The sequence below is a fragment of the Gluconacetobacter dulcium genome (genome assembly GCF_014174165.1).
GTDB classification, from domain to species: domain Bacteria; phylum Pseudomonadota; class Alphaproteobacteria; order Acetobacterales; family Acetobacteraceae; genus Gluconacetobacter; species Gluconacetobacter dulcium.
On the sequence record NZ_JABEQN010000007.1, the window covers coordinates 56,672 to 172,014 of the forward strand.

The window sequence follows — 115,343 nt, forward strand, 5'->3', positions numbered from 1 at the left end:
GGGAGATGCAGGAGACCTTCACGCCGGAGGATATCGTGGCGGCGTTCCGCCAGGTGGGGCTGCCGCCGACGAGCGACATGACGCTGTGCGATGTCGTGCTGCCGTATCCGTCGCCGGCCGGGCCGATTCTGCTGGGCTCGACCGATGTGGGAGATGTGAGCTGGACGGTACCGACCGTCCAGGCGCTGGGGGCGACCTGCGCCATCGGCACGGCGCTGCATTCCTGGCAGATGACGGCGCAGGGCAAATCGTCGGTCGCGCACAAGGGCATGGTCCATGTCGCCAAGGTCATGGCGGCGACGGCGGTGGATGTGCTGTCGGACCCGGAGCTGCTGGCGCGTGCCCGGCGGGACCATGCCGCCCGGCTGGCCGAATGCCCCTATGTCAGTCCGATGCCGCCGGATCTTGTGCCGCCGGTTATGAGGCAGTCTTCCTGACCTTTCTGGTTTAATGGACGTGCTGTAAAGATTTTTTTGTTTCAAAGTTGCATTTAAAGCACGTTCTGCCGCAGAAATTTTTTTTGATGCCGGAAAGGTCCGGGAAACAAATGTCTTTTCGTCCCGTCGAGGGGGGCACCCTGAAAAAACCGTTACGATAAGGGGATTATGTCATTGCCCATACGGGACGGACCCCTGTAAACGGGCATGGTGTTTCCGCCTTCGGACGGTCTTGCTGCCCGGAGGGTGTCGTTAATGGTAAGGTTTTCTGTCCTGTCTGCTGGGAGAACTTGATGACAAACGCTTTTCGGCGTCCGGTGGCCACGCGCCGCCAGATGCTGACACGAATCGGTATCCTGGGGGGCAGTGCCGCCCTGTATCAGGCCATGACGAGCCTGGGCCACGCCGCGGGAACGGATTTCCAGGGGCCGCCCGCGCTGAGCGGCGGCAAGCCGGGGACGAAAGTGCTGGTACTCGGGGCCGGCCTGGCAGGCATGCTGGCGGCGTACGAACTGCGCAAGGCCGGCTATCAGGTCCAGATCCTGGAGTTCCAGGACCGTGCCGGCGGCCGCAACATCTCGTTGCGCGGCGGGGACACCCTGACCGAACTGGGCGGGGCGGTGCAGAAGGTGCAGTTCGCTCCGGGCAACTACATCAACCCCGGTCCGTGGCGGATTCCCTATCATCACCAGGGCCTGCTGCATTACTGCAAGACCTTCGGCGTCGCACTGGAGCCGTTTGTCGAGCTGAATCATAATTCCTGGCTGCATTCCAGCGACGCATTCGACGGCAAGCCCGTGCGCTACCGCGATTTCGCCGCGGATTTCACGGGCTTTACGGCGGAACTGCTGGCCAAGGCGATCAACCAGCACAAGCTGGATGACGTGGTCTCGGACGACGAGCGGGCGCATGTCGTTTCGGCGATGCGCGGCTGGGGCGGGCTGACGGCCGATGGCGCGTATCGCAAGGGGGCGATCAGCTCGCTGCGTCGTGGCTTCGCCAAGCCGCAGGGTGGCGGGATGGACGGCGCGCCCGTGCCCTCCGACCTGTTCGCGCGGGGCGATGTCATGCGGTCGGGCCTGTGGCAGTGGATCGCGTTCCACGAGCGGCTGGACATGCAGACAACGATGTTCCAGCCGGTCGGCGGCATGGACCAGATCGGCAAGGGCTTCAACCGCCAGGTGCATGACCTGATCACGCTGCACTGCAAGGTGACGGCGATCCATCAGGACGACCGTCATGTGACGGTGACCTATAACGACATGGCCCATGGCGGCGCGGTGCGGCAGGCGGAAGCGGATTATTGCGTCTGCACCATCCCGCTGACGATTCTGTCGCAGCTCGACGTGCAGGTCAGTGGCCCGATGAAGGCGGCGATCGCGGCGGTGCCCTATGCGTCGTCGGTCAAGCTCGGGCTGGAATTCAAGCGCCGGTTCTGGGAGCAGGACGACCAGATCTATGGCGGCATCAGCTTCACCAACCAGCCGATCAGCCAGATTTCCTATCCCAGCCACGGCTATTTCTCGGATGGGCCGGCGGTTCTGCTGGGTGGCTACATGTTCGGGCCGGCGGCCTATGATTTCGCGGGCATGACCCCGGCCGAGCGGATCGAGCACGGTCTGGCGCAGGGCACGGCCATTCATGCCAACTATCGCCAGGAATTCCGTACCGGCGTGTCGATGGCGTGGAGCCGTATGCCGTGGACCCTCGGCTGCTGTTCCATGTGGTCGGAACAGGCGCGCAAGACCCATTACAAGGCGCTGTGCGCGATCGACAACCGGATCGTGCTGGCCGGTGAGCATGCGTCGTATGTCGGCTGCTGGCAGGAGGGGGCCATCCTGTCGTCGCTGGATGCCATTACCCGTCTGCACAAACACGCGCAGGGAGCTGCCTGATGCGGTCCGTATTTCTACTTCTGGCCGGCCTGACGGCCGGCGCGTTCCTTGCCCCGCAGGCGCGGGCCGACAGTGCCAGTGCCGTCGTGGGCAAGATGCAGCCGTTGAAGACCGGGGCCGACGTGTACCAGCATGTCTGCCAGAGCTGCCACATGCCTGACGCCAAGGGGGCCGAGGGTGCCGGTGCCCGCTTCCCGGCACTGGCGGGAAATGCCAAGCTGGCCAGCGCGGATTACCCTGTCTATGTCGTGCTGAACGGATTTGGCGGCATGCCGTGGTTTTCCGGCATGTTGACCGACCAGCAGGTGGCGGACGTGGTGAATTATATCCGCACCCATTTCGGCAATCATTACACCGACATGGTGAAGCCGGCGGATGTTGCGGCCCAGCATCCGACCATCAGATCTGAAGAGGATTGACAGGGATATGACGATTTTCAGGACAGTCCGCATTGCCGCGCTCGCGTCGGTGCTGGCGGGCGGCGCGATTTCCGCCGCCGGAGCGGCGGATGTGGTGCGGCACAGCGAGCCGGGCAGCCATTTCCCGATTTCCACCGCGATCGAGGTGCCGCCGGGGGCCACGACCATCTATCTGAGCGGCATGGGCGCCCCGCCGGTCGACAAGACCGCCGATCCGAAGACGCTGGCGGCCTATGGCGATACGGAAACCCAGGTGCGTGGCGCGCTGACCCGTATTCAGGGCGAACTGGCCAAGCTGAAGCTGACCATGGGTGATGTCGTCAATATGCACATCTATCTGGTCGCCGATCCGAAGCTGGGCAAGATCGACTTTCCGGGGATGATGAAAGCCTACACCGAGTTCTATGGCACGCCGGCCCAGCCGAAGCTGCCGACGCGCTCGGCGTTCGAAGTCGCCCATCTGGCCAATCCCGGCTGGCTGGTCGAGATCGAAGTGGTTGCGGTGCGCACCCACTGATACCGGCTCCGGGAGGGGTTAGTCCCTCCCGGAGGAACTCCGATGATCGGTCTGCGTGGGAACCCATCGACATGTCCGGGCATTAAGCACGGAGCATATGTGGAGGGGAGGGCCGGCAGGTGACGGATCTGGTAAGGCGCGCGGCGGTCTTTGCGGCATCGATCCATGCCGCGAGCGGTCAGCGCCTCCGTTATACTGACGAGCCGTTCATCACGCATCCCATGCGGGTGGCCGAACTGGTTGCCGGAACAGGGGCGCGCCCGGAGGTGGTGGCGGCGGCATGGCTGCATGATGTTCTGGAGGGGACGCCGGTAACGCTGGCGGAACTCGTCGCGATCTTCGGGCCGGATGTGGCGTCGCTGGTGGACATGGTGACGATGTCGGCACATTGCCTGGCCGATGATCTGCCGGGTCCGGTGGACCACGAACAACTGGCCCAGGCTTCGGCCGAAGCGCAGACCATCTGCATTGCCAGCCTGATCGACAATACGGCGCAGATCATGCGCTACGAAACCCGGCGGCGCAGCTTCTTCCTGCATGAACAGCGCGAGATCCTGCGTCGTCTCGGCAAGGGGGATGCCGGATTGTACATGATGGCCGCGATGGTCGTGGATTGATGTCCGGGCACCTGTAGCCATCCGCCCCCGGATATTGGGGCGGATGGTCGTCTGGTGTGCCTATGTGAGGACGGAGAAATCGAGGTTGCGTGGACCGCCCTCGATGACACGGCGCCGGCGTCGCTGGTCCTGATAATGCTGCCGGGTGGCGGTGATGGGGTCGTCCGCTCCCGCTTCCTCAAGGCGAATATCCTGAGCCCGGAGCGTGCCCATGCCGGTCAGCAGGATGCCGTAATGAAGGCTTTCGGCATCGTCGGGGATCTGGAGGACGATGTGCCGCGTCGTCCAGTCCGATGTGCCGGTCACCGCGCCGCCGCTTTCGCGGGTTATCAGGTTGTCGAAGAGAATCGGGGTCGGTCTGTCATCGTCGACCCGCATCCAGATGGTGGCATGGCCGGTAACGTCGCGGGTTGCCAGCCGGGCGGAGAAGCGCAGGCGCCGGCCGATGAAGGGGCGGGCATCGACCGCCTGCATCAGGGTGGCAAACCCTTTTTCGATCCGGGCGGCGTCCGGGTCGTCGGTCTGGAACAGGCAGTCGATGGTGAGGATTCGCGGCGCCGTACCGCCGGGTTCCGGTTCCACGCCGATGCGGTAGTTTTCGGGGGCCGTGCCGGCGGCAAACCAGCCCTCCGGCAGGCGGGCGGGTGTGCCCTGGCGTTCGGCCGCCGCGATGCGGGCGGCCAGGGTGTTCCAGTTCCGGAAACCGAACTGTCGCGCTACGATTTCCAGGCTTTCCGATGAGGTGATCGGGGTGCCGTGTTCCGCGAGTGCCGCGCGGAGCGTCGATGCCATGAGCTTGGCGTGTCTGAAGGTACGCATACCCAACCTCGTCTGTCAGGGCGAACCATCGGGATCAGGGCCTGCGTTGCTGACGGGTTCGCCCGAACAGGAGGGGGCTGGACCGAAGACGCGTTCACCGTGGCCGGAAGGGCCGCAGGCGGCTGGTCGCGTCGAACCGGCCACGAATTTACGACGTGGCCGGCCGGCGTCAAATAAAATCGGCAGCGTGTTGCCGTGTTGCCGTGTTACGGCGTGGCAGATGCCGGGTTGGGCTGGTTGTCGGTGCGGCGGATGAAGTCGGCGATGTTGTCGTGCAACTGGGTCAGGGCCGGGATGTTGGCGTAGACCATGTGGCCTGACTGGTACTGGCGGAATTCGATATTCTTCTGCAAGGCGGCCGGGATCGGCAGGTGGCGCATTTCGTAGACCCCTTCGTAATACGGGGTTGCCAGGTCGAAATAGCCGGCATTGAGCATGATTTTCAGGGTCGGGTTGGTCTTCATCGCCTCCGCGAGGTCGGGCATCACGTTGGCCGGGCCATCGGATTCGGTGCCGCCGCCGGCTGCGTGGTGGAAGTTCCAGTGCTGGATGTCGATTTCCGGACGATAGGTCAGGCCGTCACCGTAATTCAGCGTCTTGCGCACGTAGTCGTTGAACAGGGACACGTAAGCCGAACTGATGGCGGTCGATTGCGGGTCGTATTCGGCTTCCTTGCTCATCGGGTCCAGAGCGGGGCCGGAGAAGCGGGTGTCGAGGCGGCCGGTCGTCATGCCGTCGTCCGATTGCAGGGTCTTGGAGAATTCGCCGCCGTCGATGCGCAGGTCGGCGCGGCGGATATAGTCGGCGGGTAGGCCGGTATAGGCGTGCAGCCGCTCGATGATCCGTGCCCGGTCGGCATCGGGCAGGGCCGCGCCCTGCTGGAGCGCCGCCAGATAGTCGGTGCTGGCGAAATGCTCGACCTCGGCCAGGAACGCCTTCAGGTCCGCGGGCTGCTGCGGCAGCTTGTGGTGATACCAGGCGGTGGCGGCGTAGGTGGGCAGGGCCAGCACGAATGGTTCGTCCATGCCGGGATTCAGCGCCGGTTCGTCCACGCTGTTGTCGTAGCTGAGGATCTGCGACAGCAGGATGACGCCGTTGAAGTCGATATTTTCCTGATTTTGCAGGTCATTGACCAGAACGGCCGAGCGCATGGTGCCGTAGCTTTCGCCGAACAGATATTTCGGCGAGTTGTAGCGGCCGTATTTCGCCAGGAACTGGGTAATGAAGCTGGTGAAGGCCTGGCCGTCGGCATCCACGCCCCAGAACAGCTTTTCCTTGTCCTTGCCGTTGAGGCGGCCGAAGCCGGTGCCCGGTGCGTCGATGAACACCAGATCGGTGACGTCGAGCAGGCTTTGCGGATTGTCGATCAGCCGGTAGGGGCTGGCGGGGGTGTGGGTGTCGTCGTTCGTGACCACCCGGCGCGGGCCGAAGGCGCCCATATGCAGCCAGACCGAGGATGAGCCCGGCCCGCCATTATAGACGAAGGTGATGGGGCGGGAGTCCGGGCGGCTGTCCTTGCGGAAATAGGCGACATAGAACATCGACGCCGTGGCGTCGGGGTTGCCGTCGATGGCATGGGCGTCGCTGCCCGGCGTCTGGTGCTGGACGGTCTCGTCGGAATCGTCCCAACCATGGGGGTGCACGACCAATGTGCCGGCGACGGCCTGGTAGGCGACGGGTTTGCCGTCGATCGTGATCGTGCCGCTGCTGGTCCGTTCGATGGGTTGGGCGGGGTGGGCGGCATGGGCGGGATCGGGATGGGCCGCGTCCGGGTGGTCGATGGCGGCGCGGGCCGGCGACAGGCCCAGGCAGATGAGCGAGGCGGACAGCAGCAGGGTCAGGCGTGTGGTCAACGGTTCCTCCGGTTGGTCAGGGGGCCGGGCGTGCCGGTTCCCGCGGAGGCGGGGAGTCTCCGTGTGCGGCATCGGCGCGCCAGACAGCGTGATCGTGCATGGCGCGACCGTCATCACGCAATTTTTCCAGGTGCGCCAGCAGATTCAGTTCCGCCGCCCGGTGGAGGGAGGCCGGTATGGCGCGATAGACGCGTCGCATCATGTCGTCGAGCGTTGCGGGGCCTTGCCGCAGGGCGGCCAGGATTCTGTCCTCGCGCGAGAGGCGATGCGCGATCAGGGCGGAGATGCAGGTTTCGGGTGTGGAGATCGGCGCGCCGTGGGCCGGCAGCAGCAGGGACGGGGCCAGGGCGCTGATCCGTTCCAGCCCGTCGAGAAACTGGCGCACCGAGCCATCCGGTGCCGGCGGCACCATCGTCGTCGACCAGCCCATGATGTGATCGCCGGTGAAGACGATGCCCTCCGCCGTCAGGAAGCAGAGATGGTCGGTCGCATGGCCCGGCGTGTGCAGGGCGGTCAGTCCGGCCACCACCGACCCGTCGTCGAGCGCGATGTCCGGCGTGAAGGATGCGACCGCGCTGTGGCGGAAGCCGCAGACCGGCGCGCCTGTCATGCGGCCCAGCGGGCGGGCGCCCGTCAGGTGGTCGCGGTGGGTGTGCGTCAGCAGGATGTGCGTGATCCGGCCGCCCCCGGCTGCGAGGATCGCTTCGAGATGCGCGGGATGGTCCGAGCCGGGGTCGATGACGGCCGTGCCGCCGGGATGGTCGACCAGCCAGCTATTGGTGCCGTGCCCGGTCATGGGACCGGGATTGGGGGCGACGATACGCCGCAGCCCCGGCAGGTGCGCCGCCGCCATCAGGGGACGGCCCGTGGGCGGCGGTGGTTCGCGGACCTGCCAGGCGGGGCGCGGGCGGTCTTCGAGGCGCGTGGTCAGCCGAAGGCTCCGACATGGTGCATCACCGCGACGCTGGTTTCGCGCAGCAGGTTGAACAGGCGCAGCATGGGCACGAAGATTTCGGCATGTTCGCGGACATAGGCGCCTTCGGAGCGGGGGCCGTGGGGTTCGTGGTAGTCCAGGTCCAGGCCGCTGCGCGTGACCGAGGGGAAGACATGGTCCAGCTCGCGCAGGGCGGAGGGGATTTCCAGGCACAGCACGCGCGTTGTCAGGGCGTCGCGCGAGAAGGCGTTGCGCGGCGAGAAATAGGGGATGCGCGTCGATAGCAGCCAGATCTGTTCGATCATGGCGATGCGGATCGCGTGCAGCAGCTTTTCCTCGGTGCCCATGGCGGGGGCCTGTGCCCAGGCGCGGCGCAGGGCGAGATGATCGGACTGGATGCGGCGGAACATGGCCTGCGTGCTGGCCCAGAAATTCAGCCGTTCCAGCCCCTGCATCAGGACCAGATAGGCGTCGCGCCGGGCCGGGTCGGTTTCGGCCGTTGCGCGGTTGAGCCACATATCCGGGTCGAGCATGTAGATGACGGCGCGCAGCACCATGTCATCCGAATGGGCCAGGGCGTGGGCCGCGAAATCCAGCGCCCGGCGGAAGCGCGGGCTGCGGCCGAGAAATTCCTCGAATGTTTCGGGGTGGCGGGCGGAGGCGGTGCCGAGCCCCTGGATGGTGTTGGCGCACCAGCCGAGCTGCTGGAGGATCGCGTTGTTGGGGATGGCGCGCAACTGGCTGGGATGGCTGATGCGCGTGGTGGCGGCGCCGGCATCGCTCTGCCGGGCGGAAGGGCGCGAGCCGGTCTTGTCGATCAGGGACGGACCGAAGGCGCCCAGCAGCGCGGCATAGCCCGGATCTTCGACCAGGGTGGCCATGCCGGCACCGATGGTCGAGAAGAAATCGGCGGAGAAATCGGGCTCGTCATAGACCGGGTCGCGGTCGCGGGGCGGGTGGGCGAAGGCGTGCTCGGCGATGATGCTGATGGTGGCGTCGGCCAGCGCGCCCGTGCCGAACAGCAGGTAGCCGTCACCGCCCTGGAAGGCGGTTTCCTCGCGGATATGCACGCCTGCATCGGCGAAGGTGGCCCGTGCCTGCGGTGGCGACAGGTAGTCGAGCCGGTCGGTCAGGCGGAACGGGTGGGCGCCGCGACCGATGCTCTCGCCATGGGTGTCGAACAGGATGACCTCGACCTCCGTGAGGTCCCATCGCCGGAGCAGGTCGCAGATTTTCAGCCGCAGGCGCTCGATCAGATAGGTGGCGGCGAGCTGCCCGACATAGCGGCCGGAATCCGAATAGCCGAATTGCAGGCTCATCCGGCCGGTGCGGCGCAGATAGTCGCGCCAATGGGGCGAGCGCAGGGCTTCCTCGACGATATGGGCGCCATTTTCCAGAGCTTCCTGCGTTTCGAACAGCGGCGAGATCTCGACCTTGTCGGCGATGCCGAAGGTGCGGGCCAGCCAGAGGGCGGCCAGCAGCGTGTAGCCGCTTTCGGTCTCGGCGATCAGGAAGCGGACCGGACTTTCATTGTCGATGTGGCGGATGATCTGGCGCACCGTCATCATCAGGCGGGCGGCGGTTGCCTGCTCGACCAGCAGCGAGCCGAAATCGATTTCGACCGGCTGGGCCTGTTCCAGCGCGTCGTTGATCTGCGTGAGCAGGGCGCGGCGCTGCGACGGGTTGTCCGGATTGTCCTCGATCCCCAGCCGCTGGCGGGCGACATTGTGGATCTGGGTCGAGTTCAGCCGTACATGGGTATGGGCGGCACCCATGCCGTGGGCCAGCAGCCCGGCGCGGGCGATGGAGAGGGCCATCCGGTCGTCGGGCGGGGCGGCGTCGATGGCCTCCTGGAACGGGGCGGCCAGCACGCTGGCGGCGGGGATGGCCTCGTCGCCGCGCTCGATCAGCACCGCGGCGAAGGCGGCGACGGCTTCGGGCTGCACGGAGGTGCCGACCGGGCAGGCCTCGATCTGGGCGGTGACGGCTTCCAGCGCCCCGCCGACCCGTGCATGCAGGGTTTCGGCCAGGGGCAGCAGGGGGGCGATCTGCGCCTGGAGCCGCTCCAGTTGCAGTTTCTTCATCCGCAGCCGCAGGCGGATCGTGTCCCACCAGCCGATATCGGTGCGCCCGTCGGTGTCGTAGCCGACCCAACTGGTCAGGATCACCGGACGGGGGCTGAGGACCGACCATTCATGCGGCCAGCGGGCGCGGGCTTCGGCCAGCAGGGCGCCGGTCAGCCGGTCCAGCGCGTCGCGTCCGCGCAGGATCGCGGCCGAGGCGAGGGTAAATTCCTCTTCCAGGGTCGGCGGTGCGGCGCGGCGGTGGGTTTCCAGCTCCGGCAGGGGGGGCGGAGTGGCGGGATCGGCCGATGCCATCGTCGCCAGGAGCGCGTAGACCGGATTGGCCAGGGCGAAGGTCGGGTGGGCGGTGAAGACGGCCGCGAAGCGGCAGCGTTCCACGGTCTTGCGGAAGGCGCCGAAGGTGGGTGGCGTGCCCTCCGGCCCCGGTGCGGTGGCGACCGTGCGCGCGACCTCGCGCAGGCGGGTCGCGATCTGCGAATCGTCGGTGCCGTCGACATAGCGGCCCAGCCGGGCGGCCCGGGCGCGGAAGGCGTCGTCGCGCAACTGGCGCACCACGCCGTCGAGCATGTCGGTCGTGAGGGTACCGGCCGTCAGCCGCCGGCCGATTCGGCGCGCCAGGGTGATGATGGGATTGCCCGCGGACAGGTCCTCGGCTCCCGTGACCGATTGCCGTGCGAGGTCGAGCAGCATTTCCGCCGCGTCGCTGATGGAGGTGTCGGTCATTGCTGGCCTGTCTTTTCTGTAATCATCCGTGGCGTCACGCCCCGGCAGGGTTTCATGTTCGCGTTCCCATCGCAATCTCTGGCGGTGTCGATCACGCCGAATTTCGGTCGATGTGCCGCGAGGGGGCAGCGGGTTTCGTGGGCGGCGCTTGGGTCTGTGCGTGCGGAGTGGTATCGAGCAGGGGATGAAGACGACCCCCGATGCGGAAAACGCCATGTCCGATGCGGATCGGGCCGCCTGGCGGACATTGCGCCGATATCGCCTCGCGGCGGGCGGCCTTCTGGCCGGCATGGGGGTGCTGACCGTGGCGACCTGTGCCGCGCCGGCGGTCGGCCTGGTGGCCAATGCCCTGTGGCTCGATGTGTTGCGGTCGGGCGCGAAGGCCGGCGTGGTGGGCGGTCTGGCCGACTGGTTCGCCGTGACGGCGCTGTTCCGGCGGCCCATGGGGCTGCCGATTCCCCATACCGCCATCCTGCCCGCGCAGAAGGCGCGTCTGGGCGAGGCGCTGGGCCGTTTCGTGGCGACGCACGTCTTTACCGAGGCCGATGTGGCGGCTGCGCTGGAGCGGATCGACCTGCCCGGAATCGTGGCCGGCCTGCTGGATGACCCGGCGACCGCGCAGACTGTATGCCGTACGCTGGCCGGCGCCGCGCCCGCCGTGATGGCGCGGCTGGAGGATGGGCGGGCGGGATCGGCCGTGACGCGGATGCTGCCGCTGATTCTGGGCGGCGAGGACGTGGCGCCCGTGGTGGCGCGGACCTTGCGGGCGTTGGTGGAAGGCGATCGGCATCAGGAAGTGCTGTCGTTTCTGCTGGCGCGGCTGAAGGACGGGCTGAAGGCCAAGGAAGAATCGCTGCGTGCGATGATCGAGGACCGCGTGCGCGAGCAGGGGGGGCGGATTCTGGGCTGGGCCATCGGCGGCTCGATCGCGACCAAGGTGCTGATCGCGGTCAATCAGGAACTGGATCGGGTCGATCCGCAGAATTCGGACCTGCGCGAGGGCTTCACCACCTGGGTGCGCGGGGAGATCGACCGGATCGAGACCGACCCCGAGCGGCGCCGGGAGATCACGGGCGCGATTGCCGGCGTGATGACCCATGACAGTATCCGCGACTGGGGGAGCGATGTCTGGCGCCGGATGCGGCTGATGATCGAGGCCGACATGACCCGTTCGGATGGCTGGACGGCGTCGATCGTGCGGGACACGTTGCTGCGTCTGGCCGAGCAGATGCGTACCGACCAGGCGTTGCGCGAGCGTGTGGTCGGGTGGGCGCGCCGCATGATCCTGGGCAGCCTGCCTTTCGTACGCGAGCGGCTGTCGCGCTTCATTGCCGGGGTCGTGGCGGCCTGGGATACCGACATGCTGGTTTCGCGGCTGGAATTGCGGGTGGGCCGGGATTTGCAGTTCGTGCGGCTGAACGGCACGCTGGTCGGCTTCCTTGCCGGGGCCGTGCTGTCGCTGGCGCTGCATCTGATTTTCGGGGCGCAGGCGGGATGATCGGCCGCGTCAGGCGGACATGAAGGTCCGCCGTGCGCGGTTTGCACTTGACGATGGCGCCGTTGGGTATCATCTGGATCGTAAATCAGTACTGAATTGGTCCGCTATGGGGCGGGCCGGAATCCAGGGACGAAAAGGGGGGGCGGGTGCTGAGACTCTCGAAGCTGACCGACTATGCCGTCGTGGCCCTGGTGCGCCTGGCGCAGCAGGACGAGATGATGACCTCGCCTTCGCTGTCGCATGCCACGGGGATTCCCGAACCGACGGTGGCCAAGGTGCTGAAGATTCTGGCGGCCGACGAACTGGTGATTTCCCTGCGCGGCGCGCGTGGGGGATACCGTCTCGCGCGGCCGCTGCATGAAATTTCGGTGGCGCGGGTCATCACCGCCGTGGATGGGCCGATCTCGCTGACGGCATGCGTCGATGGCGGGGAGTGCGATGCGCGCACCCTGTGCGGCCTGTGCGGGCAGTGGGATGCGGTCAATGACGCGATCCGGGGGGCGTTGTCCTCGATCACGCTGGCCGACATGCAGACCCGCGGGCAGGCCGCGCGGGGACCGGGGGCCGGTTGCGCGGCCCATGACATATCCGCTGCCGGCCCGGCCGTCGCAGTCTGAGGGAGCAGGAAGACATGCCAGCGATTGCCGAAACCCGCGATGCGGTCGAGACTCTGGGCCAGTCCACCTACAAATGGGGCTTCGAGACCGAGATCGAGATGGACATGGCCCCCAAGGGCCTGACCGAAGACACGATCCGCCTGATCTCGCAGCGCAAGCAGGAGCCGGAATGGCTGCTGGAATGGCGGTTGAAGGCCTTCCAGGCCTGGCAGGCCATGACCGAGCCGACCTGGGCCAAGGTCAGCCATCCGCCGATCGATTTCCAGGACGCGCATTATTATGCCGCGCCGAAGAAGAAGCCGGGGCCGAAATCGCTGGAAGAGGTCGATCCGGAACTGCTGCGCACCTACGAAAAGCTGGGTATCCCGCTGCATGAGCAGGCGATGCTGGCCGGGGTGGAACTGCCCGAGGGGGAGACCGCGCGGCCGCCGGTGGCGGTGGATGCGGTGTTCGATAGCGTGTCGGTGGTGACCACCTTCCGTGAAACGCTGGCGAAGGCCGGCGTGATCTTCTGCCCGATTTCCGAGGCGGTGCGCGAGCACCCCGAACTGGTGCGCCGCTATCTGGGCAGCGTGGTGCCGGTGGCGGACAATTTCTATGCGGCGCTGAATTCGGCGGTCTTTACCGACGGGTCGTTCGTGTATGTGCCCAAGGGCGTGCGTTGCCCGATGGAGCTTTCGACCTATTTCCGCATCAATGCGCGCAATACCGGGCAGTTCGAGCGGACGCTGATCGTGGTCGAGGACGGGGCGTCGGTGTCGTACCTGGAGGGCTGCACGGCGCCGATGCGCGACGAGAACCAGTTGCACGCGGCGGTGGTCGAACTGGTGGCGATGGAAGATTCGTCGATCAAATATTCGACGGTCCAGAACTGGTATCCGGGCGACGAGCAGGGGCGCGGCGGGATCTATAATTTCGTGACCAAGCGCGGCGCGTGCCGGGGCGACCGGTCCAAGATTTCGTGGACGCAGGTCGAGACCGGATCGGCCATTACCTGGAAATATCCCTCCTGCATCCTTCAGGGCGACGGTGCGGTGGGTGAGTTCTATTCGGTCGCGGTGACCAATAATCATCAGCAGGCCGATACCGGGACCAAGATGATCCATCTGGGGCGCAATACGCGCTCGACGATCATCGCCAAGACCATCAGTGCCGGGCATTCCGACAGCACCTATCGCGGGCTGGTGCGGATGATGCCCAAGGCCGCCGGGGCGCGGAACTTTACCCAGTGCGACAGCCTGCTGATCGGCGACCAGTGCGGGGCGCATACCGTGCCCTATATCGAAAGCCGCAACCTGTCGGCCAAGATCGAACATGAGGCGACGACTTCGAAGATTTCGGAAGACCAGCTGTTCTATTGCCGCCAGCGCGGCCTGTCCGAGGAAGATGCGGTGGGCCTGATCGTGAACGGCTTCTGCAAGGACGTGCTGAAGGAACTGCCGATGGAATTCGCGGTCGAGGCCCAGAAATTGCTGCAGATCAGCCTTGAAGGCAGCGTCGGCTGAACGGAGATGAGTGACGTGAGCAACGAGTTTTTGCGGATTGCCGGCCTGTGCGCCAAGATTTCGGATAACGGCGCGGACAAGGAAATCCTGCGCGGCGTCGATCTGGAGATCCCGGCCGGTGAGGTCCATGCGATCATGGGGCCGAACGGGTCGGGGAAATCCACGCTCTCCTACGTTCTGGCGGGGCGCGAGGATTATGAGGTGACGGCGGGCAGCGCGACCTTCAAGGGCCAGGACCTGCTGGCGCTGGAGCCGGAAGAGCGCGCGGCGCTGGGGCTGTTCTTGGCCTTTCAGGCACCTGTCGAACTGCCGGGCGTCAATAACGCGAACTTCCTGCGTACCGCCGTGAATGCGGTGCGCCGTGCGCGCGGGCAGGAAGAACTGGACGCGGTGGCCTTTCTGAAGGCGGTGCGGCAGGAGACGAAGCATCTGTCGATGTCCGACGACATGCTGAAGCGCAATGTGAATGTCGGCTTTTCGGGTGGCGAGAAGAAGCGCAACGAAGTGCTCCAGATGCGTATGCTGAACCCGTCCTTCGCCATTCTGGACGAGACGGACAGCGGGCTGGATATCGATGCGCTGCGGATCGTGGCCGAGGGTGTGAATTCGCTGCGGGCGCCGGATTTTTCGGCGCTGGTCATTACCCATCATCAGCGGCTGCTGGATTACATCGTGCCGGACCGCATCCATGTGATGGCGCGCGGGCGCATCATCCATAGTGGCGGGCCGGAACTGGCGAAGCAGCTTGAGGCCCAGGGCTATGCCCGTTTCCTGGCGGAGGCCGCGTGAACGCGATCGCGCCCGTCGGCGTCAGCGCCGCTGCGTTCCTGAACCGCTATGCCGGCGGGGAGGGGAATGCCACGCGCGCCCAGGCGGCCGACCTGCTGCGCAAGGCGGGCCTGCCGCGCGCGGGGGTCGAGGCGTGGAAATACACGTCGCTGCGGACGCTGGCGGATATCGCGTTTGCCGGCGCGCCGGTGCGGGCCGATGCGGCGGCGGTCGATGCCCTGCTGGCCGAGGCCGAGCGGGCTTATGCACTGGATGCCGGCCTGTCGCGCGCGGTGATGGTGAACGGGCGTTTCGCGCCCGGCCTGTCGCGCCTGCCGGACGGGGTGTCGGTGGCGCGTTTCGCGGCGGACGCGGATCTGGCGCCGCATGACGATGTGGCCAGTGCGCTGAATGCGCTGCTGGCGGAAGACGGGCTGACGCTGACGGTAGCGCCCGGTGTCGATGCCGGGCGGATGGCGCTGCTGTCGGTCGTGGTGGCGCCGGATGGTGTCGCGCTGTCGGTTCATCCCCGGCACCGGATCGTGCTGGGGGCGGGGGCGCGCCTGTCGGTGCTCGATCTGTCGGTCGGGCGTGGCGATTATCTGAACAATCCGGTGCTGGATGTCGCGGTTGCGGAAGGCGGGCATCTGATCCACGCCAAGTTGCAGACCGAGGACCCGGTTGCCCGGCATCTTGCGGTGGTTCATGCCGAGGTCGCGGGTGACGCGTCCTATGACAGTTTCACCCTGACGCTGGGGGCGGCGCTGGCGCGGCACGAAGTGCATGCCAGGCTGACGGCCGAGGGTGGCATCGTGCATGTCAATGGCGCGCAGTTGCTGGACGGACGGCAGGTGGCCGACCTGACCAGCGTGATTACCCATGCCGCGCCGGCGTGCAATTCGCGCCAGACGGTGAAGAACGTGCTGGCGGGCCATGCGCGGGGCGTCTTTCAGGGCAAGATCCTGGTCGAGCGTGTTGCGCAGAAGACCGATGGCTACCAGATGAATCAGGCCCTGCTACTGTCGGATACCGCCGAGATCGACGCCAAGCCGGAACTGGAAATCTATGCCGACGACGTGCGGTGCAGCCACGGCGCGACCGTGGGGGCGCTGGATGCGGAGCAGCTTTTCTACCTGCGCAGCCGGGGGGTGGCGGGCGATGAGGCCCGGGCGATTCTGGTCAAGGCGTTTCTGCACGACGCGGTGGAACTGATGGGCGACGAGGCCCTGCGGGCGGTGCTGGACCGCGCGGTCGAGACCTGGTGGAACCGAAAGGACGCATGATTATGGATGTCCCGCCCGTGGTGATGCTCGACCCCATCGATTCGCTGCGCGACCGGCGTGCCGATTTCCCGATCCTGGGCGAGACGGTGCATGGCCGGCCGCTGGTCTTTCTGGACAGCGCGGCCTCCGCGCAGAAGCCCGTCCAGGTGATCGATGCGATGGGCGACGCCATGCGCACGCAATACGCCAACATCCATCGCGGCCTGCACTGGATGAGCGAGCGTACCACCGACGCCTATGAGGCGGTGCGTGGCCAGGTGGCCGGGCTGATCGGGGCTCCGGCGCGGGAAGAGGTGATCTTTACCCGCAACAGCACCGAGGCGATCAATCTGGTTGCCTACTCCTTCGGCAGCCTGATGCGGCCTGGGCAGGCGGTGGTGATTTCGGAGATGGAGCACCATGCCAATCTGGTGCCGTGGCAGATGCTGCGGGACCGGACGGGCATTGAACTGCGCGTGGCGCCGATCACCGATGACGGCGACCTCGAACTGGATGCGCTGGAGCGTCTGCTGGCGGACGGCAAGGTGGCGCTGGTGGCCGTGACCCACATGTCGAACGTGCTGGGGACCGTGACGCCGGCGCGGCGGATTGCCGATATCGCCCATGCGGCGGGGGCGCGCGTGCTGTTCGACGGCAGTCAGTTCGTCGTGCATCGCCGGGTCGATGTGCAGGCGATCGATGCCGATTTCTATACTTTTACCGGCCACAAGCTGTATGGCCCGACCGGGATCGGCGTGTTGTGGGGGCGGCGGGAGTTGCTGGATGCCATGCCGCCTTTCATGGGTGGCGGGGACATGATCTCCACCGTGACCTTCGAGCACTCCACCTGGGCCGGCCTGCCGCATAAATTCGAGGCCGGTACGCCTGCGATCATCGAGACGATCGGGCTGGGGGCGGCGATCAGCTACATTGAGGCCATCGGGTATGAGGCCATCGCGGCGCATGAGGCGGCGCTGGTCGCATATGCGTTGCCGCGTCTGGCCGAGGTGCCGGGCCTGCATGTGGTGGGAGCGCCTGCCGAGCGCGGGGGTGTGATTTCGTTTACGATGGATGATGTGCATCCGCACGACATCGCCACCCTACTGGATCGCAACGGGATTGCGGTGCGGGCGGGCCATCATTGCGCCGAGCCGCTGATGCGGCGCCTGGGGCTCTCCGCCACCGCGCGCGCCAGTTTCGCACTGTACACGACGCGCGAGGAGGTGGATGCCCTGGTATCGACGCTGACGCAGATCCGCGGCTTTTTCGTCTGAGACGGGCACGATGGATCGGGACGGGCTCTACCAGCGGCAGGTGATCGAACGGGCGCGTGCGCCCGCTCATGCCGGCCCGCTGGAAGGGGCGACCGGGCGGGGCGAAGGAACGAACCCGATGTGCGGCGACCGGGTGCGCATCGGGATATGGTTTGATGGCGACGGGCGGATCGGGACCGTGCGCCATCAGGCCAGGGGATGTGCGATCTGCCTGGCTTCGGCCGACATGATGGCCGAACTGGCGGTGGGGCAGGACCAGGGCGGGGCCGTGACGATGGGACGGAGTTTCGCCGCCCTGTTGCAGACCGGGCAGGATGGCGGGGTTCGTCCGGAACTGATGGTTTTCGCGCCCTTGCGGCAGCATCGGTCGCGCATCCGCTGCGCGACGTTGGCGTGGTCGGCGCTGGAAGCTGCGTTGACCGGGACCCCGGCGGAAGACTCGAAGGACGGATGAGGCGGGAATGATGGTTGAGACCGACAGGATGGCCGCGATGGAAGAGACCGGGAACGGGGCGGCGGGGCATGGCTTCTCGTTCGATGCGCCGCCGGCCGGCGACAGCCCCTCGGTGGCAGGCTGGACGCCTGATGGCCAGCCGGCGGCGGAAGCGGCCGTTGCGGTGCCTGACGAGGAGGCGGTGATCGCGGCGATCGCCACCGTCTTCGATCCGGAAATTCCGGTGAATATCTATGAACTGGGTCTGATCTACGCCATCGACCTGCATCGTGACGGCACGGTGCGTGTTGAAATGACGCTGACGGCGCCCAATTGTCCGAGTGCGCAGGAACTGCCGGCCCAGGTGCAGGAAGCGGTTCGTACCGTCCCCGGCGTGACCGATGCGACGGTCGAGATCGTCTGGGACCCGCCGTGGGACATGTCGCGCATGAGCGACGATGCCCGCCTCAGCCTGAACATGTTCTGACACGTCGCGGCGGGGTGCCATGCCCGCCGGGATCGGGAGATTGCCAATGACTGTTTCCAGCAATGCGACGACCGCATCGCCCACCCCTTCCAGGCGGGCTCTGCCGCCCCTGATGGCGCTGTCCGACCGGGCGGCCGATCGGCTGCGGGCGTTGTACGCCACGGCCCATGCCGGGCAGTTGCTGCGGATCGCGATCTCGACCAAGGGTTGTTCGGGCCATGCCTACGACATGAGTTTCGTCGAGGCGGCCGGGCCGGGGGACGAAGTGGTGACCGACAAGGGCGTGACCGTTCTGGTCGACCGCAAGGCGACGCTGTTCCTGATCGGCACGACGATGGATTATGAGGTCAAGCAGCTCGAATCCGGCTTTACCTTCAATAATCCGAACGAGAAGGGCCGCTGCGGCTGCGGCGAAAGCTTCCACGTCTGAATGCGGCGTCTCCGGGCGATGGGCTGCCGTCATGCGGTCTGAATCCGGATTGTACAGGCCGCGAGACGTGCTCTTTCCCTGAGTGGATGGGCGAGCCGCCGATGGCGGTGGGAAGGAGCGAAAGAGCATGAAGGTTCTCATCTGTTCCGATTCCGGGCGCGTTGCCGAACTGGCGGCGCAGCTGCTGGCCGGACAGGTGCGCGGCAAGCCGGATTCCGTCCTTGGACTGGCGACGGGGCGGACGATGGAGAGCATCTACCGTCGGCTGGTCGGAATCGCCGGCGCGGATGGCATCGATTTTGGTGCGGTGACCACCTTCAATCTCGATGAATATGTCGGCCTGTCGGGTGAACAGGCGCAGTCTTACCGCCATTACATGCGCGCGCATCTGTTCGGGCACGTCAATCTCGACACTGCGCGAACCCATGTTCCCGATGGCGCGGCGCGGGATGCCGATGCGGAAGCGCGGGCCTATGAAGCGCGGATTGCCGGGGCGGGCGGGATTGATTTGCAGCTTCTCGGTCTGGGAGAGAACGGACATATCGGCTTCAACGAGCCGTTGTCCGCGCTTGCCAGTCGTACCCGCGTCGTTACCCTGGCGCGGGCGACGCTGGTGCAGAATGCGGGACTGTTCGACGGTGATCCGGCCCGCGTGCCGACGCGGGCCATCACGATGGGAACGGGTACGATCCTGGAGGCGCGCAAGGCGCTGATGGTCGTGACCGGTGCCCGGAAGGCCGGGATCGCCGCACAGGCCATCGAGGGGCCGGTCAGCGCCTCGGTGCCGGGATCTGCCCTGCAATGTCACCCCGATTGCATCGTCCTTCTCGATCCGGCGGCGGCGTCCGCGTTGAAGCTGCGCGACGCGATCGAATGGCAGATGCGTCATGATGCGGAACTGCTCGCGATTCAGGCGCTCGGCCGGTAAGACATTGATGGCGCGGGACTCTGGGCGGTGCGATATCCCTTGGGCGGGTCGCGTCGTGGCGGTATCCGCGGAGCGTTCCAGGAGAGGATGAGCATGGCGTTTTCGACCGCGCGCGCGGCCCTGGTCGGGTCTTCGCTGCTGGCTGCGATGATGGTCGTTCCGGCGTGGGCGGCGCCCTCGGGCGAACAGCCGGTGGTGGCGCAGTCCGTGGCTCCCGCGCTGATGCCGCTTCCGTCTTCGGCGACCTTCTCCAACGGTGCGCTTCCCTTGCCCGAGGGGTTTGCCGTGGTGTGGGGGCGTCCGCCTTCTGCGATGCTGCGCGCGGCGGCCGGGCGTTTTCTGCGCCGTGCCGATGCGCTCGCGGGGCGGGTGTTGCCTGTGGCGGCTCGCCCGGCCGGCCCCACGGCGGGGCCGGTTGCGCTCCGGATCGATGCCGGGCTGGATGCGGGCTGGCTGAGCACGCGGGCGAAGGAGGATTACCGGCTGGTGGTCGGCCCCGACGGCGTGACGCTGACGGCCGGTGGTCCTGATGGGGTGCTCCATGGTCTGGCGACCCTCGCGCAACTGATTGTGCGGGATGAAAACGGCCCGAAGATCGGTTTTGCGACCATTGCGGATCATCCCCGTTTCGTCTGGCGCGGGATCATGATCGATACGTCGCGCCATTTCGTGACGGTCGAGACCATCAGGCGCCAGATCGACGCGATGGAGATGCTGAAACTCAACGTTCTGCACCTGCATCTCAGCGACGGCACCGGCTTTCGGGTGGAGAGCCATGTGCTGCCGGAACTGACCGCGAAGGGATCGCACGGCCAATATTATACCCAGGCGCAGATCCGCGATCTGGTGGCTTATGCGGCGGATCGGGGTATTCGCATCGTGCCGGAATTCGATCTGCCCGGCCATGCCCTGGCCGTGCTGCTGGCCCATCCGGAACTGGCGGCCACCCATCCGGTCGATCCGGAGCCGAAGAACAAGAACACGGCCGCGCTTGATCCCACCCTGCCGGAGACGCTGCGCCTTGTGCGCCGGCTCTACGGTGAGATGGGGCGGCTGTTTCCGGATGCCTATTTTCATGCCGGTGGCGACGAGGTCGAGCCGGACGAATGGATGAAGAATCCGAAGATCGTGGCCTGGATGAAGGCGCATGGCGATACCACGCCGCAGGCCCTCCAGGCGGGGTTTACCGTCCAGGTGCAGAAGATCCTGGCCGCGCAGGGGAAGGTCATGGTCGGGTGGGATGAGGTCAGCGAGGCCGCCATTCCATCCGACGTGGTGGTCGATGTCTGGCGGAGTTCGAAATTCATCGCATCCGCGACCGCGGGCCATCATCCGGTTATCGTTTCTGCCGGATATTATCTCGATCTGCTTCAGCCGGCCGGGCAGCATTATCTGGTCGACCCGTACGATCCGGCTGCGAACGGCGTGACCCGAGAGCAGGCTGACAGATTGCTGAAGAAGGGGATGCGCCCCGATCTGGTGAATGCGTTCCTCAAGGAGCCGGCCCCCCCGCCGCTGACCGGGGAGCAGAAAGCCTTCGTCCTTGGGGGCGAAGCCCCGTTGTGGGCGGAACTCGTGACCGACGAGATGCTCGATGCGCGGATCTGGCCGCGTGCCGCCGCGATTGCCGAACGGTTCTGGTCGCCTGCCGAGGTGCGGGATGTCGATGACATGTATCGTCGCCTCGCGGTGGTGAATGCCACGCTTCAGATCACGGGATTGCAGGCGGAGGCGAACCGGTGGCGCATGGCGGCGCGGCTCTCGCCCGGCGCGGTCGATCCGGTCATGGTGCTGGCCAGTGCGACGGTGCCGCTGCGTAATTACAACATGAACCGTTATGTGGGACGCCATGGCAGGAGGCTGGATGAGATCGGGGAAGTGGCGTCGCCCGATCCGGCGCCGGCGCTGCGGTTCTCGATGCTGGTGACGCGCTATGTGTCGGGCGACCGCACGGTGGTGCCGGCACTCCGGCGGCAGCTTGTGGCGTGGCGCGACAATGATGCGGCGTTTGCTCCGGTGGCGTATGTCCGTGGTCTGTCCGAGGCGCGGGTGACCTCCCGCCATCTCGCGGTGATCGCCCAGGTTGGGTTGAGGGCGCTCGATGGCAAGCCGACGCTCTCTGCCGAGGAGAAGGAGATTTTCGACCAGGAAGATGCGGCCATCAACAGTTCCGCCGATGTCTCCGGTTCATCAGGTGGCCCCGCGAGCCTGCCGCCCGCGGGGCTGATGATCGCGGTCGAACCGGCGGTGAGGAAACTTCTCGGCCCGTCATGAGGATATGGGGGAGGGGAGCAGGATGATTCTTCCCCCGGTCACGTCAGGTCCGTCTTATGTTGCCGCGTAGGTATAAGGGCCGCCTCGTTCCAGTGCCCGCCTCCAGGCCGGCCTTGCGTGGATACGACGCAGAAACGCCCCGACATGGAGAAGATGCCGCGCTGCTCCCGTTCGGGCGGATGCGGCCTCCAGTGGAAAACTCATCTGGATATCCGCCGCGCTGAACGAATCTCCGGCAAACCAGCCGGTCGGCGTCAGCGATTCTTCCCAGAAGGCCGTGTGACGCTTGATTTCGGGGTCCAGAAGCTGGGTCTGCATCCCCTTCGCGATGAGGGAGGCGAAGGGGCGAAGCACGAATGGCACGCGGGATGGCAGCATCCCGAAGATCAGCTTCATCACCAGCGGCGGCATGGCCGATCCTTCCGCGTAATGCAGCCAATAGATGAAACTGCGATATTCCGGGGTTCCGGCAGGAGGGCGCAGGTGGCCTTTATCATGTTCATCGAGAAGATATTCGATGATGGCTCCGCTTTCCGCGAGTGTGACGTGGCCTTCCGTGATGATCGGCGACTTGCCCAGCGGGTGGATTTTCCGGAGTTCCGGCGGCGCTTGCATCGTTCGAGGATCGCGTTTGTAGAAGCGTATCTCGTATGGCACGCCGAGTTCTTCGAGCAGCCAGAGCACACGTTGCGAGCGGGAATTTTCGAGATGATGCACGATGATCATGAGAGGCCGTCCTTGTCGCGTCCTTTTTTCAGGCGCGGTCTGGAGCATCGGGACTCGTGATAACGTCGGACGGCGTGGGGGCGTTCATGTTGCTGGTGTGACCGTGACCGTGGGCGCGCCGCGTCGGAGACGCCAGGCGACGGATTCCGTTTTTCAGAGGCGGTTTTAAAAGCTCTGGTGGCAGGCGCTTAGTCTGTCCGCTTCCAGGGGGTGAACGGGACTGGAAAAATCATTGTCATAGCGGTGATCGGCTTTGTGCTGACGAACACGGCCTCGGCCGGATAAACGCGGGGCTGGAAAGAGAAATCATAGGGTTTGTCGCCATTGTTCTGCACGAGGCTGAATGTCTTGCCGGCTTCGGTCACGGACAGTTCGGATTGGGGCGGCAGGGTGATGGTGACCGTCTTCGCGTCCGGTAGAAAGGCTGACATGAGGAGGCCGGCCTTGCGGCTTATTTGGTGATCGAGCCGCGATAACCATGCTCTGGCGTCGTTGCCCGTGAAACGGGGCGCCGGTGGCGGGTCCATGCTGACCGTCGCCTGAAACCGGATCTCCTGGCCTTTGGACAGGGCCGCCACGACATTCGGGTTTTCCGCCTGCAAGGCGGGGTCGGCCGGGAGGACGATTTCATTGTCGCCTCTGGGAAACAGGGAGACATGGCCCTGTTTCGCATCGAGAAAAATATGGGCGTCTTCGGGTTGACGGTCGCCGGGCTCCAGCAGCGCCCGGACGTGCAGGTGCAGACCCGTCGGGTGGCCGTCTTTCAGGCCAATGGCGTTCATCGTATCCGTCATGCGGCCTAGATTCGACAGCACGACATGATGAAACGCACCGCGAATGGCGATATCTTCAGCCGATGCGGGTGAGGCAACGAACAGCCAGGCGGGCAGAGCGGCCAAGAACCTCAAGCGCATTCCTGTATCCTTTACCCGGCGTTGTGTGACGACGATCCTGTAACTGTCCATCGGATATCGGTCGGCATGACGATTGATATCATTACTTGCGATGGTACGTATGCTGCCGCCGGCGACTGATTCCATAGCGATGCGGCATTATGCCTGAAATGTTACCTCGAATACCTGTTGTCGTTCTGGAGATTAATAATATTTTACTTTAAACGCGATCATCGCCCCAGCATTTTTCAAGCATTATGTGGCCGATATGAAGCGGTAACATCTTGATGCGGGTTCGGCCTCATGCTCTTTCGACGGCATTGTCGACTGTCCGGGCCGGATCATGGTCCAGGCGAATTTCCGAGCGCGGACATCCATGTCATGCAGGGCCTGGACGACCACAACACGTAATCGGCGCGCGATTGCGCGCTGGGGAGAATATGATTTGATCCGGACGAAACTTCACGGTGCCGCGAAGCGCCGTGTCAGGACCATGATGCTGCTGGGCACGGCGTGCCTTGCCGGCGTGCTGGCGGGGACGCAAGCGCAGGCCGCCGCGACCATGACGGCGCCCGCGACGCCGAGCGTGCCCGCGATGGCGCAGGGGTCGTGGGGCTTCGACCTGCCCGGCCGCAATCTTTCGGTAAAGCCGGGCGATAATTTCTTCGATTATGCCAACGGCACCTATGTCGATCATCTGGTCATTCCGCCGGATCGGACAAGCTGGGGGCCGTTCAACGAACTTGCGGAACTGTCGCGCACGCGGGTGCAGGCGATCCTGAAGGACGTATCGTCCCAGCCCGAGGCGAATCCCACGACGATCGAAGGCAAGCTCGGCACGTTCTATGCCTCGTTCATGGATGAGGCAGCCGTCGAGGCGCTGGGCGCCAAGCCGCTGGCGGCCGACCTGGCGGCGATCCGCGCCGTGCATGACGCCGCATCCTTCGCCGCCCTTGCGGCGAAGGCGCAGGAGACATTCCAGTCCTCGCCGTTCTCGCTCATGATCCAGCCCGATGCCAAGGACCCGACGCGGTACGCGCTCGATCTGGACCAGGCGGGCCTGGGCATGCCGGATCGCGATTATTATTCCAAGCCGTCTTTCGCCGCGAAGAAGACCGCGTATCTGGCCTATGTCGAGCAGATGCTCGGCCTGATCGGCTGGCCCGACGCGAAGCAGGCCGCCTCCGACATCGTCGCCCTTGAGACGGCGATTGCGAAAGTGCACTGGGCGCGCGACGAGATGCGCGATCCGGAGAAAAGCTACAACCCGCGCACCGTGCAGCAGCTTCAGAAGGACGCGCCCGGCTTCGACTGGCCGACATGGCTGAAGGCGGCGGGCATCCCCGAGGCGGGCCTTGCGCAGCGCGTCCTGATCGCGGGCGAGCCGAGCGCGATCGCGGGGGAGGCGAAGATCCTCGGCGCGACGGATATCGCGACCCTGCGGGCCTGGCTTGCATTCCATCTGGCGGACAATGCGGCCCCCGACCTGTCGAAGTCGTTCGTCGATGCGTGGTTTGCCTTCAATGGCAAGACCCTGTCCGGCCAGCCGCAACTGCCGGTGCGCTGGAAGCGTGCGGTGGGGGCGACGAGTTCCGCGATGGGGTGGGCGATCGGCCGCGTCTATGTCGCGCGTTATTTCCCGCCGGAAAGCAAGGTGGAGATGGGGCATCTGACGGATGCGCTGAAGACCGCGTTCCATGTCCGTCTGGAACATAATAGCTGGATGGGGCCGGCCACCCGCGCCGCCGCGCTGCGCAAGCTGGACAATTTCACCATCCAGATCGGCTACCCCACCAAGTGGCGCGACTATGGCACGCTGGAGGTCCACAAGGGCGACGTGTATGGCAATGCCACGCGGGCGGTCGCCTTTGAATGGCAGTACTGGCTTGGCCATCTGGGCAAGCCGGTCGATCGCGATGAGTGGGACATGACGCCGCAGACGGTGAATGCCTACAATATGCCGGTCTTCGACGAGATCGTGTTCCCCGCCGCCATTCTTCAGCCGCCCTTCTTCAACCCGAAGGCGGATGCGGCGATCAATTATGGCGCGATCGGCGGTGTGATCGGGCATGAGATGACTCACTCCTTCGATGATGAAGGCCGCAAGTTCGACGAGCATGGGCGGCTGCGCGACTGGTGGACCAAGGCGGATGCCGTGCGGTTCCAGAAACTCGCGGACCGGCTGGGCGCGCAGTACGACGCCTTCGAGGTGCTGCCGGGCGTGCATGTGAACGGCAAGCTGACGATGGGCGAGAACATCGCCGATCTGGGCGGGCTGACGCTGGCGCTCGATGCCTATCATGCCTCGTTGCACGGCAAGCCGGCCCCGGTGATCGACGGGTTGACCGGCGACCAGCGGGTGTTTCTCGGCTGGGCGCAGGTCTGGCGCGAGAAGGTGCGTGACGATGCCGTTCGCCAGGAAATCGTGGTCGATCCGCATTCGCCGCCGGTCGCGCGCGTCAATATCCCGATGCACAATATCGACGCCTGGTACGCTGCATGGGCCGTCGAGGCCGGGCAGAAGCTTTATCTCAAGCCCCAGGACCGCGTGAAGATCTGGTAACGCAAGACCGGCCGGGCAGAGCCCGGCCGGTTCGCATGGGGATATTCACATCAGGTCCGGATCGCTTCAGGTTGAGGCGATCCGGGCCTGATTTTTTTTGGATGGGCGATTCGCGTTTCCGGAGCGGCCTGGAACGATCAGGCCCCGTGCGGTTTATCGCGGGCGGCGGCGTGGGGCGGGCGGGGCGCTGAAAACGCAGACGGCTTCGACTTCGGTCGACCACAGGAACTGGTCGATGACCGTTACGCCGTCCAGCCGGTATCCCGCCGCCTTCAGCCCGGCGGTGTCGCGGGTCAGGGCCTGTGGGTTGCAACTGACATAGATGATCCGGGCCGGCTTGCCGTCGATGATCTGCGCCATCTGGGCGCCCGCACCCATATAGGGGGGATCGAGGACGATGGCGCTGGCTTCGGCGATCTGGCGGGCCATGATCGGCTGGCGGTTCAGGTCGCGCTGTTCGGCGACGACGCGGGTGCCGCTGGTCGCGCGGCGCATGGCGGCGACCGCGTCGGGATGGCCTTCGAACGCCAGGACCCGGGCCTTCTCGCTGAGTGCAAAAGAGAGGGTTCCGCAGCCGGCATACAGTTCGATGATCGCGTCGCGGCGCGCCAGTTTGCGCGGCAGCGCGGCCAGGACCGCTGCAATGATCGCGGCTTCGCCCTCGCGACTGGGTTGGAGGAAGGCCCCGGAAGGGGGGGCGACGGAGATACCCGAGAACAGGTGATGCACCGGTCCGGTCTGGGCGGCGGTCTCCGGTGTGTCGGTGCTGCCAGTGCGGCGCCAGGCGATGCGGGGGATGCGCTGGCTGCGCGCGAATTCCGCCAGTTTGGCGCGATCGCTCGGCTCCAGGGGACCGTCGGTTGCCAGCAGCAGGTCCGGCCCCGAGTCGAGGAGGTTGATCAGCACGTCGCCGTTCTGCCGCAATGCGCCCAGCGAGCGGGTGACCTCGCGCAACGCGGGGAGGAGGGCGAACAGCGCGGGGGCGAGAATCGGGCAGGTCGTCAGATCGACCACGTCCCCGCGCCGTGCGTGCAGGCCGATTGCCACGCCGTCCGGCCGGCGGCGGATCGCCAGATCGACGCGCCGCCGGGATGCGGGCGGGCTCTGGAATCGCGCGGTGACGAGGGGCTCGGCAAAGCCGGCGCGCTCCAGGGCATGGACGACCGTTTCGCTCTTCCACGCCAGCGCGGCGGGGAGGAACAGATGCTGGATGGCACAGCCGCCGCATTGCCCGAACAAGGAGCAGGGCGGCTCTACCCGGTCCGGGCTGGGGCGCAGGACCGACAGCAGGTGGGCCGAACGGGCATCGAACGGTTCGACACGGACATGTTCGCCCGGCAGGGCGCCGGGAACGAACAGGGGGTCGCCGTTCGGCATGCGGGCCAGACCGTCGCCGTCCGCTCCGAGTGCGCTGATTTCGATTTCGGTGTTCATCAGGGTCTTATATCCAGATCGTCCCGGCCGGTCTGCGTCGGCCAGGACGCCCGGAACTCAGAGCCTGACTGGCATATGGGCTGGTGAGCGGGAGCGATCGTGGCCGCTCCGGCGTGGGTGTTTTACGTATCGGAGCCGCCTTGATCGGCTTGGGCGCCGATACATTGCATGTGCGCGCTGGATCGCTGCCCGCGCGCACATGCGGTCGGGCGCTCAGGCCGGTTCGTCGGCCGTATGGGTGCTCTCGTCGTCAGCCGAGGGCGTGATCGTGAACTGTCGGCGGGGCAGCAGCATGAAGGCGGGGACCTCCGTGCCGAAGCCTGTGACCGGATTGCCGTTTGCCTGCACGGTGGCGTCTTCGAGTTCGCGCTCCCGATGATGGCGTGGCGGCGCGGGCTTGCGCGCTGGCGGCGGCGCGGCGGCGGTTTCGGGTGCGGGGCTGGCCTCGGCCGGTGCGGCGGGAGCAGCGGCCGAACGGGCGGGTTTGGGGCCGCGACGGTCGTCCTTCTCCCGGCCGCGTCCGCGACCCTTGCCCCCACGGGGACGCGCTTCCTCGGACCAGTCGAGCTGGGTCACGCCTTCGACCGCCAGACGCGGAATCGGGTGGCCGATCAGCTTTTCGATCGCTTCGGCCAGGCCCCGGTCATGCGGCGAGGCCAGGCTGTAGGCGTGGCCGGTGCGGCCGGCGCGGCCGGTGCGGCCGATCCGGTGCACATAATCTTCGGCATGGAACGGCAGGTCGAAATTGAAGACGTGCGACAGGCCGCCGATATCGATGCCGCGCGCCGCGACGTCGGAGCAGACCAGGAATTTGAGGTCGCCGGCCTTGAAGCGCTCAAGCGTCGAGAACCGGACCGACTGCGGCAGGTCGCCATGCAGCGCGCCGGCCGAGAAACCGTGCTTGACCAGCGATTTGCACAGCACGTCGACATCGCGCTTGCGATTGCAGAAGATGATGGCGTTCTGCACCGCGTCGTCGCGCAGCATCTGGCGCAGCACGCGCCGCTTGTCGTCCTCGTCGACCACCACCAGTCCGGCCTCGATGGTCGTGGCGACGGAGGATGGGCGGCTGACGGTGATTTCCTTGGGGTTTTGCAGGAACATGTCCGCCAGGCGCCGGATTTCCGGCGCCATGGTGGCGGAGAAGAACAGCGTCTGCCGCAGGGGCGACAACATGCCGACGATCTTCTCGATATCGGGGATGAAGCCCATATCGAGCATGCGGTCGGCTTCGTCGATCACCAGCAGGCGGGTCTGGGTCAGCAGCAGGCCGCCGCGCTCGAACAGGTCGATCAGCCGGCCCGGAGTCGCGATCAGCACGTCGACGCCGCGATTCAGCACGTCCTTCTGCTCGGCCATGCTCTCGCCGCCGATCAGCAGCGCGTGGTTCAGCTTGAGATATTTGCCGTATTTGACGAAATTCTCGGCCACCTGGAGCGCCAGTTCGCGCGTCGGCTCCAGGATCAGCGAGCGCGGCATACGAGCCCGTGCCCGGGAGCCCGACAGGATTTCGAGCATCGGCAGGGTGAAGCCGGCGGTCTTGCCGGTGCCGGTCTGGGCCACGCCCAGCACGTCTCGGCCCATCAGCACATACGGGATGGCCTGGGCCTGAATCGGCGTGGGGTGGATGTAGCCGGCTTCGTCGATGGCACGCTGGATCGGCTCGGACAGGCCAAGATCGGAAAAGAGCGGCTGTGCGGCGGCTTCGGCCGGCTCGTCGGGAGTGTCCACGGTACCGGAAGCGGACAGCGCGCCACCGGGGGAGCCGGCGTCCGTGTCAGGTGGGACAATGGAGACGGGATGGGCTGCGGCGTCAGGTTCGGCCGAAGCGGAGGCATTCGTCTTGGCGCTCAAAATTCTCTCGAACGTGTCAGTGGTGTGGTCCCGTCCATTCCGCCACGATGTGGTCCGGCAGGCATTTCGGCCTGTTTTCCTGCGACGAAGCAGGGCCTTGCGAAAATGAAGGCGAATCCTCCGATTCCGCGTGACTGTCCGTATCGGTAAATGCGACGAAAATCAAGCACCGAGCACGGAAGCGAGCGGAGTCTGTCCGGGGTGTCGCAGGTCCTTGCGTGTCATGTCTCTGGCGTTTTGTCTCTGGAGGATTCGTGGTCACAGTCACGCCGTTGAAAATCGAGGATTATGGCCTGATCGGCGATGGACGCAGTTGCGCGCTGGTCGGGCGGAACGGGTCGATCGACTGGCTCTGCTGGCCGCGATTCGACAGTCCGGCCTGTTTCGCCGCCCTGCTGGGAGATGGGGAGAACGGGCACTGGCAACTGGCGCCGGACGAAGAGCGTGGGGGGACGCCCGTTACGGTGACGCGGTCGTACCGCAATCACGGCATGGTGCTGGAAACGGTGTTCGAGACGCATACCGGCGTGGTCGCGGTCCTGGATTTCATGGCCATCGGCGCCGCCGAACCGACCCTGATCCGGATTGTCGAAGGCCGGCGCGGGGCGGTGCCGATCCTCAACTGGCTGGTGCTGCGTTTTGACTACGGGCTGTCTGTGCCGTGGGTGACGCGCCTGCCGGACAATATGGGCATCAGTGCCATTGCCGGCCCCTCGCGTTGCGTGCTGCGCTGCCCGGTGGCCCTGCATGGCGAGGATCGTCATACCGTGTCGCGGTTTATCGTGTCGGAAGGTGATCAGGTGCCTTTCGTGCTGACCTATATGGATTCGCACGGTGCGTTGTCCCAGCCCGTCGATGCGCGGGCCGCGCTGCATCGGACGGAACAATTCTGGTCGGACTGGATCGGGCGCTGCACCTATCAGGGCGAGCATGCCTCGATCGTGCGGCGCTCGCTGCTGACGCTCAAGGCGCTGATCTACCAGCCGACGGGGGGGATCGTGGCGGCGCCGACGACCTCGCTGCCCGAGGAACTGGGGGGCGGGCGGAACTGGGATTATCGCTATTGCTGGTTGCGTGATGCCTCGCTGACGCTGATCGCGATCATGGCCGGTGGGTATTTTGAAGAGGCGATGGCGTGGCGTGACTGGTTGCAGGCGGCCGTCGCCGGCAGTCCCGACCAGGTCCAGATCATGTATGGCATCGCCGGCGAGCGGCTGCTGAACGAATGGGAGGCCGGCTGGCTGGCCGGTTACGAGGGATCGAAGCCGGTTAGGGTCGGCAATGCGGCGGCCGGTCAGTTGCAGCTCGATGTCTATGGCGAGGCGATCGCGGCCCTGCATGTCGCCCGCCAGACGCGCCTTTGCGCGATCACCGATGGCTGGCGGTTGCAGGTCGGGCTGTTGCAGCATCTGGCGACCATCTGGAAGGAACCGGACGAAGGGATGTGGGAAGTCCGCGGGGGGCGGCGCCAGTTTACCGTATCCAAGATCTCATGCTGGCTGGCGTTCGACCGGGCGATCCGGGATGTCGAGAAATATGGGCTCGAGGCGCCGCTGGAGGAGTGGAAGGCCCTGCGGCAGGATATTCACGACACGGTCTGCCGCGAGGGGTTCAATGCGGACAAGAACAGCTTTGTCCAGTATTTCGGCGGCACCGGGCTGGATGCGGGATTGCTGCTGATCCCGGTCGTCGGCTTTCTGCCTGCTGATGATCCGCGCGTCAGCGGTACCATTGCGGCGATCGAGCGCGAATTACTGGACGAGCATGGATTTGTCCGCCGCTATCTGCCCGATCATGTCATCGAAGGCGTAGCGGGGGACGAGGGGGCATTCATTGCCTGCTCGTTCTGGCTGGTGAATGCCTATGTCGCCCAGGGGCGGATGGAGGAGGCCCACGCCCTGTTCAACCGGTTGCTGGCGTTGTGCAGCGACCTTGGCCTTCTGGCTGAGGAATATGACGCGATCACCGGGCGGCAGGTGGGAAATTTCCCGCAGGCGTTCTCGCACCTGTCGCTGATCAACTCGGCGTCGATTCTCAGTGCCGGCCGCATCACCACCATGGGGGCGGCGCCGCTGCCGGTTCTGTAGTGCTGACATAGGCTGGAGCGGCTGCACCGAAGCGGAGAACATGCGCGTCGGATCGACAGGAGCGGTGCAGCCGCGCCAGCCTACAGGCCTCGGGCCATGGCGGCGGAGAGGATCGTGAGGACGCCGAGGCCGATATTGATCGTCACCAGCGAGCGGATGGAGTCGAACAGGGCGGGTTGGGGGCGGATGGCGCGGCGGGCCTTCTGGAACGGGCCGAAATAAATGCGGGCGAATAGGGCTGCCATGATCAGGCCCAGGAGCTGCATCGCGTTGACCTGCCACGGGATGGCGGCGAAACCGCCCTCGTGCAGGATCATCAGCCAGCCGGTGATCAGGACGGCGGGCATCGTGTGCCAGACGACGCGAAAGAAGCGGGTGAGCGTTTGCAGGTGGACCGACGCGCGCTGGGTGGCGTCCAGCAGCCCCAGGCTGGGACGCAGGACGAACACGGCATAGATCATGCCGCCGACCCAGGCGGTCATGCCGAGTAGATGGATCGCGAGCACGAGGCTCCAGAGGATTGAGGAGGTCATGTCAACTCCCGGGCGGGGTGAGTGGATGGCCCGCGTGACGGGGCGCGGGCGTCGATGGTATGCTTGATCGCCAATTCCGCCCCGGCGCGCAAGGCGGCGGTGCGCGGATGCCCCCGACAACCCGCCCCTGACCGGAGGACAGTGCCCGATGGGCCAGCCCCAATCCAAGAGCGAATGCCCGCCCGCGACCGCGCTGCTGTTGCCGGACCCGGCGGAGATGGCCTTGATCGACAGGGCGGGTAGTCGAACCGTGCCGGTGCGCGATCTGATGGAGCATGCGGGCCGGGCCGTGGCGCGCGCCGTGATGCGCCATGTCGCGCCGTGCCGGGTGCTGGTGCTCTGCGGTCCGGGCAATAACGGTGGGGACGGTTATGTCGCGGCGCGGCGTCTCGCGCAGGCCGGCTGGCCGGTTGCCGTGGCGGCTCTGGCGCCCCCTCGGGCAGGTGGCGACGCTGCCGCGGCGGCTGCTGAATGGCAGGGGCCGCGTGTGGCGTTTACGGCGGACGAGGTCATCCGCGCTGACCTTGTCATTGATGCGGTGTTCGGTGCGGGGCTCAGCCGCGCGATCGAACCGGACCTGGCATCCGTGCTGGCGGCCGCGCGGCGGATAGTGGCGGTGGACATGCCTAGCGGCATCGACGGGGCGACGGGGCGCGTCCTTGGTTATGCGCCGTCGGCGGAAATGACCGTGACCTTTGTGCGGGCCAAGCCGGGGCATCTGCTGTTGCCGGGGCGTGAGAGGCTGGGGCGGCTGGTGGTTGCCGATATCGGCATGCCCGACACGGTGTGGGACGCGGTGTCCGTGCGCACATGGCGCAATGCGCCGGGACTGTGGCAGGTGCCGGGCCAGACGGTGGATAGTCACAAATATGCGCGCGGTGTGGTCAGCATCTGCGGGGGCAGCACGATGCCGGGGGCGGCGCGGCTGGCGGCCGGGGCGGCGCGCATGGCGGGGGCGGGGCTGGTGCGGCTGGCGGCGGGCTCGGCGGCGGGGCTGTATAGAATGACCGAGCCGGGGTTGATCGTGGATGACGGCGATCTGTCCGGTCTGCTGGAGGATCGGCGCCGGACGGTGTGGGTCTGCGGGCCGGGCCTGACGGAGGCGGAAGTCGGCCGGGCGCTGCCGGCGCTGGTGGAGGCCGGGCGGATGGTGCTGGCCGATGCCGGAGCGTTTGCCTGGGCGGCCGGGCAGCCGGAACGGCTGGTCGGGGTTGGGGTGATCACGCCGCATGAAGGGGAATTCGCGCGGGTGTTCGGGGCGCCGGTGAATGGGCGGCTGGAGGCGGCCCGCGCGGCCGCGCGGCGGATCGGGGCCGTGGTGGTGCTGAAGGGGCCGGACACCGTGATCGCGGCGCCTGACGGCAGGGCGGCGATCAACGACCATGCCACGGCGGCGCTGGCGACGGCCGGTTCGGGCGATACGCTGACCGGCATCATTGCCGCGCTGCTGGCGGCGGGGATGGAGCCCTGGGATGCGGCCTGCGCCGGCGTGTGGATCCATGGCGAGGCCGGCATGCGTGCCGGCCCGTGGCCGGTGGCTGAGCAGTTCGACCGGCATCTGGGCGCGGCGCGGGCCCGTGCCGTCTCGCTGGGGTTGGAGGAGGCTGCGCCTCGGGGCGCGGACTCGCGCCATTGTCGGCTTGCCGGATCAGGCGGTGTGCGCTAAAGCCGCGCGCTTGGAGACCGGGCGCCGATGCGGGCGTGGTGAAATTGGTAGACACGCCAGATTTAGGTTCTGGTGGCGCAAGTCGTGGGGGTTCAAGTCCCTCCGCCCGCACCAGCCCGGCGAGAGACTGATTGAATTGGTACGGGGTGCGGGCGCGAAGGCGGCTGTGGCTCGCGCCGGTTGTTTTTGCGTGCGGATACCGCCGTCCGGGGTGGGCTCGTGCGTTCTTTGGAAGTTCTGACCGAGAGGATGGCCTCGCAGATGCAGGTTACTGAAACGCTTTCCGACGGCCTGAAGCGCGGTTACACCGTCACGGTGCCCGCCGGCGAACTGGAGAGCAAGCGGACCGCTCGCCTGAAGGAAATGGGGCAGTCCATGAACCTGCCGGGTTTCCGCCCCGGCAAGGTGCCGTTGAGCCTCGTGACGCAGCGCTACGGCGCCGCCGTGCAGGGTGAAGTGCTGGAGCAGGCCGTCAGCGACGCGACCCGTGCATTGCTGGAGGAGCGCAATCTGCGCCCCGCGATGCAGCCGCGTGTCGATCTGGTTTCGGGCGCCGAGGCGGACGGCAAGGCCGACCTGGAATTCAAGATCGAGATGGAAGTGCTGCCCGAGATCGCGCAGCCGGACCTGTCGGACCTGACGCTGACCCGCCTGAAGGCGACGGCGGATGCCGAGACGGTCGACAAGGCCCTGAAGGACATCGCGAGCCGCCAGCGCAATTTCGTGACGGTCGAAGAGATTCGTCCGGCTGCGGTGGGCGACGTCGTGGTTGTCGATTTCGTGGGTAAGCTGGACGGCGTGCCGTTCGAGGGCGGTACGGCGGACGATGTCAATGTGGAGATCGGCGGTGCCGGCTTCATCCCCGGTTTCGCCGAGCAGCTTGAAGGCCTGTCGCCGGGTGAGGAGAAGGTGATCACCGTTACGTTCCCGGCTGATTACTCGGCCGAGGCTCTGGCGGGCAAGGAAGCGACCTTCGACATCAAGGCCAAGGGGCTGAAGCGCCCGGTCGATGTCGAGATCGACGAGGATCTGGCCAAGAAGATGGGTTTCGAGGGCCTGGAGCAGGTTCGCGAGCTGATCACGAAGCAGGTCGAGCAGGAATACGAACAGCTTTCGCGCCTGCGTATCAAGCGCGAACTGCTGGATGCCCTGGCGGAAAAGACCGACTTCGAGGCTCCGCTGGGCATGGTCGAGGCCGAGTTCGCCCAGATCTGGCAGCGCGTCGAGGCCGACCGCAAGGAAGGGCAGCTTGACGAGGAAGACCAGGGCAAGGACGAAGAGACCCTGCGGGCCGATTACCGCAAGATCGCCGAGCGCCGGGTGAAGCTGGGCCTGCTGCTGGCCGAGATCGGCCGTGCCAATGCCATCACGGTTTCGCAGGACGAGATGCTTCAGGCGATTCGGGCCGAGGCCATGCGCTATCAGGGGCAGGAGCAGGCGGTGTTCGACTTCTTCCGCAAGAACCCGCAGGCAGCCGAGAGTCTGCGTGGCCCGATCTTCGAGAACAAGGTCGTCGATTATGTGATCGAGCTGGCCACCGTGACCGACAAGGACGTGACGCCCGAGGAACTGGCCGAGATCCCGCCCGCCGATCTCTGATCGGTTCGGACTTCCGCCATCGGCACCCCATCGCTTTTATCGCCGCGAAATGATGGCGGTGGGGTGGTATCTGGCCGGTTTATCTCTATCTTGTTGGAGGTAACCGGGGAATGACCCGGCCACCCTCCCCGACGGACGCCCCGGCGTTCTTCGGGGGTGGTGAGTCGGGTCTTCGCGTCTTCAGAACGGGAATGAGACTATGAGGGATCGGGATCCCGTGGAGATCTTCAGCAACGCCCTAGTGCCCATGGTGGTCGAACAGACCTCTCGCGGGGAGCGGGCTTTCGACATCTATTCCCGCCTGTTGCAGGAACGAATCATCTTCCTGACCGGGCCGGTCTATGATCAGGTGTCTGCCCTGGTGTCGGCGCAGCTTCTGTATCTGGAGAGCGTGAATCCGACCAAGGAGATCTCGTTCTATATCAACAGTCCGGGTGGCGTGGTGTCGGCTGGTCTGGCGATCTACGACACCATGCAGTACATCCGTAGCCCCGTGAGCACGGTGTGCATCGGTCAGGCGGCCTCGATGGGGTCGCTGCTGCTGGCGGGTGGCGAGAAGGGGCGGCGTTTCGCCCTGCCGAACGCGCGGGTCATGGTACATCAGCCTTCGGGCGGTGCGCAGGGGCAGGCCAGCGACATCGAAATTCAGGCGCGTGAGATCCTGACGATTCGCCAGCGCCTGAACGAGATCTATGAAACCCATACCGGCCAGTCGCTTGAGGACATTGAGCGCAAGCTGGAGCGCGACAGTTATATGTCGGCCGACGAGGCGCTGGCCTTTGGCATCGTGGATGAGGTTGTGCGCAACCATGCATCGACGGTTGCCGCCAAAAGTTGAGGCTGGGCTTTAAAATATTGATTTATTTTAATGCCCGTGACCTGAAACGCTTTGGAATCAGGTTTCGGGCATAAGGGGTGGGTGCGCTTTGTCTATCTTCGGCGCAACCCGCCGGCTTGGGTGGGCTTGATGGAAGCCCTGTCCTGAGTCAAGATTTTCGACCCCGGCTCGGGCACGACGCGGCTTGGCATTCCGGGGGGAGGAGCGGTTATGAATAACAAGTCCAGCGATTCCAAGAACACATTATATTGCTCGTTCTGCGGCAAGTCGCAGCATGAGGTCCGGAAGCTGATCGCTGGTCCGACTGTCTTCATCTGTGACGAATGCGTCGAACTCTGCATGGATATCATCCGTGAGGAGCACAAGACGCATCTGGTGAAGTCGCGCGATGGCGTGCCGACTCCCAAGGAGATCTGCAAGGTTCTGGACGATTACGTGATCGGGCAGTTCCATGCGAAGAAGGTGCTGTCGGTCGCGGTCCATAACCATTACAAGCGCCTGGCCCATAGCCAGAAGAACAACGACGTCGAGATCGCGAAGTCGAACATCCTGCTGGTCGGGCCGACCGGATCGGGCAAGACGCTGCTGGCCCAGACGCTGGCGCGGATTCTCGACGTGCCGTTCACCATGGCCGATGCGACGACGCTGACCGAAGCGGGCTATGTGGGCGAGGATGTCGAGAACATCATTCTCAAGCTGCTTCAGGCTGCCGATTATAATGTCGAGCGGGCACAGCGCGGCATTGTCTATATTGATGAGATCGACAAGATTTCGCGCAAGTCCGACAATCCGTCGATCACGCGCGATGTCAGCGGCGAGGGCGTGCAGCAGGCACTGCTGAAGATCATGGAAGGGACGGTGGCCTCGGTGCCGCCCCAGGGTGGGCGCAAGCACCCGCAGCAGGAATTCCTGCAGGTGGACACCACCAACATGCTGTTCATCTGCGGCGGGGCGTTCGCCGGGCTGGACAAGATCATCGGCGCGCGTGGCAAGGGCTCGGGGATCGGCTTCGGCGCGGATGTCCAGTCGCCCGACGAGCGGCGTACGGGGGCGATCCTGCGCGATGTCGAGCCTGAGGATCTGCTGAAATTCGGGCTGATTCCCGAATTCATCGGCCGTCTGCCGGTGGTGGCGACGCTGGAGGACCTCGACGAGGCGGCGCTGATCGAGATTCTGACCAAGCCGAAGAACGCGCTGGTGAAGCAGTACGCCCGCCTGTTCCAGATGGAAGGGGTCAAGCTGACCTTCACCGAGGATGCGCTGAAGCAGGTGGCATTGCGGGCGATCGCACGGCGCACCGGCGCGCGCGGCCTGCGTGCGATCATGGAGAGCATTCTGCTGTCCACCATGTTCGATCTGCCTGGGCTGGAGAACGTGGAAGAGGTGGTGATCAACAAGGAGGTCGCCGAGAACAAGACCAGCCCGGTCTATGTCTATGGCAAGGAAAAGCCTGCGGAGCAGTCGGCCTGATTGGTTGTTATCGCTCGCGTTTTTCTCCGGGATTTCCGCCCCGCGTCGGGGGTGAGCCCCATGCGGGCGGTCCCGGTTTCTTCCCGTCGTCCGGGGCCTTGCCGTGGCGGCCCCGAATGACGACATGATGTTATCCGTCATCGCGTCAGCGAGACACCGGGCGGTGCGTGCCGCGATTGGGCGCCCGCCCGCGATCGTCCTTCAGGAGGTCACACGATATGCCCAAACCCAACCGATCCGATTCTGATCGTCCCGAGAGCGGAGAACCCGCCCCCGTCGAGAGCCACGATCTGGCCGTGCCTGTTTCAGTCTCCGACTCCGCTGGGGATGAGGTTGGCATGTCCGATTCCGAGACGATGGCGGTGCTGCCGCTGCGCGATATCGTCGTCTTTCCGCACATGATTGTGCCGTTGTTCGTCGGACGCGAGAAATCGGTTCGGGCGCTGGAGGCGGTCACCAAGCATGACAAGCAGATCCTGCTGGTCGCGCAGAAGAACGCCTCGCAGGACGATCCGTCGGCAGACGATATCTATCGCTACGGCACGGTGTCGACGATCCTGCAACTGCTGAAGCTGCCCGACGGCACGGTGAAGGTGCTGGTCGAGGGCGTGCGTCGGGCGCGGATTACCGCGCTGCATGACATCGACGGGCATTTCGAGGCTGAGATTTCGGCCGTTGCCGAGGAGCCGGCTGCCGATAACGAGGGCGAGGCGCTGGGGCGCACCGTGGTCTCGCAGTTCGAGCAATATATCAAGCTGAACAAGAAGATCGCGCCCGAAGTGCTGGTTTCGCTGAACCAGATCGAAGACCTGTCGAAGCTGGCCGACACCATCGCCAGCCATCTGAATCTGAAGATCGCCGAGAAGCAGGAGATTCTGGAAATCCCTGGCGTCAATGCCCGGCTGGAGCGGGTGTTCGCGCATATGGAGGCCGAGATCGGCGTCCTGCAGGTGGAAAAGCGCATCCGCAACCGCGTCAAGCGGCAGATGGAGAAGACGCAGCGCGAGTACTACCTGAACGAGCAGTTGAAGGCGATCCAGAAGGAGCTGGGTGAGGGGGAGGAAGGCCGCGACGAAACGGCCGAGCTCGAGGAGAAGATCGCCAAGGCCCGCCTGCCCAAGGAGGCGCGCGACAAGGCATTGGGCGAGTTGAAGAAATTGCGGGCGATGAGCCCGATGTCGGCCGAATCGACGGTCGTCCGCAATTATCTGGATTGGATTCTGAGCCTGCCGTGGAAGAAGCGGTCGAAGGTGCGCGGTGATCTGGCCGAAGCCGAGAAGGTGCTTGATACCGATCATTATGGTCTTGAGAAGGTCAAGGAGCGGATTCTGGAATATCTGGCGGTCCAGAGCCGGTCGCAGAAGGTCAAGGGACCGATTCTCTGTCTGGTCGGGCCGCCTGGCGTGGGCAAGACGTCGCTGGCGCGGTCGATCGCCAAGGCGACGGGGCGCCATTACGTGCGCATGTCCCTGGGCGGGGTGCGCGACGAAGCTGAGATTCGTGGTCACCGGCGGACCTATATCGGTTCGATGCCTGGCAAGATCATCCAGGGGATGAAGAAGGCGAAATCTTCCAACCCCCTGTTCCTGCTGGATGAAATTGATAAGCTGGGTGCCGACTGGCGCGGCGATCCGTCTTCGGCTCTGCTGGAGGTCCTGGATCCGGAGCAGAACAGCACGTTCGCCGATCATTACCTGGAGGTCGATTACGACCTGTCGGATGTGATGTTCGTCACCACCGCGAACAGCCTGAACATGCCCCAGCCGCTGCTGGATCGCATGGAGATCATTCGCCTGTCCGGCTACACCGAGGACGAGAAGGTCGAAATCGCCAAGCGCCATCTGCTGAGCAAGCAGGGTGAGGCCCACAGCCTGAAGCCGGACGAATGGTCGGTCAGCGATGATGCGTTGCGCGAGCTGGTGCGCAGTTACACCCGTGAGGCCGGGGTGCGGAATCTGGAGCGTGAGATTGCGACGCTGGCCCGCAAGGCCGTGCGCGAAATCGTGACCGGCAAGACCAAAAAAGTGGCGATCACGCGCAAGAACCTTGAAAAATATGCCGGCGTGAAGCGGTTCCGCTATGGCGAGACCGAGGCAGAGGACATGGTTGGCGTGGTGACCGGCCTGGCCTGGACCGAGGTCGGCGGCGAGATCCTGACCATCGAGAGCGTGATGGTGCCGGGCAAGGGTGTGATCAAGCACACTGGCAAGCTGGGCGACGTGATGCAGGAAAGTGTCGCGGCGGCGCTGTCTTATGTCCGTAGTCGCGCGGTGACCTTCGGCATCAAGCCGACCCTGTTCGAGAAGCGCGACCTGCACGTTCATGTGCCCGAGGGCGCGACTCCGAAGGATGGGCCGTCGGCCGGTATTGCGATGGCGACGTCGCTGGTCAGCGTGCTGACGGGCATTCCCGTGCGGCGTGACGTGGCGATGACGGGCGAGATTACGCTACGTGGCCGCGTGCTGGCGATCGGCGGGCTGAAGGAGAAGCTGCTGGCCGCCCATCGGGCGGGAATCAAGACCGTTTTCATCCCCAAGGATAACGAAAAGGATCTGGTCGATATTCCCGAGACGGTGAAGAAGGGACTGCGCGTCATCCCTGTTTCCCATGTCGATGACGTGATCGGTCAGGCCCTGGTGCGGCGGCCCGAGCCGATCGAATGGAGCCAGGAGTCGGAAGACGCGGTTGCCAAACCGGCCCCTGCTGCGGGAATGGCTGCCGCGTCCCTGCCGCATTGAGACCCTATTGATTGTGTCAAAATGGCACCAGCCCCCCGGTTTGGCCGGATTTTCGGCTGATCCGGGCGGTGTGCTCGGTTGACGCGGCAAAAAACGGCTGCATAGTGCGGGCCAATGCGGCGTTGGCGAGAACTCGGTTCTGACGCATGCACAGAGAAAGAAAGGCGTAAAATGGAGAAGCCACTTAACAAGCAGGAACTCGTCGCCGCTGTGGCCGATGATGCGGATCTGCCGAAGGCGAAGGCCGGCGAAGTGGTCGACGCCGTGTTGAACGCGATCGAGAAAGCCCTGGCGAAGAAGCAGGAAGTCCGCCTGGTGGGCTTCGGGACCTTCGTGACGGCCACCCGCAAGGCGGCCAAGGGGCGTAATCCCCGCACGGGTATGGAAATGGACATCGCGGCTTCGACCTCGGTTCGTTTCAAGCCGGGCAAGAACCTGAAGGAAGCCGTGAACTGATCACGCGCTGATACGACCGGGCAGGTGGTTCGTCCGCCTGCCCTGGCTGTCCCTGATGGGCGGCCTTTGTCTGATGGGCGATTAGCTCAGCGGTAGAGCGTCTCGTTTACACCGAGAGGGTCGGCGGTTCGATCCCGTCATCGCCCACCATCTGCCGGCTCGGTGCCGGCTTACCTGTCCTGTCTCGTCGGGATGCCGGACAAAATGATCATCTCCGGTTGACGCTTCCCGGCGGCATGGTTAAACACCGCCTCACGCCTTCGCGGGTGTAGCTCAGTTGGTTAGAGCGCCGGCCTGTCACGCCGGAGGTCGCGGGTTCGAGCCCCGTCACTCGCGCCATAGTCGTTTCATGTTTAATAATGATCGACTGCGTTGAACCTGTTAAAGATGCATTTTTCCAATAATTGGATCTGTTCCGTTCCCCAATATTTTGGTGCGAGGACGGACAAGTTGTCCCTAACGCGCATATCCGCGTAGCGTATTCATCATCACGGGAATGTTCATCCCCTGTTGGCGGGTGGTGGTCTGGTCGCGTCCGGGCGATGGGTCTAACCTCCTGACCATGACGACGCCCTGTTCGTCATGACGCCTGCAGCAAGCGGGCCACCAGTCAGGGAGACGCGCCATGACGTCCGTTCTTGCGGATTATTTTCCAGTTCTGATTTTTGGTGTCCTGGCGGTCGTGATTGCCGGCGCGATGCTGGGAAGCTCCCTGCTCTTCGGTCATCAGAAGCCCTATGCCGAAAAGGTGTCGGCTTACGAATGCGGGTTCGAGGCATTCGACGATGCGCGGCATCGTTTCGATGTCCGGTTCTATCTGGTGGCGATCCTGTTCATCATTTTCGACCTTGAAGTCGCCTTTCTTTTCCCTTGGGCGGTCAGTCTGTCGCGGATCGGCCTGTTCGGCTTTCTGTCGATGATGGGATTCCTGGGCATTCTGACGGTGGGGTTCATCTATGAATGGTGCAAAGGTGCCCTGGACTGGGATTGACCGGCGCTAGGATCGAGCGAGGGGAGGAGACGAGGCATGAGTACCGCTGATGCGACAAGTGATGGGCAGGGCGCGATAGCCTGGAATCGGGACATGCTGCCTCCGGGGCCGGAGCAGGATGCCGTCATCAAGGGTATTACCGGCGAGATCACCGAGAAGGGGTTCGTCGTCGCCAACCTCGACAAGCTGGTCAATTGGGGCCGTACCGGTAGCCTGTGGCCGATGTCTTTCGGGCTGGCGTGCTGTGCGGTGGAAATGATCCACGCCTACATGCCGCGCTATGACCTGGACCGGATGGGCATCATTCCGCGCGGGTCGCCGCGCCAGTCCGACGTGATGATCGTGGCCGGGACCCTGACCAACAAGATGGCGCCCGCCCTGCGCCGCGTTTACGACCAGATGGCCGAGCCGCGCTGGGTGATCTCGATGGGGTCCTGCGCCAATGGCGGCGGTTATTATCACTATTCCTATTCCGTGGTGCGCGGATGCGACCGGATCGTGCCGGTGGACGTGTATGTTCCCGGTTGCCCGCCGACGGCGGAGGCGTTGATTTACGGCATCCTGCAGCTCCAGAAGAAAATCCGCAGGACAGGGACGATTCTCCGTGGCTGAACCGGGCACCGAACTGACGATGAAGGTGTCTCTGGCGCGTGGTGCGCTGGGGTCGCTGGCTTTCGCGCTGTCGACGGGCGTGCCCGGTATCCATTCGGCCGCGATTGAGGAGGGCGAACTGGTTGTGCGGACCGGCCGGGACCGCTTGCTCGCGTTGATGGGTCTCCTGCGCGATGATCCGCGCTATGCCTGCGAGCAACTGATGGATCTGTGTGGCGTCGACTATCCCGCTCGGGCGGAACGATTTGAGGTCGTCTATAATCTGTTGTCGGTGACGCATAATCACCGGATTCGTGTTATTGTGACGACGGATGAGGCCAATCCGGTGGCGTCGGTCCATCATCTGTGGCCGTGCGCTACGTGGTGGGAGCGCGAGTGCTACGACATGTATGGGGTCCTGTTTTCGGGGCAGCCGGATCTGCGGCGCATTCTGACCGATTACGGGTTCGAGGGGCATCCGCTGCGCAAGGACTTCCCGCTGACGGGCTATGTCGAGATGCGGTACGACGAGGATCGCCGTCAGGTGGTCTACGAACCGGTGAAGCTGACGCAGGATTTCCGCAATTTCGATTTTGAATCGCCGTGGGAGGGTATCCTGACCCTGCCGGGTGATGAGAAGGCCCATGAATCCCGCCAGGGACTGAAGTTGCCGCGATGACGGGACCGTTCAGGCAGATGGCGAGGGTGCGCACGGTGAGGGAGAGCGGACGATGAGCGAGATTGTCCTTCACGAGGATATCCCGGAAGAGCTGATGTCCGCGGACGCGGCCGCCGAGGCACAGATCCGGACAGTGGAGATCGATTCCCACGCCCTGAATTTCGGCCCGCAGCATCCGTCGGCCCATGGTGTGCTGCGTCTGGTGCTGGAGATGGAAGGTGAGGTCGTTGCGCGCGCCATTCCGCATATCGGATTGCTGCATCGTGGCACCGAGAAGCTGATCGAATACAAGACCTATCCCAAGGCGCTGCCGTATTTCGATCGGCTCGATTACGTTTCGCCGATGTGCGAGGAACAGGCATTCGCGCTGGCGACGGAAAAGCTGCTGGGGATCGACATTCCCGACCGCGCGAAATGGATTCGCGTGATGTTCGCGGAAATGACGCGCATCCTGAACCATATCCTGAATCTGACCTCGTTCGGGCTGGATTGCGGTGCGCTGACCCCGGCGCTGTGGGGATATGAAGAGCGCGAGAAGCTGATCGAATTCTACGAGGCCGCGTCTGGCGCGCGCTTTCATGCCAATTATTTCCGTCCGGGTGGCGTGGCACGCGACCTGCCGGCGGGCCTGGAGGAGCGGATCGCGGAATGGGCGCGGCAGTTCCCGCGCTGGATCGACGATCTGGAAACGCTGCTGACCAATAACCGGATCTGGAAGCAGCGGACGGTCGGGATCGGCGTGTTCACCACCGAGCAGGCGTTGGCCTGGGGCTTCAGTGGTCCTTGTCTGCGGGCTTCGGGCGTGCCGTGGGATCTGCGCCGCGCGCAGCCGTATGACAATTATGACAAGGTGACGTTCAATATCCCCGTCACGCGCCAGGGCGATTGCTACGATCGCTATCTGGTGCGTGTGGCGGAGATGCGCGAGAGCGTGAAGATCGTCGAGCAGTGTCTGGCGCAGATCAAGCCGGGGCCGGTCAGGATCCAGGACCACAAGATCACCCCGCCGCCGCGCCGGGAGATGAAGCGGTCGATGGAAGCCTTGATCCATCATTTCAAGCTGTTCACCGAAGGGTATCATGTGCCGCCGGGTGCGACCTATACGGCGGTCGAGAGCCCCAAGGGCGAATTCGGGGTCTATCTGGTCGCGGACGGCAGCAATCGCCCCTACCGGTGCAAGATCCGGCCCACGGGCTTTGCCCATCTCCAGGCGATCGACGAGATGTCGCGCCGCCATATGCTGGCCGACGCGGTCGCGATCATCGGGTCGCTCGATCTGGTGTTCGGCGAGATAGACAGGTGACAGAGATGTCCGCTCATTCCCCCATCGATCAGATCGAACAACCCGACAGCTTCGCCTTCGATGCTGAAAGCGAAGAGCAGATCGCGGCGATCCTGGCCAAATATCCGCCCGAGCGTAAGGCCAGCGGCACGCTCCCGCTTCTGTATGTCGTGCAGAAGCAGATGGGGCGGCAGACCGGGAGCGCCTGGGTGCCGCGCGTGGCGATGGACGAGGTTGCGCGCCGGCTGGATGTCGCGCCGATCCGTGTCTACGAAGTGGCGACCTTCTACCTGATGTTCAATACCAAGCCGATCGGGCGGTATCATCTTCAGGTCTGCACCACGACCTCCTGCTGGCTGCGTGGGTCGGACGATGTGGTCGCGGCTTGCAAGAAGGCGACCGGCATTGACGGTTTCGGCCAGTCGAGTGCCGACGGGCTGTTTACTCTGACCGAGGTGGAGTGCCTGGGGGCCTGCGCCAATGCGCCGATCCTGCAGATTGATGACGATTTCTACGAGGATATGGACGGACCGCGCACGATCGAACTGATCGAGGCGTTGCGTCGCGGCGAGCGGCCGACGCCGGGGCCGACGATCGACCGGTTGAACTCGGCGCCGGCCGGTGGACGCAAGACGCTGGCGGATAGTCCGGCGGAACAGGGCTGAGCGGGAGAGACGGCGATGCTTCAGGATAAAGACCGGATCTTCACCAACCTGTATGGTCAGAACGACTGGCGGCTGGCAGGCGCGCGCCAGCGCGGCGACTGGGACGGCACTGCTGAGATCCTGGCGCGTGGCCGGGATGCCATCATCAACGAGATGAAGGGCTCTGGCCTGCGTGGTCGCGGCGGGGCTGGGTTTCCGACCGGTGTCAAATGGTCGTTCATGCCCAAGAATTCGGACGGGCGCCCGCATTACCTGGTCATCAATGGCGACGAGTCCGAGCCGGGAACCTGCAAGGATCGCGAGATCCTGCGGCATGAGCCGCACAAGCTGATTGAAAGCGCGCTGATCGCCTCCTTCGCGATGGGTGCGCATGCCGCCTATATTTATATCCGTGGCGAGTTCTTCAATGAGGCGCGCCATCTCCAGATCGCGATCGACGAAGCCTATGCGGCCGGGTTGATCGGCAGGAATGCCGCCGGATCGGGATGGGATTTCGATTTTTACATCCATCGCGGTGCCGGCGCCTATATCTGCGGCGAGGAAACCGCGCTGCTGGAAAGCCTGGAAGGCAAGAAGGGGCAACCGCGCATGAAGCCGCCCTTTCCGGCGGCGATGGGGCTGTATGGCTGTCCGACGACGGTCAACAATGTCGAGAGCATCGCGGTGTCGTCCACCATCCTGCGGCGCGGGGGCGCGTGGTTCTCGGCGCTGGGGCGGCCGAACAATGCGGGCACCAAGCTGATGGCCATTTCGGGCCATGTGAATACGCCTTGCGTGTTCGAGGAAGAACTCGGCGTGCCGCTGAAGGAGATCATCGAGAAGCATGGCGGCGGCGTGCGCGGCGGCTGGGACAATCTGCTGGCGGTGATCCCCGGCGGATGTTCGGTGCCGCTGCTGCCGGCGTCGATCTGCGAAACGGTGCTGATGGATTATGACAGCCTGCGCGCCGAGCGTTCGGGCCTGGGCACCGCCTGCATGATCGTGATGGACAAATCGACCGACATCATCAAGGCGATCGCCCGGTTCTCGCAATTCTTCAAGCATGAGAGCTGCGGCCAGTGCACGCCGTGCCGCGAAGGCACCGGCTGGATGATGCGGGTCATGAACCGGATGGTCGAGGGACGGGCGGAAATCGAGGAAATCGACATGCTCGAACAGGTGACGCGCCAGGTCGAGGGCCACACGATCTGCGCCCTGGGCGATGCCGCAGCGTGGCCGATCCAGGGCCTGATCCGGCATTTCCGTCCGGTGATGGAAGAGCGGATTACCGCCTACAAGGCGGCTCATGGCGGTGGGCGGATCACGCAGGTGCCGCTGGGTATTCCCGTGGCGGCGGAGTAAGGGCGATGGTGAAAGTAACCGTCGACGGAATCGTCGTCGATGTTCCCAACGGGTCCAGCGCGTTGCAGGCGTGCGAGGCGGCCGGCAAGGAAATTCCGCGCTTCTGTTTCCATGAGCGTCTGTCGGTCGCGGGCAATTGCCGCATGTGCCTGGTGCAGGTGGTGCGGGCGCCCAAGCCGGTGGCGTCCTGCGGTTTTCCGGTGGCGGAGGGGATGGAAATCCTGACCGACACCGAGATCGTGCGCAAGGCGCGGCGGGCGGTGATGGAATTCCTGCTGATCAACCATCCGCTGGACTGCCCGATTTGCGACCAGGGCGGCGAATGCGACCTGCAGGACCAGGCGTTCGGCTATGGCGCCGATCACTCGCGCTATCAGGAAGCCAAGCGCGCGGTGAAGGACAAATATCTCGGTCCGCTGGTCAAGACGGTGATGACGCGCTGCATTCAGTGCACGCGCTGCATCCGGTTCGCGACAGAGATCGCGGGTGTGCCTGAATTGGGTGCGGTTTCGCGTGGCGAGACCATGGAAGTCACCAATTATGTCGAGAAGGCGCTGACTTCGGAACTGTCGGGCAATCTGATCGACATCTGCCCTGTGGGTGCCCTGACCTCGAAGCCCTATGCCTTCACCGCCCGGCCGTGGGAGTTGAAGCGGACGGACTCGATCGACGTCAGCGACGCGGTGGGCGCCAATATCAGCCTGCATGTGCGCGGCAGTGCCGTGCTGCGGGCCGTGCCGCGCGTCAATGATGCGGTGAACGAGGAATGGCTGGCTGACAAGGGGCGATTCTCGGTCGATGGGCTGAAGCATCGTCGTCTGGACCGGCCCTGGGTGCGGGTCCATGGCAAGTTGCAGGCGGTTTCGTGGCAGGATGCGTTCGTGGCCATCGGTCGCCGGCTGGACGGTGTGCCAGGGGATCGGATCGGGGCCATCGCCGGCGATCTGTGCGATGCCGAGAGCCTTCTGGCGCTGAAGGACCTGATGACGGCGCTGGGTTCGCCCAATGTCGACTGTCGTCAGGATGGTGCGGAGTATGATATGTCGCATCGGGCTTATTATACCTTCGGCACCACCATTGCCGGGATCGAGGATGCCGACGCGCTGCTGATCGTGGGCGCGATTCCGCGCCAGGAAGCGCCGGTGCTGAATGCGCGTATCCGCAAGCGTTTCCTGTCGGCGGGCCGTGGTGGGTTCCCGATCGGGTTGATCGGTGCGCCGACGGCTGACCCGACCTACAAGGCGGAGGTGCTGGGCGAGGGGCCGGACGTAATGGCCGCGCTGCGGGATGGTACGCATCCTTTCGCCGAGACGCTGAAGGCGGCGAAAAAACCGATGATCATCGTCGGGCACGGTGCGCTGACGCGGCCCGATGCGCGGGCGATCCTGGCTTCGACCTGGGCGCTGGCCGTCGAGGCCGGGGCGATCGCGGCGGGGTGGAACGGCTTCAATATCCTGCATCGCGCGGCCAGTCGGGTCGCCGGGCTGGATCTGGGGCTGGTGCCGGGAAAAGGGGGACGCAGCGCCGCCGGGATGATGAGTGGCGGTGTCGACGTCCTGTGGCTGCTGGGGGCGGACGAGTTCCATACCGCGCAGATCGGGCCGCAGACGTTCGTCATCTATCAGGGCCATCATGGCGATGCGGCGGCGGCGCGGGCGGATGTGATCCTGCCGGGCGCGACCTATGCGGAGAAATCGGGCACTTATGTGAATACCGAGGGGCGGGTCCAGCGGTCGTTTCGGGCGGTCATGCCGCCCGGCGACGCGCGCGAGGACTGGCGCATCCTGCGGGCGTTCTCCGAGGTCGTGGGCCATACGCTACCCTATGACACCGTGGAGGTGCTGCGCGAGCGGTTGGCGACGGTCAATCCGGTCTTCCGGGTGATCGGCGGTCTGGATGCGGTGGACGTGTCCGCGCTGCCGGGGCCAGCGGGAGGCGGTGCGGTGTCGCCGGCGCCGTTCCGCCCGGTCTTCGACGATTATTATCAGACGGACCCGATCTGCCGGGCGAGCCCGACGATGGGCGAATGTTCGCGGATCTATGTCCATCCCCGGACCGTGGCGGCGGAGTAAGGCGACGTGGCGCATTTCTTTCTGCACACAATGATCGGTCAGGTGATCCTGACGGTTCTCGAAGCCCTGGCCGTTCTGGTGCCGCTTCTGCTGGGCGTGGCTTATCTGACCCTGGCCGAGCGCAAGGTCATGGCGGCGATGCAGCTTCGCAAGGGGCCGAACGTCAATGGCCCCTTCGGCGTGCTTCAAGCCTTCGCCGACGCGATCAAGATGATCACCAAGGAGACCGTGATCCCGTCCGGGGCCAACCGGTTTCTGTTCCTGTTCGCGCCGTTCCTGACCTTTTCGCTGGCCATGACGGCCTGGGCGGTCATTCCCACCAATGATGGCTGGGCAATCGCCAATATCAATGTCGGGGTGTTGTATCTGCTCGCGATCTCTTCGCTGGGGGTCTATGGCGTGCTGATCGCGGGTTGGGCGTCGAACTCGAAATATGCCTTTCTCGGCGGCCTCCGTGCCGCGGCGCAGATGGTGTCGTATGAGGTGTCGATCGGCCTGGTGATCGTGTCGGTGCTGCTGGCGGTGGGTAGCCTGAACCTGAACGACATCGTGCTGGCGCAGCGCCATGTCTGGTTCTGCCTGCCGATGTTCCCGATGTTCATCATCTTCTTCATCTCGGCGCTGGCGGAAACCAATCGCGCGCCGTTCGATCTGCCCGAGGGCGAGAGTGAACTGGTGGCGGGCTTTTTCGTCGAATATTCGGCGTTGGCCTTCGGCCTCTTCTTCCTGGGCGAATATGCCAACATGTTCCTGATGTCGGGGATGGTCAGCATCCTGTTCCTCGGTGGCTGGCTGCCGCCGATCGGGATCGCGCCCTTTACCTGGATACCGGGGCCGCTGTGGCTGATCGCGAAAATCCTGTTCTGCCTGTTCGTCTTTATCTGGGTGCGCGCGACGTTTCCGCGCTACCGCTATGACCAGCTTATGCGCCTGGGCTGGAAAGTGTTCCTTCCGCTCTCGCTGGTGTGGATGGTGCTGACGGCCGGCTTCCTGCTGGCAACCGGGCTGCTGCCCCAGGGAGGAGCGAGCTGATGGGTACTCTTGATCGAACGATCCGTTCCTTTCTGCTGGCCGAACTGGTGGCCGGCTTGGGCGCGACGCTGCGGGCCTTCTTCAAGCCCAAGGTGACGATCAATTATCCCTTCGAAAAGGGGCCGCTCTCACCGCGTTTCCGTGGGGAACATGCCCTGCGTCGCTATCCGAACGGCGAGGAACGCTGCATCGCCTGCAAGCTGTGCGAGGCGACCTGCCCGGCGGAGGCGATCACGATCGAATCCGAACCGCGCGATGACGGGTCGCGGCGCACGACGCGCTACGACATCGACATGACGAAATGCATCTATTGCGGCCTCTGCGAGGAAGCCTGCCCGGTCGATGCGATCGTCGAGGGGCCGAATTACGAGTTCGCGACCGAGACGCGCGAGGAACTCATGTACAACAAGGACAAGCTGCTCGCCAACGGCGACCGCTGGGAAAGTGTCCTGGCACGGCGGCTGGAACTCGATGCGCCCTATCGTTGAGGGAGAGGCCGAGCCAGTGAGGCAGCGGGAGAAAAGAGCCATGCGGCAGGAAGGTCAGCGATGATGACCCAAATCGTCTTCTACGTGTTCGCGACGGTACTGGTCCTGTCGGCCGGCATGGTGGTCAGCGCGCGTAATCCCGTTCACTCCGTGCTGTTCCTGATCCTGGCCTTTTTCAATGCCGCGGGTCTGTTTCTGGTCGCGGGGGCCGAATTCCTCGCGATGATCCTGGTCATCGTCTATGTCGGCGCCGTTGCGGTGCTGTTCCTGTTCGTCGTGATGATGCTCGATGTCCGCTTCGCGCAGATGCGCGAGGGATTGCAGCGTTATGCACCCTTCGGGGCGGCGGTGGGGCTGGTGCTGCTGGCGGAACTGGCGCTGGCTTTCAGCCACTGGCAGGTCGCGCAGGATATCGGTTCCGTGCCGCATGTGGTGGCGGCGCCGGGACGGACCAATACCGCGGCGCTGGGTGACGTGCTGTATACGCATTACGTCTTCCTGTTCGAATCCTGCGGTCTGGTGCTGCTGGTGGCGATGATCGGCGCGATCGTGCTGACGCTGCGCGAGCGGCCGATGGGGCGTCGGCAGAACATCGATCGGCAGCACGAACGCACGGTGGCGGATACGCTTGCCATGATGACCGTGCCTCTGGGGCAGGGCGTGGCCGCCAATGGTGGTTTCCGCCGGCCGGAACAATCCTACTACATCGCGTCGGTGCCCGGATCGTACGGGGTGACGGCCGAGCCCGTGCCTCAGGGCAAGCCGGTCGATGAGGCCCCGAAGCACGGTGCCGACAACCATGGAGGGCTGGCGCAATGACCGGCGGACTGGGAAGCATCGGTATCGGGCCTTATCTGACGGTCAGTGCCATCCTGCTGGTTCTGGGTGTGTTCGGCATTTTCCTGAACCGGAAGAACGTCATCATCATCCTGATGTCGATCGAACTGATCCTGCTGTCGGCGAATTTGAATTTCGTCGCGTTTTCCTCGGCACTCGGCGACCTTTCCGGGCAGGTCTTTACCCTGTTTGTCCTGACCATCGCGGCGGCCGAATCCGCCATCGGGTTGGCGATCGTAACGGTCTATTTCCGCAATCGCGGGTCGATCGAGGTCGAAGACATCACCATGATGAAGGGCTGAGCGGGCCATGCAAACGGCATCTACCCTTTTTGAGATCGCGGTCCTTGGGCCTCTGTTTTCCTGTATTGTGGCGGGCCTGTTCGGGCGGATCATGGGCGATGGGGCAGCCAAGGCGCTGACCACGTCCGTCATGGTGATCGCGGCCCTGTGCGGCAGCGGGGCGCTGTTCACCGCGATGCATGTCGGCGGCATGCCGGTCGTGGTGCAACTGGCGGACTGGATCCGCGCCGGGAGCTTCCACGCTGCCTGGACGCTGCGGCTGGACACGCTGTCGCTGTCGATGGTCGTCATGGTCACGGCGGTTTCGGCCCTCGTACATATCTACAGCATTGGTTACATGGGGCATGAGACGACCCCGACCTATCGGTTCTTCTCGTATCTCTCGCTCTTTACCTTCGCGATGCTGATGCTGGTGACGTCGAACGACCTGATCCAGCTTTTCTTCGGCTGGGAAGGCGTTGGTTTGGCCAGCTATCTGCTGATCGGCTACTGGTATGATCGGCCCAGCGCCTGTGCCGCCGCGATCAAGGCCTTCGTGGTCAATCGCGTCGCCGACCTGTTCTTCATGGTCGGGATCGCGTTGCTGTTCGTCGAATTCGGCTCGGTGACCTACGACAATATCTTTGCGCTGGTGCCGGCGCATGGCGACGACACCTACATGCTGTTCGGCACGCATCGGATCTACGAAACGATCTGTCTGCTGCTGTTTATCGGTGCGATGGGCAAGTCGGCGCAGCTTTTCCTGCACACCTGGCTGCCGGATGCGATGGAAGGCCCGACGCCGGTCTCCGCGCTGATCCATGCCGCGACCATGGTGACCGCCGGCGTGTTCCTGATGGCGCGGATGTCGCCGTTGGTGGAATTCGCGCCTGATACCAAGGCGTTCATCCTGTTCATCGGCGCGACGACCTGTTTCTTTGCCGCCACGGTGGGGCTGGTGCAGCCGGATATCAAGCGCACCATCGCCTATTCGACCTGTTCGCAGCTTGGCTACATGTTCATGGCGGTCGGGGCCGGGGCTTACCAAGCGTCGATGTTCCATCTGACGACGCATGCGTTCTTCAAGGCGCTACTCTTCCTGGGTGCCGGCTCGGTGATCCATGCCGTTCATGACGAGCAGAACATGTTCCGCATGGGGGGGCTGTGGAAGAAGATTCCGCTGACCTATGGCGCAATGTGGCTGGGCAGCCTGGCGCTTGCCGGCATCTTTCCCTTTGCCGGATACTGGTCGAAGGACGCGATTCTGGAGGCCACATGGATGGCCCATAGCGGTCTCGGCTTCTATGGCTGGACGCTGGGCTGCGTTACGGCCTTCATTACCGCGCTCTATAGCTGGCGTCTGATCTTTCTGGTCTTTCATGGCACGCCGCGCGATGCGCACCTGCATGAGGGCGCGCATGAGAGCCCGGTCTGGATGACGCTGCCGCTGGTTCTGCTGGGCGTGGGTGCCGTGCTGGCCGGGCTGCTGCTGGCGCCGTACTATGTCGGCGAGGGACAGGCCGCGTTCTGGAGCGGGGCGATCGTGAATGCGCCGGGCAACACCGTCATCGCGACGCTGGAACAGACGCCGGAACTGATCGCGCTGGTGCCGACCTTTGCCGGTGTGCTGGGGATTCTGGTCGCTTATCTCTGCTATGTCGCCAGCCCGACCATTCCGGCGTCGTTCGCGACCAGCCTGCGGCCGATCTATCTGTTCCTGCTGAACAAATGGTATTTCGACGAACTGTATGACCATCTGTTCGTCCGGCCGTACCGTGCGCTGGCCAACCTGTTGTGGAAGGGCGCGGACGAAGGGGTGATCGAGGGGATCCCGCAGGGTCTGGCCCGGATGACGGCCGGAACCGCTGCCCAGGCGGTGCGGACCCAGACCGGTTCGATCGCGATCTATGCCTTCACGATGCTGATCGGCCTGGTGGTGCTCGTCTCCACCCTGCTGGTCTTCCATTGATCTCCGGGAACGGGTTTGAACCGATGAACTGGACACTTGCTCTGCCGGAAATCGTCCTGGCGCTGTGTGGCCTCGCGATCCTCGTCTTCGGGGTGGTGCAGAAGAAGGGGCAGCCCTTTCTTTCCTGTTCCATGCTGACGATCGGCGCCTTCGTCCTGACCGCGTTCCTGGTCGTGATGTCGCCGGACGGGGTCGGCTACAACCACATCTTCGTCAATGACAGCTTTGCCCGTTTCATGAAGATCCTCAGCCTGGCCGGCGGGGCGGCGGCCATGATGCTGACGGTCGGCTATGCGCGGGCGCTGAAGGTGGAACGATTCGAGTTCCCGGTCCTGCTGCTGTTTTCGACCCTCGGCACGATGATGATGGCGTCGTCGGGTAATCTGATGACGCTGTTCATCGGGCTGGAACTGTCGTCGCTGGCCATCTACATCCTCTGCGCTTTTGCGCGGGACGATGTGCGGGGCGCCGAGGCAGGGCTGAAATATTTCGTGCTTGGTTCGCTGGCCTCGGGGCTGCTGCTCTATGGATCGGCGCTGGTTTATGGCTTTGCCGGTACCATGGAATATGGCGCCATCCAGACCGCGCTCAGCGCGACGTCCGCCGTGCCGCTGGGGCTGATGATCGGTATCGTGTTCATGCTGGCGGGGCTGACCTTCAAGCTGTCGGCGGTGCCGTTCCATATGTGGACGCCTGATGTCTATCAGGGCGCGCCGACCCCGGTGACGGCGTTCATGGCCGGTGCGCCGAAGATCGCGGCCTTTGCGCTGCTGCTGCGGGTGATGGCCGGGCCGTTCGGTCATGTCGCGCCGCAATGGCAGATGCTGGTCGAAGCCATTGCGATCGTCTCCATGTTGTTCGGGTCGCTGGCCGCCATTCCGCAGACCGATATCAAGCGGCTGATGGCCTATTCCTCGATCGGCCATATGGGCTACGCGCTGATGGGGCTGTCGGCCGGTACCGAAGAGGGCATGCGCGGGACGCTGGTTTATCTGACGACCTATCTGCTCATGAATGTCGGTGCGTTCGCCGTGATTATCGCCATGCGTCGCAAGGGGCGGGCGGTGACGGGGATTGCCGATCTGGCCGGGCTGGGCCGCACTGATCCGGGGCTGGCCACCGCGATGGCGATCTTCATGTTCAGCATGGCGGGGGCGCCGCCGCTGGCCGGTTTCTTCGGCAAGTTGATGGTGTTTTATGCCGCGATCAATGCTCACCTGTTCGGGCTGGCGGCGGTCGGTGTCGTCAGCAGCGTGATTGGTGCCTATTATTATGTGCGTATCATCATGGTGATGTTCTTCGATGAGGCGGCGGCGCCGCTTGACCGGCGGCCCCTGTCGCTGTCCTTCGTCTCCGTCGGGATGGGGGTTGCGACCGTAGGATTCCTGGTGGTGCTGGGCCCGGTTTCGACGGCGGCCCAGGCCGCGGCTCAGGCTCTGTTCAGGTGATGGCGCGGCCGGTGCCGGGAGCGACAGCCTGGCGCCTCGAGATTCATGACGAACTGGGGTCTACGTCCGATCGCTGCGTCGAGCAGGCCAGTCTCGGGGCCGAGGCTGGGCTGGCGATCATGGCCCGACGCCAGACCAGTGGGCGGGGAAGTCGGGGCCGCGACTGGCAGGACCCAGGCGGGAATCTGGCCTTCTCGGTTCTGCTGCGCCCCGTCGAGGCTGAAGGTGCGATTGGACTCTGGCCGTTCGTGGCCGGACTGGCCTTCCATGGGGCGATCCTGCCCACGGTTCACGATCCCGCGCAGTTGCGGCTGAAATGGCCCAACGATCTGCTGCTGGGCGGATGCAAGACCGCCGGCATCCTGATCGAGAGCGGGAGCGATGCCGCGGGGCGGTGGCTGGTCATCGGGTTCGGGGCCAATCTGCGGGCCGCGCCTTCGATTGCCGGGCGGACTCTTGCCTGCGTCGCCGATTATGGAACCGTGCCGGCCCCTGAGACCGTAGCCCGCGCGATCTGTGTTGAACTGGATCGCTGGCAGGCGGTGTGGCGCTCTGACGGGTTCGGTTCGCTGCGCGCGGCATGGCTGGAGCGAGCCCACCCGATTGGCACGAGACTTGTAGTGCGCGACGAAAGCGGGCAGGTAGAAGGTTCGTTTGTGGGTCTGGACGAGCAGGGGATGCTCCTGCTGGGCTGTGCCGATGGGCTGAAACGGATTTCGACCGGCGAGATCCTGCTGTTGGACCGTGACGCTGCCGGGGTGTCCGGGCGGGCGGGAACCTGACGGCCGGTCAGGGTTTTAGGGTCGTATGGGGCCGATGATCGTCGAGCGGGAACGGGTGTTCCAGGCTCCGATCGGAAGGGCCATGCGGCCGGATACGGTGGGATTGCCCCGAAGGGGGCGTGGGAGTCTGATGGACAGAATCGCTGTCCACAAAGGGAGAGACGCCGGCAGGCCCCTCGCGGGCCGCGCGGGCCATCCCGATATGCATACTCTCATGAACGGGCTGTTTTCCCGTCATGATTCGTGTTGGTACAAAAGGATAGGTTATGAACGACACCAATGATGGTCTGGCCTTTCTGCCTCTGGGCGGAACGGGCGAGATCGGCATGAATCTGAATCTCTACCGGCTGGGGTCCACCTGGCTTGCCATCGATTGCGGCATCGGCTTTTCCGGCAACGACACGCCCGAGGCCGAGATCCTGATGCCGGACCCGGTCTTTATCGTCGATCGCAAGGCGGATCTGGCGGGTCTGGTCATTACCCACGCGCATGAAGACCATCTGGGGGCGGTTGCCCATCTGTGGCCGCGTCTGGGCTGCCCGGTCTATGCCACGCCCTTTGCCGCTTCGGTGCTGCGCCGCAAGCTGGGCGAGGCGCATCTGACCCAGCAGGTGAAGATCCACGTCATCGCTCCCGGTGGCGGGTTCAATGTCGGGCCGTTCGACCTGCGCTTTATCCCGGTGACGCATTCAGTGCCTGAGGCCCAGGCAGTGGTGCTGCGCACGCCGCATGGCATCGTGGTGCATACCGGCGACTGGAAGTTCGACCCTCAGCCGATGGTGGGGCCGCCCACCGACGTAGCGGCGTTCGAGGCTCTGGGCGACGAGGGCGTCCTGGCCATGGTCTGCGACAGCACCAATGTGATGACGCAGGGACCGTCGGCGTCGGAATCCGACGTGCGGCGGAGCATGACCGACCTGATCGCCTCGCTGAGCGGGCGCATCGCCGTGACCTGTTTCGCCAGCAACGTGGCCCGTATCGAGACCATCGCCAAGGCGGCGCAGGCGGCCGGACGGTCGGTGGTGATCGTTGGTCGTTCGCTGCGTAATCTGGACGTGTCGGCGCGGGAATGCGGCTATCTGGCCGATGTGCCGCCCTTCCTCTCCGAGCAGGAAGCCAATTCGCTGCCGGACGATGAAGTGGTGATGATCATCACCGGCAGCCAGGGCGAGCCGCGTTCGGCCCTCTCGCGCATCGCCAGCGACAGCCACCCCAACATCTCGCTGGGGCAGGGGGATACGGTCATCTACAGCAGCCGTATGATCCCCGGGAACGAGCAGGCGGTCATGCAGGTCCAGGACAATCTGACCCGTCGCGGGGTACGGGTGCTGACCGACCGCGACCATCTGGTGCATGTGTCCGGTCATGCAACGGGCGGCGATGTGCGGCGGTTGTTCGATCTGGTGCGGCCGCGCTTTGCTGTGCCGGTGCATGGCGAGTGGCGCCATCTGACGGCCAATGCCGCGATCGCGCGCGAGAAGGGGGTGCTGCCGATCCTGCTGGAGGATGGCGACATCCTGAACCTCGCGCCGGGTACGGTCGAGGTCGTGGACACCGCGCCGACCGGCCGGCTCGTGCTGGATGGCGGCCGGCTGCTGCCGATGAATGGCGGTGTGCTGGCGGCGCGTCGGCGCATGCTGTTCAACGGCATCGTGATGGGCAGCTTCGCGGTGGATGATGAAGGTTATCTGATCGGCGACCCGAAGGTGAGCGCGCCCGGACTGCTGGACCCCGAGGACTCGGAGACCGCCCGCCTGACGGAAGAGTTCGGCAACGCGCTGGACGAGATCCCCGACGAGTTGCGCCGGGACGACAATACCTTCCGCGAGGCGGCGAAGACGGCGTTGCGCCGGGCGCTCGGGCGGAAATTGCAGAAGCGGCCGCTGGTCGACGTCCATCTCCTGCGGGTCTGATACCGTGCCTCTGAAATTCGCCTGCGAATTTCAGAGATCGGACGGCCGTTGCATTGTCGGTTGATCGGTTATGGCCAGGGATCTGAACGCGCAGAGGTTTCGGATCCGGGTCATCGCGTCCTTCATGAGGGTTGCGGCAGAAAGGGGCGCGTCGCCCTTCCTGCCGGCCCTGGACGTTTTTTCCCTAAACCCGGCGCTTCCTCCGGATTGGGTGGCCGTATTTTATGTGTCCCGACCTGGCCTGTCATCAGCCTCACGCGCTTGTTGAACGGGACCGGACGGCGTTGGCCCTTCACAGTTGGGTGTTCGTGCGGGCCGCGTTAGCGGACATGGCGGCGGCGCGGATTCTGGCGTATTCCTCTTGTCCTGAATAATGATCCACCCGGCGCTCCGCCGGTTTTTCGAGGTTGATAACGGTATGCGTCTGTCGCGTGGCTTCCTGCCCACTCTCAAGGAGAATCCTGCCGAGGCGCAGGTCATTTCCCACCGGCTGATGTTGCGGGCCGGGCTGATCCGCCAGACGGCGGCGGGGATCTATGCCTGGTTGCCGGCGGGATGGCGCGTGCTGCAAAATATCGCGCGCATCGTGCGCGAGGAGCAGGATGCGATCGGGGCGCAGGAACTGCTGATGCCCACGGTCCAGTCGGCCGAGTTGTGGAAGCGGTCGGGCCGCTATGATGCCTATGGCCCGGAAATGCTGCGTATCCAGGACCGGCATGAGCGCGAATTGCTGTATGGACCGACCAACGAGGAGATGATTACCGACCTCTTCGGGCAGGTGATCAAATCCTATCGCGAATTGCCGCAGGCGCTGTACCATATCCAGTGGAAGTTCCGCGACGAAGTGCGGCCGCGCTTCGGCGTGATGCGTGGGCGCGAATTCCTGATGAAGGACGCCTATAGTTTCGACGTCGATTACGCCTCGGCAGTCGATTCCTATCGACGGATGATGCTGGCCTATCTGCGCACGTTCCAGCGGATGGGCGTGAAGGCGATTCCGATGGTGGCCGATACCGGGCCGATCGGCGGCGAACTGAGCCATGAATTCCTGATCCTGGCGCCGACGGGTGAAAGCGGCGTGTTTTTTGACAGCGCGTTCGAGGCGCAGGACTGGCTGTCGGAACCGGTGGATATCAATGATCGGGACGCGCTGGATGCCTTCTTTACCCGCATGACCTCGTTTTATGCCGCGACGGACGAGAAGCATGACGAGGCGGCCTGGGCGGACGTGCCGGTTGAGCGTCGGCGCGAGGGCAGGGGCATCGAGGTCGGCCATATCTTCCATTTCGGCCGCAAATATACCGAATCGATGGGAATCACCGTCAGCGGGCCGGATGGCGCGCCGCTCTATCCGGAAATGGGTTCGTACGGGATCGGTGTCTCGCGTCTGGTCGCCGCGATCATCGAGGCCAGCCATGACGAGAACGGCATTATCTGGCCCGACAATGTGGCCCCGTTCCGTGCCGCGATCCTGAACCTGAAATCGGGCGACCCGGCATGCGACGCCATCTGTGAGACGATCTATGCCGCCGCGCCGGGAGCATTCCTGTATGACGACCGGAGCGAGCGTGCGGGTGTGAAGTTTGCCGATGCCGATCTGATGGGGCATCCGTGGCAGATCATCGTCGGCCCGCGCGGGGCGAAGGACGGGGTGGTGGAACTGAAGCGCCGTGCGGATGGCACGCGCCTGGAACTGCCGGTGGACGAGGCTCTGGCGCGTATTCTCGGGGGCTGATCCATGTTCGGTCCGTTCGAACGGGCGGTTGCCGGCCGGTATCTGCGCGCCCGCAAGGGGGAGCGGTTCGTATCGGTCATCGCCATCTTCTCGCTGGTCGGTATCGCATTGGGCGTGGCAACGCTGATCATCGTCATGTCGGTCATGAACGGGTTCAAGGCCGACCTGATGGGGCGAATCCTGGGCCTGAATGGTGATCTGAGCCTGTTCGGCGTGGCCCGGACCATCGGGGATTATGACGATTTGGCCGCCACGGTGCGGCAAGTGCCGGGCGTGGTGACGGCGACGCCGCTGATCGAGGGGCAGGCCCTGCTCAATTCCGGCTCGTACAACGCGGGCGGGATGGTGCGGGGCATGAGCATGCAGGGGCTGCGAGACCTGCATGAGGTCAGCGATTCCCTGGTCGCCGGGTCGCTGGACAAGTTTGTCGGCAATGATGCGATCATTATCGGCGTGACGTTGGCGGAACGGGCGGGGCTCTCGGTGGGGTCGAAGATCACGCTGATCTCGCCGAACGGGGCGGCGACCCCGTTCGGCACCATGCCGCGCATTCGCGCCTATCATGTAGTTGGCATCTTTGATGCCGGCATGAACGATTATAATTTGGGTTATGTGTTTCTGCCGCTGGCGGCGGCGCAAATCTATTTCGAGATGCCGGCGCAGGTAACGCAGATCCAGGTGATGACGCGAGACCCGACGAATGTGCGCCCGGTGCGTCAGGCGATCGAGCAGGCGATCGTCGGCGATCCGAGAGTGCGGGTGCTGGACTGGACGCAGAGCAACAATGCGTTCTTCGGCGCAGTGCAGGTGGAGCAGAACGTGCTCTTCCTGATCCTGACATTGATCGTGCTGGTTGCGGCGTTTAACGTGATTTCGTCGTTGATCATGATGGTGAAGGACAAGACGGGCGATATCGCGGTGTTGCGGACCATCGGGGCCACGCGGGGTGCGATCATGCGCATCTTTCTGATGTGCGGGGCATCGGTTGGTGTGACGGGGACGGCGATCGGCACCGCGATAGGGATCGTGTTCTGCCTGAATATCGAGCGGATTCGCCGGTTCCTGCAATCGCTGACCGGTACCAATCTGTTTAATCCGGAAATCTATTATCTGGAGCGCCTGCCGGCGAAGCTGGTGTGGCCGCAGGTGTTCGAGGTGATCGGTATGGCCCTGGTGCTGTCGCTGCTCGCGACGCTTTATCCATCCTGGCGCGCGGCGCGGACGGATCCGGTGGAGGCCCTGCGCCATGAATGATGAATCCGCGACCCCGCTGGTGCTGCGCGATGTCTGCCGTACCTTTCGCAGCGGTGACGAGCGGCTGGATGTGCTGCGGGGGGTGAACCTGACCTTGCGGGCGGGTGAAATCGTGGCGCTGGTTGCCCCCTCGGGGACGGGCAAATCGACCCTGCTGCATCTGGCGGGTCTGTTGGAATCGCCGGATGCAGGGGCGGTGATTGTTGGCGGGCAGGATGCCGGACGGATGGGCGACCTGGAACGGACGGCGATTCGTCGGCGCATGATCGGCTTTGTCTATCAGGCGCATCATCTGCTGCCGGAATTTACGGCGCTTGAGAATGTGGTGCTGCCGCAATTGATCGCGGGTGTCCGCCGTGTCGATGCACGGGTGCGGGGGGAGGCGCTGCTGGGCTCGTTCGGGTTGGCGCATCGGCTGGAGCATCTGCCGGGGCGGCTGTCGGGTGGCGAGAAGCAACGTGTGGCGATCGCCCGTGCCCTGGCCAACCGGCCGGGCCTTCTGCTGGCCGACGAACCGACGGGAAATCTGGATGTGAATACGTCCGGCGCCGTGTTCGATGAATTGCTGCATATCGTGCGGGGACATGGGGTGGCGGCGCTGATTGCGACCCATAACGAGGAACTGGCGGCGCGGATGGACCGGGTGGTGACGCTGCGGGATGGGCAATTGATGGATCTGAGTTTGAGTCGGTAGAGGGCGAGGGAAGACCTTCTTTTTCTGAAGAAAAAGAAGCAAAAAGACTTTTTGCGGTTTTGGACCTTTGTAAGGTGAAAGTATAAAGCTCCTGAACGGGTCAGGCGTTTTTTGGGTCTTTTTTCAAAAAAGAACGAAGGCCATGTGATACAGTTGCGGCATGTCCTACGCCGATTTCGTCCATCTTCGTGTTCATTCCGCCTATTCGCTCAGCCAGGGGGCGATCAGGGTGGCGGATATCGCCGGGATGGCGAAGGATATGCGAATGCCGGCGGTGGCGATCACCGATACGGGCAATCTGTTCGGCGCCCTTGAATTTTCGCAATATTGCTCGGGCAAGGGCGTGCAGCCGATCATTGGCTGCCAAATTGCTCTGCCGCCGCGCGGAGACAAGCCGGGCCTGCCTGTGGAGCCTGTGGTACTGCTGGCGCAGGACGATATCGGGCTGATGAACCTGCAATATCTGTCCTCGCAGGGGTTCCTGCAGGGTGATACCGCCGAACCGACCGTGTCGCTGGAGACGCTGTGCGCACGCGCCGAAGGGCTGATCCTGCTGACCGGTGGGACGCGGGGGCCGCTGTTCCGTCTGCTGGCCGATGGGCAGCAGGACGAGGCTGCCCGGCTGCTGGAGACTTTGCACGAGGCATTTGGCGACCGGCTGGCGGTGGAACTGCACCGCCATGGGTTGCCGGTCGAACAGGCGGTGGAACCGGGCATGATCGCGCTGGCCGACCGGCTGGGGCTGCCGCTGGTGGCGACCAATGAATGTTTCTTCCCCAATCCGGGAATGTATGAGGCGCATGATGCGCTGCTGTGTATCGCGCAGGGCCGGACGATCGCCGAGCGTGACCGCTGGCGCGTGACGCCGGAGCACTGGTTCAAGCCGCCCGAGATGATGCGCGAACTGTTCGCCGACCTGCCGGAGGCCTGCGACAATACGCTGGCCATTGCCCGGCGTTGCGCGGTGCGGGTGGAGACGCGCAAGCCGCTGCTGCCGGTGTGCCCCAAGGTGCAGCCAGGGGCGACCGAGGAAGAAACGCTGCGGTCGATGGCGGCCGAGGGGCTGGAAAACCGCCTGGCGCGCATGACGATGGACGACGCGACGCGGCAGGTCTATCGCGAGCGGCTGACCTTCGAACTCGATATCATCGCGAAGATGGGGTTCCCCGGCTATTTCATGATCGTGGCGGACTTCATCCAGTGGGCGAAGGCGCATGACATTCCGGTGGGGCCGGGACGCGGATCGGGCGCGGGATCGCTGGCCGCCTGGGCGCTGACGATTACCGATATCGACCCGATTCCCTTCAATTTGCTGTTCGAGCGGTTTCTGAACCCCGAGCGCGTGTCGATGCCGGATTTCGATATCGATTTCTGTCAGGACCGGCGTGACGAGGTGATCCGTTACGTGCGGGGGGAATATGGTTCCGACCGGGTGGCGCAGATCATCACCTTCGGAAAATTGCAGGCTCGGGCGGCGGTGCGCGATGTCGGGCGCGTGCTGGGCCTGCCGTTCGGCATGGTCAACAAGGTCGCGGAACTGATTCCGAACAATCCGGCCAAGCCCGTCACCCTGAAGCAGGCGATCGAGGGCGAGCCTCGGTTGCAGGAGATGCGCGACGACGACGAGGCGATTCGCCGCCTGCTGGAGATCGGCCAGCAGCTTGAGGGCCTGTATCGTCATGCCAGCACCCATGCCGCCGGCGTGGTGATTGGCGACCGGCAGCTTGTCGAACTGGTGCCGCTCTATCGCGATCCGAAGAGCGACATGCTGGTGACGCAGTACAACATGAAGTTCGTCGAGCAGGCGGGGCTGGTGAAGTTCGACTTCCTGGGCCTGACGACGCTGACGATTCTTCAGCGCGCGGTGCAGTTTCTCAAGGGGCTGGGGGAGACGGTGGAACTGTCGGCTCTGCCGCTGGACGATGCGCTGACCTACGAGATGCTGGCGCGCGGCGATACCGGCGGCGTGTTTCAGTTCGAAGGCGCTGGCATGCGCGACGTCCTGAAGCAGATGCGGCCGACGCGGCTGGAGGATCTGATCGCGGCGGTGGCGCTGTATCGGCCGGGGCCGATGGCCAATATCCCCGATTACTGCCGGCGCAAGCATGGCGAAGCGTGGGAGCCGCCGCACGAGGAGATCCGCTCTATCCTGGAAGAGACCTACGGCATCATGGTCTACCAGGAGCAGGTGATGCAGATTGCCCAGAAAATGGCGGGCTACAGCCTGGGCGGCGCTGACCTGCTGCGTCGCGCGATGGGCAAGAAGATTCGCGCGGAAATGGACACGCAGCGCGAGATCTTCACCGAAGGCGCGGTGGGACGAGGGATCGACCGCGAGAAGGCGGTCGAGGTCTTCGATCTGATGGCCAAGTTCGCGGATTATGGGTTCAACAAATCCCATGCCGCAGCCTACGCCCTGGTGTCGTACCAGACGGCGTGGATGAAGGCGAACCATCCGGTGCCTTTTCTGGCGGCATGTATGTCGCTGGCGCGGGAAAAGACCGACAAGCTGGCGGCGCTGCGGCAGGAAGCCGAGCGGTTGGGCATCCCGGTGCTGCCGCCCGACATCAACGCTTCAGGTCCGGATTTTACCGTCGAGCGGCTGGCCGATGGGCGGCTGGGTATTCGCTATGCCCTGGCGGCGGTGAAGAAGGTCGGTTTCTCGGCGATGGAGGCACTGGTGGTGTCGCGCGGGGGGCGCCCGTTCTCCGACCTGGCTGACATGGCGGCGCGGGTCGATCCGCGACAGTTGAACAAGATGCAGATCGAGAATCTGGCTAAAGCGGGAGCTTTCGATTCCATTACGCCCAACCGCCGTCTGGTTGCAGCGGCGGCGGAAACCGTGCTGCGGCGGGCAAACGCACAGGCGGAAGAAGCGGCCAGTGGGCAGATCGGGCTATTCGGTGGCGGTGGCGCGACGGCGGAGCCCGAGCCGCTGAGGCTGCCCGACGTGGTGGACTGGCCGGAATTCGAGCGGCTGGGGATGGAGGCCGAGGCGATTGGCTTTCATCTGACCGCGCATCCGCTGGATTCCTATGGGCCGCTGCTGCGCCGACTGGGCGCGGTGCGGGCGACGGGGCTGGAGGCCGCGGCCCAGGCTGGGCTGACCCGTGTGAAGATCGCGGGATGCGTGGTCGACCGCAAGGAGCGGCCGACGCGCACCGGCAGCAAGATGGCCTGGGTTCGGCTCTCCGATTCCAGCGGGGGATGCGAGGTCACGCTGTTTTCCGAGGTGCTGTCGCGCACACGCGAGATCCTGACCGCCGGCAGCGCGATCCTGGTGACGGCGGACCTGCGGCTGGATGGGGAGGCGTTGCGCATCACCGCCAGCGAAGTGGTCTCGCTGGAGCAGGCGGCGGCCGAGGCCGCCGCCGAATTGCGCATCTGGTTCGACCGCGAGGACGCGGTGCCGCCGATCCATGACATTCTGGCCGACAGCCGGGGTGGGCGGGGCAAGGTCGTGTTGCTGCCGTCGGTGGCCGAGACGCGGGATGTCGAGGTGACGTTGCGCGGCGCCTATCGCGTGACGCCGCGCATGGCCCAGGCGATCCGGGCCGTTGCAGGTGTCGCGCGCGTGGAGCAGGGCTGAAGCTGCGGTTTTCTGCGACGCTCCGCTTGCATTGCGGGGCAAAAATGGCCATAGGACGCCCGTCGGTGGAGACACCGGCAATTCGCACGCGAGGCAATTCCTCTGGTGTCCCTGAGCGGGACGGGGGCCTCGCGGAGGACCAACCAGAAGATCAAGGATTCAGCCATCATGGCTATGCCCGATTTCACCATGCGCCAACTGCTGGAAGCCGGCGTTCATTTCGGCCATCACACCCGTCGCTGGAACCCGCGCATGGCGCCGTTCCTGTTCGGCGTGCGCAACCAGGTCCATATCATCGACCTGCAGCAGACGGTGCCGATGCTGGACCGCGCCCTCAAGGCGATCCGTGACACCGTTGCCGGTGGCGGCCGCGTCCTGTTCGTCGGCACCAAGCGGGCCGCCGCCGACCAGATCGCCGAAGCCGCGAAGCGCTCCGGCCAGTATTACGTCAACCATCGCTGGCTGGGCGGCATGCTGACGAACTGGAAGACCATCACCGGTTCGATCAAGCGCCTGCGTCAGATCGACGACATGCTGAGCGGCGACACGCACGGCCTGACGAAGAAGGAAATTCTCGACATCACCCGCAACCGCGAGAAGCTCGAGCGCTCGCTGGGTGGCATCAAGGAAATGGGCGGCCTGCCGGACATCCTGTTCGTGATCGACACGAACAAGGAGAAGCTGGCGGTCGAGGAAGCCAACAAGCTGGGCATTCCGGTCGTGGCGATCCTGGACAGCAATTCCGACCCGCGCGGCGTGACCTTCCCGATTCCGGGCAACGACGACGCCATCCGTGCCATCGCCCTGTATTGCGAGCTGGTGTCGGGCGCGGTGCTGGACGGCATTTCGGCCGAGCTGGGCGCCTCGGGCGAGGATTTCGGCGCTGCCGAGGAACTGCCGATCGACACGGCCGCCGAAGTGGCAGCAGCGGAAGCCGAGACCGCCCCGGCGGTCTGATCCCGGCGGATCGCTGAAAGGATCCCGGCTCATCCGGGACGGGGTCTTGACGATATGAAAGCGCGGGCGTGTCCGGCCGGAAGGCAGGGCGCGCCCCTGCCTTGAGGAGAGACGGATATGGCGGAGATTACCGCAGCTCTGGTGAAGGAACTTCGCGAGAAGACCGGCGCCGGCATGATGGATTGCAAGAAGGCCCTGAACGAGGCCGCTGGCGAGATCGAAGCGGCCATCGACTGGCTGCGCAAGAAGGGTCTGGCCGCCGCAGCGAAGAAGTCGGGCCGTGTCACGGCGGAAGGCCTGGTTGGCGTGGCTTCGGCCCCGAACCGTGCCGCCATCGTCGAAGTGAACGCCGAGACCGATTTCGTTGCCCGCAACGAGAGCTTCCAGAGTTTCGTCGAGGCCGTGGCCAAGGCCGCGCTGGTCGCCGGCGAGGATCTGGAGAAGATCAAGGACGTCGTGCTCGAGAGCGGCCGCACGGTTGCCGACGAACTGACGCACCTGATCGCGACCATCGGCGAGAACATGTCGATCCGTCGCGCCCGCGTGCTGAGCGTGCCGTCGGGCGTCGTGGCCAGCTACATCCATTCGGCCGTGCGTCCGGGCCTGGGCAAGATCGGCGTTCTCGCCGCCATCGAAGCGCCGTCCGAGAGCGAGGCGCTGGAGACGCTGGGCCGCCAGATCGGCATGCATGTCGCCGCGACCCGCCCGGCCGCGCTGGATATCGACAGCGTCGATCCGGCTTCGCTGGAGCGTGAGCGCGCTGTGCTGGTCGAGCAGGCGCGTGCGTCGGGCAAGCCCGAGGCGATCATCGAGAAGATGGTCGATGGCCGTATCCGCAAGTTCTACGAGGAAGTCGTTCTTCTGGAGCAGGTGTGGGTGCATGACGGCGAGAGCCGCGTGCGCGCGGTCGTCGAGAAGGCCGGTGCGAAGCTGAACGGCTTCGAGCGCTTCCAACTCGGTGAAGGCATCGAGAAGGAAGAGAACGACTTCGCGGCTGAAGTCGCGAAGGCCGCTGGCGGCTGATCGACGCCCGGTAACGGCATGAACGGGGCGGGGCCTTCCTGATGGAATGGGAGGCACCCGCCCTTGTGCTGTCTGCGGCCCCGTACGGGGAGAGCAGCGCAATCGTTCATCTGCTGACCGAGGAACATGGATTGTTCCACGGTCTGTCGCGCGGTGGGGCCGCGCGCGCCGGGCGGGCCTTGTGGCAGCCCGGTAATCTGGTCCGGGCCGTTTGGCGTGGACGTCTGCCCGAGCAATTGGGCAATCTCTCCGGCGAACTGGTGCATGGGTCGGCGGCGCGGGTGATGTCCGCCCCGCTGGCTCTGGCCATGCTGGCCTCGGTCTGTGCGGTGGCGGATGGCGGCCTGCCGGAACGGGAGCCCCATCCTCGCATCTTCCATCTTCTGACCCGTTTCTTTGCCCTGATCAGCCTCGACCCCGATATGGCGGCGTGGAACGGCATGGCGGCCCTGTTGCGGTGGGAGGCCTGTCTGCTGAGTGATCTGGGTTATGGCCTTGATCTGTCGGCCTGTGCGGTCACGGGGGCGACGGAGGGGCTGGCCTGGGTGTCGCCCCGGACTGGACGGGCGGTCAGCGACGCGGGGGCCGGGACGTGGCGACCGCGCCTGCTGCGTCTGCCGCCTCTTTTTATGGATGAGACCGACCCCGGCACCAGCATCGACTGGCAGGATGGGTTGCGGCTGACGGGGTATTTCCTGGCACGCGACGCCTTCGGCCAGCATCATCGGCCGCTGCCGGCGGCGCGTCTGCGGCTGGTGGATATGATCGGGGCGCTGGCGGCTACGGCCTGATCGTTCGTTCGCCATTCATCCGCGTGATGGACAAATCCTGTCTTTTCTCTATCTGTTCCCCCCGGACAGGAGGAGCGCGCATGTCAGTGGAAACCAGTGGCCATATCGAGGAGACCCCCCTCGCGGAGGCGTTGAGCGAGCGCTATCTGGCCTATGCGATGTCCACCATCATGTCGCGGTCGCTGCCCGACGTGCGCGACGGGCTGAAGCCGGTGCATCGGCGCATGATATACGCGATGCGGCAGTTGCGGCTGGACCCGAGTTCCGGGTTCAAGAAATGCGCCCGTGTCGTCGGCGACGTGATCGGTAAATACCATCCGCATGGCGATGCCTCGGTCTATGAGGCGCTGGTGCGGCTGGCGCAGGATTTTGCCGTGCGGTACCCGCTGGTCGAAGGGCAGGGGAATTTCGGCTCGATCGACGGCGATAACGCGGCGGCCATGCGGTACACCGAAGCCCGGATGACCGAGGTCGCGCGTGCGCTGTTGCAGGGAATCGACGAGGATTCGGTCGATTTCCGCCCGACCTACGATGGCGAGGAAGAAGAGCCCGTCGTCATGCCGGCGGCCTTTCCGAACCTGCTGGCCAATGGGGCCGCGGGAATCGCGGTGGGCATGGCCACCAATATTCCGCCCCATAATGTCGGCGAGATCTGCGACGCGGCGATGCTGCTGGTCCGCAAGCCCGATTCCAGCGTGGCGGACCTGATGGCCCTGATGCCTGGACCGGATTTTCCGACCGGCGGCGTCATTGTGGAAGATCGCGAGACGCTGTTGCAGGCCTATGAGACCGGGCGCGGCAGCATTCGCATCCGTGCCCGCTGGGCGGTGGAGCCGGGGCGCTTCGGCACCTGGCAGATCGTGGTGACGGAAATTCCGTATCAGGTGCAGAAATCGCGCCTGATCGAGTTGATCGCCGATCTGATGGAGCAGAAGAAGCTGCCGCTTCTGGGCGATATCCGCGACGAGAGCACCACCGACATTCGGCTGGTGCTGGAGCCGAAATCGCGCGGCGTCGAGCCTGAAGTGCTGATGGAGACGCTGTTCCGCGCCACGCCGCTGGAAAGCCGCTTCGGCCTGAACATGAATGTGCTGGGGGCCGACCGGGTGCCCGGCGTGCGCGATCTGCGCGCGGTGTTGCAGGCGTGGCTGGACCACCGGCATGAGGTGCTGCAACGGCGCAGTCGCCATCGGTTGCAGGCGGTGGATCGCCGGCTGGAGATTCTGGACGGTTTCCTGGCTGTCTACCTCAATCTTGACGAGGTGATTCGCATCATCCGCGAAGAGGATGATGCGAAGGCCGGGCTGATGGCCACGTTCTCGCTGACCGAGTTGCAGGCGGATTCGGTTTTGAACATGCGGCTGCGCAGCCTGCGCCGGCTGGAAGAGATCGAGATCCGCAAGGAGCATGCCGAGCTGAGTGCCGAGCGCGCGGGCCTGAATGACCTGCTGGAGAGCGAGGCCCTGCGCTGGAAGACGATCACCGGGGAAATCAAGGAGATCCGCAAGGCGTTCGGCGGTGGCAAGCTGGGTGCGCGGCGCACTGAACTGGCGGACCCGCCGCGTGCCATCGACGTGTCGGTGGTGGAGGCCGTGGAGCGCGAGCCGCTGACCCTGATCATGTCGGCGAACGGGTGGGTCAAGACCGTCAAGGGCCATGCGGTCGATCCGGCGGCCCAGAAATTCAAGGAGGGGGACAGGTTCCGCCTCGCGGTGGAATGCCAGTCCACCGATCGGCTGTGCTTCTTCGCGACCGATGGGCGGGCCTTTACGCTGCGGGCCGCCGATCTGCCGCGTGGGCGTGGCGATGGCCAGCCGATCCGCCTGCTGGCCGATCTGTCGAACGACGAGGATGTGGTGGCGGTGTTCCCTGTACGCGAGGGCGGACGACACCTTCTGGCCTCCAGTTCCGGGCGTGGCCTTGTGGTGCGCGATGAGGACATGGTGGCGGAAAAGCGCACCGGGCGGCAGGTGCTGAACCTGAAGGACGATGAGAGCGCGCGCATCTGCCTGCCGGTTGAGGGCGACCATGTGGTGGTGCTGGGCCAGAATCACCGCATGCTGGTCTTTCCGGTGGCGCAGTTGCCGGAAATGGCGCGGGGACTCGGCGTCGCCTTGCAGAAATACAAGGACGGTGGGCTACTGGATGCCTGCATCCTCTCATCGACGGCCGGCGTGGCCTGGCCCGATCCGGCGCGCGTGCGTGGCTTCGCCGATTTTCGCGATTATCTGGGCAAGCGGGCGGATGTCGGCCGCGCGGCACCTGCATGGGCGACCCGGAAGCCCAAGCCGAAGGCGTGAGGCCGGGCGGGAAGCCGGCGCGCCCCGCTATTCCGGCAGGCTGACCGGGAAGCGGGGCGCGTTGCTGCCTTGGGCCGGTAGGTTGGCGAGGTCGAGCGCCGTCCAACTGCCGTGATGGAGGATTTCCGCCGGGCGGAAGCGGGATTTATAGGCCATCTTGGCGCTGTCGCGAATCCAGTAGCCCAGATACAGGTAGGGCAGGCCGAGGCGGCCGGCATGCGCGATCAGGTGCATGATGGCGTAGGACCCCAGCGAGTGGTCTTCCATGCCGGGGTCGAAGAAGCTGTAGACCGCCGACAGCCCGTCATCCATCCGGTCGATCAGGCTGACGCAGACGAGCTGGTCTTCCTGGGTGCGGAACTCGACCATGGCCGTATCGACCGGCGTATCCTCGATCATCGCGCGGTAATCGTAGAAATTCATGCCCGCCATATCGCCTTCCGCATGGCGGGCGAACTGGTAGCGCTGGAACAGGACGAACTGTTCGGTCGTGGCGTGGGCCGGGACTTCGAACCCTTCGATCGTCGCGTTGCGGCGCAGGGTGCGGCGTTGCGTCCGGTCCGGGCTGAAGGTCGCGACCGGCACCCGGATGGGGACGCAGGCATTGCATGACGGGCACACCGGTGCATAGGCGATGGTGTGGCTGCGGCGAAAGCCGGCGCGGGACAGGCGGTTGTGCAGCCGTTCGGCGTCCGGGCCGCCGATGTCGGTCACGACCTTGCGCTCCATGCGGCCGGATACATAGGGGCATGGCATGGGGGCGGTCGTGTAGAAAAGCTGCGGACGACGCGGCGATGTATAGGTCATACGCCTCCTCGACTGGCTCCAGCGCCCCATATGGGCCGACGGTGACAGCGGCCCCGTACGTTGAACCTGCGCGTCGCGAGGCAGCGGTCAGGACCGATGGTAACGGCAAAGCCGCCGCCTTGCATCACAAACCGCCATGGGAATGACGATTTGTGACATGCGCATGACGCGGCTTAGCCGTTGCGCAGGCGGCGCGCGGCCTCGACCGCGAAATAGGTCAGCACGCCGTTGGCGCCCGCCCGGCGGAAGGCCAGCAGGCTTTCCAGCATCGTGCGCTCCGGGTCCAGCCAGCCATTTTCCATGGCGGCGGTCAGCATCGCGTATTCGCCCGACACCTGATACGCGAAAGTGGGGACGGCGAAGCGGTCGTGGACGCGGCGGATGATGTCCAGATAGGGCATGCCCGGCTTGACCATCACCATGTCCGCGCCTTCGGCCAGGTCCAGCGCGACTTCGCGCAGGGCCTCGTCGCTGTTGGCGGGGTCCATCTGATAGGTCTTCTTGTCGCCCTTCAGCAGGCCGCCCGAGCCGAGCGCATCGCGGAACGGGCCGTAGAAGGCGCTGGCATATTTGGCGGCGTAGGACATGATCCGCGTGCCGACCAGCCCCTGGGCGTCCAGGTCGCGCCGAATGGCGCCGATGCGGCCGTCCATCATGTCGGAGGGGGCGATGATGTCGATGCCCGCCGCCGCCTGGTTGACAGCCTGCCGCGACAGGATTTCGACGGATTCGTCGTTGACGACGTAGCCGTCGCGGACCAGCCCGTCATGCCCGTGGCTGGTGTAAGGGTCCAGCGCCACGTCGCCGATCAGGCCCATTTCGGGGAATTCGCGCTTCAGCAGGCGAGCGGCGCGGCACATCAGATTGTCCGGATTGAGGGCCTCGGTGCCCTTTTCGTCGCGCTGGCTGGTGGGGGTGATGGGGAACAGCGCGAGGGCCGGGATGTCCAGCCTGGCCGCCGGTTCGACATGGGCGGCCAGGCGGTCCAGCGTGACGCGGCGCACGCCGGGCATCGAGGCCACGTCGGTTTCGCTGTCCGTGCCTTCCATGACGAAGATCGGCCAGATCAGATTGTCGACCGTCAGTGTCGTCTCGGCAACCAGGCGACGGGTGAACGGGTCCTGCCGGTTGCGGCGCGGACGGGTGGTGGGATACTGGCCGAGCGTCATGATGCGGTCTCCGGAAATGACCGGCATATTATGGAACGCGTTCGCCAGCGTGGCCAGACGCGGCCACCGGGGGGCTGTGCCCCGGCGGCCGCGTGGCGGTCAGGCGTCTTTGGCCAGATGGCTGTTGCGGCGGCTGTAGGCGAAATAGATCACCATGCCGATGATCAGCCAGACGGCCAGCCGGACCCATGTGAGACCGTCCAGCGACAGCATGACCGCCGAGCAGCAGACGATGCCGAGGACGGGAATGATCGGGCCGCCGGGCACGCGGAAGCGGCGCTCCATGTCCGGGGCGCTGCGGCGCAGGAACATGACGCCGATACAGACGATGACGAAGGCCAGCAGGGTGCCGATCGAGGTCATGTGCGCGAGCTGGTCGATCGGCAGGAACGCCGCCAGCGCGCCGGTCAGGACCATGAACAGCAGGTTGGAATACCACGGCGTGCGCCAGGTGGGGTGGATGGAGGCGAACAGGCGCGGCAGCAGCCCGTCGCGCGACATGGCGTAGAAGACGCGGCTCTGGCCCAGCAGCAGCACCAGCAGCACCGAGGTGAAGCCGCAGATGATGCCGAACTTCACGGCCAGTTTCAGCCAGTTGAAGGGCGTCTGGTCGATCGCGGTGGCGACCGGGGCGGCATCGCCCAGCATGTCCTTGTAATTCACCAGACCGGTCAGCACGAGCGAGAACAGGACATAGGCGATGGTGCAGATCACCAGGCTGCCCAGGATGCCGATCGGCATGTCGCGGGCGGGATTGCGGGCTTCCTGCGCCGCCGTGGAAACGGCGTCGAAACCGACATAGGCGAAGAAGATGGTGCCGGCGGCGCGCATGATGCCGGAGAAGCCGAAATGGCCGAACGTGCCGGTGTTGTCCGGGATGAAGGGGACGTAGTTCGCCGTCTTGATATAGGGCAGGCCGAACGCGACGACGGCGATGATGATCGCCAGCTTCACCACCACGATGATGGCATTGACCCGCGCCGATTCGGACACGCCGCGGATCAGCAGCGCGGACACGACGCAGATGATGAAGGCCGCCGGCATGTTCATCAGCCCCGTGACGTGGCTGCCGTCGGGCAGCGCGACCGTCTCGAAGGGCGAGGCCAGCAACCTGGGCGGGAGCGAGATCCCCCAACTGCCGAGCAGCGACGAGACGTAGCGCGACCAACTGACCGAGACGGCGGCGGCGCCGACGGCATATTCCAGCACCAGGTCCCAGCCGATGATCCAGGCGACGACCTCGCCCAGCGCCATGTAGGCATAGCTGTAGGCGCTGCCCGCGATCGGGATCATGCTGGCCAGCTCGCTGTAGCACAGGCCGGCGAAGCCGCAGGCGATGGCGGCGATGATGTAGGACAGCACCACGGCGGGGCCGGCGTTTTCCGACGCGGCGATACCGGTCAGCGAGAACAGGCCGGCGCCGATGGTGCAGCCGACGCCCAGCGCGATCAGGCTGGCCGGGCCGAGAACCCTGCGCAGACCCTCGCTGTCGGAAGGCATTTCGATTCGTTTGCGGCGGAGCAGGCTCGAGCTGGACTGAGTAACGGGCGGCTGCGCCATGCAGGGCGTCTCCTGAGAAGGGGGTGTGAGAGGGGAATGTGCCGGGTCGCTGGGCGGTCGGCGGGAGGATATCGGTTATTCGGCGTGTGGCCTCGCCGGGGTGGAGACGCTAGAATGCGCAAAATTGCAATGACGCGCGGACGGGGGCCATGGGAACTTTTCCGGGGACCGGCTAAAGGCGTTGTACGAAAGTTTTGGAGAATATAACGATGCCGGACCAGTTGAGCCAGAGCGGGTTGCAGTCCTATTTCCGTGCCCCCCTTTCCGAGCGCGATCCGGCCGTGGCCGGGATGATCGCCGGTGAACTGGAGCGGCAGCGCGACGGGATCGAACTGATCGCCAGTGAGAACATGGTTTCGCAGGCCGTGCTGGACGCCCAGGGCAGCGTCCTGACCAACAAATATGCCGAGGGCTATCCGGGCCGGCGCTATTACGGCGGCTGCGTCGAGGTGGACAAGGTCGAGGCGCTGGCGATCGAGCGGGTGAAGACGCTGTTCGGGGCCGGGTTCGCCAATGTGCAGCCGCATTCCGGCGCCAATGCCAACCAGGCCGCCTTCATGGCGCTGGTCAGCCCCGGCGACACGATCCTGGGCATGAGCCTGGCCGCCGGCGGGCACCTGACGCACGGGGCCGCGCCGAACTATTCCGGCAAATGGTTCAATGCGGTGCAGTATGGCGTGCGCCGCGAGGATGGCCTGCTGGATTACGAGGAGATGGAGCGCCTGGCCCGCGCCGAGCGGCCGAAGCTGATCGTGGCCGGTGGCTCGGCCTATCCGCGCGTGATCGACTTCGCGCGCTTCCGCGCCATCGCCGATGAGGTCGGGGCCTATCTGATGGTCGACATGGCCCATTTCGCCGGGCTGGTGGCGGCCGGGCTGTATCCCTCGCCGGTGCCGCACGCCCATGTCGTAACCAGCACCACGCACAAGACGCTGCGCGGGCCGCGTGGCGGGCTGATCCTGACCAATGACGCCGACCTTGCGAAGAAGATCAATTCTGCGGTGTTCCCCGGCCTTCAGGGCGGCCCGCTGATGCATGTGATCGCCGGCAAGGCGGTGGCGTTCGGCGAGGCGCTTCAGCCGGAATTCCGCACCTATCAGGAAGCGGTGGCGGCCAATGCCAACGCGCTGGCCGAGACGCTGCTGGCGCGGGGCTTCGACATCGTGACCGGCGGCACCGACAGCCATCTGCTGCTGGTGGACCTGCGCCCCAAGAAGGTGACCGGCCGGGCCGCCGAGCGCGCCCTGGAGCGGGCGGGCATCACGGCGAATAAGAATGCCGTGCCGTTCGACCCGGAAAAGCCGGCGGTGACCTCGGGCATCCGTCTGGGCAGCCCGGCCGCCACGGCGCGCGGGTTCGGCGTGGCGGAGTTTCGGGCGATCGGCGAGATGATCGACGAGGTTCTGACCGCCGTGGCCGAGAAGGGCGACGAGGGATGCACCGAGACCGAGCAGGCGGTGCATGAGAAGGTGAAGGCGCTCTGCGCCCGTTTCCCGATCTATCGCTGAATTGTCCCCGGATTTTCTCCGGATTCTGAAACGGAAACGGGCGCCGGAGATGATCCGGCGCCCGTTTCTTTTTTTGGGCGTTTGCCGCCGCCTTTCGGTGCCCGGAGACCGTGCCGGGCACCTTCGGGCCTGTTTCCGCCGGTTCAGTTCAGCGGCACGGGTTTTTCGTCCAGCACCCGCGGGGGAGCGGATTTTTGCAGGCTGGCGACCGTCGCGGCATCGACGGGGGAGGCGTTGTTGCCCCAGGCGCCACGGATGAATGTCACCACGTCCGCGATCTGCTGCGCGCTGAGCATCTGGCTGTAGGACGGCATGACGAAGGCCGACGGTGCCTTGGTCATGCCCGGAAGGGCCGCGCCGCTCTGGACGACGTGGACCAGGGAATCCGGCTGCTCGCTCATGACCACCGGGTTGCCGGCGAGCGGCGGGAAGGCCGGAGCGTAGCCGTGGCCGTCCGTGCGGTGGCAGGCGGCGCAATGATCGACATACACCTTGGCCCCGCGCGCCGAGGCATCGCCGTGTTGCAGGGCGGTCGCGGCCGCCGGGTCATACCGCCATGCCGCCGCGTTCGGGCTGTTGGGCTGGAGGGAGCGGAGATACTGCGCCATGGCGCGCAAATCCTCCGGGCTGAGATGCTGCGTGCCGTGATAGACGGCGTCGGTCATGCCGCCGAACGATTCGCCTTTCAGGTTCCGCCCGGTGGACAGGAACGCGACGATGTCATCCTCGGACCAGGAAGCCAGGCCGGTGCGCTGGTCCTGGCGCAGGCTGGTCGGCACGAAACCGTCGATCGGCGCGCCGCCCGACAGGAATGCCGTGCCCGAACTGGCGGACAGGGCCTTCTCCTGCAAGGCGATGCCGCGCGGAGAATGACAGGCGCCGCAATGGCCGGGGCCTTCCACCAGATAGGCGCCGCGCGCGATGGCGGGCGTGGGGAAAGTGCGGTTGACATCTTTCTGTGCCGACGCGACGGACGGGGCGAAGACCGCGCGCCAGAAAATCATCGGCCAGCGCATCGACATGGGCCAGGGGATGCCGTTGGCGGGAGCCGCCTGGGCGACCGGCTGCACGCCTTTCATGAAATAGACGTAGAGCGCGTGGATGTCGCTGTCGCTCATGCGGGCATAGGACGGGAACGGCATGGCCGGATAGAGGCTGGCGCCGTCCTTGCGGACGCCCTCACGCACCGCGCGGGCGAACTCGGCCTCGGAATAGGTGCCGATGCCATGAGCCGGGTCGGGCGAGATGTTGGATGAGTAGATCGATCCAATAGGGAGCTTGAATTCCATGCCGCCCCCGTAGGGCTTGCCGCCCTTGATGGTGTGGCAGGCACTGCAATCCGAGGCTTCCGCGACGTAGCGCCCCTTGGCGACCAGATCCGCCGATGCGTCCGCGCGTGCCTGCGGCATGTGGCCAAGCACGAGAAGGGCGGCGGCGCCAAGCGCGGTCGTGAAGGAGAACGTGCAGTGTTTCATGCTTGCACCATGGGGCCGGGGTTTTTCAGATAGGTCGTGCGGATGTGATAGGCTGCCCAATAGGCAAGCGCGGCCACCATGCCGGTCGGGTTGTATCCCATGCCCTGCGGGAAGGCGCTGGCGCCGATGACGAAGACGTTCGAGACGTCCCAGCTTTGCAGGTAGCGGTTGACGGCGCTGGTCTTCGGGTCGGCGCCCATGACGGCGCCGCCGCCCAGATGCGTCGTCTGGTAGCGGCGGGTATCGAACAACTCGTTGGCGTGGAGATGGCCCAGCGCGTACCGCGTCGCGCCCATCTCCTTCATGATCGGCTCGATCTTGCTGACCACATACTGGTTCATCCGGATGTCGTTGTCCTTCCAGGTGAAGGTCATCCGGAGCAGCGCCTGGCCGTAAGCATCCTTGTAGGTCGGATCGAGGTCCAGATAGACATCGCGATAGGCCATGTTGCTGCCGTGGGCGTCGATCGTCAGGGAGTGGCGGTAGGTTTCGACCATCGCGTCCTTGTAGCCTTCGCCCCAGGTCGGGGCGTTGCCGGCGGGACCGCCGATGGCGGCGGCGATCGGCTTGACGCCGGCCTGGTTGACCCACACGGGCGAGCCGCCCACGAAGCCGAGCGGGCCGTGGTCGAAATTCATGCTGTTGAAATCGTCGATGGCGACACCCGCGCCGCCGGCGCCCACGAACAGGTTGGTGTACTGCTTGGAGGGCAGCCAGGCGCGGGAGGTCGTGATGGTCTGGTACACGAAGTTCCGCCCGATCGTGCCGGTGTTCTTGACCGGGTCATAGGGCTCGCCGATGCCGGAGAGCAGCATGAGATGGACGTTGTGGAACTGGAAGGCGCTGATGATGACGAGATCGGCCTTGAGCTGGACCTGCTGGTTGGTGTTCAGGTCGAGATAGGTGACGCCGGTCGCCTTCTTGCCGTCGCTGTCGAGATCGACCTTCAGGACGTGGGCCTTGGTGATCAGCGTGAATTTCGGATCCTGGCGCAGGGCGGGCAGGATGTTCACGTTGGGCGACGCCTTGGAATACATGTAGCAGTCGTACCCGCTGCAATATCCGCAGAAATTGCACGGCCCCATCTGCACGCCGTAGGGGTTGGTATATTGGGCCGAGGCGTTGGCCGCCGGCAGGGAATAGGGATGATAGCCGACATTGGCCGCCGCCTTCTTGAAAACCGTGGCGGAATAGACATCTTTCATCGCCGGCAGGGGGAAGGCGTCGGAGCGGTCGGGGGCGAAGGGGTTGCCGGTGCCGGCGACCTTGCCCTTGATGGTGTAGGGCTCGCCCGACGTGCCGAAGACTTTCTCCGCCTTGTCGAAGAAGGGCTCCAGCTCTTCATACGTCACGTCGTAATCCTGAAGGTTCATGCCTTCGGGAATGAAATTCTTGCCGTATCGGGCGATGACGTTGGTGCGCAGGGCCAGGTCGTCGGGCGCGACGCGGAAATGGACCCCCGACCAGTGCAGCCCGGCCCCGCCGACGCCTTCGCCGGGGAGGAAGGCCGCGAGCCGGCGATAGGGCACCGCGTCCTGGTCCATCGTGTTGCGGATGGTGACGGTCGATTGCGAGAGATTCTGGAACAGGCGGTGACGGATGGCGCCGCGGAGTTCGTCGATGGAGGTGGGGTAATCGCCTTCCACGGCCGTGGCGCGATCTTCCCCGCGTTCCAGGACGGTGACCGAGAGGCCGGCTTCGGTCAGTTCCTTGGCAAGAATCGATCCTGCCCAGCCTGCGCCGATCACGATGGCGTCGGTCTTCTTCGTGGTCATGATATGAAAATCCTTAGGCTGTTTCGCCGGAAATCGAGACGGGTCCAAACGGGTAGGCGGCGCCTTCCTGGTTGACCCAGTCCATGAAATCCGCGCGGGCGCCGGGGAAGCCGAGCAGCGTCCAGCCGGCGAGGCCCTTGTTGCCGCCGTAGAGAGGATCGGAAAAAACGCCTTCGAGCGTGTTCTGGCGCAACTGCTCGAAGAGGAGGTGTGCCGGAACGGCGCCCAGCGCCATCTCGCCGTGTTCGAACTCTTTCAGGACGGCCGTCTGCTCGGCGGTTTCGAGGTCGGCGAAGCTGCGGCCGTCATGGTGCGCGCGGACATAGGCGTCGGCGCCCGCGATGCCCTGGCGGTAGACTTCACGCGGGGGGAGGGAGAGCTGGTAGCCGAGATTGGCCGGCGCGCTGACGAAGGGGCCGGACATGTACCATAATTCGCCACGTCCATAGGCGGTGTCCATCTGGCGGTCGATGAACTCGGGGGCGCCGAGGCCGCGCGCGCCGGGACCGTGGGCGTCGGTCGGGTAGATCCGCTCGCACGCCGCGTTCAGGAAGCGCCATTCCTCCTTGTTGAAATAGCGCGGGGCATAGGGGCCTGCATTGCCGACGGCGAGCGCATCGGCCCAGACCTTGTGGTCGCTGTACAGCCAGAACGACGCGGACCCCAGGAGGCCGCCGATGAAGTGGCGCCGGGTCGGTGAGGGCATTTTCATTGTGGACTCCATCTCATAAAAAATACACACGGTGGGTTTTGGATGACGCTCAGCAGATGTCTCTGTGTATAGGGCGCCATGCTCGCGAAATTTTTATGCGTCTTTCGATATTGAGTTCCTTTTTTTGGGTTTGTTTTTATTTTTATCTTTCTTGGGGATCGTTCTGACCATGATCAACACTTCCGATGTCTTTGAGGGAGGGGGAATGCCCCTTTGCGGATGACCGGAGCTATGGGATGATCGCCGGACGAAGAGGTGACTGTCTGAAATGCATCGCTTGAATGCTCATGGCCCGTCGCAATCAGAGGAGAGAGGCTGGTGAGCACAGGCGGCAGTCAGAAAAGGGTGAATTTGCAGTCGGTTGCCGAAGAAGCCGGGGTTTCGCGGGCGACCGCCTCGCTGGTGTTGCGGGAAAGCCCCCTTGTTTCGGCCGAAACGCGCAAGCGCGTGATCGCGGCCATGCACAAGCTCGGCTACATCTACAACCGGGGCGCCGCCAATCTCCGGCGGCAGAGGACCGGGACGATCGGCGTGGTGCTGTGCAATATCGGCAGCCCCTTCTACAGCAAGCTGCTGATCGGCATTGATGAAGTCTTCGTCGATGCCGGCATCGTGGCGCTTCTGGTCAACAGCGCCGAGAACATCGAACGGCAGATGCGCCAGATCTGGCGCCTGCGGGAACATGGCGTGGATGGGCTGATCATCTGTCCGGCGGTGGGAAGTGATGAAACGCTCCTTTCCGAAATCGAGAAAACGGGGCTGCCTTACGTGCAGGTGCTGCGCCATGTGTCCCCGACTGCCGGCGATTACGTGGGGCCGGATTATGCCGGGGGCACCGACCTCGCGGTTTCGCATCTGGTGCGGCATGGACGCAGGAAAATCGCCTTTCTGGGCGGAAACCCCGTGCACTCGGCGGCCTGCGAGCGGCTGGAAGGCTTCCAGCGCGCGCTCAGGCGTCATTGTCTGGAAAGCGACCTGATCGTACCGACGGACCTCGACAATCTGTCCGATTTCGGTTCGCTGGAAAGCCTTATGGCGTCCGCGTCCCCGCCGGATGCCGCGATCTGCTACAACGACATGGTTGCGCTGTCGCTCATGGGGCGGCTGCTCTCCGAGGGGGAATTGCCCGGTCGCGATTTCGCCGTGATCGGGGCTGATAACCTGCCGCAGGCCGCAACGTCCTTCCCCACCCTGACGACCATCGTGACGGACCCCGTCGGGGTGGGACGCAATGCCGCGCGGTTGCTGCTGGACCGGATTACGGAACCGCGCGCATCCAGCATGCGTGTTCTCGTATCGGGCCAGTTGATGGTCAGGGAAAGCTGCGGCGGCCCTCTGCCGTAAGAGCCTGTCCGCGCAGTCGGCCAGCCGGGCGGGCGTGTCTTTTTGAGCATGGGAACGGAGCGGCTCCGATGGGCGGCCGCCGCGACGCGCAGGATGTGCGCGTTGGATCGCCGGCAGGAGGACCTTGCCGACAGTCCGCGGGGCTGCGCGCCGTGTCCTGCCCGCCTGTACAGATCCGTGCGTTACGCGATCGTTGGACACGCGGGGGGACGATGCCGCCCGGTTGGGCGGCATTGTGCCGAAACGATCAGATACGGACGGAACCGTCATGCGCAAATATCCGCTTGGACCGATCTAAAAAAAGGAGACATAGGACTTAAAGCCCAGCACCGCAGAGTTCCGCAATCCCTTTTGGCCGTTGGGGTTCATATAGTACTGAAAGTCCGGGCTGAAGGTCACGCCGCGCATAACATGTATGGAATAATCGAGTTCCAGCACCTCAGCATTCGTCTGAATACCCGTGGCATGGTTGGGCATGCCGGTAAATTTGCCGGCGTTGACCATCGCGATGGTGGTGTCTCTCGTGCCCGGTGCGATGCTGACATAGGAAAACGCGGCCCCCAGGATATCCTGGGGGCGGCCGGGGAAGAGGCCCTGGCTCATGAACGCGCCATAGACTTCGAAATCACGGACTGAGGTGTAGGGAGAGTTGTAGATATAGCCGCCCATGAAGGTCAGGCCGCTGGTCTTGGGGCGGCCGGGATAGTTCATGATCTTCTGGTCGAACATAAAATATGTCTGCCACGAGGATTTCCGCATGAGTTGCTTGCCGCCGTGGACATAATAGGACTGTCCGGCGGTGTTGTAGTAATTGTCGGCGCGTTGGACATCGTCGAAAACGAAGCCGAGTTTATAATGGCCGGGAAGGTCGTGCTCGGCGCCGAATTTCGGTTCCCATTGGGTTTCGACGGGGATTTCGTATCCGACGATGTTGGCGCCGTTCCATTTGAAGCCCGTGCGGTGCTGAAAGTTCATGTAAATGCCGTTTTCCGCGAAATAAACGGCGGTCTGGACGTAAAGATCCTTGCGGGGGCGGCCCTTGAGGCGAAACGCCCAGGTCGCGGCCGGGTAACTGCCGTAATAGGTGCTGTCCGCCGCCGCCTTGGGACGCCCGCAGAACGAATTGTTCTGGAAATTGCAGAAGAGCGGGCTGGAGGCGAAATCCGACATCTGGGACATGCGGCCGCCGGCGATCAGGAGCCTGCCCTTATAGAGACTCTCCTCTCCGTACAGGGAGACAAGATGCACGACGACGTTGCCGCCGCCGCCATAGATTTCCGAACTATGGGCGAGCCAGTCGCCGAACATACGGTTGGCGGTCGTGCCGTAGCGACCGACGGTGGTCATGTGCGTCATGAACCCCTTCATGCCGGCCAGTTGTTCCCAGTCCACGGTCAGGTTGGCCGAGTATTGGCCCGCGTTGCTCGATCCCTGCCGATAGTTGCCGTAATGGGGGCCGCGCGTGGGGGCTTGCAGCGCGCCCGCATATTCGTTGGTGTTGTCGAAATGAAAGCCGATGCCGCGCCGTTCGAGCCACGGGATGACGCCGAAAAGGGTGGGGAACAGGGAAGGCGGCCCCCTGACGATGGGGGCCGGCTGTCCGCCCCGAGCGGCAAGGGGAGGGGATGGGTACGTCGTCAGGATACCCGGCGGAATGGATGCCTGTGGAGGGGCATTCTCCCGGACCGAGTTAAGTGGTGACGACGCATTCTGCTGCGGACCGAGATTCTCGTTCTGGCTCGGGACCTGCTTCGCAGATTTGGCCACCTTGGCGGAGCTTCGGGTGTCCTGTGCGAATGACGGGACGGTGTTTCCGGACAACTGGAGTAAGGTAAGAGTAGTAAGCGCAAAACTCCTGTATTTCCTGAAATTGAAGCAGGAACACTGTGCGATTTTTTGTTTATATACAGAGCCTGTCATCTGAAATCCGGTGACCTGAAGTGTATTATATACTTCGCACCTTATCCGAATCGTGCTGGGGGCTCGGATAAAATACTCGATATCGTTAGTCGAGCGAGATGCCATACAATCGTCATGCTTCACAGATCATGCCAGATCACGAAAACCGTGATCTGGTATGTGCGGGTGGCGAATCATGAAATCCATTTTAGACCGATATAAATTCCAGGCCGGTCGGAATTATGAAAAAAAATACATATTCTCATAAGGATGGCGGATTTTCGCGGGCTTCCTCCGGTGGCGTAAGCGGGTTGGCAGCGGCGATCATGACAGAGCGTTCACAATATAGTGATTTAGACCGATCTAGTGAAACTATGCCCGTGCATGGCAAAGGGCGCTCAAGACGTTAAGCGACACGACCCGAAAGGCGAGCCGGATGCTGCGACTCAAGAGTGCATCGACAAAGACCGTTTCCCGCGTTGCGTGTCGGTTGGCGTGCGGGTTCGTCGTCGGCCTGAACCTGCTGGCGGGGGTGGCCCACGCGGAGACCCGCTCTGCCGGCGTGATCGCGCTGCCTCAGGCACGGGCGATGGCGCAGGCGGCGGAGAGCAAGGCGGTGGCGAATGGTACGGCCATTGTCGTGTATGTGGTGGATGCCGGCGGGCGGACGATCCTGACCGAACGGATGGCGGATGCGCAGATTGCGAGCCTCGATCTGGCGGAACGCAAGGCGATCAGCGCGGTCTTTTACAAGCGCCCTTCCGCCGCGTTCGAAACGGCGCTGGCCGGTGGGAAAATGGCCGTGCTGGCCCTGCCGCATGCCATGCCGGCTGCTGGTGGAATCCCGATTTTTCATGATGGCCGTCTGATCGGCGCCATTGGGGTGAGCGGAGGAAACAACGCTCAGGATGAGCAGGCGGCGCAAGCCGGCCTGGCAGCGATGAAAGAGTGAGCGGGCATTCCGGACGGTTTTTCACGGGGCAGGATTCATGGATCGGATCGCCCGCCCTTCCGTTGCGAAATCGTCTTGTCCTCGGCCATCCCGATGCGTGTTCTGGAGAAAAATGAGGCATGAACAGAAATAGTGACGTGAACGGCGACGGGTCCGCCCGGAAACCCGGAGTGAGTCGCCGCTCGCTCATGCTGGGGACGGTCGTTGCCGGCTTTTCGGCGGCTTTCGGCGAGTTCGGGTTCTCCGGCGATGTCGCCCATGCCGCGACGGTCGATGATGCGACGTTCCTGTCGGTCTCTCGTGCCATTACCGGGCATTCGGAACTGCATCCGGTCATCGCGCGCCGCCTGTTTGCGGCGATGCGGAAGACGTTTCCGGATTATGTCGCAAAAATACAGGCACTTTCCGGTCTGGTTGCCCAGGGGGGGACGCCCAGGGAGATTCTGGACCGTGCCGGCGACCTGAAGGATGACCTGCTGGCCCTGAACGCGGCCTGGTATACCGGCTCGGTGCAGGACAAGACGAATGCGCCAATGGTCGCGTACTACGATGCGCTGATGTACCAGCCGACGCGCGATGGGCTGCCGGTGCCGACCTATTGCTTCGATCGTCCGGGCTGGTGGACGGAGACGCCGCCGCCGCTGGGGATTCCCGTTCATGCGCCGCTGCCGGCCACGCCGCCGGCTCCGATGCCGCAGGGTGCGGGCGTCGAGGGCAAGGCGCCACGGCAGACGCCGCCGCTGGGGACCATTCCCCCGTCATCTCCCCCTCATTCTCCGTTGCCGCACAGGGAGCAATAAATCGTGGCCAAACCAGCATTTTCCCAGTCCGGCGACGTTTCGGCCGATGTCGTCGTCGTCGGCTCGGGGGTCGTGGGCGGCATGATCGCGAACGAGCTTGCGGCCGCGGGTCGTTCGGTCGTCATTCTCGAAGCCGGCCTGCGCCTCAAGCGGGAAGAGTATGTCGAGAACTGGCGGAACATGTCGTTCCATAACCGCCTGCATTCCGATTTCCAGGGGCTTTATCCGCAATCTCCGCTGGCCCAGGCGCCGCTATATTTTCCGCCGAACGATTATGTCGGTCTGTCCGGCCCCAATGGTTCGGCATTCAAGCAGGGGTATCTGCGGACGGTCGGTGGCACGACGTGGCATTGGGCGGCGTCCTGCTGGCGGCATCTGCCCGTCGATTTCGAGATGAAGTCGCGTTATGGCGTCGGCCGGGACTGGGCGATTTCCTATAACGAGCTTGAGCCGTACTATTGCCGGGCGGAAGAGGAGATGGGGGTTTCCGGCCCGCACGACGTTTCCCTCCAGTCGCCTCCGGAACGGAGCCGGCCTTATCCCCGCGACATGATCCCCTTCGGTTATGGCGATCGTCGGGTCGCGGAGATCGTGAATCCGCACGGTTTTCATCTGGTGCCCATTCCGCAGGGGCGCAGCATGGAGCCTTTCGGCGATCGTCCGTCGTGCTGCGGCAACAATAACTGCCAGCCGATCTGCCCGATCGGCGCCATGTATAACGGCATCCAGCATATCGACCGGGCGGAAGCCAACGGGGCGGTGACGCTCGCCGAAGCCGTCGTCTACCGGATGGATACGGACGAGAACAACCGGATCACGGCCGTCTACTGGTATGACGCCCACCGCCAGTCGCACAAGGCGACCGGCAAGACGTTCGTGCTGGCGTGCAACGGGATCGAGACGCCCCGGCTGCTGCTGCTGGCGGCCAATGCCCGCAACCCGAACGGCATTGCCAATTCGTCCGACCAGGTTGGCCGGAACATGATGGACCATTCGGGCGCTCATGCGTCGTTCCTGGCGAACGAGCCGCTGTGGTTCGGGCGCGGGCCGGCGCAGAGCAGTTGCATCGTCGGGCCGCGGGACGGTGGGTTCCGCAGCGAGTATTCCGCCAACAAGATGATCCTGAACAATATCAGCCGTGTTGCGCCGGCGACCCAGCAGGCGCTGGCGCTCGGGCTGGTGGGCCAGGAACTGGATGACGAGATCCGCCGGCGCGCGGCGTGCGGTGTCGATCTGTCGATCAGCCTGGAGCCGTTGCCTGACCCCAATAACCGCTTGACCCTGAGCAGCACGCGCAAGGACCCGCTGGGTCTGGCATGTCCGGACATTCATTATGATGTCGGCGATTATGTTCGCAAGGGACTGGAATCGGTCAACGAGCAGGTCAAGCAGATCGCGGGTCTTCTGGGCGGCACCGAGCTGCGCATCACGACCGATTACAACGCGAACAATCACATCATGGGCGGCACGATCATGGGAAAGAATCCCAAGGATTCGGTCGTCGACGGTGATTGCCGCGCCCATGACCACCCCAATCTCTGGCTGCCCGGCGGCGGGGCGATGGCTTCGGCCAGCGTGGTGAACACGACGTTGAGCATGGCGGCCCTCGGCCTGAAAGCGGCTGATTCCATCAAAGCGGATTTCGAAAAGGGACGGGCATGATGCAGAGTTCCAGGAAGGTGCGGGAACTGGCCGGTCATCTCGGACTGGCCGCCGCAGCGCTGGTATTGTCCTGCTCTGTCGTTCGGGCGCAGGTGCCGGAGCCGAATGAGGCCATTGCCCAGCGCGGGCACTATCTTGCCGTCGCGGCGGATTGCGCCGCCTGCCATACGGCGCCGGGTGGCGGAAAGCCGTTTGCCGGTGGTTATGGAATCGCATCGCCCCTGGGCGCGATCTATGCCACCAACATCACGCCTTCGAAGACGTACGGCATCGGCGCCTATACGGAGGCGCAGTTTGCCCGCGCGTTGCGCGAGGGGATTCGTGGCGATGGCGCGCATCTTTATCCCGCGATGCCATACACGTCGTACACCAAGCTGACCGACGAAGACATTCACGCGCTGTATGTCTATTTCATGACCGACGTGAAGCCGGTCGAGGCGAAGGCGCGGGAGACGGCGCTGCCGTTCCCGTACAATATTCGCGCCAGCATGGCCTTCTGGAACCTGCTCTTCCTGGACGATACGCGCTTCAGGCCGGAGCCGGGCAAGTCGGCGGAAGTCAATCGCGGGCATTACCTGGCCTACGCGCTGGCGCATTGCGATACCTGCCACACGCCGCGCAATGCGATGATGGCCGAGATCGGCAGCAAGGCCCTGGGCGGCGCGTCGCTGGGGTCGTGGTATGCGCCCAATGTCACGTCTGATCAGAAAAGCGGTGTCGGAGGCTGGAGCGATGATGAGCTCGCCCGGTATCTGAAGACCGGCGACGTGCCGGGGAAGGCCCAGGCCGGCGGCCCGATGGCGGAGGCTGTGGAGCATAGTTTCCAGTATCTGGACGACAGCGATATTCGGGCGATCGTTGCTTATATCAAGCAGGTTCCCGCGATTTCGGACAGTCGGGATACCGCGCCGCGCGATGCGTATGGCAAGGCGTCCGACCGTGAGACCGCTTATCGCGGTTTGCCGGAAAGCGGGATGAGCCGTGGGGAGCGCCTGTTTACCGGCGAATGCGCGGCCTGCCATCGTCCGACGGGCAAGGGGAGCCCCGACGGGTATTATCCGCAGCTCTTCCATAATACGGCTGTCGGCGCGCCGATCGCGGATAACCTGATTTCGACGATCCTGACGGGCGTCAGGCGCGAAGTGGGCGGCCATACGGTCTATATGCCGGGCTTTGGCGAGGGATCGTACGTGGATGCGCTCTCCGATCAGGACATTGCCGATGTCAGCAACTATGTTGAGCAGGAATTCGGCAATCCGGCCGTGAAGGTCTCGGCGGAGGACGTGAAACTGATCCGCTCGGGTGGTCCCAAGCCGCTGATCGCGAAGCTTGGAGCCTATGCCGTGCCGGGCATGATCGCCGGGGGTCTGGTCCTGGTCGGTCTTGTCGTGCTGATGATGCGTCGGGTCCGGAAGACACGTTGAAAATTGAAACATGGGCCGGTTTCAGGGACTGATGGGTGGATATCGAAGATGCGCAACACACTGACGCTTGCCTTTACGGCACTGCTTGCCATGTCCTCGCCGGTCTGCGCGCAGACGGTCGTTTCGGCCAATGACGGGCACTCCATTCTGCGCAATGGGGTGCAGGTTCTGCCGCAGCCGCTGGTTCCCGACACGCTGTCCGTTCTGGAAAGGGCCGCGAACGGCGTGTGGGGTGTGCGGGCGAGCCTTAATGTGCCCGTCAGCGTGATCGGGCCGCCGACGGCGCTTGAATTCACGCATGACGGCAAGACCGTCCTCGTGTCCTCGGCGTCGAGGCCCGACGTGAAGACGAACAAGATCGTCCCCGACGATCGTATCAGCGTCGTGGACCTGTCGGGTGCGAAGCCCCGGCTGGTCCAGCAGGTGGCCTCCGCCGCCGGGGCGACCACGATGCGCTTTACCCCGGACGGACAGCATCTGCTGGTCGCCAACGGCAGGTCGGGCGTGCTGACGTGGTTTCGCTTCGACGGGCACAGGCTGGGTGACCGCAAGGTCATCATGCTGCCGGTTTCGGGCTTTCCGGCCGGCGTTGCGATCCTGCCGGATGGCAAGCGGGCGCTTGTGAGCCTGTGGCAGGCGGATCGGGTCTATCTGCTGCATATCGACGGCGACGCGATCTCCGTCGATCCCACGCCGCTGAACATCGCGCCCGGCCCGTGGAACATCCAGATGACGAAGGATGGGCATTATGCGGTCATGGGCATGCTGGGGCATGGGGAAGGGCTGCCGGGTGCCCTGTCGGTGCTGGACCTGACGGCGTCGCCGATCCGGGAGATCCAGCGCGTGACGGTGCCCAATGCGCCCGAGGGGCTCGATATCTCCCCCGATGGGCGGTATGTCGCCGTCGTGTCGCAGAACGGTTCGGCGGTGCCGCCGACCTCGCCGCGCTATCATCCGCGTGGCGTGGTGACGGTCCTGTCCCTGAAGGACGGGCAGTTGCATACGCTCGCCCAGGCGCCGGGAACATTGTGGCCGCAGGGACTGGCCTTCTCGCCCGATGGGAAGGAAATTCTCGTTCAGGGCGTCATGGATCGCAGCCTGCTGACGCTGGGCTGGGATGGCGAGAAACTGGAGCGGGTCGGTGAAGCGCCCCTGCCGGGTGGCGGCGCGGATCTGGCGCGCTCTTCGGCAGCGGAGTGACGGACGGGCCGGCAACCTGACCGAGCGGCCCGACTCATCGGCCTGACCGATCGGCGGGGTGTCGGGCGACCGGCTACGGTGGCGTGGGCAGGGTTCGGGCCAGTCGGACGGCGGTCTGGCCCCGGCCGGGGCGCAGGTTGGGCATGACCAGCATGCAGTCTGGGTAGGGGGTCCGGATCTCGTCCGGGCCGTCCTGGGCCAGCAGGGTGCCCCGGCGGCGGATGATTTCGCCGCCCTGGAAGGGGCGGACGAAGCGGAAGCCGGGCGTTTCGGCCGTGACGATATCGGTGACCATCAACTGGCGGCTGGCGGCGACCGGTGGCGTCGGTTCGGCGGGCAGCAGGCCGCTATGCCGCAGCAGCGCGCGCACCGCGCTGTCCGTCGTCCGGACCGTGTCGGCCGCCCAGTGCGCGCCGGCTTCCAGCAGGCAGGCGGCGTAGGGGCCGGCGGGGTCGGAAAACCGTTCGTAATCGATCAGGCGCGGGCCGGCCTTGTGGCCGTGGTCGGAGACGACCAGTGGCGGGTCGCCGATCATGGTCGCCAGGCGGCGGCCGCTTTCGGTGGCGCCGGCCAGGATCAGCGGCGCGCCGGGCCAGAGCATGGAATGCAGGTCCATCAGGATGTCGGCGGTTTCGATCACCGGCAGGATCGCCCGCGCGCGGTCCAGTTCCACCGAGCGGCGCGGGCTGGACAGGACCTGCCGGCTCCAGACCCGGTTCATGTCTTCCTCGACGAAGCGCGAGGCGACCGGGTTGGCCGGGGTGAAACGGGCGAGTGCCTCCGGATTGGCGAAGATCAGCGACAGGCGGCCCCGTGTCGGGCGGATACGCTCGCGCAGCAGGCGGTCCAGCACGATGGCGCCGGCGAACTCGTTGCCATGGATCAGCGCCGTCAGCACGACATGGGGGCCGGGGCGCGGGGCCTCGTGATGCACCACGCCGGGAATGCCGCAATGGTCGGTCAGCCACGGCGAGAGGTCGGGCGGCGCGATGTCCTGGGTGAAGGCGGGCAGCGCCTGCGGCGGGGGCGGCAGGGTTTCGAGAAATTTCGGCCGGGCGCGGACGCGCGGCGACGCGCCGGGGCGGGAGCCTGTGCCGCAGCTCATCCCGTCACGCGCCGCGCGTCCGGGCGGCAGGTGCCGGACAGGCCATCGTCATGCACCACGGGAGCGGTCGGACAGGTCATGAAAACGATTTTATAGCGTCGCGCCGGACCTGCAATGCCATGGCGCGCCTGGGGCCTGTCCCGGCATCGGGACTGGGTGGCGCCGCGTGCATTCCCCGGCAGGTGGGCAGGTGGGCAGGCGGGCCGACGGGTGGTCAGGTGGGGTCGATGGCGGTGATTCGCGCGCTGGTCTGGCGTTCGATCTCGCGCAGCAACTGCCGTTCCTCGGGCGCGCACAGCGACAGCGCGGTGCCGCGCCGTCCGGCGCGGGCGGTGCGGCCGATGCGGTGGATATAGGTCTCGGGCTGTTCGGGAATGTCGTAATTCACCACCAGCGTCACATCGTCGATGTCGATGCCGCGTGCCATCACGTCGGTGGCGACCAGCACCCGCAGCGTGCCGCGTCGGAACGTGGCGAGCGTGCGGTCGCGTCTGGCCTGGCTGTGGTCGCCATGGAGGGCCGCCGCGGAGAGGCCGGCGGATTCCAGCGCGCGGGCCACGCTGTCGCTGGCCTGTTTTGTGCGGGTGAAGACCATGACCCGTTCGGGCGTGTCGCGCCTGAGCAGGGCGATCAGCGTCGCGTTCTTGCGCGCGGCGGCGACGAAGGCGACCTGCTGGCGGATACGGGGCGGGGGGGCGGTGGCCTCGGGCGGGGCGACGTGCAGCGGCCGGTGCAGCAGCCGGCGGGCCAGGGTGGCGACGGCGGGCGGCATGGTCGCGGAGAACAGCAGGGTCTGGTGCCGCGTCGGCAGGCGTTCGGCGATGGACTGGATATCTTCGATGAAGCCCAGTTCCAGCATCCTGTCCGCCTCGTCCAGCACCAGGCAGGTGGTCTGGTCCAGGCCGATCGTGCCGTCGGCCAGGTGATCGAGCAGGCGGCCGGGGGTGGCGACCAGGATGTCGGCGCCGCCGCGCAGGGCGCGGGTCTGGCGGTCCTTGGGGACGCCGCCGATGGCCAGTCCGATCATCAACTGGCAGCCATGGGCGCAGGTGCGGATGGCGGTCGCGGTCTGGCTGGCCAGTTCGCGGGTCGGCGACAGGATCAGCGTCCGCACCACGCCGGGGACGCCTTCCTGCGCCGTCGCGGCGGGGCGGGGGTCGGCGAGCAGTTTCTGGACCAGCGGCAGGGCGAAGGCGGCGGTCTTGCCGCTGCCGGTGCGCGACAGGGCTTCGACATCCTTGCCGGCCAGGATCGGCGGGATTGCCAGGGCCTGGATCGGCGAGGGCGCGGCGTAGCCGGCGCGGGCGACATTGGCCAGGATTCGCTCCTGGAGGCCAAGCTGCGCGAAGGTGGGGGTGTCGGTGCTGGCGGTGTCGGCGGGGGAGGGCGTGTCGGTCATTCCATGAGGGGATACCGTGTGTGGCGGCCCGGGGGAAGCAAAGCGAATCTCCGGGGCGGGTCGTGGCATTGACGCTCGGCCGGGATGGACGGCAGATGGGGCGATGAGCACGCATGACGCCCCTTCTGTTCTGCCCGCCGCGGATCGCGCGGTGGCGGTGGTGGCGGAAGACCTGGCCGGGATGCGGTCGCAGGCGTTCGGGCTGGCTGCGCGGGCCGGGCTGGAGCCGTTTTTCTGCCCCGTGCGGGCGCGGGGGCTGTGGGGCCGGGTGCCGGCCGCGTGGTGGCCGGCGCCGCTGCGGGCCGTCGAGCCGCTGAATGCGGGGGCGGCGGGGCTGGTCTTCAGTGTCGGTGGGACCGGGGGCGCCGTGGGGGCCGCGTTGCGGGCGCGCACGCGGCGTGTGGTGCAGATCCAGAATCCGCGCATGCGGCTTGATCGCTTCGATCTGGTCATCGCCAACCGGCACGATGAAATCAGTGGTTCCAATGTCCTGCTGTCGCGCACCGCGCTGCATGGGGTCTCGCCCGAGCGGCTGGCGGCGGCGCGGGCGGTGTGGTTGCCGCGTCTGGCCCATCTGCCGCGCCCGCTGGTGGCCGTGCTGCTGGGCGGTTCCAACGGGCGGTTCCGGCTGGATGAGGCGGTTGCGGCCCGGTTGGCGGGGCAATTGGCGGACATGATGCGCCGTGACGGAGTCGGGATGGCGGTGACGCCGTCGCGGCGGACGGGCGAAGGGGTGTGCCGGATCGTGCGCGAGGCGCTGGCCCCTCTGGGGGGCTGGGTGTGGGACATGCAGGGCGACAATCCGTATCTGGGATTGCTGGCCTGCGCCGATGCGGTGGTGGTGACGCAGGACAGTGTCTCGATGGTGTCCGAAGCCGTGGCGGGGACGGCGCCGGTGATGGTCGTCGATCTGCCGGGACGGTCGCGGCGGATCGGGCTGTTTCTGCGGGAGCTGGCGGTGGCCGGGCGCATCCGCCGCTTTTCGGGGCGGATGGAGGCGTGGCCGGTGGGGCCGCTGGACGATACGATCGAGGTGGCGGAGACGATGCGGCGGCGGTTGGGGCTGGGCTGAGGTTCCGCACGGCGGTCGGTGTCCGCAACCTGTCGAAACGGTATGATTTCTGGGGGCGGGATTATGCGGTATGGAATCCCCATGCTGGACATCCATACCTATGACGCTCAGGCGGGCGGCAATGTTCTCTACAAGGCGCTGGCGCATCCGCTGGCGGCCGAGGCGCTGGCGGGACTGGCGGCTTCGGTTCGCGCCGCCGGGCCGGTGGCGGTGTATGACCCCGAGGGCATGTTCGCCATGGTGCTGGCGCTTTGCCCCGGTGCCGCCGATGGGCTGTCCGGCCTGGGCGTGATCGAAGGCGTGTATGTCCATGATACGCAGCGCGTCGGCCGGCCCACGGCGGCCGGTCCCGCGCGGGCGCTGGTGGATCTGCCGCTTGCGGCGGTCGGGGCGGTGCTGGTCGTCAGTTTCGATGGTGCGCGGGTGCGCGATCGGATCGCGCATCTGCTGCCCGACGGGGCGCGGGTTTTCGCTCTGGACGGCGTGCGGTTGCCCGATACCCTGCTGACCGTGCCGGAGCGGTATCTCGACCGGCTGAATTTCGCGACCAATCATGCCTTTTTCCGCGATGCGGAGGGATTGTCGACCCGTCTGGTCACGGCGAATTACTGGGCGCGCTATGGGGCGACGGACGTGCGGCTGTGGCTGCGGCTGTTCGGGGCGCGGGGCGAGGTGCTGGCCAGTTGGGAAGAGGCCGTGCCCGACGGTGAAAGTGCGATCGTGATCGACAGTCGCGCGGTGCGCGCGCGGTTCGGCCTGCCGCCTTTCGTTGGGCAGTTGTTCGTGCATGCCATCGGCGTGGCGGGGCACGACGTGGTGAAATATGCGCTGGATACCTATGGCACCGGCGATAATCCGAGCCTGTCGGTGACGCATGACGCCAATGCCTGGCCATCGGACCGCTATGCCAACCTGCCGGCCCCGGATGTAGGCGAAGAGGTGGTGCTATGGGTGCAGAACAGTCACGCCGTGCCGATTCCGGCCGGTGCGATGGCGCTCAACCGCATGGGGGACGAGCGGCAGGTGCCGATCATGCGTGGAATCGGCCCCTATGAAACGGTGGCGATTCCTGTGGCCGAGTGTCTGCCCGACCTGCGCTGGCCGGCGCAGATCGAGCTTCGGTCGGGGCGGTATCTGGTGCGGCCTCGCTATGAAGTCACGCGGGCCGCGCGGACGCGCATCGCCCATCTGAACGTGGAGCGCGCGGATCTGCGGCCCGATCCGGGGATCGCGGACCTGCCGCCGAGTCTGGGGAGGGGGTATCTGCTGCCGTTCCCGATTCTGGACCCGGCGCGGTTTCGTACGGTGGTTCAGCCTTCGCCCATGGCCGAATCGCAGGGGACCCTGCCGCTGCGGCTGGATTGCTTCGATGTCGAAGGGCGGCTGACCGGCCGGAAATTTCTCGGCTGCCTGCCGCGAGACCATGACCTGGCGCAGGATGTGGCGGAGCTGGGCGTGCCCGAGGGGCATGGGGAACTGGTCTATGATTTCCGCGATGGCGGCGAGGCCGATGGCTGGCTGCATGCGCTGATCCGGTTTACCGCCCGGCAGGGTGGCCATGCGGCCGAGACCAGTTTCGGAGCCCATATCTTCAATACCGTCATGACCTATCGCGGCGAGCCGCAATCTTATTCCGGGCCGCCGCCGGGGTTGACCACGCGGCTGTTCCTGAAGGGAGGGAACGGGTTGGGCGAGGCGTTCTGCTGCCTGATCTACCCCGCTTCCGCCGCCTGGCGGCCGTGGTCGCGAACCGTGCTGAGCCTGCATGACGGGCAGGGGCAGGCGGTGGCGAAGGCGGACCTGGAGATCGCCTGTTCGGGATCGGCGATGGTCTGGCCGCATCGCCTGTTCGGCGCGGCGGCGATCGCGCGCGCGGGGATGGGGGGGTATGTCATGATCCGCGACGTGACGTGCCGGCTGTTTGGCTATCACGGTGTCATGCGGGCCGATGGCGCCTTCTCGCTGGACCACATGTTCGGGTTTTGAAGAATGTGTGACGGGGTGTCTTGCAGCCCGGTGGGAGATCCATTATGAGGTCCCCACCGGGCACGGATGGGTGCGTAGCTCAGCGGTAGAGCATCGCCTTCACACGGCGGGGGTCACAGGTTCAATCCCTGTCGCACCCACCATCCGATCCCGGATTTCTCCCGATTTCTAAATCCTCCGCGTGTCGTATCGGTCCGTATCTGGATACGCCGACTCGCATTGACGCGATTCGGCGCAACGGAATCTGTGCCAGATCCGTGCCATTTTCGATGTGCGATCATGGGGTGATTTGCCTGACGGCTCGTTTTGTGGCCGGATGCTGATGGACCCGCTCCCATAGGTCCATAGAGTATCGGACAATACGCAGGCATGCCTTCCTTGCATTATCGCGGTCCCCGTCCTGGTTGACGAAAGAAAAGGCATCACAGGCACTGTTCAGTAAAAATACATCCTGCCTATCGGTGCGGACGGCTTCCTGCCACAATGCTTCGATTTCATCGATTTCCGGCTTGTTCACATTGGCCAGAATGCTGGTTTCGACCTTCAGAGGCGATAGTTCAGCCAAGAGATCGACGCCGATGTTCTGCTTGACGACGGCGTTGGCCGCAGCGGCCGATTGCTGCCGATTCAGGCCCGCCAGGGAACTGACCTGCATCATCGACCGGAACAGCGCTACGGCCTGGCGGTGCTGGGCGACGATGTCGGCCGGTGCCGGCCCCTGCGCGGGTCGGACGCCCTGCACCATTGCATCGAACGCCCGGATCACCCGCAGGTGGAAGACCGGGCTGATCCACATGGCATAGGCGTAGACCAGTTCTTTGGCGACGTAAGTGCCGCGATGGATACCGCCATTGACGACCGCGACAGGGTCACTCCTCAGATCTGAGGAGTGACCGACTTCTGTGATCAAGTCCTTGGTCGCATCCAAGCGAAGGAAGTTTGCCGGCTGTTTTGCCTTCTCGCCACCGGACGCCTTATGGCAGTCATTCAGGCAAAAGCGTCCTTCGGTATCCCGACGGATCGTCGTGTCCAGAACGGATAGAGTCGTGGTATGGCCGCGTGTAGCCGCTGGCATGGGGTGCAGTCCCTTGCTGGAGGTTAGGGACGAAGCAAGGCTGCAACCTTGCTTCGTCCTGATTTTTGGTTTATCCAAAATATATGAATGCGTCAATAACGGATAAACCCAAAAAGAGAGGTCGACCAGCGACCGGCCGGGACCCTATGGTAGGGGCGCGAATGGGTCCTGAGTTTCTATCCCTCGTTGATGCTTGGGCAGAGCGGCATCAGGTCCCGCGCTCTGAAGCCATCCGCCGCCTAATTCAGATCGGGTTGGATCAGGCTGAGAGTTCGGACGAGAGCGACAATGTCGGTCCCTGAAGAGTTTCTCGCCGCGCTGGAGCCCTTGGGGCGAGCTTGCGCCACCTATCGTGAGATCACTGGAACCGATGCCGTTCTGGTAGGGGGTGCTGCAACGGTCATTTATACGGACGGTGCGTTCAACTCCAGCGACTTCGATCTGGTCGCCCTGGATGATCCGGCATTCAATCAGGCGATGACAGCCAATGGCTTCAAGAAAGAGGACCGTCCTGGCCATCTCCTGTTCGGTTTCTATCACCCGGAGCATCCTCTGTTCGGCTTTCAGGCAGTTTCCGGCCCACTGTTCGACGGGCGAGCCGACAGACGGCGGCTCTGTAAGATGGCGCTTCGTGACAAGAAGGCGACGATTACGCTTCCCGCGATCGAGGACATGATCGCTGATCGCCTCGCCCAGCATGCAGTCGCGAGTCCGGGAGATTCGACCCGCCTCGAACAGGCACGTGCACTCTTCGCACTGGCATTTGAGTGCGATGAGGATTATCTGAGGCAGAGAGTAAACGACGAGGGTGGCGATTTCGCCCTCCTGCGTCCTGATCCCTAACGGTGGCTGATATGCGTGATCTCGACAGCTTCCTCGCCGAAGTCCGTGCCCGCAAAGCACAGCTTGGTCTGATCGATACCCCCGAACGTACGGAAGCGATGCGCAACCGTGGGGGGAGGCGTACGCCGGAAAAACGCGCTTTGCTGCGTCGCATCGACGAGCGCGCGCGCGCGGCGGGGCTGGAGCCGATTCGGTCTTATTATTGAAGCTGGCGATCACCGACCGATAGGGAAAACGCAAAAAGAGCCCCCGGCCGAGGCCAAGGGCTCCTGAGTCGTTATCCGGCCTGCACAGCCTCATTCGCCTGGTCGGCGGCAGCCTTGGCCGCCTCCCATTCCGCCTCAGTCGGGGCGCGGCCCTCCTGGATCGGGGCCAGCAGGGATTTGATCTCGTCGGAGATCTCCGGAATGGCCTGGATCAGGCCGACAACAAGAGCAGCGTACGGCATCACTTGGTCTCCTTGGTCTGGAGCAGGGTGGTCAGGGCGGACAGGGCGTCCTGCCCGGCGGTGATGGCGGCCTGATCGAGCGGGTCGCCATGCTCGGCCGCGTCCATCAGCGGCACGATCTGATCGTGCGCCCGCTGGAACGCCGGCTTGAGGTCGGCCACGACCTTGGGGTCAGCAGCGGCGCTATGCTCATAGGTGACCGCGAGCTGACCCGCGATCACGTAAGACCGGCCGAGCGCCATGACGGCCTGTTGCCGCTCGACCAGAGCATTGCTGCCGCATGCGGACAGCACCAGGCCGGCGCCGAGCAGAAGGGCTACAGCGAAGCCGCCGACCTTCCCCCCGGCCGAGGGCGTGCTGGACGCCGGCGCGGCCGGCAGGACGATGCCGGCGGCCTCGATCGCCGCCTTGGCGGCCGGGGCATCGGTGCGGGCGACGATGACGCCGGTCAGCCCCACCTGGAGCCGATTCGTCGCCCAGCCGATATTGAGGGCGATCAGGTTGATCACCCGATAGATGCGCGCCCAGCGCGAGGTGTCGGCCGGCGGCTGGACATAGACGGTCAGCAGCTTGCAGCCGATGATCAGCGCCGCGATCAGCAGCGCATATTGCTCCGGCACGAATGCCAGCAGGGACGAGAGGTCCATGATTGATCCAATCCTTACGATACGGGGGATGGCAGGCGGCCGAGGAATGCGGCGCGTTCGATCTCACGGCGGTTGACCAGCCCCTGGGACACGACCAGGCGCCCGGTCGCCCGGTCGCGGATCTTGTTCCAAACCGGAAACTGGGCGCTGGCGCCGTCGAACCGCCCGGCGTTGAGCAGGCGCAGCAGGGTCGAGGACGCGGCGGCCGAGGTGCCGACATTGTATTGCCAGGACAGCACGGCGCCCTCCTGACAGGCCGACAGCGACACATGCACCAGGGCGCGCAGCTTGACGCGCAGGGCGGCGACCGTGCCGGTCAGCAGGGCGACGGCAGCGGCTTCCGTGACCGGCGCCGTCGCGGCGGTGACAGGCGAGCCGTCGGCCAGGCACCGATTGCCGTAGCCGATGGTCCAGAGCCCGGCCGTGTCGCGATATGGCGCCAGGCGCAGGCCCTCCAGCCGGCGCAGCAGCAGAGCCGCGACGGCAAGCGAATCCATCTCCATGATGGGCTCCATTGGCGAGCAGGAATCAAAAAGGCCGCCCCGAGGGACGGCCTTGCGAACTTGCGCATAATCGCAAGCCAGCCTGTCGGCGGCCCGCGCGCGCGGGGGAAACCCGTCTTTATGTAGATACAGAAAATCTTGACGCCCTCATTAAATGTAGCTACAAGAATGGTCATGGACATTGAGTTCGATCCGGCCAAACGGGCCATCACACTTTCCGAGCGCGGGCTTGATTTCGCCGACGCCGCGATCGTGTTTTCGGGCCTGACCGCGACGGTGCCGGATGACCGCAAGGACTACGGTGAAGAGCGGTTCATCACCGCCGGCGATCTCAATGGCCGTCTGGTTGTTCTGGTCTGGACCCCGCGCGGCGCGGCTCGCCGCATTATTTCGATGAGGCATGCACATGACCGAGAAGAAGCCCTCTGGCGCGCCCGCATGGGTTGACCCGGACGATGCGCCGGAACTGACCGAGGCGTTTTTCGATCGGGCCGAGATCCGGCAGGGCGAGAAGGTCGTCCGGAAAGGTCGGCCGCGTTCGACCAACCCGAAGAAACTGGTATCGGTGCGCCTGGACCAGGACGTGCTGGACGGGTGGCGCGATACCGGCCCTGGATGGCAGGGCCGGATTAACGATGCGCTACGCAACGCACTGAGGCGGGCTGGGTGACGCGGCCGACTTGATCTGGAGCTGCTGGGTCAGCAGCGCCACCTGCACCGTCAGGGCGGCGACCTGGTCGCGCAGGGCGACGATCGTGTCCTCCCGCTCGTCGAGATCCGACTTCAGGTCTCTGATCTGGTCCGACAGGTTTTTGATCTGGTCCTGCGCGGCCCGGCCGCCGAAACCGACGAGCCACCGGACGGTAAACAGGAAGCCGCCGAATGCCGCGGCGGCCGCAGTCCACCAGGGCTGCGGCGTGATTGCAGGATCAGACATCAGGACTCCGGACATAAAAAAACCGCCTCGGGGGCGGTGGTGCGTCACGATGCGAGGCTGGCTCGCAACGAGTGATAGATCACGTCGCGCTGGGCATCGGTGACGGCGCCGGGAATGGCGACGACACCGATAAAATCGGCCACCGTGACGGACATGAAAAACCTGTTCCAGCAGACGTTGAGAATCCCGTTATAGGGATCGACCAGAAAGCCGGCCGCCGGCAGCGAGACCGTCTGCACGCCGTTGAGCCGGCATTTGAGCGTCCCCTGTCCGTCCGTCACCGACCAGACACCGGGGCCGCCCCAGCCGGACAGCAGGCGGTTGTAATGCCCGGCGCCGTCCGTCCAGCGGACATCGTATTGATCGCCCGGATAGGTGACGGTGGCAGAGTAGACGGTTGCGGTGCCGCCCTGCGGCTTGACGCTGATCGTCTGCTTGTCGAGGTCCGCGACGATCACTGTGCCGTCCGGCATCGTGATCGTCGTATTGGATGCCGACCCCGTGTCCTGCCGGAGCAACGCGCCGCCGCTGTAATAGACCTCGACCAGATTGAGGTTATTGAGGCGCAGGCCGATATCACCGCGCGCGGTGGTCGCGCCGGCGGCCTGGACGACACCGTTTGGCCCGACGATAAAATTGGTCCCCGAGTAGCTGAGGCAGGCGACGTAGTCGTCCTGCCCGATCGCAACCGTGGCGCCAAACGCCACGATCCACGAATAGTCCAGCGCCCCGTCGATCGGCAGCGCGGCATCCATCCGGTTGGCCCGCTGGCTGCCGCGATCGTAAACGCCAAAATCCGCCCCAAAATGCGGCACCCGATAGGGCACGTCCCGCGCCAGCATATAGCGGGGATAGTCGGCAGGGGTTGAGGCCGGACCCTTTGATCCGTTCTCACTCCACTGGCAGTCCTCGCCCTGATACGGACCCAGATCCCGCCCGTTACCGCTCTGGTCGTGATACCGCACCACCAGCGGCGTGCCCGCATCCCATGCATCGACCGCCGAGACATCGACGGCCGCTCCGATGCCCTGGACCGGGGATCCGCCGCCGAATCCGAACGCCCGAGTCGCCCCCTGATCCGACCGCAGCAGCGTGACGCACGGCCCGGCATAGCCTGGCACCAGACGCACCGGCCAGATCACCAGCGCGGGCGCCAGGCCGAGCACCCCGAACATGTCCACGTCAAAAAATACCTTCTGGGTCGCCGGCTTGACCTGGGCATAGATCGTGGCCGTCAGGCCGAGCGTGGCCACGCAGGTCCCGGCCGGCCCGGTATAGGTCGCCACCCGCGTCTGGGCCGCGCCGGCATCGAACGCGATTGCATTGCCGCCCGCCACCGATCCGCCGGCGCCGGCATCGTCGATCGCCGCGGTAAACGCCGTTGGCGGATCGAAATTGGTCGCGACCTGGACGGCGCAGGATGCGCCGTTGACCGAGATGCTGGTCTGGAGCGCGTAATAGACCTCGGGCGCCGGAGCGAACCACCTTTTATAGGCGGTAAAGGGCGGCGCCTCCGGACCCTCCATATAGGGGCCGTAGCGGTTGGATGAGCCCACAGGATCGGTCGTGTAGGGATACCGGTTGAGGATCAGGTTATTGCCGACATTGTAGACGTAGTCAAAATCGTTTCCGGCCGTCCACACCCCGAGGACGTATTTGTTGTCCAGGCAGGCGCGTGCATAGGCGTCGCACGCCGCGATCCATTTTTCGGCGCCCGGCTGGTTATAGGCATCGTACCAGCCGGAGGCGGTCTCGCCGACCATCAGGCGCCAGCCATATTCGGCGAGCCACGGTTTGATCAGGTCGAGCCGGCGCGGGCCGAGCGTCGCATCGACTGGCCGGCCATAGTAAAACGCATCGCCCTGCACCACGATCTCGTCCCAAAACGAGGCCATACTCCCCGTGCCGGAATCCAGATAAATATCGCTGACAAACAGCGACCGGGCGGCAGGGTCGCGCAGCGTGGCCAGGCCCGAATTGTGATCGGGCCAGTTCCAGAGCGTACCAGTGCTGCCCGAATCAATCGCGACCATCATCTGTCGGTTGACCTGCCGCACGGCGGAGAGACCGACCGCCGCATAGCGCCACCAGACCGCGTCGCTCTGGCCGGGCACATTGGACCCCAGCGGCTCAGAGTTGAGCGCCATGCACACGACATCCGGCAGATCCTGCACCAGGCGCATGATTTTCTGCATCGTGTCCGCGTAAGCGCGCTCGGTAAAAACACCATCGCCAAACGATGCCACGCATCCCTCGATCGAAAACATCGAGTTGCTGTGCTGAGAGATAAAGGATTTTATCCCATATTTGCCGAACAGAGCGACCGATTTCCGCAGCATCCGCTGTGCGACCGGATCCGGGTCGCCCCACAGGCATTGCTGGGTCAGGTCATAGGCACTGCACAGGCGCATATATCGCAGGCCCGCCTGTCCATAATACCGGGCGTAATTTTCGGTCGGCCAGCTCGCAAAACGGTTCAGCACGTTTTGCTGGTCGCCCCAGCGGGCATTTTCCGGCCCCGAAAACGAGAGATAGAGCGCATAATCGTTGATCGGATCGACCGGGGCGATCGTATCGGCCGGCGCGTATGCGGCGATATCGTCAGGGGCCTGCTCGGTGCTGCCGTTATAGGAGATCACGCACGGCACCGGAGCGGTATCGGGCACACAGCCATAGGCGTCAAACAGGACCAGATGGAAGGTCAGGCTCTGCGGGCTGGACACGTTGTCGCTGACCTCGATCTCGACCGTCGCCTGACTCTGGCCCACCTCGAAAACCGCATAGCCGCGCGCGGCCGTGTATTCGGCATACGCCACGTCCGGCCGGCCGGTGAGCTGCGCCGACGCGGAGCCATCGACGGTTGCCCATTTGACAAACGCCCGCTCGGCAGCAGGTTGGTCGAGGGAAACAGTGAATTTTGCGGTGGCCATCAGCACCCTCAGAGCGTGACGTTGTAGGGATAGGCGGCGGTAATCGTCGTGGTGCCGTCCGTCGCCGTCAGGGTCAGCGTGTGCCGCCCGGCCGTCGGTGGCGGCGTGAGCCCGTCGCCGACATAGATGGTCAGCGGGATCATGACGGCGGCCAGCACCGAGGCGTTGCCGGTAACGATCAGGCCGCGCCCGGTGTCCGTCGCGGCGACGGCCGCGCCATCTGGCCCCATCACCTGCCCGCCGGTCTCGTCCGGCTCGATCGTGACCGTCATCTCGACAAACGGGTCGGTGTTGGCGACCGTCAGGATCCCCGAAAACGGGGTGATCCCGGCCGATGGCCTGGACACCGGCAGGACCTGTCCGTCCGCCGGCAGATGCACCCAGGTCATGGCGCTGCCCACCCCCTGGACGGCGTAGGTCGCATTGACCGTCGTGCCGTCCGGCGCGGCAAGCGCCATGGCGATCGTGGCGGGGCCGGCGGCGAGCGGTCGGGCCTGAAACATGGTCTTGACGGCCGTGATCCGCTCGGCGGTGCCGGTGATCTGGAGCGTGCCGCTATCGGGCTGGGTATAGCCCCCGGCGAAATGATCGTCGAAAATCTGCAATGCGCAGCCCGATGATGTGACGGTCAGGGTCATGACCGCATTGCGGTCGCTCCCGAGATTTTCCACATGCCAGTCGGAGGCGAGCGCCCGCATGGTCGAGAGCGGGAGCTGATCCGGCGCATCCGTCGTGGCCGGCACGTCAATGGCGATTTTCGGCACGCAGGCAGGCAGCACCGCAGAGGTCACGGCGACCGTCGTTGGCGCGGCCGAGACGGCGGGCAGGGCAGGCGGCACGATCTCCAGCACGCGCGAGGCGAGCAGGCCGGTATCGTCCGTGACGTCGATATACAGATAGCGACGCGGCTGGCCCCGGCTGTATGGCGCGGCCGGGACGGTGACGGTGCCCGTGCTGTTGGTCCCGCTCGATGCCAGATAATGCCGGCCGGCGAGCGCGGTGCCGTCGCGCGTGGTCCAGCGCGCCGTGGCGGGCAGGTCGCTGATGTCCAGCGTCACGGGGATATCGGCAATCGTCACCTGCACCGTCTGGCGGCGTACCGGGTAGAGCGGCCAGCCGGACATCTGGCCGATGCCGTATCCCAAAGGTTCCGCCGTTTTGTCATACCATTTAAAGATGACATCAAAGGTTTTCGGCGGCAGGCCGGGGAGGCGCGGCGTGATCGGGATATAGGCCGCCACCTCCTGCCAGCCCGGCGGGATCATCAGGCCGCCCTCGGTGTCCTCGTAATCGGTGCCGGCATGGCCCGAGCCGTCGGCGGTCTCCCAGGTGATCGTCCGGGGGATCGTGTCGGTAAACGGCACCGTCAGCACCGCTTTGGCGGTGAGCGGCTGCACCGTGCTTGCCGTATGGGGCTTGATACCGGTGTAGATCATCCGATTGAGCACGATGGCGGGCGGCATGTTCTGGCTGTCGCCATCCCCGGCCGCCGCGATCGTCACGCCGGTTTTGGCGCGATCCATCGTCAGGGCGGTGGACGCCTTGCCCGTCCGCGTCGCAGCTTTTTCTTCGACACGGCCGCCCCCCGCGAAGGCGGCCCCCATCTCGCCGCCGGACTTTTGTGGCACCACGAAGCCGGTCCCGTTGCTGGGCCGGTGATCGTGTCCCTGATCGTTTACCGGGTGATCATGCCCGTCATCGGTGAGCGGATGCGCGTGGGCCTGCGCGGCCTGGTTGCCGCCGCGTGCCCCGAGCTGGGTGCCGTCGAGGCCCGCGCCGGCTCGCGTGACCCGACCGGCGGCCGTGCCGCCCATCGTGTCGAGGCCAAATACGGCACGCCCGCGCAGATCGGGCAGGGCAAACGTCGTGCTGCCGTCGCCGCCCCCGAAACGGGTGCCGACCACGGCAAACAGCGCGGCGTAGGTGGTGCGGCTGACCAGCCGGCCGTCGCACAGCAGCCAGCCGGGCGGGGCAGTCGGGCCGGCCATCTTGACGATGGCGCCGGCCGGAAACCAGCTTACGGGCGTATAATGGGCACTCAGCCACGCGCGATCGGCGTAGTTGGCGGCGAGCCAACCGCGATCGGCCAGGATCTGGTCGCCCGCGCGCGCCAGGCCGTCGCCATCGAGCAGCGGCAGATATTCCGCCGGCACCTCGTTGTAGACATCGACGCCGCCGGCGAAATTGAGCGGCGCGGTGCCGCCGGCCGTGGTGCCCCTGATGAGCGTGCGCGCCAGCGTGACCGGCCCGGTGACGTCCAGTGTGCCGATGCCCCATTCGGCCTGAGCACCGTCGTTCGCGAAATAATAGACCGATCCCCCGGCCGGGAATGCCGCCGCGAACAGCCGCCGGTCCTGCGGCGCGCCGTCGAGCGTAAACGGCCCCGTGCCCGGCGTCGTGGCCACCTCATGCACGAAATCTGCCAGCATGGCCGGTCTCCGTTACGCCGGCGCGCCGGCATAGATGATAAAATTGAGCATGATGGCGGGCGGCATGTTCTGGCTGTCGCCATCCCCGGCCGAGCCGATCGTGATGCCGGTCGCCGCCTTGCCGATGGTGACGCCCGTGGTCGCCGAGGCGGTGCGCGCCGTGGCCCGCTCGTCGTCGTCGCCGCCGCCGGCGAACCCGGCATCGATCTCGCCGCCGGATTTTTGCGGCACGACGAAGCCGGTGCCGCTGCTGGGCGGGTGGTCATGGCCAGGATCGTCCAGCGGGTGGACGTGGCCGCCGTCGGTCAGCTCGTGCGTATGAGACTGTGCGAGCTGACTGCCGCCGACCGCTCCGAGCTGGCCGCCGTCGATCCCCGAGCCGTCCGAGGTGACCAGGCCGGCGGCCATGCCGCCCATATTATCGACGCCAAACGCCGCCCGGCCGCGCATATCGGGCACCGCAAAGGTGGTGCTGCCGTCACCCGCGCCGTATGTGGTGCCGATCGCGGCAAACAGCGCCGCATAGGTGGCGCGGCTGATGAGCTGCCCGTAGCAGAGCAGCCAGCCGGGGGGCGCCGTGGCGCCGGGATATTCGACCGTCACCCCGGCCGGAAACCAGCCGGCGGCGGCGTAATTGTCGTCCACCCACTGGCGGTTGGGATAGTTGGCGTCCACCCATGCGCGATCGGCAAGGACCGCATCGCCGGCCCGCGCCAGGCCGTCGTCACCGATAAGCGGCAGGCACTCGGCCGGCACCTGGTTGTAGACATCGACGCCGCCGGCGAAATTGAGCGGCGCGGTGCCGCCGGCCGTGGTGCCTCGGATCGTCGCGCGGGTCAGCGTGACGGGGCCGGACACGTCCAGCGTGCCGACGCCCCATTCCGCCTGGGTGCCGTCGTCGGCAAAATAATAGACCGACCCGCCCGACGGAAACGCTGCCGCGAACGATCGCCGGTCGGGGGCGGCGCCATTGAGCGTGATGACGCCTGTGCCGGGATTGGTTGCCGTCTCCAGCACAAAATTTGCGAGAAATGATGCGGCCATCAGAGACGTTCCGTCATGGTCAGTGTGATCGAATGCCGGTCCGCCGCGCCGAACGGATTGGACAGGTCGCCGCCCGAGAGGCGCCCGAACAGCGCCTGCTCCGCCAGCGTGGTGGCGTCGGCGCCGGGGTCGGGAAGGAACAGGATATTTTGTCCGGTCGCGGCGGCACGCAGGATCTGGTCGAGCACGGCCGCGTCGGCATCGCCAAGCGACTGGTGCGCGATCGAGGCGGTGCGCTGATACCAGCGGGCCTCGACAAACTCGGTCCCGGCCAGGGAGGTCAGGCTGTCCTGCCCCAAGGCCCGGCCGACCGTGCTGTCGGTCGAGAAATTCCGCGCGGGCTGCCAGAGCGGGCCGACATAGGCCAGCGGCAGGTCCAGCCAGCCGTCAGGGTTGGTCGGATCGTTGACGGTGATCCGCACGCTGTCGCCCGTCACCGTGGCCGGCGCGACGGCAAGTGTCTGCCCGCCGACCACCGGGCCGCCCGAGGCCGACCAGACGCCCGTGGCGCCGTTATAGACCGTCACCGACCAGGTCGCGCCCGCCGTCAGGTTGGTGCGGTGGAAACTGACCACCCGGATCGGCGAGGCTCCGGACCAGGCCACGGTCAGGCCGGCCGTGGTGCGGGGCACGCGCCAGCCCAGGCTGGCCGCCCCCTGCTGGTTGCGCAGGTTGGACACCGGCAGGCGCGCGACCTGCGCATCGGCCGTCAGCGTCGCGTCGAGGACGCGATTCTGCCAGCCGAAACCACAAATTTGCATGGATCACACCACTATCTGGATCGTCACGTAGCCGTCGGTGGACTGGATCTGCTCACTGACCACGATGCCCGGCGCGCCGCCGGTCAGCCCCACGGCCGGAGCCTGGAGCCAGACTGGATCGCCCAGGTCGAGCGACCAGGCGTAATCCTGCGGCACATTGACGGCCCACAGCCGCCTCTGGATGCCCCACAGCGCCCCGTGGCGGTCTGCAATCGTCTGGGCGTCGGCCTGGCTGGCCAGCGCCGTCGTGACCAGGGCCGGATCGTTGGGCACCCGCCAGCGGGATTTGATGTCGGTCGACCACCACACCGCTGTCCGGTCGGCCAGCGCCACCAGAGACTGGCGGTCGGGCGATATCTGCGGATGCAGCGTCGAGCCGGCGGCCTGCGGGGTAAAATTGTGCTGCCAGCCGATCCGCCAGCGCCAGGTCGGCGGGCTGAGGGTATCGTCCAGGGAGACCGCCGTGATCTCGGTGATCACGTCCGCCGTCAGCGACGCCACGGGCTGGGTGGCACGGGTCGGCGCGGTCAGCAGGATCGGCCGCAGCGTGCCCGTCCGGGTCGGCACCAGCGAGAGCCCCAGCCCGGACAGCAGCGTGGTGACGGCCTGGGCGCCCGTGACGGCATCCGAGCCATCCCAATACCAGCCCCCCGGCCACGGCGTGTCATGCGACACCGCAGGCCACGCCGGGTCGATGCAGGCCGCCGGCATCGCCACATCCTCCAGGATGAGCTGGCGCAGGATATCGACCACGGCCGTCGGCGCCGCCCCGGACCGAAACTGACCGGTCGCGTCGACGGTGATTGCGTAGACCGGCTTTGTCCCGAGACGAATCCAGGTGCCGTTGCTGCCCGTCTGCACCGTATAGGTGCCGGGGGCGGGGCTGGCGGCGTAGAGATCGTCCACGGTGCCGCCGGCCGCGATCCCGCCGGCATAGCCGCCCTCATACAGGGCCGTGATCGTCGCCGGGCCGTCCGACACCTGATAGACGTAATTGACGGCGTCGATCAGGGTTGGCGTCAGGTTGCAGGCCGTGCCGCGCAGGCGGGGCATTGCCCGGCCGGACACGTTGCTGTCGCCGTCCAGTTTGCCGGTGCCGCCATAGAGGGTCACCGGCATCGTGTTGTCGAGCCAATAGGTGGCGTCCAGCAGATCGACCGCGACCGTGGTCCGATCCGGCCGCCAGCCCCGACCCAGACCAGCGAACACCGGCACCAGGTCCGCAGCCGACGGATCGACCCAGAGCCCGCGCGTGCCATCCCAATGTTTCCGGCCGGCGCGGATCCGCACCGGCAGGTGATCGTTGATCCGGGTCAGGATCGTGCTGTCCAGCGCCCCGCCGGGGTTGGACAGGGTGATCGAGCCAAACGACCGCGCCCCGCCCAGCGCATCGGCCGAGAGCGTCAGCGACCGGTCGATCGTAAACGCCTCGGAGACGTAAGGCGGATAGACATCCTCACCATCGACCAGCCCCGCGTCCGAAAAACGCAGGGTCTCGACATCCTCCAGAGCGGCTGATGGACTGACGACCACGCCGTGGGGCCGCGTGCCATAGCCCGGCGCCGATGCGGCCGACGCGCTGGTCGCCGGCCGCACGATATCCAGTTCAACAGTACGGACCTGCATCAGCGCATCGCCAGGCCACGGGTGTTCTGTTGGTAAGCGGCTTTCATGGCATCCACCGATTTTTGGAGAGTGGCGATCGCCGTCGTGACCGCCGTTGTCTGGTTGTTGGTGGCATCGACGGCCTGCTGCGCCAGTTTCGACGCCAGATTAGCCGTCAACGCCCCGGTGTCGGCGCCGGTGAGCGACTGGAGCAGTTGCGTGTTCTGCTGGAAGAGCTGGGCATAATCGGTGCCAGAGCCGTAGAGCGTTTTGCCCAGCCCAAGCTCGGTCTGCATCTCCGACTGGATCCGCGACAGGGCCTCGTAATCACCGCCCTGCGCCGCCTGGTAATCCGACATCAGCGTGGATTTCGCCGCGTCGAACTGGTCCTGCACCGACAGGGGCGATGCGTCGGACGTCAGCAGGCCCTGGGCGTAGGATGACAGGCTGGTATAGACCGACGCGACCGACTGCTGCGCCTGCGACAGATACTCTTTCTGCTGGGCGATGCTGGTGCCGTTATACTGTGCCTGGATCTGCAACCGCTCGGCCGCCAGCGTCTTTTCCAGGTCCGTCATCTGATGCTGGTAGGTGACGTTGCTGGCGTAGCTGTCGCCCAGATAGGATTCCCAGCTATCCTTGAGCTGCTGGATCTCCTGATCGCCCGAGACCTTCTGATTCAGGAGGTCGGCGCCCTTCTGGTCGCCGTTGGCAGACAAAAGCCGGGCCTGCACCGACAAGTCGGACTGGTCGAGCTGCCGGGTCTCCGACGCGATCATCTGCGCGGCGATGGCAGCGCCCTTGTCCAGCAGGACCTGGGCATCCATTCCGTACTGTTCGGCCTGCCGCGCGGCGTTCTGGTAACTGCGCGTCAGGTCATCGACCTGCGAGGACAGGCTTTCCGAACCGCTGTCCGTGATATCCAGCAGGCCCTTCAGGGTGCTGATCTCGCTGGTCAGCGCATCGGTCGAGATGCTTTTGCCATCGAGCTGCGCCAGCATCGTGCCTAGATCGCCGGTATAGCCGTCGATATGGTCGACCGTGACCTTGGTTGCGCTGTCGAATTTGGTGACATGCACGCCGAGATTGTCCAGCGCGTCGGCCGTCTGCTTGAGCGCCGTGAGCGTGCTGCCATAGGTCCCGACGGAATCAAACGAGGACGGCATGCCGCCCGCAAGGGCCTTGTTGAACGTGTCATCGCTGCTGGTCAGGCCAATACCGCCCAGCAGGGATGCAAGATCGGTCGAGCGGGTCTTGCTGCCCTTTTTGTAATGCCCGACGCTGCCATAACTGCCGTCGTCAACGGAGGCACCGACGCTGTCCAGCAGGTCGTTGATGCTGTCGAGCTGGGTCTGTAATCCAGCCGTCACGTCATCGGATGTATGCTTGGTCCGCGAGCCGCTGATCGAAAGCTGGCCGTTGGATCCGGCCACATCGTCATAGGCCCAATGCGAGGTCGAAAACAGACCGCCGATCAGGCCGCCGAGGCCGCCGAGGACAGTCCCGCCGATTGCCGCGCCCAGCGGGCCGAAAAGCGCCGCGCCGGCGCCAGTGCCAATCGCAGTCCCGGCGAGAGACCCGATTGTGCCGCCGGAGCCGCCCCCGATGCCGCCGAGCATCGAGCCGATCGACATGCCGCCAGCCACGCCACCGAGGACACCGCCCGCCCACTGGCCGGTCGAGTAGCCCGACGAACGGATCCCGGTTACCGAGATATGTTCGCTTCCGTCGTTTCCGGCATCAAAATTCGGGTTTACGTCGGTCCCTGACCCCCCGAATGGATCGCCGCTGCTGGCCGCGTTCCGGCGCATGTTGAATAATTGGCCGATGCTGAAACCAGAGGACGAGACGTCACCAGACGAGGACGTCGATGTCCCTTCGCTCAACAGGCCGAACATGTCGTCAAGCGTATTGCGCGTGCCACCGTCGATCGAGTTGAGCAGCGGGTTGATCAGGGCAAGCTTGGCGATCATCGTGACCACCTGGCTCTCGATCCCCTGGAGCGCAGATTTGAAATTCACCCCTGCGCCGGCACCCTGGATCAACGCCTGGGTGATGTCGCCGCTGATCGTGTCCGCCATCGAGGACAGCGAGCCCGTCAGGTCCGACAGGACAGCCTGCTGGTGCTGGTAATCTGCCGTAGCCTGCGCCACGGCCCCGCTCAGGGAGATAAAGTCCTGAGCTTCTTGCGGCAGCACGTCACCGTATTTCCGATGCTCGGTCAGCTCGGCCTGCATGATTGCCAGACTGACACTGCGCTGATCGGCGTTCTGCCCGATCGCGGCCGTTTCAGCCTGGATCATCGTCAGATTATCGGAAAGCCCAGCATTCTGCTGGAGCTGCTGCGCCCGCATCTGGGCTGCCGACGAGGCATCGAGTGCAGCCGTCCGATCGTTGACGGCTTTGGTGAATTGCGCTGATTTCGGATCGAAGTCCTGCAACGCCTCTGTATAGGCTTGCTGATAGTTCGTGGCATGCTGGAGAGCTGCCGCCGAACCGCCAGCCGCATCCGCAATGGCGGACTGGGATTGCGCCTGACGCTTCGCGGCATCGGTGCCATCCTGATAGGCCGCCGCGAGTTGCTGCTGGCGGGCAGTCAGGGCCTGTGCCAGCGCCTGCTGGTCAACGCCGGTTCCGCGCGCAGTATGGCCGAACTGCGCCACGATCTCGGCCATACTGCGCCAATAGCCGCTCTGTGCCTGGAGCGGGTCGAGGCCATCACGCAGACCCTGGGTGATCTTCTCCTGCGGCGAGAGTGTATTGGCCAGTTCGACGCGGGCGGCGGCGATCTTCTCACCGGTTTCCTGCCATGCGGCCGATCCTTTCGTCTGAGCGGCCAGCAGCTTTTGTTCGGAGGCGATATAGGCTTCGATTTCCGAACGCTGCTGCGAGTAGCTGGATGAGGAATAACCACCTGCATCCGTAGAGCTTCCCCCAAGGAGCGACGCCTGATCGCTGATAACCGACGCTGACGTGGCATGAGCTACCGATGCGGCCGCCCCCGGCGTGGTGCCGGAAGAATCTTTGTACTGGTGGCCGCCGCTCTCATGTCCGATCACGCCCTTGAACAGGTTCACCATGCGCGAGGGAAGGCCGAGGCGAGATGCCTCCTGGTCGATCAGCTTCGCCGTGTCGGACGGTAGGGTATCTGGGTCATAGCTGTAGACGGCGCTGTTGTAAGCATGCTGACCCGCGCTCCCGATGGCATTGCCACTGTAGTAAGCTAGGGTGTTGTCCCAATTGCCGCCGGCCCGCCGGTTGGATGCCATGAAATTCTTCAGCGCCGCATCGATGTTCCCCTGTGGGGTCATGACGTCGTAGCCGTAGGAATAGCGCGGATCGACCTGCCCGAGACCGTAATGGTGCTGGCCGGCGGCATAGTTATCCAGCACCTGCGATCCGGCCAGTCCGTCAGTCGCGGCCTGAGAGCGGCGCGGTATCAGCGAGATGACTGCCGTTACGGCATTGAGCAGGTCAGTACCGATGCTCGACGCCAACTTGCCGATTCCTTCGGTGATCGGGTCAAGCACATGGTGCAGATCCTCCATCGACCTCTGGAAAGGCGTCAGGGCCTGTTCGCTGGCCCCTTTTGTCGCATCTGCAATCCGCCCGATGACAAGGGCATAGGCTTTGCCCTGTTCACCGCTCGCCTGGAGGATTCTGACCTGCTCTACCAGCGCAGCATCCACGCCGGGCAGGTGCTGCTTGTAGAGTGCCTGGATTTCGGCCGTCGGGTCGACCATGGCCTGCTGCACGGCCTTCAGCCCGTCTTCCAGGCTACCGAATACGGTGCCGGCGTCGCGGGCGATGCTCGACAGGTGCACGATGTCCGACGACGAGCCGGTGAAATTGTAGGTCCCGCCGATCGTGGTTGCCGCCGAACGCGCATTGGCCGCATTCCAGCCAGGCATGTTTCGGAGGCTCTCGGACGCGGACGTGATGCTCCCGGCCATGCCGGCTGCATCGTCCCGCGTGGCGCGCAACTGCGTCGACAGTCGCGCCAGCCGCGACTGCTCGTCTTCGGCGTGCGCTCCCAGCTCATAGAGCGCCAGTCCAGCTACACCGGCACCGACCGCAAGGCCCGCCGGTCCAGACAGGGCGGCGCCCACTAGGCCGAGCGCATTTTTCAGGCCGCCCATGGTCTGGATTGCGTTCGGGGCCTGATAGAACGCCGCTGTCATGGCGCTGCCGCCTGCGAGGATCTGGTCGGCGAATTTATGGGCCTCGTCCGCGAGGATCCCCATCTGGTAGCCTGACAGCTTGTGCGCCTGCGTCAGGTCATCGACTGCCGATCTTGCCTTGCGGGCAGCAGCGACCTCATTTTCCAGCCCGGCTACATGAGCCTGGAGGCTGGCAACCGACCCCTCAGCATCTTCTTGGGATAGACCATCGGCCATGGCGGCTTTCGCCTGTGCCTGAGCCTGCGCGAGGCGGTCCTGCGCACGTTGCAGCTCAAGCAGCTTGCGCGCGACAAGGTCTACCGACGAACTCATCCGGAGCAGCGACGTCGCCGATCCATCGAAACCTCGCCGCAGATCCGCCGCCGTTCCAGACGCGGACGATGCCATGCCGCCCATGGCGCTGGACGCCTCCTCGAATGCGCGCGTGGTCGCATCGGCTTTGTCCTGTAGGCCATCCAGATTCCTGGCTGCGCTCTCGGTGCCCTCAGCCGTCCGGTCGGTCACGTTGACGATATTGTCGATTTCGTTCGCGATGACCCCAGAGACCGTGGCCATGACTACATCCTTTGATTGGTGAGGATCAGCGTGGGATAGAGGAGCTGCTGCCCGGCCTGCCGGTCAGGGCGCCGGGAGGTGTAGGCATCGTGCTTGCGCGCCCAGGACTTGGCCTTCTTGTCCCAGGTCAGACCCGACGCGACGCCCGCAGCCCGCAGGATGTAGGGGACAGGGTCGCCACGGGCATCCTTGCCGCCCTGGAGGGCCTTGTAGGCTTTTGCCGCCCGCACCGACTTGAAGCGCCGCATGGTGGCCTGGCGCACCGCTTCGATCAGCCCCGGCGGGATGCGCGTCCGTTGCCCGCCGACCTCGATCTTGCGCGAGTACGGGGTGGTGTTGGTGATCCAGACTTCCGACCCGGTCGGGATCGTGGCGGGCGCATCCGTCCAGGCTTTGCCATCCACGAGGACCACCCAGCTATCGCGGAAATTTCCCTGGCCGACCGGAGAGCGCCGGCGGCATTCCGAGAGAGCCCAGTTCGCCGCCTGCGCGATCTCACTGAACACGTAGCGGATGATACCGCCCTGTAGGGGGACAGTCTCTTCCGCCGCGCCCCGAATGCCGTCCGTGTAGGTGGTGTAGACGGATCCGGATGTCTGTCCGGCACCGATCGCATCATCGCGCAACTGGCGCGATTTCCTGGCCACCATGGATCGCAGCTCGGTGCTGTTGAGAGCCGCCGCCGTGTTGAGGTGGATCTGGTTGCGCACGACCTGGGACCAGCGGACTGACGACGCCCGACGTGCCATGATTTCCCCCTGTCAGGCGAAGAATGCGTCTACGCCGCTTTTGATCTGTTGCGCTCGAATGGCGAGAAACCGCCGATCCATCGCCAGGACGAGGTGGCGGGTGAAGGCGGCGTGGGAAGCGTGCAATGCGTGGTTTCTGCACCAGGCATCGATCTCGTTCACCGGGATGGCAGACGGCTGGGCGACGATGCGGATTTTCCCCATTCCTGCGCCGAATCCCTCGGTGGAACTGCCCCGCGATCCGCTCAGTTCGTGCCAGCACCGCCAGGGCATCATGCACCATGGCTCCGGATCGATCCGGCACGACCAGCCGTCCAGCGCCTCCCAGTCCTGATCCGGGGGGCGTCTGCCGTCATATTTGTTGACGGCAGGCCCCCAGATCAGCAGCCATTCAAGCGCAGCCGTCAGTTTTTTTCCGCGTCCGCCAGAACCTTCTTTTCCTCGGTGCCCACCGAAGAAACGGCCTCCAGGGTCAGGCGCAGCAGGATGACATTCTCACGCCGCGTGATCATGTCGCGGAAGGCGTCGATCGTGATCGCCGCGCCATCATCGCCTTCCAGATCCCTGACATCGATCAGGCATTTTTCGCCCAATGCCTGGGCAACGCAGCGGTCGTCGATCGAGGGCGGCAGATCCTGCGGCACGGCGCGGACATCGTCGCGCGTCAGCCCGGCGTTATACTCGATCGTCGCCAGGCGGCGCAGCTCCCACAGACGGTCGGAGTAGGCATCGGTCATGCCGCGCGTCACCAGCACGAAGCGGTCGGATTTCGGGCCGACTTCGACCTCGGTGCCGTCGGTGATCGCGTCGGCGTGGCGGGTAAATTTGCTCAGACGGGCCATGTTAATTTTTACTCTCGCGATTGAGGGTTGGGATCAGCCGCCGGCAGGCGGCGCGGGCACGATCTTGGTGATCGTAAAGGTGCCGCCGGCGTCGGCCGGGTTTCCCTCGATCGTGAAGGTGGCCTTGACTGTCTGGTTGGACTGGGAATTCGGGATCTTGGGGCTGCGCAGGGCAGCGTTGAGGAATTTCAGCTCGTAGCCATTCCCGGTAGCATCAGCGATGCGCACGACGATCTCGCCCTGATTGCCAGCGATCGCGTCCTGATACTGTGCCCAACTCCGGAAATAGAACTCCAGGGTGCCGGCGGCCATGAAGCGGCCCGCTCGCACGCCGCAGGCATCTGCGTGGCCCATGCCGTAATCGTTGGCGGCGCCGTCGCGTGAAAGCGTGATCGTGGCCTGGGTGACGCATCCGTCCGGCGCCACACCATTGACCGTGCAGGAGAGAAAGTTCCCGACGGTGTCCATGACCTTGGTGGTCGTGGGGGCGGTGACAGACGTAGCGATGTCGGCGTCGGAGACGATTTCGTTCTTGCTCAACAGATCAATGCTGACGGCAGCGTACTGACCCTGCTGAAACTGGAACTGTGCCTGGCTGACCAGCGATCCCGGATAGAGAACGAATTTCCCCAGGATTTTCCGGCGTACCGTATAGGTTTTGCCGAGACTGCCATTGGTGATCGCGCTATCGGCCCAGTCGGCCCCCATCACGCCGGCGATCAGATCATCGTAAGTGCCAGACGAAAGCGCACCTGAGATGGTGCCCGATGCCTGTACCTGCGTCAGGACAGACTGGGACGCCTCGGCCACGCCATTGATCTCGTCGGGCCGCGACGTGGACTGGGTGATCGCCAGGGATTCGCCCGTGATGCGCAGCGCCTGGTAGGCCACGGCTGGGGACGTCCCGTATGTTGCCTCCTGTGCATAGTCCAGGCGCGTGTCATTGGTCTGCGCGCCGGCCGCAAGGCCAGTCGTCGCTCCGGTAAAGGCCATGATTTTACCTCATGAAAAAAGCCGCCCAGAGGCGGCTTGGAATCAGGGAGTCTGGACCAGCGCGGACTGGTATTTGTAGCTGACCATCAGGGTCAGCGCGTACCAGTTACCGGGCTCATCAAGGTCCGGCGGAACGAAATCCTGACGGCCGTAAAACAGTCCCGAGGGCCAAGGCTGCGGCGTATCGCCGACAGGGGCACGAAAGGCGGCGCTCATCGCGCCGCAATGCTCCAGCGCATCGGGCGTGCTCATGGCGCCCTTTGGAACCATCAGCACCAGGATGATCTGGCCGTCTTCCTCGTTCTCGGTCTCCCCCATGCCGAGCCGGTCGCTGGAGGCGATGCCCATGGGGATCTTCCAGTAGGGATCCGTTCGTTTCGACAGGTCCTGCAGGAGCGGATCGATGATATCGACACCAAGATGTCCGCACACCGCCGTTGCGCGGGCGTAGGCGTCGTTCCAGACTGTGTCGGACAGCATTACGCCCCCCCTGCCGCGATCAGCGTCCAGCCGATCAAGGTCGGCCCGCTATAAACCCCGACCGCGTCCGTCAGGGTGTAGGTGCGCGATCCATCGACCAGATTGTCGCCCTCCTGGGGGGTGAAACCGGCAGAACCGGTTTCGTCTGCCGTGATCTGGGCGATGAATGCAGCGCGCGCCACGCCGTCAGACAATTGGGAGGCCTGCGGGGGAGGGGCGTAAGCCGTCAGGGTGACTGACCCGCCGTTTCTCGGGCGCGACAAGGTCATCGACCGCCCCTTGGCCCGGATCTGTCGGCGCCGCCGGTCTGCGCACCAGCTCATCGGACACCGATCCCGCCGAAGCTGCGCAGAGCGTCCGCCGCAGCCTGCGGCAGGCCGCCGCTGCCGGCTGCGGGCGATGCCCAGGACGACGATCCCACACCCTGCTCGCTCTCCGATCGCAGCAGGGGGTCACGCCCGCCACTGTGATAGAGCGCGGCCGCAGCCAGCCGGGTCGCCTGCTGGATCGCGCGGGGCAGGTCGCCCAGCACGGGTTTTCCATCGTCACCGATCGTCGGCGCCGTCCACCCGGCCTGATAGGTCACGACGTATCGTCCGCAACGCCAGAGGGTCCCCCACCCGTCCGGCGGGTAGATCACCCCAGAATCGGGCGCCAAATTGAGCGCCGCGACAGCATCGACCGACCATGGCGAGCCGTTGACCGAGAATGCTGTGATGGCCTGGAGCGGGCGGCAGCATACCAGCAATCCGGTGCGTTGTTCATCAGGACCGAGCGTCAATGTGTCACGCCACTCTGCCCTCAGTATCGGGCGCCTGATGAAAGTCAGGACTTGGTCGGATGCGTCGAGCAACAGGCTTTCGAGCCGGACATCCTGGGTGTCATCACTGACACCCAGATCCGCCTTGAGATCGGCCAGCAGCGCCAGCGCCACGGGCTGCGCCGGCTGGCCGACAGGGATTGTCTGCCTCACTGGCCGATCCTCCTCGATCAGCCGCCGGCGCGGCGAATGTGCCCTTGATCAGGGCCTGCGGACGGTAGACGGCCAGCCCCAGCCGCTCTTCCGCCAGGATCGTGACCATGCCCTTGGTCAGGTTGTCGCGGTCCTCGGTCGAGATGATGACGGT

Annotated in this window: 97 protein-coding genes and 4 tRNA genes (2 of these 101 running past the window's edge); 64 read left to right on the forward strand and 37 right to left on the reverse strand. The window is 65.0% G+C overall.

All coding sequences use genetic code 11. The features are described 5' to 3' along the window. The 5 genes from HLH25_RS07570 to HLH25_RS07590 form a co-directional block, all read left to right on the forward strand. On the forward strand, positions 1-437 hold the final stretch of the coding sequence (locus tag HLH25_RS07570) for a M20 family metallopeptidase (RefSeq protein ID WP_182973480.1). It extends 988 nt beyond the left edge of the window; 437 of the gene's 1,425 nt are visible here — the last part of the coding sequence; its start codon lies off the left edge, out of view; it ends in the stop codon at positions 435-437. Positions 438-730: 293 nt separating this feature from the next. Then, positions 731-2,332: a flavin monoamine oxidase family protein gene (locus HLH25_RS07575; protein ID WP_182973481.1), complete on the forward strand. Its 1,602-nt coding sequence runs from the start codon at positions 731-733 to the stop codon at positions 2,330-2,332. Next, positions 2,332-2,751 (forward strand): c-type cytochrome, encoded by a 420-nt coding sequence (locus HLH25_RS07580; RefSeq protein ID WP_182973482.1) that lies wholly within the window; start codon positions 2,332-2,334, stop codon positions 2,749-2,751. Before HLH25_RS07575 ends, HLH25_RS07580 begins: the two co-directional genes overlap by 1 nt. Positions 2,752-2,758: 7 nt before the next feature. Then, positions 2,759-3,268 carry a RidA family protein gene (locus tag HLH25_RS07585; RefSeq protein ID WP_182973483.1) on the forward strand — a complete coding sequence of 170 codons (510 nt, stop codon included), beginning with the start codon at positions 2,759-2,761 and terminating at the stop codon, positions 3,266-3,268. 119 nt (positions 3,269-3,387) lie between these two features. Further along, the gene (locus HLH25_RS07590; RefSeq protein WP_182973484.1) at positions 3,388-3,885 is read left to right on the forward strand and encodes an HD domain-containing protein; all 498 of its coding nucleotides are present in this window, start codon (positions 3,388-3,390) and stop codon (positions 3,883-3,885) included. 60 nt (positions 3,886-3,945) lie between these two features. Here HLH25_RS07590 and HLH25_RS07595 read toward each other — a convergent pair whose 3' ends face one another. From HLH25_RS07595 to HLH25_RS07610, 4 genes are all read right to left on the reverse strand, one after another. Continuing rightward, a complete protein-coding gene (locus HLH25_RS07595; protein WP_182973485.1) occupies positions 3,946-4,704 on the reverse strand; it encodes a glyoxalase superfamily protein in 759 nt (252 codons plus the stop codon). Positions 4,705-4,910: 206 nt separating this feature from the next. Continuing rightward, positions 4,911-6,557: a S10 family peptidase gene (locus HLH25_RS07600; protein WP_182973486.1), complete on the reverse strand. Its 1,647-nt coding sequence runs from the start codon at positions 6,555-6,557 to the stop codon at positions 4,911-4,913. 16 nt (positions 6,558-6,573) lie between these two features. Next, the gene (locus HLH25_RS07605) at positions 6,574-7,410 is read right to left on the reverse strand and encodes an MBL fold metallo-hydrolase (protein ID WP_182973487.1); all 837 of its coding nucleotides are present in this window, start codon (positions 7,408-7,410) and stop codon (positions 6,574-6,576) included. Positions 7,411-7,484: 74 nt separating this feature from the next. Further along, complete coding sequence (locus HLH25_RS07610) at positions 7,485-10,298, reverse strand: phosphoenolpyruvate carboxylase (protein WP_182973488.1); 2,814 nt, start codon at positions 10,296-10,298, stop codon at positions 7,485-7,487. 184 nt (positions 10,299-10,482) lie between these two features. Here HLH25_RS07610 and HLH25_RS07615 point away from each other — a divergent pair, with 184 nt between their 5' ends. From HLH25_RS07615 to HLH25_RS07665, 11 genes are all read left to right on the forward strand, one after another. Further along, positions 10,483-11,796 (forward strand): DUF445 domain-containing protein, encoded by a 1,314-nt coding sequence (locus HLH25_RS07615; protein ID WP_182973489.1) that lies wholly within the window; start codon positions 10,483-10,485, stop codon positions 11,794-11,796. Positions 11,797-11,942: 146 nt separating this feature from the next. Further along, entirely contained in the window at positions 11,943-12,413 is a 471-nt protein-coding gene (locus HLH25_RS07620) for an SUF system Fe-S cluster assembly regulator (protein WP_182973490.1), read from the forward strand. Between the two features lie 14 nt (positions 12,414-12,427). Next, positions 12,428-13,918, forward strand: coding sequence for a Fe-S cluster assembly protein SufB (gene sufB / locus HLH25_RS07625; RefSeq protein ID WP_182973491.1), 1,491 nt, complete (start codon positions 12,428-12,430; stop codon positions 13,916-13,918). 6 nt (positions 13,919-13,924) lie between these two features. Further along, complete coding sequence (gene sufC, locus HLH25_RS07630; protein ID WP_174787926.1) at positions 13,925-14,707, forward strand: Fe-S cluster assembly ATPase SufC; 783 nt, start codon at positions 13,925-13,927, stop codon at positions 14,705-14,707. After that, the gene (gene sufD, locus HLH25_RS07635) at positions 14,704-15,969 is read left to right on the forward strand and encodes a Fe-S cluster assembly protein SufD (protein ID WP_182973492.1); all 1,266 of its coding nucleotides are present in this window, start codon (positions 14,704-14,706) and stop codon (positions 15,967-15,969) included. Before sufC ends, sufD begins: the two co-directional genes overlap by 4 nt. 2 nt (positions 15,970-15,971) lie before the next feature. Then, positions 15,972-17,222 (forward strand): cysteine desulfurase, encoded by a 1,251-nt coding sequence (locus tag HLH25_RS07640; RefSeq protein ID WP_182973493.1) that lies wholly within the window; start codon positions 15,972-15,974, stop codon positions 17,220-17,222. Between the two features lie 10 nt (positions 17,223-17,232). Further along, a complete protein-coding gene (sufU, locus tag HLH25_RS07645; RefSeq protein WP_182973494.1) occupies positions 17,233-17,676 on the forward strand; it encodes a Fe-S cluster assembly sulfur transfer protein SufU in 444 nt (147 codons plus the stop codon). 37 nt (positions 17,677-17,713) lie between these two features. Beyond that, positions 17,714-18,142, forward strand: a complete 429-nt coding sequence (locus HLH25_RS07650) for an SUF system Fe-S cluster assembly protein (protein WP_246401671.1) — start codon at positions 17,714-17,716, stop codon at positions 18,140-18,142. Between the two features lie 46 nt (positions 18,143-18,188). Beyond that, positions 18,189-18,572, forward strand: coding sequence for a HesB/IscA family protein (locus tag HLH25_RS07655; protein WP_182973496.1), 384 nt, complete (start codon positions 18,189-18,191; stop codon positions 18,570-18,572). Positions 18,573-18,699: 127 nt separating this feature from the next. Further along, positions 18,700-19,500: a glucosamine-6-phosphate deaminase gene (gene nagB / locus HLH25_RS07660; protein ID WP_182973497.1), complete on the forward strand. Its 801-nt coding sequence runs from the start codon at positions 18,700-18,702 to the stop codon at positions 19,498-19,500. 93 nt (positions 19,501-19,593) lie between these two features. Next, positions 19,594-21,774 carry a beta-N-acetylhexosaminidase gene (locus tag HLH25_RS07665; RefSeq protein ID WP_246401613.1) on the forward strand — a complete coding sequence of 727 codons (2,181 nt, stop codon included), beginning with the start codon at positions 19,594-19,596 and terminating at the stop codon, positions 21,772-21,774. Positions 21,775-21,828: 54 nt separating this feature from the next. Here HLH25_RS07665 and HLH25_RS07670 read toward each other — a convergent pair whose 3' ends face one another. After that, positions 21,829-22,500 carry a glutathione S-transferase gene (locus HLH25_RS07670; protein ID WP_182973576.1) on the reverse strand — a complete coding sequence of 224 codons (672 nt, stop codon included), beginning with the start codon at positions 22,498-22,500 and terminating at the stop codon, positions 21,829-21,831. Between the two features lie 188 nt (positions 22,501-22,688). Next, a complete protein-coding gene (locus tag HLH25_RS07675) occupies positions 22,689-23,540 on the reverse strand; it encodes a hypothetical protein (protein ID WP_182973498.1) in 852 nt (283 codons plus the stop codon). Positions 23,541-23,886: 346 nt separating this feature from the next. Between HLH25_RS07675 and HLH25_RS07680 the strand changes: the two genes are divergently transcribed. Continuing rightward, the gene (locus tag HLH25_RS07680; RefSeq protein ID WP_375288964.1) at positions 23,887-25,956 is read left to right on the forward strand and encodes a M13 family metallopeptidase; all 2,070 of its coding nucleotides are present in this window, start codon (positions 23,887-23,889) and stop codon (positions 25,954-25,956) included. 153 nt (positions 25,957-26,109) lie between these two features. Here HLH25_RS07680 and HLH25_RS07685 read toward each other — a convergent pair whose 3' ends face one another. Continuing rightward, complete coding sequence (locus HLH25_RS07685) at positions 26,110-27,390, reverse strand: class I SAM-dependent RNA methyltransferase (RefSeq protein ID WP_182973500.1); 1,281 nt, start codon at positions 27,388-27,390, stop codon at positions 26,110-26,112. A 213-nt stretch (positions 27,391-27,603) separates the two neighbouring features. Beyond that, positions 27,604-29,121 carry a DEAD/DEAH box helicase gene (locus HLH25_RS07690; protein ID WP_310889071.1) on the reverse strand — a complete coding sequence of 506 codons (1,518 nt, stop codon included), beginning with the start codon at positions 29,119-29,121 and terminating at the stop codon, positions 27,604-27,606. Between the two features lie 377 nt (positions 29,122-29,498). Here HLH25_RS07690 and HLH25_RS07695 point away from each other — a divergent pair, with 377 nt between their 5' ends. Beyond that, the gene (locus tag HLH25_RS07695) at positions 29,499-31,331 is read left to right on the forward strand and encodes a glycoside hydrolase family 15 protein (protein WP_182973502.1); all 1,833 of its coding nucleotides are present in this window, start codon (positions 29,499-29,501) and stop codon (positions 31,329-31,331) included. A gap of 80 nt (positions 31,332-31,411) precedes the next feature. Here HLH25_RS07695 and HLH25_RS07700 read toward each other — a convergent pair whose 3' ends face one another. Next, positions 31,412-31,864: a CopD family protein gene (locus HLH25_RS07700; protein WP_182973503.1), complete on the reverse strand. Its 453-nt coding sequence runs from the start codon at positions 31,862-31,864 to the stop codon at positions 31,412-31,414. A gap of 148 nt (positions 31,865-32,012) precedes the next feature. On the opposite strand from HLH25_RS07700, the gene HLH25_RS07705 reads away from it, so the two are divergent. The 32 genes from HLH25_RS07705 (at position 32,013) to parC (ending at position 69,345) form a co-directional block, all read left to right on the forward strand. Continuing rightward, on the forward strand, positions 32,013-33,530 hold the full coding sequence (locus tag HLH25_RS07705) for an NAD(P)H-hydrate dehydratase (protein ID WP_182973504.1): 1,518 nt from the start codon (positions 32,013-32,015) through the stop codon (positions 33,528-33,530). A gap of 29 nt (positions 33,531-33,559) precedes the next feature. Next, positions 33,560-33,644 (forward strand) — tRNA-Leu (locus tag HLH25_RS07710). A gap of 147 nt (positions 33,645-33,791) precedes the next feature. Continuing rightward, positions 33,792-35,129 carry a trigger factor gene (gene tig / locus HLH25_RS07715; protein WP_182973505.1) on the forward strand — a complete coding sequence of 446 codons (1,338 nt, stop codon included), beginning with the start codon at positions 33,792-33,794 and terminating at the stop codon, positions 35,127-35,129. A 199-nt stretch (positions 35,130-35,328) separates the two neighbouring features. Further along, positions 35,329-35,967 (forward strand): ATP-dependent Clp protease proteolytic subunit, encoded by a 639-nt coding sequence (locus HLH25_RS07720; RefSeq protein WP_114727218.1) that lies wholly within the window; start codon positions 35,329-35,331, stop codon positions 35,965-35,967. A 210-nt stretch (positions 35,968-36,177) separates the two neighbouring features. Further along, entirely contained in the window at positions 36,178-37,437 is a 1,260-nt protein-coding gene (gene clpX, locus HLH25_RS07725) for an ATP-dependent Clp protease ATP-binding subunit ClpX (RefSeq protein WP_114727217.1), read from the forward strand. A gap of 338 nt (positions 37,438-37,775) precedes the next feature. Then, positions 37,776-40,175 (forward strand): endopeptidase La, encoded by a 2,400-nt coding sequence (lon, locus tag HLH25_RS07730; protein ID WP_246401624.1) that lies wholly within the window; start codon positions 37,776-37,778, stop codon positions 40,173-40,175. Positions 40,176-40,346: 171 nt separating this feature from the next. After that, entirely contained in the window at positions 40,347-40,631 is a 285-nt protein-coding gene (locus tag HLH25_RS07735; RefSeq protein WP_114727215.1) for an HU family DNA-binding protein, read from the forward strand. A 75-nt stretch (positions 40,632-40,706) separates the two neighbouring features. Next, positions 40,707-40,781 (forward strand) — tRNA-Val (locus HLH25_RS07740). Positions 40,782-40,893: 112 nt separating this feature from the next. After that, positions 40,894-40,970: transfer RNA gene (locus HLH25_RS07745), tRNA-Asp, on the forward strand. A gap of 286 nt (positions 40,971-41,256) precedes the next feature. Continuing rightward, on the forward strand, positions 41,257-41,622 hold the full coding sequence (locus HLH25_RS07750) for an NADH-quinone oxidoreductase subunit A (RefSeq protein ID WP_114727214.1): 366 nt from the start codon (positions 41,257-41,259) through the stop codon (positions 41,620-41,622). A gap of 36 nt (positions 41,623-41,658) precedes the next feature. Further along, a complete protein-coding gene (locus HLH25_RS07755; protein ID WP_114727213.1) occupies positions 41,659-42,234 on the forward strand; it encodes a NuoB/complex I 20 kDa subunit family protein in 576 nt (191 codons plus the stop codon). A gap of 19 nt (positions 42,235-42,253) precedes the next feature. Continuing rightward, positions 42,254-42,892: an NADH-quinone oxidoreductase subunit C gene (locus HLH25_RS07760; RefSeq protein WP_182973577.1), complete on the forward strand. Its 639-nt coding sequence runs from the start codon at positions 42,254-42,256 to the stop codon at positions 42,890-42,892. Between the two features lie 52 nt (positions 42,893-42,944). Then, entirely contained in the window at positions 42,945-44,195 is a 1,251-nt protein-coding gene (locus HLH25_RS07765) for an NADH-quinone oxidoreductase subunit D (protein WP_182973507.1), read from the forward strand. A 5-nt stretch (positions 44,196-44,200) separates the two neighbouring features. After that, positions 44,201-44,839, forward strand: coding sequence for a complex I 24 kDa subunit family protein (locus HLH25_RS07770; protein ID WP_182973508.1), 639 nt, complete (start codon positions 44,201-44,203; stop codon positions 44,837-44,839). A gap of 15 nt (positions 44,840-44,854) precedes the next feature. Beyond that, a complete protein-coding gene (gene nuoF / locus HLH25_RS07775) occupies positions 44,855-46,180 on the forward strand; it encodes an NADH-quinone oxidoreductase subunit NuoF (protein WP_182973509.1) in 1,326 nt (441 codons plus the stop codon). 5 nt (positions 46,181-46,185) lie between these two features. Then, complete coding sequence (gene nuoG, locus HLH25_RS07780) at positions 46,186-48,252, forward strand: NADH-quinone oxidoreductase subunit NuoG (RefSeq protein WP_182973510.1); 2,067 nt, start codon at positions 46,186-46,188, stop codon at positions 48,250-48,252. Between the two features lie 6 nt (positions 48,253-48,258). Then, positions 48,259-49,284 (forward strand): NADH-quinone oxidoreductase subunit NuoH, encoded by a 1,026-nt coding sequence (nuoH, locus tag HLH25_RS07785; protein WP_182949730.1) that lies wholly within the window; start codon positions 48,259-48,261, stop codon positions 49,282-49,284. Continuing rightward, positions 49,284-49,772 (forward strand): NADH-quinone oxidoreductase subunit NuoI, encoded by a 489-nt coding sequence (gene nuoI, locus HLH25_RS07790; protein WP_182973511.1) that lies wholly within the window; start codon positions 49,284-49,286, stop codon positions 49,770-49,772. The genes nuoH and nuoI overlap by 1 nt, the downstream gene beginning before the upstream one ends. Before the next feature lie 60 nt (positions 49,773-49,832). Continuing rightward, entirely contained in the window at positions 49,833-50,591 is a 759-nt protein-coding gene (locus HLH25_RS07795; protein WP_182973512.1) for an NADH-quinone oxidoreductase subunit J, read from the forward strand. Next, entirely contained in the window at positions 50,588-50,911 is a 324-nt protein-coding gene (nuoK, locus tag HLH25_RS07800; protein ID WP_012227311.1) for an NADH-quinone oxidoreductase subunit NuoK, read from the forward strand. Before HLH25_RS07795 ends, nuoK begins: the two co-directional genes overlap by 4 nt. Positions 50,912-50,918: 7 nt before the next feature. Continuing rightward, a complete protein-coding gene (gene nuoL, locus HLH25_RS07805) occupies positions 50,919-52,859 on the forward strand; it encodes an NADH-quinone oxidoreductase subunit L (RefSeq protein WP_182973513.1) in 1,941 nt (646 codons plus the stop codon). A gap of 23 nt (positions 52,860-52,882) precedes the next feature. Continuing rightward, on the forward strand, positions 52,883-54,307 hold the full coding sequence (gene nuoN, locus HLH25_RS07810; RefSeq protein ID WP_182973514.1) for an NADH-quinone oxidoreductase subunit NuoN: 1,425 nt from the start codon (positions 52,883-52,885) through the stop codon (positions 54,305-54,307). Then, complete coding sequence (locus HLH25_RS07815; RefSeq protein WP_182973578.1) at positions 54,307-55,089, forward strand: biotin--[acetyl-CoA-carboxylase] ligase; 783 nt, start codon at positions 54,307-54,309, stop codon at positions 55,087-55,089. The genes nuoN and HLH25_RS07815 overlap by 1 nt, the downstream gene beginning before the upstream one ends. A gap of 266 nt (positions 55,090-55,355) precedes the next feature. After that, positions 55,356-57,002: a ribonuclease J gene (locus tag HLH25_RS07820; RefSeq protein ID WP_182973515.1), complete on the forward strand. Its 1,647-nt coding sequence runs from the start codon at positions 55,356-55,358 to the stop codon at positions 57,000-57,002. Between the two features lie 418 nt (positions 57,003-57,420). Then, positions 57,421-58,737: a proline--tRNA ligase gene (proS, locus tag HLH25_RS07825; RefSeq protein WP_182973516.1), complete on the forward strand. Its 1,317-nt coding sequence runs from the start codon at positions 57,421-57,423 to the stop codon at positions 58,735-58,737. 3 nt (positions 58,738-58,740) lie between these two features. After that, a complete protein-coding gene (locus tag HLH25_RS07830) occupies positions 58,741-59,991 on the forward strand; it encodes a lipoprotein-releasing ABC transporter permease subunit (RefSeq protein ID WP_182973517.1) in 1,251 nt (416 codons plus the stop codon). Beyond that, complete coding sequence (locus HLH25_RS07835) at positions 59,984-60,685, forward strand: ABC transporter ATP-binding protein (protein ID WP_182973518.1); 702 nt, start codon at positions 59,984-59,986, stop codon at positions 60,683-60,685. Before HLH25_RS07830 ends, HLH25_RS07835 begins: the two co-directional genes overlap by 8 nt. Positions 60,686-60,845: 160 nt before the next feature. Then, the gene (dnaE, locus tag HLH25_RS07840; protein WP_182973519.1) at positions 60,846-64,274 is read left to right on the forward strand and encodes a DNA polymerase III subunit alpha; all 3,429 of its coding nucleotides are present in this window, start codon (positions 60,846-60,848) and stop codon (positions 64,272-64,274) included. Between the two features lie 168 nt (positions 64,275-64,442). After that, positions 64,443-65,231 carry a 30S ribosomal protein S2 gene (gene rpsB, locus HLH25_RS07845; protein WP_182964058.1) on the forward strand — a complete coding sequence of 263 codons (789 nt, stop codon included), beginning with the start codon at positions 64,443-64,445 and terminating at the stop codon, positions 65,229-65,231. A 117-nt stretch (positions 65,232-65,348) separates the two neighbouring features. Beyond that, the gene (gene tsf / locus HLH25_RS07850; protein WP_182973520.1) at positions 65,349-66,254 is read left to right on the forward strand and encodes a translation elongation factor Ts; all 906 of its coding nucleotides are present in this window, start codon (positions 65,349-65,351) and stop codon (positions 66,252-66,254) included. Between the two features lie 41 nt (positions 66,255-66,295). Then, positions 66,296-67,045 (forward strand): DNA repair protein RecO, encoded by a 750-nt coding sequence (gene recO, locus HLH25_RS07855; protein ID WP_182973521.1) that lies wholly within the window; start codon positions 66,296-66,298, stop codon positions 67,043-67,045. Between the two features lie 80 nt (positions 67,046-67,125). Continuing rightward, positions 67,126-69,345, forward strand: coding sequence for a DNA topoisomerase IV subunit A (gene parC, locus HLH25_RS07860; RefSeq protein ID WP_182973522.1), 2,220 nt, complete (start codon positions 67,126-67,128; stop codon positions 69,343-69,345). A gap of 27 nt (positions 69,346-69,372) precedes the next feature. Here parC and HLH25_RS07865 read toward each other — a convergent pair whose 3' ends face one another. The 3 genes from HLH25_RS07865 to HLH25_RS07875 form a co-directional block, all read right to left on the reverse strand. Continuing rightward, positions 69,373-70,152 (reverse strand): arginyltransferase, encoded by a 780-nt coding sequence (locus HLH25_RS07865; protein ID WP_182973523.1) that lies wholly within the window; start codon positions 70,150-70,152, stop codon positions 69,373-69,375. Positions 70,153-70,325: 173 nt separating this feature from the next. Then, positions 70,326-71,321: a porphobilinogen synthase gene (gene hemB / locus HLH25_RS07870; RefSeq protein ID WP_182973524.1), complete on the reverse strand. Its 996-nt coding sequence runs from the start codon at positions 71,319-71,321 to the stop codon at positions 70,326-70,328. 99 nt (positions 71,322-71,420) lie between these two features. Next, the gene (locus tag HLH25_RS07875; protein ID WP_246401677.1) at positions 71,421-72,821 is read right to left on the reverse strand and encodes an APC family permease; all 1,401 of its coding nucleotides are present in this window, start codon (positions 72,819-72,821) and stop codon (positions 71,421-71,423) included. A gap of 269 nt (positions 72,822-73,090) precedes the next feature. Between HLH25_RS07875 and glyA the strand changes: the two genes are divergently transcribed. Then, the gene (gene glyA, locus HLH25_RS07880; RefSeq protein WP_182973526.1) at positions 73,091-74,389 is read left to right on the forward strand and encodes a serine hydroxymethyltransferase; all 1,299 of its coding nucleotides are present in this window, start codon (positions 73,091-73,093) and stop codon (positions 74,387-74,389) included. Positions 74,390-74,532: 143 nt separating this feature from the next. On the opposite strand, the gene HLH25_RS07885 is transcribed toward glyA, so the two are convergent. The 3 genes from HLH25_RS07885 to HLH25_RS07895 are packed head-to-tail and all read right to left on the reverse strand — an operon-like array spanning position 74,533 to position 78,345. After that, positions 74,533-75,864 carry a c-type cytochrome gene (locus HLH25_RS07885; RefSeq protein WP_375288963.1) on the reverse strand — a complete coding sequence of 444 codons (1,332 nt, stop codon included), beginning with the start codon at positions 75,862-75,864 and terminating at the stop codon, positions 74,533-74,535. Then, a complete protein-coding gene (locus HLH25_RS07890) occupies positions 75,861-77,639 on the reverse strand; it encodes a GMC family oxidoreductase (protein WP_182973527.1) in 1,779 nt (592 codons plus the stop codon). The genes HLH25_RS07885 and HLH25_RS07890 overlap by 4 nt, the downstream gene beginning before the upstream one ends. A 13-nt stretch (positions 77,640-77,652) precedes the next feature. After that, positions 77,653-78,345, reverse strand: coding sequence for a gluconate 2-dehydrogenase subunit 3 family protein (locus tag HLH25_RS07895; RefSeq protein WP_246401626.1), 693 nt, complete (start codon positions 78,343-78,345; stop codon positions 77,653-77,655). Positions 78,346-78,669: 324 nt separating this feature from the next. Here HLH25_RS07895 and HLH25_RS07900 point away from each other — a divergent pair, with 324 nt between their 5' ends. Then, positions 78,670-79,695, forward strand: coding sequence for a LacI family DNA-binding transcriptional regulator (locus HLH25_RS07900; RefSeq protein ID WP_182973529.1), 1,026 nt, complete (start codon positions 78,670-78,672; stop codon positions 79,693-79,695). Between the two features lie 294 nt (positions 79,696-79,989). On the opposite strand, the gene HLH25_RS07905 is transcribed toward HLH25_RS07900, so the two are convergent. Beyond that, positions 79,990-81,738, reverse strand: a complete 1,749-nt coding sequence (locus HLH25_RS07905) for a carbohydrate porin (protein WP_310889069.1) — start codon at positions 81,736-81,738, stop codon at positions 79,990-79,992. Between the two features lie 292 nt (positions 81,739-82,030). Between HLH25_RS07905 and HLH25_RS07910 the strand changes: the two genes are divergently transcribed. From HLH25_RS07910 to HLH25_RS07930, 5 genes are all read left to right on the forward strand, one after another. Further along, positions 82,031-82,546: a GlcG/HbpS family heme-binding protein gene (locus HLH25_RS07910; protein WP_182973530.1), complete on the forward strand. Its 516-nt coding sequence runs from the start codon at positions 82,031-82,033 to the stop codon at positions 82,544-82,546. Positions 82,547-82,716: 170 nt separating this feature from the next. Further along, on the forward strand, positions 82,717-83,346 hold the full coding sequence (locus HLH25_RS07915) for a sugar dehydrogenase complex small subunit (RefSeq protein WP_310889068.1): 630 nt from the start codon (positions 82,717-82,719) through the stop codon (positions 83,344-83,346). Between the two features lie 3 nt (positions 83,347-83,349). Next, the gene (locus HLH25_RS07920) at positions 83,350-85,008 is read left to right on the forward strand and encodes a GMC family oxidoreductase (protein WP_182973532.1); all 1,659 of its coding nucleotides are present in this window, start codon (positions 83,350-83,352) and stop codon (positions 85,006-85,008) included. Then, positions 85,005-86,432, forward strand: coding sequence for a cytochrome c (locus tag HLH25_RS07925; protein WP_246401628.1), 1,428 nt, complete (start codon positions 85,005-85,007; stop codon positions 86,430-86,432). Before HLH25_RS07920 ends, HLH25_RS07925 begins: the two co-directional genes overlap by 4 nt. 48 nt (positions 86,433-86,480) lie before the next feature. After that, positions 86,481-87,632: a lactonase family protein gene (locus HLH25_RS07930; RefSeq protein ID WP_182973533.1), complete on the forward strand. Its 1,152-nt coding sequence runs from the start codon at positions 86,481-86,483 to the stop codon at positions 87,630-87,632. 73 nt (positions 87,633-87,705) lie between these two features. On the opposite strand, the gene HLH25_RS07935 is transcribed toward HLH25_RS07930, so the two are convergent. Together HLH25_RS07935 and HLH25_RS07940 are read right to left on the reverse strand one after the other, a co-directional pair. Beyond that, entirely contained in the window at positions 87,706-88,737 is a 1,032-nt protein-coding gene (locus HLH25_RS07935; RefSeq protein ID WP_182973534.1) for a M14 family metallopeptidase, read from the reverse strand. Positions 88,738-88,951: 214 nt separating this feature from the next. Then, on the reverse strand, positions 88,952-90,136 hold the full coding sequence (locus HLH25_RS07940; protein ID WP_182973535.1) for a DEAD/DEAH box helicase: 1,185 nt from the start codon (positions 90,134-90,136) through the stop codon (positions 88,952-88,954). A gap of 103 nt (positions 90,137-90,239) precedes the next feature. Between HLH25_RS07940 and HLH25_RS07945 the strand changes: the two genes are divergently transcribed. The 3 genes from HLH25_RS07945 to HLH25_RS07955 all read left to right on the forward strand — a co-directional run bounded on the left by HLH25_RS07945 (position 90,240) and on the right by HLH25_RS07955 (position 93,337). Further along, positions 90,240-91,208, forward strand: coding sequence for a mitochondrial fission ELM1 family protein (locus HLH25_RS07945; protein WP_246401630.1), 969 nt, complete (start codon positions 90,240-90,242; stop codon positions 91,206-91,208). Positions 91,209-91,289: 81 nt separating this feature from the next. Further along, positions 91,290-93,194 carry a hypothetical protein gene (locus tag HLH25_RS07950; RefSeq protein ID WP_182973536.1) on the forward strand — a complete coding sequence of 635 codons (1,905 nt, stop codon included), beginning with the start codon at positions 91,290-91,292 and terminating at the stop codon, positions 93,192-93,194. A 68-nt stretch (positions 93,195-93,262) separates the two neighbouring features. Next, positions 93,263-93,337 (forward strand) — tRNA-Val (locus tag HLH25_RS07955). Positions 93,338-93,471: 134 nt separating this feature from the next. On the opposite strand, the gene HLH25_RS07960 is transcribed toward HLH25_RS07955, so the two are convergent. Next, complete coding sequence (locus HLH25_RS07960; RefSeq protein WP_182973537.1) at positions 93,472-94,269, reverse strand: KilA-N domain-containing protein; 798 nt, start codon at positions 94,267-94,269, stop codon at positions 93,472-93,474. A gap of 288 nt (positions 94,270-94,557) precedes the next feature. On the opposite strand from HLH25_RS07960, the gene HLH25_RS07965 reads away from it, so the two are divergent. Further along, complete coding sequence (locus HLH25_RS07965) at positions 94,558-95,112, forward strand: hypothetical protein (RefSeq protein WP_182973538.1); 555 nt, start codon at positions 94,558-94,560, stop codon at positions 95,110-95,112. 11 nt (positions 95,113-95,123) lie between these two features. Next, positions 95,124-95,318: a hypothetical protein gene (locus HLH25_RS07970; protein ID WP_182973539.1), complete on the forward strand. Its 195-nt coding sequence runs from the start codon at positions 95,124-95,126 to the stop codon at positions 95,316-95,318. Positions 95,319-95,389: 71 nt separating this feature from the next. On the opposite strand, the gene HLH25_RS07975 is transcribed toward HLH25_RS07970, so the two are convergent. From HLH25_RS07975 to HLH25_RS07985, 3 genes are read right to left on the reverse strand one after another with little or no spacing between them, the layout of a single operon-like run. Then, positions 95,390-95,560, reverse strand: a complete 171-nt coding sequence (locus HLH25_RS07975) for a hypothetical protein (protein ID WP_182973540.1) — start codon at positions 95,558-95,560, stop codon at positions 95,390-95,392. After that, positions 95,560-96,207: a hypothetical protein gene (locus HLH25_RS07980; protein WP_182973541.1), complete on the reverse strand. Its 648-nt coding sequence runs from the start codon at positions 96,205-96,207 to the stop codon at positions 95,560-95,562. The genes HLH25_RS07975 and HLH25_RS07980 overlap by 1 nt, the downstream gene beginning before the upstream one ends. 14 nt (positions 96,208-96,221) lie before the next feature. Beyond that, entirely contained in the window at positions 96,222-96,710 is a 489-nt protein-coding gene (locus tag HLH25_RS07985) for a lysozyme (protein ID WP_246401632.1), read from the reverse strand. Between the two features lie 174 nt (positions 96,711-96,884). Between HLH25_RS07985 and HLH25_RS07990 the strand changes: the two genes are divergently transcribed. Continuing rightward, the gene (locus tag HLH25_RS07990; RefSeq protein ID WP_182973542.1) at positions 96,885-97,157 is read left to right on the forward strand and encodes a BrnT family toxin; all 273 of its coding nucleotides are present in this window, start codon (positions 96,885-96,887) and stop codon (positions 97,155-97,157) included. Continuing rightward, complete coding sequence (locus HLH25_RS07995; protein WP_182973543.1) at positions 97,117-97,380, forward strand: BrnA antitoxin family protein; 264 nt, start codon at positions 97,117-97,119, stop codon at positions 97,378-97,380. Before HLH25_RS07990 ends, HLH25_RS07995 begins: the two co-directional genes overlap by 41 nt. Here HLH25_RS07995 and HLH25_RS08000 read toward each other — a convergent pair. The 15 genes from HLH25_RS08000 to HLH25_RS08070 form a co-directional block, all read right to left on the reverse strand. Further along, positions 97,351-97,647 carry a hypothetical protein gene (locus HLH25_RS08000; RefSeq protein ID WP_182973544.1) on the reverse strand — a complete coding sequence of 99 codons (297 nt, stop codon included), beginning with the start codon at positions 97,645-97,647 and terminating at the stop codon, positions 97,351-97,353. The genes HLH25_RS07995 and HLH25_RS08000 overlap by 30 nt on opposite strands. 44 nt (positions 97,648-97,691) lie before the next feature. Further along, entirely contained in the window at positions 97,692-100,577 is a 2,886-nt protein-coding gene (locus HLH25_RS08005) for a cellulase family glycosylhydrolase (protein WP_182973545.1), read from the reverse strand. Positions 100,578-100,585: 8 nt separating this feature from the next. After that, positions 100,586-103,006, reverse strand: a complete 2,421-nt coding sequence (locus HLH25_RS08010; RefSeq protein ID WP_246401642.1) for a tail fiber protein — start codon at positions 103,004-103,006, stop codon at positions 100,586-100,588. A gap of 12 nt (positions 103,007-103,018) precedes the next feature. Then, entirely contained in the window at positions 103,019-104,050 is a 1,032-nt protein-coding gene (locus HLH25_RS08015; RefSeq protein ID WP_182973546.1) for a phage tail protein, read from the reverse strand. Continuing rightward, the gene (locus tag HLH25_RS08020; protein ID WP_182973547.1) at positions 104,050-104,811 is read right to left on the reverse strand and encodes a hypothetical protein; all 762 of its coding nucleotides are present in this window, start codon (positions 104,809-104,811) and stop codon (positions 104,050-104,052) included. The genes HLH25_RS08015 and HLH25_RS08020 overlap by 1 nt, the downstream gene beginning before the upstream one ends. A 3-nt stretch (positions 104,812-104,814) precedes the next feature. Next, a complete protein-coding gene (locus tag HLH25_RS08025; protein ID WP_182973548.1) occupies positions 104,815-106,437 on the reverse strand; it encodes a hypothetical protein in 1,623 nt (540 codons plus the stop codon). After that, positions 106,437-111,152, reverse strand: a complete 4,716-nt coding sequence (locus HLH25_RS08030) for a phage tail protein (protein ID WP_182973549.1) — start codon at positions 111,150-111,152, stop codon at positions 106,437-106,439. Before HLH25_RS08030 ends, HLH25_RS08025 begins: the two co-directional genes overlap by 1 nt. Positions 111,153-111,154: 2 nt before the next feature. Next, positions 111,155-111,901, reverse strand: coding sequence for a hypothetical protein (locus tag HLH25_RS08035; protein ID WP_182973550.1), 747 nt, complete (start codon positions 111,899-111,901; stop codon positions 111,155-111,157). Between the two features lie 12 nt (positions 111,902-111,913). Continuing rightward, entirely contained in the window at positions 111,914-112,177 is a 264-nt protein-coding gene (locus HLH25_RS08040) for a hypothetical protein (RefSeq protein ID WP_182973551.1), read from the reverse strand. Between the two features lie 128 nt (positions 112,178-112,305). After that, positions 112,306-112,743 (reverse strand): hypothetical protein, encoded by a 438-nt coding sequence (locus tag HLH25_RS08045; RefSeq protein ID WP_182973552.1) that lies wholly within the window; start codon positions 112,741-112,743, stop codon positions 112,306-112,308. 33 nt (positions 112,744-112,776) lie between these two features. Continuing rightward, positions 112,777-113,736: a phage tail tube protein gene (locus HLH25_RS08050; protein ID WP_182973553.1), complete on the reverse strand. Its 960-nt coding sequence runs from the start codon at positions 113,734-113,736 to the stop codon at positions 112,777-112,779. Between the two features lie 42 nt (positions 113,737-113,778). Then, on the reverse strand, positions 113,779-114,216 hold the full coding sequence (locus HLH25_RS08055) for a hypothetical protein (protein ID WP_182973554.1): 438 nt from the start codon (positions 114,214-114,216) through the stop codon (positions 113,779-113,781). Then, entirely contained in the window at positions 114,216-114,539 is a 324-nt protein-coding gene (locus HLH25_RS08060; protein ID WP_182973555.1) for a hypothetical protein, read from the reverse strand. The genes HLH25_RS08055 and HLH25_RS08060 overlap by 1 nt, the downstream gene beginning before the upstream one ends. Beyond that, on the reverse strand, positions 114,536-115,189 hold the full coding sequence (locus tag HLH25_RS08065; RefSeq protein WP_182973556.1) for a hypothetical protein: 654 nt from the start codon (positions 115,187-115,189) through the stop codon (positions 114,536-114,538). Before HLH25_RS08065 ends, HLH25_RS08060 begins: the two co-directional genes overlap by 4 nt. Then, positions 115,101-115,343, reverse strand: partial view of a phage major capsid protein gene (locus tag HLH25_RS08070; RefSeq protein ID WP_182973557.1) — the 3' end only. 1,074 nt of this gene lie beyond the right edge of the window; only the last 243 of its 1,317 coding nucleotides appear in the window; the start codon falls outside the window, past its right edge; it ends in the stop codon at positions 115,101-115,103. Before HLH25_RS08070 ends, HLH25_RS08065 begins: the two co-directional genes overlap by 89 nt.

Coding starts and splice junctions, on each gene's coding strand:
- HLH25_RS07865 (WP_182973523.1), bottom strand. CDS start 70,152: ATGACCTATACATCGCCGCGTCGTCCGCAGCTTTTCTACACGACCGCC.
- HLH25_RS07610 (WP_182973488.1), bottom strand. CDS start 10,298: ATGACCGACACCTCCATCAGCGACGCGGCGGAAATGCTGCTCGACCTC.
- HLH25_RS07580 (WP_182973482.1), top strand. CDS start 2,332: ATGCGGTCCGTATTTCTACTTCTGGCCGGCCTGACGGCCGGCGCGTTC.
- HLH25_RS08035 (WP_182973550.1), bottom strand. CDS start 111,901: ATGGCACGTCGGGCGTCGTCAGTCCGCTGGTCCCAGGTCGTGCGCAAC.
- HLH25_RS07665 (WP_246401613.1), top strand. CDS start 19,594: ATGGCGTTTTCGACCGCGCGCGCGGCCCTGGTCGGGTCTTCGCTGCTG.
- HLH25_RS07985 (WP_246401632.1), bottom strand. CDS start 96,710: ATGGAGATGGATTCGCTTGCCGTCGCGGCTCTGCTGCTGCGCCGGCTG.
- HLH25_RS07595 (WP_182973485.1), bottom strand. CDS start 4,704: ATGCGTACCTTCAGACACGCCAAGCTCATGGCATCGACGCTCCGCGCG.
- dnaE (WP_182973519.1), top strand. CDS start 60,846: ATGTCCTACGCCGATTTCGTCCATCTTCGTGTTCATTCCGCCTATTCG.
- HLH25_RS07735 (WP_114727215.1), top strand. CDS start 40,347: ATGGAGAAGCCACTTAACAAGCAGGAACTCGTCGCCGCTGTGGCCGAT.
- HLH25_RS08015 (WP_182973546.1), bottom strand. CDS start 104,050: ATGGCCGCATCATTTCTCGCAAATTTTGTGCTGGAGACGGCAACCAAT.
- HLH25_RS07700 (WP_182973503.1), bottom strand. CDS start 31,864: ATGACCTCCTCAATCCTCTGGAGCCTCGTGCTCGCGATCCATCTACTC.
- nuoN (WP_182973514.1), top strand. CDS start 52,883: ATGAACTGGACACTTGCTCTGCCGGAAATCGTCCTGGCGCTGTGTGGC.
- HLH25_RS08010 (WP_246401642.1), bottom strand. CDS start 103,006: ATGCTGGCAGATTTCGTGCATGAGGTGGCCACGACGCCGGGCACGGGG.
- HLH25_RS07820 (WP_182973515.1), top strand. CDS start 55,356: ATGAACGACACCAATGATGGTCTGGCCTTTCTGCCTCTGGGCGGAACG.
- HLH25_RS07605 (WP_182973487.1), bottom strand. CDS start 7,410: ATGGCGGCGGCGCACCTGCCGGGGCTGCGGCGTATCGTCGCCCCCAAT.
- HLH25_RS07680 (WP_375288964.1), top strand. CDS start 23,887: ATGATGCTGCTGGGCACGGCGTGCCTTGCCGGCGTGCTGGCGGGGACG.
- tig (WP_182973505.1), top strand. CDS start 33,792: ATGCAGGTTACTGAAACGCTTTCCGACGGCCTGAAGCGCGGTTACACC.
- nuoG (WP_182973510.1), top strand. CDS start 46,186: ATGGTGAAAGTAACCGTCGACGGAATCGTCGTCGATGTTCCCAACGGG.
- HLH25_RS07750 (WP_114727214.1), top strand. CDS start 41,257: ATGACGTCCGTTCTTGCGGATTATTTTCCAGTTCTGATTTTTGGTGTC.
- HLH25_RS07650 (WP_246401671.1), top strand. CDS start 17,714: ATGGAAGAGACCGGGAACGGGGCGGCGGGGCATGGCTTCTCGTTCGAT.
- hemB (WP_182973524.1), bottom strand. CDS start 71,321: ATGACGCTCGGCCAGTATCCCACCACCCGTCCGCGCCGCAACCGGCAG.
- HLH25_RS07990 (WP_182973542.1), top strand. CDS start 96,885: ATGGACATTGAGTTCGATCCGGCCAAACGGGCCATCACACTTTCCGAG.
- HLH25_RS07995 (WP_182973543.1), top strand. CDS start 97,117: ATGACCGAGAAGAAGCCCTCTGGCGCGCCCGCATGGGTTGACCCGGAC.
- HLH25_RS07705 (WP_182973504.1), top strand. CDS start 32,013: ATGGGCCAGCCCCAATCCAAGAGCGAATGCCCGCCCGCGACCGCGCTG.
- nuoK (WP_012227311.1), top strand. CDS start 50,588: ATGACCGGCGGACTGGGAAGCATCGGTATCGGGCCTTATCTGACGGTC.
- HLH25_RS07940 (WP_182973535.1), bottom strand. CDS start 90,136: ATGACCGACACGCCCTCCCCCGCCGACACCGCCAGCACCGACACCCCC.
- HLH25_RS07950 (WP_182973536.1), top strand. CDS start 91,290: ATGCTGGACATCCATACCTATGACGCTCAGGCGGGCGGCAATGTTCTC.
- HLH25_RS07675 (WP_182973498.1), bottom strand. CDS start 23,540: ATGGAATCAGTCGCCGGCGGCAGCATACGTACCATCGCAAGTAATGAT.
- HLH25_RS07965 (WP_182973538.1), top strand. CDS start 94,558: ATGTCGGTCCCTGAAGAGTTTCTCGCCGCGCTGGAGCCCTTGGGGCGA.
- HLH25_RS07910 (WP_182973530.1), top strand. CDS start 82,031: ATGCTGCGACTCAAGAGTGCATCGACAAAGACCGTTTCCCGCGTTGCG.
- HLH25_RS07575 (WP_182973481.1), top strand. CDS start 731: ATGACAAACGCTTTTCGGCGTCCGGTGGCCACGCGCCGCCAGATGCTG.
- HLH25_RS07830 (WP_182973517.1), top strand. CDS start 58,741: ATGTTCGGTCCGTTCGAACGGGCGGTTGCCGGCCGGTATCTGCGCGCC.
- HLH25_RS07960 (WP_182973537.1), bottom strand. CDS start 94,269: ATGCCAGCGGCTACACGCGGCCATACCACGACTCTATCCGTTCTGGAC.
- HLH25_RS07795 (WP_182973512.1), top strand. CDS start 49,833: ATGATGACCCAAATCGTCTTCTACGTGTTCGCGACGGTACTGGTCCTG.
- parC (WP_182973522.1), top strand. CDS start 67,126: ATGTCAGTGGAAACCAGTGGCCATATCGAGGAGACCCCCCTCGCGGAG.
- sufC (WP_174787926.1), top strand. CDS start 13,925: ATGAGTGACGTGAGCAACGAGTTTTTGCGGATTGCCGGCCTGTGCGCC.
- nagB (WP_182973497.1), top strand. CDS start 18,700: ATGAAGGTTCTCATCTGTTCCGATTCCGGGCGCGTTGCCGAACTGGCG.
- HLH25_RS07935 (WP_182973534.1), bottom strand. CDS start 88,737: ATGAGCTGCGGCACAGGCTCCCGCCCCGGCGCGTCGCCGCGCGTCCGC.
- clpX (WP_114727217.1), top strand. CDS start 36,178: ATGAATAACAAGTCCAGCGATTCCAAGAACACATTATATTGCTCGTTC.
- HLH25_RS07975 (WP_182973540.1), bottom strand. CDS start 95,560: ATGCCGTACGCTGCTCTTGTTGTCGGCCTGATCCAGGCCATTCCGGAG.
- HLH25_RS08030 (WP_182973549.1), bottom strand. CDS start 111,152: ATGGCCACGGTCTCTGGGGTCATCGCGAACGAAATCGACAATATCGTC.
- HLH25_RS07765 (WP_182973507.1), top strand. CDS start 42,945: ATGAGCGAGATTGTCCTTCACGAGGATATCCCGGAAGAGCTGATGTCC.
- HLH25_RS07970 (WP_182973539.1), top strand. CDS start 95,124: ATGCGTGATCTCGACAGCTTCCTCGCCGAAGTCCGTGCCCGCAAAGCA.
- tsf (WP_182973520.1), top strand. CDS start 65,349: ATGGCGGAGATTACCGCAGCTCTGGTGAAGGAACTTCGCGAGAAGACC.
- HLH25_RS07615 (WP_182973489.1), top strand. CDS start 10,483: ATGAAGACGACCCCCGATGCGGAAAACGCCATGTCCGATGCGGATCGG.
- HLH25_RS08000 (WP_182973544.1), bottom strand. CDS start 97,647: ATGTCTGATCCTGCAATCACGCCGCAGCCCTGGTGGACTGCGGCCGCC.
- HLH25_RS07640 (WP_182973493.1), top strand. CDS start 15,972: ATGGATGTCCCGCCCGTGGTGATGCTCGACCCCATCGATTCGCTGCGC.
- recO (WP_182973521.1), top strand. CDS start 66,296: ATGGAATGGGAGGCACCCGCCCTTGTGCTGTCTGCGGCCCCGTACGGG.
- sufB (WP_182973491.1), top strand. CDS start 12,428: ATGCCAGCGATTGCCGAAACCCGCGATGCGGTCGAGACTCTGGGCCAG.
- rpsB (WP_182964058.1), top strand. CDS start 64,443: ATGGCTATGCCCGATTTCACCATGCGCCAACTGCTGGAAGCCGGCGTT.
- HLH25_RS08005 (WP_182973545.1), bottom strand. CDS start 100,577: ATGGCCACCGCAAAATTCACTGTTTCCCTCGACCAACCTGCTGCCGAG.
- HLH25_RS07930 (WP_182973533.1), top strand. CDS start 86,481: ATGCGCAACACACTGACGCTTGCCTTTACGGCACTGCTTGCCATGTCC.
- HLH25_RS07760 (WP_182973577.1), top strand. CDS start 42,254: ATGAAGGTGTCTCTGGCGCGTGGTGCGCTGGGGTCGCTGGCTTTCGCG.
- HLH25_RS07685 (WP_182973500.1), bottom strand. CDS start 27,390: ATGAACACCGAAATCGAAATCAGCGCACTCGGAGCGGACGGCGACGGT.
- HLH25_RS07875 (WP_246401677.1), bottom strand. CDS start 72,821: ATGCCTTCCGACAGCGAGGGTCTGCGCAGGGTTCTCGGCCCGGCCAGC.
- HLH25_RS08050 (WP_182973553.1), bottom strand. CDS start 113,736: ATGGCCTTTACCGGAGCGACGACTGGCCTTGCGGCCGGCGCGCAGACC.
- nuoF (WP_182973509.1), top strand. CDS start 44,855: ATGCTTCAGGATAAAGACCGGATCTTCACCAACCTGTATGGTCAGAAC.
- HLH25_RS07980 (WP_182973541.1), bottom strand. CDS start 96,207: ATGGACCTCTCGTCCCTGCTGGCATTCGTGCCGGAGCAATATGCGCTG.
- sufU (WP_182973494.1), top strand. CDS start 17,233: ATGGATCGGGACGGGCTCTACCAGCGGCAGGTGATCGAACGGGCGCGT.
- HLH25_RS07815 (WP_182973578.1), top strand. CDS start 54,307: ATGGCGCGGCCGGTGCCGGGAGCGACAGCCTGGCGCCTCGAGATTCAT.
- HLH25_RS08025 (WP_182973548.1), bottom strand. CDS start 106,437: ATGCAGGTCCGTACTGTTGAACTGGATATCGTGCGGCCGGCGACCAGC.
- HLH25_RS08040 (WP_182973551.1), bottom strand. CDS start 112,177: ATGATGCCCTGGCGGTGCTGGCACGAACTGAGCGGATCGCGGGGCAGT.
- nuoL (WP_182973513.1), top strand. CDS start 50,919: ATGCAAACGGCATCTACCCTTTTTGAGATCGCGGTCCTTGGGCCTCTG.
- HLH25_RS07925 (WP_246401628.1), top strand. CDS start 85,005: ATGATGCAGAGTTCCAGGAAGGTGCGGGAACTGGCCGGTCATCTCGGA.
- HLH25_RS08055 (WP_182973554.1), bottom strand. CDS start 114,216: ATGCTGTCCGACACAGTCTGGAACGACGCCTACGCCCGCGCAACGGCG.
- HLH25_RS07720 (WP_114727218.1), top strand. CDS start 35,329: ATGAGGGATCGGGATCCCGTGGAGATCTTCAGCAACGCCCTAGTGCCC.
- HLH25_RS07655 (WP_182973496.1), top strand. CDS start 18,189: ATGACTGTTTCCAGCAATGCGACGACCGCATCGCCCACCCCTTCCAGG.
- nuoI (WP_182973511.1), top strand. CDS start 49,284: ATGGGTACTCTTGATCGAACGATCCGTTCCTTTCTGCTGGCCGAACTG.
- HLH25_RS07770 (WP_182973508.1), top strand. CDS start 44,201: ATGTCCGCTCATTCCCCCATCGATCAGATCGAACAACCCGACAGCTTC.
- HLH25_RS08060 (WP_182973555.1), bottom strand. CDS start 114,539: ATGAGCTGGTGCGCAGACCGGCGGCGCCGACAGATCCGGGCCAAGGGG.
- HLH25_RS08045 (WP_182973552.1), bottom strand. CDS start 112,743: ATGGCCCGTCTGAGCAAATTTACCCGCCACGCCGACGCGATCACCGAC.
- glyA (WP_182973526.1), top strand. CDS start 73,091: ATGCCGGACCAGTTGAGCCAGAGCGGGTTGCAGTCCTATTTCCGTGCC.
- HLH25_RS07885 (WP_375288963.1), bottom strand. CDS start 75,864: ATGAAACACTGCACGTTCTCCTTCACGACCGCGCTTGGCGCCGCCGCC.
- HLH25_RS08020 (WP_182973547.1), bottom strand. CDS start 104,811: ATGCAAATTTGTGGTTTCGGCTGGCAGAATCGCGTCCTCGACGCGACG.
- HLH25_RS07835 (WP_182973518.1), top strand. CDS start 59,984: ATGAATGATGAATCCGCGACCCCGCTGGTGCTGCGCGATGTCTGCCGT.
- lon (WP_246401624.1), top strand. CDS start 37,776: ATGTCCGATTCCGAGACGATGGCGGTGCTGCCGCTGCGCGATATCGTC.
- proS (WP_182973516.1), top strand. CDS start 57,421: ATGCGTCTGTCGCGTGGCTTCCTGCCCACTCTCAAGGAGAATCCTGCC.
- HLH25_RS07670 (WP_182973576.1), bottom strand. CDS start 22,500: ATGATCATCGTGCATCATCTCGAAAATTCCCGCTCGCAACGTGTGCTC.
- HLH25_RS07945 (WP_246401630.1), top strand. CDS start 90,240: ATGAGCACGCATGACGCCCCTTCTGTTCTGCCCGCCGCGGATCGCGCG.
- HLH25_RS07755 (WP_114727213.1), top strand. CDS start 41,659: ATGAGTACCGCTGATGCGACAAGTGATGGGCAGGGCGCGATAGCCTGG.
- HLH25_RS07895 (WP_246401626.1), bottom strand. CDS start 78,345: ATGCCCTCACCGACCCGGCGCCACTTCATCGGCGGCCTCCTGGGGTCC.
- HLH25_RS07585 (WP_182973483.1), top strand. CDS start 2,759: ATGACGATTTTCAGGACAGTCCGCATTGCCGCGCTCGCGTCGGTGCTG.
- HLH25_RS07890 (WP_182973527.1), bottom strand. CDS start 77,639: ATGACCACGAAGAAGACCGACGCCATCGTGATCGGCGCAGGCTGGGCA.